The sequence below is a fragment of the Streptomyces sp. NPDC028991 genome (assembly GCF_055564775.1).
Genome location: NZ_JBVHVP010000006.1, coordinates 1 through 115,343 on the forward strand (window position 1 = coordinate 1; position 115,343 = coordinate 115,343).

88 protein-coding genes, 1 tRNA gene and 2 pseudogenes (1 of these 91 running past the window's edge) are annotated in these 115,343 nt (G+C 73.2%); 35 read left to right on the forward strand and 56 right to left on the reverse strand.

The window, feature by feature from the left end; translation table 11 throughout:
• The 4 genes from ACZ4V1_RS15035 to hasP all read left to right on the forward strand — a co-directional run.
• Positions 1 to 8,325, forward strand: an 8,325-nt coding sequence (locus ACZ4V1_RS15035) for an amino acid adenylation domain-containing protein (RefSeq protein WP_468334874.1), incomplete at its 5' end; no start/stop codon positions are given.
• Positions 8,325 to 15,533 carry an amino acid adenylation domain-containing protein gene (locus ACZ4V1_RS15040; protein WP_468334877.1) on the forward strand — a complete coding sequence of 2,403 codons (7,209 nt, stop codon included), beginning with the start codon at positions 8,325 to 8,327 and terminating at the stop codon, positions 15,531 to 15,533. The genes ACZ4V1_RS15035 and ACZ4V1_RS15040, both read left to right, overlap by 1 nt.
• A gap of 4 nt (positions 15,534 to 15,537) precedes the next feature.
• Entirely contained in the window at positions 15,538 to 16,356 is an 819-nt protein-coding gene (locus ACZ4V1_RS15045; RefSeq protein ID WP_468334880.1) for an alpha/beta fold hydrolase, read from the forward strand.
• 11 nt (positions 16,357 to 16,367) lie between these two features.
• Positions 16,368 to 17,258, forward strand: coding sequence for a 3-hydroxyasparagine phosphotransferase (gene hasP / locus ACZ4V1_RS15050; RefSeq protein WP_468334883.1), 891 nt, complete (start codon positions 16,368 to 16,370; stop codon positions 17,256 to 17,258).
• 107 nt (positions 17,259 to 17,365) lie between these two features.
• Here hasP and ACZ4V1_RS15055 read toward each other — a convergent pair whose 3' ends face one another.
• The 15 genes from ACZ4V1_RS15055 to ACZ4V1_RS15125 all read right to left on the reverse strand — a co-directional run bounded on the left by ACZ4V1_RS15055 (position 17,366) and on the right by ACZ4V1_RS15125 (position 34,103).
• Positions 17,366 to 19,231 (reverse strand): ABC transporter ATP-binding protein, encoded by a 1,866-nt coding sequence (locus tag ACZ4V1_RS15055; RefSeq protein WP_468334886.1) that lies wholly within the window; start codon positions 19,229 to 19,231, stop codon positions 17,366 to 17,368.
• Between the two features lie 39 nt (positions 19,232 to 19,270).
• On the reverse strand, positions 19,271 to 20,272 hold the full coding sequence (locus tag ACZ4V1_RS15060; protein WP_468334889.1) for a TauD/TfdA family dioxygenase: 1,002 nt from the start codon (positions 20,270 to 20,272) through the stop codon (positions 19,271 to 19,273).
• Positions 20,273 to 20,403: 131 nt separating this feature from the next.
• On the reverse strand, positions 20,404 to 21,723 hold the full coding sequence (locus ACZ4V1_RS15065) for a nucleotide pyrophosphatase/phosphodiesterase family protein (RefSeq protein ID WP_468335670.1): 1,320 nt from the start codon (positions 21,721 to 21,723) through the stop codon (positions 20,404 to 20,406).
• 53 nt (positions 21,724 to 21,776) lie between these two features.
• A complete protein-coding gene (eboE, locus tag ACZ4V1_RS15070; protein ID WP_468334892.1) occupies positions 21,777 to 22,952 on the reverse strand; it encodes a metabolite traffic protein EboE in 1,176 nt (391 codons plus the stop codon).
• A 6-nt stretch (positions 22,953 to 22,958) separates the two neighbouring features.
• Positions 22,959 to 23,858 carry a TatD family hydrolase gene (locus ACZ4V1_RS15075; protein WP_468334895.1) on the reverse strand — a complete coding sequence of 300 codons (900 nt, stop codon included), beginning with the start codon at positions 23,856 to 23,858 and terminating at the stop codon, positions 22,959 to 22,961.
• Entirely contained in the window at positions 23,855 to 24,583 is a 729-nt protein-coding gene (locus ACZ4V1_RS15080) for an EboA domain-containing protein (protein WP_468334898.1), read from the reverse strand. Before ACZ4V1_RS15080 ends, ACZ4V1_RS15075 begins: the two co-directional genes overlap by 4 nt.
• Positions 24,580 to 25,452, reverse strand: coding sequence for a sugar phosphate isomerase/epimerase family protein (locus ACZ4V1_RS15085; protein ID WP_468334901.1), 873 nt, complete (start codon positions 25,450 to 25,452; stop codon positions 24,580 to 24,582). The genes ACZ4V1_RS15080 and ACZ4V1_RS15085 overlap by 4 nt, the downstream gene beginning before the upstream one ends.
• Positions 25,449 to 26,339 carry an SCO3242 family prenyltransferase gene (locus tag ACZ4V1_RS15090; RefSeq protein WP_468334903.1) on the reverse strand — a complete coding sequence of 297 codons (891 nt, stop codon included), beginning with the start codon at positions 26,337 to 26,339 and terminating at the stop codon, positions 25,449 to 25,451. The genes ACZ4V1_RS15085 and ACZ4V1_RS15090 overlap by 4 nt, the downstream gene beginning before the upstream one ends.
• A complete protein-coding gene (locus tag ACZ4V1_RS15095) occupies positions 26,336 to 27,487 on the reverse strand; it encodes an inositol-3-phosphate synthase (RefSeq protein ID WP_468334906.1) in 1,152 nt (383 codons plus the stop codon). The genes ACZ4V1_RS15090 and ACZ4V1_RS15095 overlap by 4 nt, the downstream gene beginning before the upstream one ends.
• A 28-nt stretch (positions 27,488 to 27,515) precedes the next feature.
• Positions 27,516 to 28,310: a hypothetical protein gene (locus ACZ4V1_RS15100; protein ID WP_468334909.1), complete on the reverse strand. Its 795-nt coding sequence runs from the start codon at positions 28,308 to 28,310 to the stop codon at positions 27,516 to 27,518.
• Positions 28,311 to 28,343: 33 nt separating this feature from the next.
• The gene (locus ACZ4V1_RS15105) at positions 28,344 to 29,705 is read right to left on the reverse strand and encodes an FAD-dependent monooxygenase (RefSeq protein WP_468334912.1); all 1,362 of its coding nucleotides are present in this window, start codon (positions 29,703 to 29,705) and stop codon (positions 28,344 to 28,346) included.
• Positions 29,706 to 29,751: 46 nt separating this feature from the next.
• Positions 29,752 to 30,765, reverse strand: a complete 1,014-nt coding sequence (locus ACZ4V1_RS15110) for a beta-ketoacyl-ACP synthase III (protein ID WP_468334915.1) — start codon at positions 30,763 to 30,765, stop codon at positions 29,752 to 29,754.
• A complete protein-coding gene (locus tag ACZ4V1_RS15115; protein WP_468334918.1) occupies positions 30,762 to 32,498 on the reverse strand; it encodes an acyl-CoA dehydrogenase family protein in 1,737 nt (578 codons plus the stop codon). Before ACZ4V1_RS15115 ends, ACZ4V1_RS15110 begins: the two co-directional genes overlap by 4 nt.
• A gap of 145 nt (positions 32,499 to 32,643) precedes the next feature.
• Positions 32,644 to 33,861 carry a beta-ketoacyl-[acyl-carrier-protein] synthase family protein gene (locus tag ACZ4V1_RS15120; RefSeq protein WP_468334920.1) on the reverse strand — a complete coding sequence of 406 codons (1,218 nt, stop codon included), beginning with the start codon at positions 33,859 to 33,861 and terminating at the stop codon, positions 32,644 to 32,646.
• Entirely contained in the window at positions 33,858 to 34,103 is a 246-nt protein-coding gene (locus tag ACZ4V1_RS15125) for a phosphopantetheine-binding protein (RefSeq protein ID WP_468334923.1), read from the reverse strand. Before ACZ4V1_RS15125 ends, ACZ4V1_RS15120 begins: the two co-directional genes overlap by 4 nt.
• Positions 34,104 to 34,544: 441 nt before the next feature.
• Here ACZ4V1_RS15125 and ACZ4V1_RS15130 point away from each other — a divergent pair.
• A tRNA-Arg gene (locus ACZ4V1_RS15130) sits at positions 34,545 to 34,617 on the forward strand.
• 57 nt (positions 34,618 to 34,674) lie between these two features.
• Here ACZ4V1_RS15130 and ACZ4V1_RS15135 read toward each other — a convergent pair.
• A pseudogene (locus ACZ4V1_RS15135) lies at positions 34,675 to 35,153 on the reverse strand (ATP-binding cassette domain-containing protein); the annotation flags it as partial.
• A gap of 376 nt (positions 35,154 to 35,529) precedes the next feature.
• Between ACZ4V1_RS15135 and ACZ4V1_RS15140 the strand changes: the two are divergent.
• The 4 genes from ACZ4V1_RS15140 to ACZ4V1_RS15155 all read left to right on the forward strand — a co-directional run bounded on the left by ACZ4V1_RS15140 (position 35,530) and on the right by ACZ4V1_RS15155 (position 41,066).
• Positions 35,530 to 36,531 carry a hypothetical protein gene (locus ACZ4V1_RS15140; RefSeq protein WP_468334926.1) on the forward strand — a complete coding sequence of 334 codons (1,002 nt, stop codon included), beginning with the start codon at positions 35,530 to 35,532 and terminating at the stop codon, positions 36,529 to 36,531.
• 148 nt (positions 36,532 to 36,679) lie between these two features.
• A complete protein-coding gene (locus tag ACZ4V1_RS15145; protein WP_468334929.1) occupies positions 36,680 to 38,812 on the forward strand; it encodes an ATP-binding protein in 2,133 nt (710 codons plus the stop codon).
• Between the two features lie 5 nt (positions 38,813 to 38,817).
• Positions 38,818 to 40,428: a type 1 periplasmic-binding domain-containing protein gene (locus ACZ4V1_RS15150; protein WP_468334931.1), complete on the forward strand. Its 1,611-nt coding sequence runs from the start codon at positions 38,818 to 38,820 to the stop codon at positions 40,426 to 40,428.
• 218 nt (positions 40,429 to 40,646) lie between these two features.
• Entirely contained in the window at positions 40,647 to 41,066 is a 420-nt protein-coding gene (locus ACZ4V1_RS15155) for a DUF6196 family protein (RefSeq protein WP_468335673.1), read from the forward strand.
• 21 nt (positions 41,067 to 41,087) lie between these two features.
• Here the strand turns inward: ACZ4V1_RS15155 and ACZ4V1_RS15160 are convergent.
• Both ACZ4V1_RS15160 and ACZ4V1_RS15165 read right to left on the reverse strand, forming a co-directional pair.
• Positions 41,088 to 41,631 (reverse strand): annotated as a pseudogene (locus tag ACZ4V1_RS15160) (acyl-CoA-like ligand-binding transcription factor); the annotation flags it as partial.
• Complete coding sequence (locus tag ACZ4V1_RS15165) at positions 41,628 to 42,719, reverse strand: PP2C family protein-serine/threonine phosphatase (protein ID WP_468334934.1); 1,092 nt, start codon at positions 42,717 to 42,719, stop codon at positions 41,628 to 41,630. The gene ACZ4V1_RS15165 and the pseudogene ACZ4V1_RS15160, both read right to left, overlap by 4 nt.
• A gap of 177 nt (positions 42,720 to 42,896) precedes the next feature.
• On the opposite strand from ACZ4V1_RS15165, the gene ACZ4V1_RS15170 reads away from it, so the two are divergent.
• Both ACZ4V1_RS15170 and ACZ4V1_RS15175 read left to right on the forward strand, forming a co-directional pair.
• The gene (locus ACZ4V1_RS15170) at positions 42,897 to 43,418 is read left to right on the forward strand and encodes a glutathione peroxidase (RefSeq protein WP_468334937.1); all 522 of its coding nucleotides are present in this window, start codon (positions 42,897 to 42,899) and stop codon (positions 43,416 to 43,418) included.
• Between the two features lie 109 nt (positions 43,419 to 43,527).
• Complete coding sequence (locus tag ACZ4V1_RS15175) at positions 43,528 to 44,388, forward strand: MerR family transcriptional regulator (protein WP_468334940.1); 861 nt, start codon at positions 43,528 to 43,530, stop codon at positions 44,386 to 44,388.
• A gap of 109 nt (positions 44,389 to 44,497) precedes the next feature.
• Here ACZ4V1_RS15175 and ACZ4V1_RS15180 read toward each other — a convergent pair whose 3' ends face one another.
• The 3 genes from ACZ4V1_RS15180 to ACZ4V1_RS15190 all read right to left on the reverse strand — a co-directional run bounded on the left by ACZ4V1_RS15180 (position 44,498) and on the right by ACZ4V1_RS15190 (position 46,817).
• Positions 44,498 to 44,689, reverse strand: a complete 192-nt coding sequence (locus ACZ4V1_RS15180) for a DUF397 domain-containing protein (RefSeq protein ID WP_217244857.1) — start codon at positions 44,687 to 44,689, stop codon at positions 44,498 to 44,500.
• A 176-nt stretch (positions 44,690 to 44,865) separates the two neighbouring features.
• Positions 44,866 to 45,723 carry a helix-turn-helix domain-containing protein gene (locus ACZ4V1_RS15185; RefSeq protein ID WP_468334944.1) on the reverse strand — a complete coding sequence of 286 codons (858 nt, stop codon included), beginning with the start codon at positions 45,721 to 45,723 and terminating at the stop codon, positions 44,866 to 44,868.
• 335 nt (positions 45,724 to 46,058) lie between these two features.
• Complete coding sequence (locus ACZ4V1_RS15190) at positions 46,059 to 46,817, reverse strand: GOLPH3/VPS74 family protein (RefSeq protein ID WP_468334947.1); 759 nt, start codon at positions 46,815 to 46,817, stop codon at positions 46,059 to 46,061.
• Positions 46,818 to 47,006: 189 nt separating this feature from the next.
• Between ACZ4V1_RS15190 and ACZ4V1_RS15195 the strand changes: the two genes are divergently transcribed.
• The 3 genes from ACZ4V1_RS15195 (at position 47,007) to ACZ4V1_RS15205 (ending at position 53,679) form a co-directional block, all read left to right on the forward strand.
• Positions 47,007 to 49,721: a D-alanyl-D-alanine carboxypeptidase gene (locus tag ACZ4V1_RS15195; protein ID WP_468334950.1), complete on the forward strand. Its 2,715-nt coding sequence runs from the start codon at positions 47,007 to 47,009 to the stop codon at positions 49,719 to 49,721.
• Positions 49,722 to 49,953: 232 nt separating this feature from the next.
• Entirely contained in the window at positions 49,954 to 51,879 is a 1,926-nt protein-coding gene (locus tag ACZ4V1_RS15200) for an MFS transporter (RefSeq protein WP_468334953.1), read from the forward strand.
• 216 nt (positions 51,880 to 52,095) lie between these two features.
• A complete protein-coding gene (locus ACZ4V1_RS15205; protein WP_468334956.1) occupies positions 52,096 to 53,679 on the forward strand; it encodes a sodium:solute symporter family protein in 1,584 nt (527 codons plus the stop codon).
• A gap of 44 nt (positions 53,680 to 53,723) precedes the next feature.
• Here the strand turns inward: ACZ4V1_RS15205 and ACZ4V1_RS15210 are convergent, their stop codons facing one another.
• The 3 genes from ACZ4V1_RS15210 to ACZ4V1_RS15220 form a co-directional block, all read right to left on the reverse strand.
• The gene (locus ACZ4V1_RS15210) at positions 53,724 to 54,134 is read right to left on the reverse strand and encodes a VOC family protein (protein WP_468334959.1); all 411 of its coding nucleotides are present in this window, start codon (positions 54,132 to 54,134) and stop codon (positions 53,724 to 53,726) included.
• A gap of 274 nt (positions 54,135 to 54,408) precedes the next feature.
• Positions 54,409 to 55,524, reverse strand: a complete 1,116-nt coding sequence (locus tag ACZ4V1_RS15215; RefSeq protein WP_468334961.1) for an ADP-ribosylglycohydrolase family protein — start codon at positions 55,522 to 55,524, stop codon at positions 54,409 to 54,411.
• A 105-nt stretch (positions 55,525 to 55,629) separates the two neighbouring features.
• Positions 55,630 to 56,526 carry a LysR family transcriptional regulator gene (locus ACZ4V1_RS15220; protein WP_468334964.1) on the reverse strand — a complete coding sequence of 299 codons (897 nt, stop codon included), beginning with the start codon at positions 56,524 to 56,526 and terminating at the stop codon, positions 55,630 to 55,632.
• An 83-nt stretch (positions 56,527 to 56,609) separates the two neighbouring features.
• Here ACZ4V1_RS15220 and ACZ4V1_RS15225 point away from each other — a divergent pair, with 83 nt between their 5' ends.
• A complete protein-coding gene (locus ACZ4V1_RS15225) occupies positions 56,610 to 56,957 on the forward strand; it encodes a DoxX family protein (protein ID WP_468334967.1) in 348 nt (115 codons plus the stop codon).
• Between the two features lie 126 nt (positions 56,958 to 57,083).
• Here ACZ4V1_RS15225 and ACZ4V1_RS15230 read toward each other — a convergent pair whose 3' ends face one another.
• Positions 57,084 to 57,299 (reverse strand): ATP-binding protein, encoded by a 216-nt coding sequence (locus tag ACZ4V1_RS15230; protein WP_468334970.1) that lies wholly within the window; start codon positions 57,297 to 57,299, stop codon positions 57,084 to 57,086.
• Positions 57,300 to 57,391: 92 nt separating this feature from the next.
• Between ACZ4V1_RS15230 and ACZ4V1_RS15235 the strand changes: the two genes are divergently transcribed.
• Both ACZ4V1_RS15235 and ACZ4V1_RS15240 read left to right on the forward strand, forming a co-directional pair.
• On the forward strand, positions 57,392 to 57,601 hold the full coding sequence (locus tag ACZ4V1_RS15235; protein WP_468334973.1) for a tyrosine-protein phosphatase: 210 nt from the start codon (positions 57,392 to 57,394) through the stop codon (positions 57,599 to 57,601).
• Between the two features lie 143 nt (positions 57,602 to 57,744).
• Complete coding sequence (locus tag ACZ4V1_RS15240) at positions 57,745 to 58,254, forward strand: DUF2165 domain-containing protein (RefSeq protein WP_468334976.1); 510 nt, start codon at positions 57,745 to 57,747, stop codon at positions 58,252 to 58,254.
• Here ACZ4V1_RS15240 and ACZ4V1_RS15245 read toward each other — a convergent pair.
• Both ACZ4V1_RS15245 and ACZ4V1_RS15250 read right to left on the reverse strand, forming a co-directional pair.
• Positions 58,238 to 58,801 carry a hypothetical protein gene (locus tag ACZ4V1_RS15245; protein ID WP_468334979.1) on the reverse strand — a complete coding sequence of 188 codons (564 nt, stop codon included), beginning with the start codon at positions 58,799 to 58,801 and terminating at the stop codon, positions 58,238 to 58,240. The two genes, ACZ4V1_RS15240 and ACZ4V1_RS15245, sit on opposite strands and share 17 nt — an antisense overlap.
• Before the next feature lie 92 nt (positions 58,802 to 58,893).
• Entirely contained in the window at positions 58,894 to 61,497 is a 2,604-nt protein-coding gene (locus ACZ4V1_RS15250; protein WP_468334982.1) for a bifunctional FO biosynthesis protein CofGH, read from the reverse strand.
• A gap of 219 nt (positions 61,498 to 61,716) precedes the next feature.
• Between ACZ4V1_RS15250 and ACZ4V1_RS15255 the strand changes: the two genes are divergently transcribed.
• Positions 61,717 to 63,267 (forward strand): CehA/McbA family metallohydrolase, encoded by a 1,551-nt coding sequence (locus ACZ4V1_RS15255; protein ID WP_468334985.1) that lies wholly within the window; start codon positions 61,717 to 61,719, stop codon positions 63,265 to 63,267.
• A 220-nt stretch (positions 63,268 to 63,487) separates the two neighbouring features.
• On the opposite strand, the gene ACZ4V1_RS15260 is transcribed toward ACZ4V1_RS15255, so the two are convergent.
• From ACZ4V1_RS15260 to ACZ4V1_RS15270, 3 genes are all read right to left on the reverse strand, one after another.
• Complete coding sequence (locus tag ACZ4V1_RS15260) at positions 63,488 to 63,763, reverse strand: hypothetical protein (RefSeq protein WP_468334987.1); 276 nt, start codon at positions 63,761 to 63,763, stop codon at positions 63,488 to 63,490.
• Positions 63,764 to 63,807: 44 nt separating this feature from the next.
• On the reverse strand, positions 63,808 to 64,242 hold the full coding sequence (locus ACZ4V1_RS15265) for a hypothetical protein (RefSeq protein WP_468334990.1): 435 nt from the start codon (positions 64,240 to 64,242) through the stop codon (positions 63,808 to 63,810).
• Between the two features lie 286 nt (positions 64,243 to 64,528).
• Complete coding sequence (locus ACZ4V1_RS15270) at positions 64,529 to 65,347, reverse strand: endonuclease/exonuclease/phosphatase family protein (RefSeq protein ID WP_468334993.1); 819 nt, start codon at positions 65,345 to 65,347, stop codon at positions 64,529 to 64,531.
• Positions 65,348 to 65,441: 94 nt separating this feature from the next.
• On the opposite strand from ACZ4V1_RS15270, the gene ACZ4V1_RS15275 reads away from it, so the two are divergent.
• The 3 genes from ACZ4V1_RS15275 to afsS all read left to right on the forward strand — a co-directional run bounded on the left by ACZ4V1_RS15275 (position 65,442) and on the right by afsS (position 69,359).
• Positions 65,442 to 65,888, forward strand: coding sequence for a nitroreductase/quinone reductase family protein (locus ACZ4V1_RS15275; RefSeq protein ID WP_468334995.1), 447 nt, complete (start codon positions 65,442 to 65,444; stop codon positions 65,886 to 65,888).
• 102 nt (positions 65,889 to 65,990) lie between these two features.
• Positions 65,991 to 68,966: an SARP-family global regulator AfsR gene (gene afsR / locus ACZ4V1_RS15280; protein WP_468334999.1), complete on the forward strand. Its 2,976-nt coding sequence runs from the start codon at positions 65,991 to 65,993 to the stop codon at positions 68,964 to 68,966.
• 201 nt (positions 68,967 to 69,167) lie between these two features.
• Entirely contained in the window at positions 69,168 to 69,359 is a 192-nt protein-coding gene (gene afsS / locus ACZ4V1_RS15285; RefSeq protein ID WP_468335001.1) for a regulatory protein AfsS, read from the forward strand.
• A gap of 219 nt (positions 69,360 to 69,578) precedes the next feature.
• Here afsS and afsK read toward each other — a convergent pair whose 3' ends face one another.
• Both afsK and kbpA read right to left on the reverse strand, forming a co-directional pair.
• Positions 69,579 to 71,987 (reverse strand): protein serine/threonine kinase AfsK, encoded by a 2,409-nt coding sequence (gene afsK, locus ACZ4V1_RS15290; RefSeq protein ID WP_468335004.1) that lies wholly within the window; start codon positions 71,985 to 71,987, stop codon positions 69,579 to 69,581.
• A gap of 192 nt (positions 71,988 to 72,179) precedes the next feature.
• Positions 72,180 to 73,058: an AfsK-binding protein KbpA gene (gene kbpA, locus ACZ4V1_RS15295; protein WP_468335007.1), complete on the reverse strand. Its 879-nt coding sequence runs from the start codon at positions 73,056 to 73,058 to the stop codon at positions 72,180 to 72,182.
• A gap of 134 nt (positions 73,059 to 73,192) precedes the next feature.
• Here kbpA and ACZ4V1_RS15300 point away from each other — a divergent pair, with 134 nt between their 5' ends.
• The gene (locus tag ACZ4V1_RS15300; RefSeq protein WP_468335676.1) at positions 73,193 to 73,828 is read left to right on the forward strand and encodes a TetR family transcriptional regulator; all 636 of its coding nucleotides are present in this window, start codon (positions 73,193 to 73,195) and stop codon (positions 73,826 to 73,828) included.
• Between the two features lie 159 nt (positions 73,829 to 73,987).
• Here the strand turns inward: ACZ4V1_RS15300 and ACZ4V1_RS15305 are convergent, their stop codons facing one another.
• The gene (locus ACZ4V1_RS15305) at positions 73,988 to 74,440 is read right to left on the reverse strand and encodes an Lrp/AsnC family transcriptional regulator (RefSeq protein ID WP_468335010.1); all 453 of its coding nucleotides are present in this window, start codon (positions 74,438 to 74,440) and stop codon (positions 73,988 to 73,990) included.
• 82 nt (positions 74,441 to 74,522) lie between these two features.
• Between ACZ4V1_RS15305 and ACZ4V1_RS15310 the strand changes: the two genes are divergently transcribed.
• The 3 genes from ACZ4V1_RS15310 (at position 74,523) to ACZ4V1_RS15320 (ending at position 76,382) form a co-directional block, all read left to right on the forward strand.
• Entirely contained in the window at positions 74,523 to 75,158 is a 636-nt protein-coding gene (locus ACZ4V1_RS15310; protein WP_468335013.1) for a LysE family translocator, read from the forward strand.
• 98 nt (positions 75,159 to 75,256) lie between these two features.
• On the forward strand, positions 75,257 to 75,682 hold the full coding sequence (locus tag ACZ4V1_RS15315; RefSeq protein WP_468335016.1) for a pyridoxamine 5'-phosphate oxidase family protein: 426 nt from the start codon (positions 75,257 to 75,259) through the stop codon (positions 75,680 to 75,682).
• 31 nt (positions 75,683 to 75,713) lie between these two features.
• On the forward strand, positions 75,714 to 76,382 hold the full coding sequence (locus ACZ4V1_RS15320) for a pyridoxine/pyridoxamine 5'-phosphate oxidase (RefSeq protein ID WP_468335019.1): 669 nt from the start codon (positions 75,714 to 75,716) through the stop codon (positions 76,380 to 76,382).
• 119 nt (positions 76,383 to 76,501) lie between these two features.
• On the opposite strand, the gene ACZ4V1_RS15325 is transcribed toward ACZ4V1_RS15320, so the two are convergent.
• On the reverse strand, positions 76,502 to 77,113 hold the full coding sequence (locus ACZ4V1_RS15325; protein WP_468335022.1) for a GNAT family N-acetyltransferase: 612 nt from the start codon (positions 77,111 to 77,113) through the stop codon (positions 76,502 to 76,504).
• A gap of 114 nt (positions 77,114 to 77,227) precedes the next feature.
• On the opposite strand from ACZ4V1_RS15325, the gene ACZ4V1_RS15330 reads away from it, so the two are divergent.
• A complete protein-coding gene (locus ACZ4V1_RS15330; RefSeq protein WP_468335025.1) occupies positions 77,228 to 78,430 on the forward strand; it encodes a flavin-containing monooxygenase in 1,203 nt (400 codons plus the stop codon).
• Positions 78,431 to 78,599: 169 nt separating this feature from the next.
• Here ACZ4V1_RS15330 and ACZ4V1_RS15335 read toward each other — a convergent pair whose 3' ends face one another.
• A complete protein-coding gene (locus tag ACZ4V1_RS15335) occupies positions 78,600 to 79,916 on the reverse strand; it encodes an MFS transporter (RefSeq protein ID WP_468335028.1) in 1,317 nt (438 codons plus the stop codon).
• A gap of 71 nt (positions 79,917 to 79,987) precedes the next feature.
• On the opposite strand from ACZ4V1_RS15335, the gene ACZ4V1_RS15340 reads away from it, so the two are divergent.
• Positions 79,988 to 81,004 carry a GlxA family transcriptional regulator gene (locus ACZ4V1_RS15340; RefSeq protein ID WP_468335031.1) on the forward strand — a complete coding sequence of 339 codons (1,017 nt, stop codon included), beginning with the start codon at positions 79,988 to 79,990 and terminating at the stop codon, positions 81,002 to 81,004.
• A gap of 354 nt (positions 81,005 to 81,358) precedes the next feature.
• Here ACZ4V1_RS15340 and ACZ4V1_RS15345 read toward each other — a convergent pair whose 3' ends face one another.
• The 3 genes from ACZ4V1_RS15345 to ACZ4V1_RS15355 all read right to left on the reverse strand — a co-directional run bounded on the left by ACZ4V1_RS15345 (position 81,359) and on the right by ACZ4V1_RS15355 (position 83,388).
• The gene (locus ACZ4V1_RS15345; RefSeq protein WP_468335034.1) at positions 81,359 to 81,835 is read right to left on the reverse strand and encodes an ATP-binding protein; all 477 of its coding nucleotides are present in this window, start codon (positions 81,833 to 81,835) and stop codon (positions 81,359 to 81,361) included.
• 506 nt (positions 81,836 to 82,341) lie between these two features.
• Positions 82,342 to 82,854 (reverse strand): EF-hand domain-containing protein, encoded by a 513-nt coding sequence (locus tag ACZ4V1_RS15350; protein ID WP_468335037.1) that lies wholly within the window; start codon positions 82,852 to 82,854, stop codon positions 82,342 to 82,344.
• A gap of 153 nt (positions 82,855 to 83,007) precedes the next feature.
• A complete protein-coding gene (locus ACZ4V1_RS15355; protein WP_055417451.1) occupies positions 83,008 to 83,388 on the reverse strand; it encodes an STAS domain-containing protein in 381 nt (126 codons plus the stop codon).
• Positions 83,389 to 83,813: 425 nt separating this feature from the next.
• Between ACZ4V1_RS15355 and ACZ4V1_RS15360 the strand changes: the two genes are divergently transcribed.
• Positions 83,814 to 84,404: a sigma-70 family RNA polymerase sigma factor gene (locus ACZ4V1_RS15360; protein WP_468335040.1), complete on the forward strand. Its 591-nt coding sequence runs from the start codon at positions 83,814 to 83,816 to the stop codon at positions 84,402 to 84,404.
• Positions 84,405 to 84,445: 41 nt separating this feature from the next.
• Entirely contained in the window at positions 84,446 to 85,870 is a 1,425-nt protein-coding gene (locus ACZ4V1_RS15365) for a maleylpyruvate isomerase N-terminal domain-containing protein (RefSeq protein WP_468335679.1), read from the forward strand.
• Between the two features lie 65 nt (positions 85,871 to 85,935).
• On the opposite strand, the gene purU is transcribed toward ACZ4V1_RS15365, so the two are convergent.
• Both purU and ACZ4V1_RS15375 read right to left on the reverse strand, forming a co-directional pair.
• Positions 85,936 to 86,829 carry a formyltetrahydrofolate deformylase gene (gene purU / locus ACZ4V1_RS15370; RefSeq protein ID WP_468335043.1) on the reverse strand — a complete coding sequence of 298 codons (894 nt, stop codon included), beginning with the start codon at positions 86,827 to 86,829 and terminating at the stop codon, positions 85,936 to 85,938.
• Positions 86,830 to 86,875: 46 nt separating this feature from the next.
• Positions 86,876 to 87,376 carry an SCO4402 family protein gene (locus ACZ4V1_RS15375; RefSeq protein WP_468335046.1) on the reverse strand — a complete coding sequence of 167 codons (501 nt, stop codon included), beginning with the start codon at positions 87,374 to 87,376 and terminating at the stop codon, positions 86,876 to 86,878.
• A 117-nt stretch (positions 87,377 to 87,493) separates the two neighbouring features.
• On the opposite strand from ACZ4V1_RS15375, the gene ACZ4V1_RS15380 reads away from it, so the two are divergent.
• The gene (locus ACZ4V1_RS15380; protein ID WP_468335050.1) at positions 87,494 to 88,810 is read left to right on the forward strand and encodes an ABC transporter substrate-binding protein; all 1,317 of its coding nucleotides are present in this window, start codon (positions 87,494 to 87,496) and stop codon (positions 88,808 to 88,810) included.
• 66 nt (positions 88,811 to 88,876) lie between these two features.
• Here ACZ4V1_RS15380 and ACZ4V1_RS15385 read toward each other — a convergent pair whose 3' ends face one another.
• Positions 88,877 to 90,724, reverse strand: coding sequence for a hypothetical protein (locus ACZ4V1_RS15385; RefSeq protein ID WP_468335053.1), 1,848 nt, complete (start codon positions 90,722 to 90,724; stop codon positions 88,877 to 88,879).
• Between the two features lie 201 nt (positions 90,725 to 90,925).
• Positions 90,926 to 92,311 carry a transcriptional regulator gene (locus ACZ4V1_RS15390; RefSeq protein ID WP_468335056.1) on the reverse strand — a complete coding sequence of 462 codons (1,386 nt, stop codon included), beginning with the start codon at positions 92,309 to 92,311 and terminating at the stop codon, positions 90,926 to 90,928.
• Positions 92,312 to 92,669: 358 nt separating this feature from the next.
• On the opposite strand from ACZ4V1_RS15390, the gene ACZ4V1_RS15395 reads away from it, so the two are divergent.
• From ACZ4V1_RS15395 to ACZ4V1_RS15405, 3 genes are all read left to right on the forward strand, one after another.
• Positions 92,670 to 93,323: a bifunctional DNA primase/polymerase gene (locus tag ACZ4V1_RS15395; protein WP_468335058.1), complete on the forward strand. Its 654-nt coding sequence runs from the start codon at positions 92,670 to 92,672 to the stop codon at positions 93,321 to 93,323.
• A gap of 67 nt (positions 93,324 to 93,390) precedes the next feature.
• Positions 93,391 to 94,167 carry an ABC transporter ATP-binding protein gene (locus ACZ4V1_RS15400; RefSeq protein ID WP_468335061.1) on the forward strand — a complete coding sequence of 259 codons (777 nt, stop codon included), beginning with the start codon at positions 93,391 to 93,393 and terminating at the stop codon, positions 94,165 to 94,167.
• Entirely contained in the window at positions 94,164 to 95,825 is a 1,662-nt protein-coding gene (locus ACZ4V1_RS15405) for a transporter (protein WP_468335064.1), read from the forward strand. Before ACZ4V1_RS15400 ends, ACZ4V1_RS15405 begins: the two co-directional genes overlap by 4 nt.
• A gap of 28 nt (positions 95,826 to 95,853) precedes the next feature.
• Here ACZ4V1_RS15405 and ACZ4V1_RS15410 read toward each other — a convergent pair whose 3' ends face one another.
• Both ACZ4V1_RS15410 and ACZ4V1_RS15415 read right to left on the reverse strand, forming a co-directional pair.
• Positions 95,854 to 96,810, reverse strand: coding sequence for an alpha/beta fold hydrolase (locus tag ACZ4V1_RS15410; RefSeq protein ID WP_468335067.1), 957 nt, complete (start codon positions 96,808 to 96,810; stop codon positions 95,854 to 95,856).
• Positions 96,811 to 97,395: 585 nt separating this feature from the next.
• Positions 97,396 to 98,088: a metal-dependent transcriptional regulator gene (locus ACZ4V1_RS15415; protein WP_468335070.1), complete on the reverse strand. Its 693-nt coding sequence runs from the start codon at positions 98,086 to 98,088 to the stop codon at positions 97,396 to 97,398.
• A 211-nt stretch (positions 98,089 to 98,299) separates the two neighbouring features.
• Between ACZ4V1_RS15415 and ACZ4V1_RS15420 the strand changes: the two genes are divergently transcribed.
• Positions 98,300 to 99,055 (forward strand): SIS domain-containing protein, encoded by a 756-nt coding sequence (locus tag ACZ4V1_RS15420; protein ID WP_468335074.1) that lies wholly within the window; start codon positions 98,300 to 98,302, stop codon positions 99,053 to 99,055.
• Positions 99,056 to 99,140: 85 nt separating this feature from the next.
• Here ACZ4V1_RS15420 and ACZ4V1_RS15425 read toward each other — a convergent pair whose 3' ends face one another.
• From ACZ4V1_RS15425 to ACZ4V1_RS15435, 3 genes are all read right to left on the reverse strand, one after another.
• Positions 99,141 to 100,544, reverse strand: a complete 1,404-nt coding sequence (locus tag ACZ4V1_RS15425; protein WP_468335077.1) for a PAS domain-containing protein — start codon at positions 100,542 to 100,544, stop codon at positions 99,141 to 99,143.
• 145 nt (positions 100,545 to 100,689) lie between these two features.
• The gene (locus ACZ4V1_RS15430) at positions 100,690 to 101,019 is read right to left on the reverse strand and encodes a hypothetical protein (RefSeq protein WP_468335081.1); all 330 of its coding nucleotides are present in this window, start codon (positions 101,017 to 101,019) and stop codon (positions 100,690 to 100,692) included.
• A gap of 335 nt (positions 101,020 to 101,354) precedes the next feature.
• On the reverse strand, positions 101,355 to 102,455 hold the full coding sequence (locus tag ACZ4V1_RS15435) for a citrate synthase 2 (protein ID WP_468335084.1): 1,101 nt from the start codon (positions 102,453 to 102,455) through the stop codon (positions 101,355 to 101,357).
• A gap of 272 nt (positions 102,456 to 102,727) precedes the next feature.
• Here ACZ4V1_RS15435 and pdxH point away from each other — a divergent pair, with 272 nt between their 5' ends.
• A complete protein-coding gene (gene pdxH / locus ACZ4V1_RS15440; protein WP_468335087.1) occupies positions 102,728 to 103,414 on the forward strand; it encodes a pyridoxamine 5'-phosphate oxidase in 687 nt (228 codons plus the stop codon).
• A 115-nt stretch (positions 103,415 to 103,529) separates the two neighbouring features.
• Here pdxH and ACZ4V1_RS15445 read toward each other — a convergent pair whose 3' ends face one another.
• The 9 genes from ACZ4V1_RS15445 to ACZ4V1_RS15485 all read right to left on the reverse strand — a co-directional run.
• Positions 103,530 to 104,180: a TetR/AcrR family transcriptional regulator gene (locus ACZ4V1_RS15445; protein WP_468335090.1), complete on the reverse strand. Its 651-nt coding sequence runs from the start codon at positions 104,178 to 104,180 to the stop codon at positions 103,530 to 103,532.
• On the reverse strand, positions 104,168 to 104,896 hold the full coding sequence (locus ACZ4V1_RS15450) for an enoyl-CoA hydratase family protein (protein ID WP_468335682.1): 729 nt from the start codon (positions 104,894 to 104,896) through the stop codon (positions 104,168 to 104,170). The genes ACZ4V1_RS15445 and ACZ4V1_RS15450 overlap by 13 nt, the downstream gene beginning before the upstream one ends.
• 104 nt (positions 104,897 to 105,000) lie before the next feature.
• The gene (locus tag ACZ4V1_RS15455; RefSeq protein WP_468335093.1) at positions 105,001 to 106,569 is read right to left on the reverse strand and encodes a 4-coumarate--CoA ligase family protein; all 1,569 of its coding nucleotides are present in this window, start codon (positions 106,567 to 106,569) and stop codon (positions 105,001 to 105,003) included.
• A gap of 27 nt (positions 106,570 to 106,596) precedes the next feature.
• Entirely contained in the window at positions 106,597 to 107,730 is a 1,134-nt protein-coding gene (locus ACZ4V1_RS15460) for an acyl-CoA dehydrogenase family protein (RefSeq protein WP_468335095.1), read from the reverse strand.
• A gap of 30 nt (positions 107,731 to 107,760) precedes the next feature.
• Entirely contained in the window at positions 107,761 to 109,635 is a 1,875-nt protein-coding gene (locus ACZ4V1_RS15465) for an acetyl/propionyl/methylcrotonyl-CoA carboxylase subunit alpha (RefSeq protein WP_468335685.1), read from the reverse strand.
• A gap of 31 nt (positions 109,636 to 109,666) precedes the next feature.
• Positions 109,667 to 111,265, reverse strand: coding sequence for an acyl-CoA carboxylase subunit beta (locus ACZ4V1_RS15470; protein ID WP_468335097.1), 1,599 nt, complete (start codon positions 111,263 to 111,265; stop codon positions 109,667 to 109,669).
• Entirely contained in the window at positions 111,262 to 112,932 is a 1,671-nt protein-coding gene (locus ACZ4V1_RS15475; RefSeq protein WP_468335100.1) for an acyclic terpene utilization AtuA family protein, read from the reverse strand. Before ACZ4V1_RS15475 ends, ACZ4V1_RS15470 begins: the two co-directional genes overlap by 4 nt.
• Positions 112,929 to 113,765, reverse strand: coding sequence for a TIGR03084 family metal-binding protein (locus ACZ4V1_RS15480; protein WP_468335102.1), 837 nt, complete (start codon positions 113,763 to 113,765; stop codon positions 112,929 to 112,931). The genes ACZ4V1_RS15475 and ACZ4V1_RS15480 overlap by 4 nt, the downstream gene beginning before the upstream one ends.
• A 192-nt stretch (positions 113,766 to 113,957) precedes the next feature.
• Positions 113,958 to 115,343, reverse strand: partial view of a serine/threonine-protein kinase gene (locus ACZ4V1_RS15485; protein ID WP_468335105.1) — the 3' portion only. The gene runs 492 nt beyond the window's last position; only the last 1,386 of its 1,878 coding nucleotides appear in the window; its start codon lies off the right edge, out of view; its stop codon occupies positions 113,958 to 113,960.

Consider the following 115,343-nt stretch of genomic DNA (forward strand, 5'->3'; position numbering starts at 1 on the left):
CACATCCACCAAGCCACCGTCCTCCTACGCGAAGACCACCCCGGCGACCAACGCCTCACCGCCTACCTCGTCACCAACCCCACCCACTACAACGAAACCGACGTGACCAGCGCCCTCCGGCGCCGGCTCCCGGACTACATGGTCCCCAGCGCCCTCATCACCCTCGACGCCCTCCCCCTCACCCCCAACGGCAAACTCGACCGCGAAGCCCTCCCCACCCCCACCTACACCACCACCCCCACCGGCCGCACCCCCCGCACCCCCCGCGAAGAAATCCTCTGCACCCTCTACTCAGAGGTTCTCGCGGTCAGCGACGTGGGAATCGACGACGACTTCTTCAGCCTCGGCGGACACTCACTCCTCGCCACCCGCCTCGTCAGCCGCATCCGCACCACCCTGGGCGCCGAACTCTCCATCCGACAGCTCTTCGAGACACCCACCGTCGCGGGACTCGCCGGCGCCCTCGACACCTCCGGCACCGTCCGCACCGCGCTCACCGCCAAGCCCCGCCCCGAACGCATCCCCCTCTCCTACGCCCAGCAACGCCTCTGGTTCCTCCACCAGCTCGAAGGCCCCACCCCCACCTACAACATCCCCACCGCCCTCCGCCTCACCGGCGCCCTCCACCACGACGCCCTGCACGCGGCGCTCAACGACCTCGTCGCCCGCCACGAAAGCCTGCGCACCGTCTTCACCGAGGACGAACAGGGCGCCCACCAGATCGTGCTGCCCGCGGAAGCCGCCAAGGCTCCGTTCGCGGTCGCCGACGTGGCGGAGGGGGAAGTCCCGGCCCGGGTGGCCGAGGCGAGCGCGTACCCCTTCGACCTGACGGCCGACATCCCGGTGCGGGTGACGCTGTTCCGGATCTCGGAGGACGAGCACGTCCTGCTGCTGCTCATCCACCACATCGCCAGCGACGCCTGGTCCCGCACCCCCCTGGCCCAGGACCTAACCACCGCCTACGCGGCCCGCGTCCGCGACGAGGCACCCGCGTGGACACCGCTCACCGTCCAGTACGCCGACTACGCCCTCTGGCAGCGCGAGGTACTCGGCGACGACACCGACGCCGACAGCGCGGCCGGCAGACAACTCGCCTACTGGAAAGAGCAACTGGCCGGGCTCCCCGAGCAGCTCGACCTCCCCACCGACCGACCCCGCCCCGCCACCACCGACCACACCGGCGACCGCATCACCTTCACCATCCCCACCGAACTCCACACCCAACTCACCGAACTCGCCCGCACCACCAACACCACCACCTTCATGGTGCTCCAAGCCGCCCTCGCCACCCTCCTCACCCGACACGGAGCCGGCGAAGACATCCCCATCGGCACCCCCATCGCCGGACGCACCGACGACGCCACCGACCACCTCATCGGCTTCTTCGTCAACACCCTCGTCCTGCGCACCGACACCAGCGGCAACCCCACCTTCCGCGAACTCCTCACCCGCGTACGCGACACCGACCTCACCGCCTACACCCACCAAGACCTCCCCTTCGAACGCCTCGTCGAAGCCCTCAACCCCACCCGCTCACTCGCCCACCACCCCCTCTTCCAGACGATGCTCACCCTGCACAACACGCAGGGGGGCAGGACGGAGCGGTTCGCCGGCCTGTCGGCCGAAGTGGTGGCCTCGGAGTCGGTCTCGGCACGTTTCGACCTGTCGTTCGCGCTGGCCGAGCGCTTCGGCGCCGATGCCGGCTGCGAGGGCATGAGCGGCAGTGTCACGTACAGCACGGCGCTCTTCGACCGTGCCACCGTGCAGGACATGGCCGACCGTCTGGTGCGGCTGCTCGCGGCGGCCGCGGCCCATCCCAACCGGCCCGTCGGCCAGTTGGAGATCATGGACGCGGCCGAGCGGCGGCTGGTCCTGGAGGAGTGGAACGACACCGCCGAGGAAACCCCCGGTGAGTCGGTGGTCCGGCTCTTCGAACTGCGGGCGGAGCGGTCGCCGGAGGCGACGGCCGTGGAGTTCGCCGGTGCGCGGTTGTCCTACGCGGAGCTCGACGCGAGGGCCAACCGGCTCGCCCGGTACCTCGTCGAGCGGGGCGCGGCGCCGGGACGGTTCGTCGCGGTGGCGCTGCCCCGCTCGCCCGACCTGGTGGTCACGCTGCTCGCGGTCCTCAAGTCCGGTGCCGCGTACCTGCCGATCGACCCGGGTTACCCGGCCGACCGCGTCGGCTACATGCTCGACGACGCCGCGCCCGCCCTCACGCTGACCGAACCGGTCGCGGAAGCGGCCCTGGCGGAGTACGCGGACGACGGTCTGGGCGCCGCCGAGCTGCGGGGGCCGGTCTGCGGCGCGCACCCGGCGTACACGATCTACACCTCGGGTTCCACCGGGCGGCCCAAGGGCGTGGTGGTGCCGCGCAAGGCGCTCGGGAACTTCCTCGCCGACATGGGCCGTCGGTTCGCGCCCGGAGCCGGTGACCGGCTGCTCGCCGTCACGACGGTGGGCTTCGACATCGCGGGCCTGGAGATCTTCCTTCCGCTGCTGCACGGCGCCGTGCTGGTGCTCGCCGACGAGGAGACCGCGAGGGACCCGCAGGCGTTGCTGCGTGCCGTGTCCGCGTCGCGGATCACCATGGTCCAGGCGACGCCGAGTCTGTGGCAGGGCGTGGCGGCCGTGGCCGCGGACGAGCTGGCCGGGGTGCACGTGCTGGTGGGTGGCGAGGCGCTGCCGTCCGAGCTGGCGCGCGCGCTCACCGCCCGGGCCCGTTCCGTGACCAATCTGTACGGTCCGACGGAGGTGACGATCTGGGCCACGGCGGCCGACGTGGCCGAGTCCGGTCCCGTGATCGGCCGGCCGGTCGCCAACACCTCCGCGTACGTACTGGACGCGGCGCTGCGGCCGGTGCCCGTGGGCGTGCCGGGCGAGCTCTACCTGTCCGGTGAGCAGCTGGCGCAGGGATATCACCTGCGCCCCGGGCTGACCTCGGAGCGTTTCACGGCCGACCCGTACGGCCCGCCGGGTGCGCGCATGTACCGCACGGGTGACCTCGTGTGCCGGCGGCGCGACGGGGCGCTGCGGTATCTGAGCCGGGTGGACCAGCAGGTCAAGCTGCGCGGGTTCCGTATCGAGCTCGGGGAGATCGAGGCGGAGCTGGCCCGCCATCCGTCGGTCGCGGAGTGCGCGGTGGCGGTGCGCGAGGACCGCCCCGGCGACCGTCGGCTGGTGGCGTACGTCGTCGCGACGGGTGCGGCGCCGGACGTGCGGGAGGTGCGGGAGCGGCTGCGCGGACGGCTGCCGGAGTTCATGGTGCCGACGGCGTTCGTCGTGCTCGACGCGCTGCCGTTGACGCCGAACAGGAAACTGGACCGCAAGGCGCTGCCCGCGCCGGACTACGGCAGCGAGTCGGCGGGGACGGGCAGGGGGCCGCGCGGGCCGCGCGAGGAACTGCTGTGCGGGCTCTTCGCCGACGTGCTGGGCGTCGCCCGGGTCGGCATCGACGACGGCTTCTTCGACCTGGGCGGGCATTCGCTGCTCGCGAGCCGGCTGGTGAGCCGCATCAGGTCGGTGCTGGGGGTCGAACTGTCCGTGCGGCAGTTCTTCGAGACGCCGACGATCGCCGGGCTCTCGGGTGCCCTGGACCGGGCGGCGGGCGCGCGGGCACCGCTGCTGGCCCGGCCGCGCCCGGAGCGTGTCCCCCTGTCCCCGGCGCAGCAACGCCTGTGGTTCCTACACCAGTTCGAGGGGCCGTCGGCGACGTACAACGTGCCCACGGCGCTGCGGCTGTCCGGTCCGGTGGATCCGGCGGCGCTGGACCGGGCGATCGGCGACGTGCTGGTCCGGCACGAGAGCCTGCGTACCGTCTTCGCGGCGGACGACGAGGGTTCGCGACAGATCGTGCTGCCCGCCGACCGGGCCGCCCACCGCCTCGACGTCGTCGACGTCGCCGAGGAGGACGTCGAGGAGCGGGTGGCCGAGGCGGCCCGGCACGCCTTCGACCTGACGAGTGACATCCCGTTCCTGGCCCGGCTGTTCCGGGTGTCCGACACCGACCACGTACTGCTGCTGCTGATCCACCACATCGCCAGCGACGGATGGTCGATGGGGCCGCTGGCCCGGGATCTCACCGCCGCGTACACGGCGCGCTGCGCGGGCGAGGCTCCGGGCTGGGAGCCGCTGCCGGTGCAGTACGCCGACTACGCGCTGTGGCAGCACGACGTCCTGGGCGACGAGTCCGACGCGGAGAGCCTGGCCGGGCGGCAGCTCGCGTACTGGAAGGACGCGCTGGCCGGGCTGCCCGAGCAGCTGGAGCTGCCGACCGACCGGCCCCGGCCCGCCACCGCCGGATACACCGGCGACCGCATCCCGTTCACGGTGCCGGCGGCACTGCACGCGCGGCTGACGGAGCTGGCGCGGGCCACGCACACCAGCCTGTTCATGGTGACCCAGGCGGCGTTCGCCGCGCTGCTGACCCGGCTCGGGGCGGGCGAGGACATTCCCATCGGCACGGCGGTCGCCGGACGCAACGACGCCGCCACCGAGGATCTCGTCGGGTTCTTCGTCAACACGCTGGTGCTGCGCACCGACACCGGCGGCAATCCCACCTTCCGCGACCTGCTGGGCCGGGTACGGGAGGGCGACCTGGCCGCGTACGCCCACCAGGACGTGCCGTTCGAGCGGCTGGTGGAGGCGCTCAACCCGGCGCGCAGCCTCTCGCACCACCCGCTGTACCAGGTGATGATCACGTTCAACAACACGGCGGGCGCGGCGGATCCGGCCGGGCCGCCGGTGTCCGCGGAGGACGGCGCGCTCCGGAACGCGACCCGGATGACGGCCGGCACCGGAGTGGCGAAGTTCGACCTCTCCCTCACCCTCGGTGAGCGGCACGACGAGTCGGGCACGCCGGTGGGCATGCGGGGTTCGCTGGAGTACCGCACGGAGCTGTTCGACCGGGAGACCGCGGAGTCGGTGATCTCGCGACTGCTCGGCGTGCTCGGTTCGGTCGCCGCGGACCCGGACCTGCCGATCGGCGGGATCGGCCTGCTGGACCCGGCCGAGCGGCGGCAGTTGCTGGAGGAGTGGAACGACACCGCGCGTCCACAGCGCCCGGGGACGCTGCCCGAACTGTTCGAGGAGCAGGTGGCGAGGACGCCGCGGCGCCCGGCGTTCTCGGCGGACGGGACGACGCTGACCTACGCCGAGCTGAACTCCCGCGCCAACCGGCTCGCCCATCTCCTGGCGGAGTCCGGGGCCGGCCCCGAGCAGGTGGTGGCGATCTCGCTGCCGCCGTCGGTGGAGATGGGGGTGGCGGTCCTCGCGGTGCTGAAGACGGGCGCCGCGTATCTGCCGGCCGACCCGGGCAGCCCGCGGGAGCGGATCGCCACCATGATGGAGGACGCGGCCCCGGTCTGCGCGCTGACCACGTCGGCGGTCCCGGACGGCGTCTTCCCCGCGGAGCTGCCCCGGCTGCTGCTGGACGACCCGGACGTGACCGGGCGGCTCGCCGTGCAGCCCGCGCACGATCTGACGGACGAGGACCGGACGCAGCCGCTGTCCCCGTGGAACGCGGCGTACATCATCTACACGTCGGGGTCGACGGGCCGCCCGAAGGGGGTGCTCGTCGAGCACCAGCCGGTGCTCAACTACCTGGCGGTGTCGGCGGAGCTGTATCCGGGGGTGGCGGGCGACACCCTGCTGCACTCGCCGCTCTCCTTCGACCTGACGGTCACGGGTCTGTTCGCGCCGCTGCTGAACGGAGGCTGCGTGCACCTCGCGGACCTGGAGGAGCTGCACGAGCGGTCGCTGAACGGCGAGGTTCCCGCGGACCTGCCGCAGATGACGTTCCTGAAGGCGACGCCGAGCCATCTGCCGCTGATCACCGGGCTGCCCGGGGTGTGTGTGCCGGGCGGGGAGCTCGTCCTCGGCGGCGAGTCGCTGACCGGTCGTGCGGTGCGGGCGCTGCTCGCGGCGCATCCGGGGGCGCGGGTGCTCAACGAGTACGGCCCGACCGAGACCATCGTCGGCTGCACCACCTGGCGGGTCGAGGCGCCGGACGACCTCGCGGACGGGGTGCTGACCATCGGCCGCCCGTTCCCCAACACCCGGATGCTGGTCCTCGACGCGTACCTCCAGCCCGTACCGGCCGGTGTGCCGGGCGAGCTGTACGTGTCCGGGGTCCAGTTGGCGCGCGGCTACCTCAACCGGCCGGGGCAGAGTGCCTCCCGGTTCGTCGCCAACCCCTTCGGGGAGCCGGGTGAGCGGATGTACCGCACCGGTGACATCGTGCGCTGGAACCGGCGGGGCGACCTGGAGTTCGTCAGCCGGGTCGACGACCAGGTGAAGATCCGCGGCTTCCGGGTGGAGCTGGGCGAGGTCGAGTCCGCGCTGTCGCGGCACCCCGGGGTGCCGGAGGCGGTGGCGGTCGTGCGCGAGGACCGGCCGGGGGACCGGCGCCTGGTCGCGTACGTGGTGGCCGGTACCGGTCCAGTGCCGGCCGACGAGGACCTGCGGGAGCATCTGCGGGACGCGCTGCCCGACTACATGGTGCCGTCGGCGTTCGTGCGTCTGGCGGAGCTGCCGCTGACGGCCAACGGCAAGCTGGACCGGGGGCGGCTGCCCGCGCCGGACTACGCGGCGGCCGGCACGGGCCGCGCTGCGACCACACCGCGCGAGGAACTGCTGTGCACGCTGTTCGCGGAGGCGCTGGGGCTGGAGAGCATCGGCGTCGACGACGGCTTCTTCGATCTCGGCGGCGACAGCATCCTGTCCATCCAGCTGGTCAGCCGGGCCCGCTCGCAGGGCCTGGCGCTCTCCGTGCGGGACGTCTTCGAGCACCAGAGCGTCGCGCGGATCGCCGAGGCGCTGGGCGAGGCGGAGGAGCCGGGCCCGGACGCCGTGCCGACCGAGGAGGAGTCGGCGAGCGGGCCGGTGCCCGCCACCCCGATCATGCGGTGGTTCGCCGGACTGGGCGGGCCCATCCCGCCGTTCAACCAGTCGGTGGTGGTGTCCGTGCCCGCGGATCTCGACGAGGAGCGGCTGGTGGCCGCCCTGCAGGCCGTCGTCGACCGGCACGACTCGCTGCGCCTGCGGGTCGACGACGACTGGTCCATGTCCGTGCCCGAGCCGGGCACCCTGGACGCCGCCGGGCTGCTCACCCACCACAGTGCGCCGGACGTCGACGACGCCGGGCTGCACGCCCTGGTGGCCGAGGCGGCCGCCGCCGTACGCGACCGGCTCGACCCGGCCGCCGGCCGGGTGCTGCTGGCCCGCCGGATCGACCGCGGGCCGCAACGGCCGGGGCTGCTGGTCCTGGTCGCCCACCACCTGGCCGTGGACGCCGTCAGCTGGCGGCTGCTCGTGCCCGACCTGGCCGCGGCCTACGAGGGCCGCCCGCTCAGCCCGGCCGGCACCAGCTGGCGCCGGTGGGCCGGGGCCCTGCGGGACCTCGCCGGCTCCGCCGCCACCGAGGCCGAGGCGGACCACTGGCTGACCGCGGTCCGCCCGGCCGCCGAGCTGTCCGTCGACCCGGCGCGCGACACCCACGCACGGTCCGGCCAGGTCGTGCTCGACCTCGACGCGGACACCACCGACGCCCTCCTCACCTGGGTCCCCGGGGTGTTCCACGCCGAGATCAACGACCTGCTGCTCACCGCGTTCGCACTGGCCGTCGCCGACTGGCGGCGCACCCGGGGCCGCCAAGCCGGGGCGCCCGTCACGGTGGACCTGGAGAGCCACGGCCGCCACGAGCACCTCGTGCCGGGCGCCGACCTCACCCGCACCACCGGCTGGTTCACGGCGATGCACCCGGTCTCGCTGCGCCCGGAGGTCGACGACTGGGCAGACGTGTGGGACGGCGGGGCCGCCGCGGGGCGGGCCCTGAAGCGGGTGAAGGAGCAACTGCGCGCCGTACCGCGCGACGGGGTCGGCTACGGCCTGCTCCGCTACCTCAACCCGCGCACCCGGGAACGGTTCGCCGGCCTCCCGGCACCCGCCTTCGGGTTCAACTACCTGGGCCGGTACACCGGCGGGCGCGCCGCCGACGGCGGGTCCGGGCCCGAGCCGTGGAGCGTGCTCGGGCGGGGCGTCGCGGGCCAGCATCCGGACACGCCGCTCGCGCATCCCGTCGAACTGGTCGCGGGCGCCCACGACACCGGACAGGGCCCCAGGCTGCACAGCGTCTGGACGTACGCGAGCGCCGTGCTCTCCGGGGACGAGGTGCGCCGCCTCGGCGAGGGCTGGTTCCGGGCCCTGAAGGCCATGGTCGAACACGCCGGCCGGCCCGAGGCGAGCGGTCTGACCCCCTCGGACGTCTCCCTCACCTCGCTCAGCGAGGACGACATCACCCGACTCGAGAGCGAATGGGGTTCCCTCTGATGGCCAAGTCCGGCTTGGAAGACATCCTGCCGCTGTCCCCGCTCCAGGAGGGGATGCTGTTCCACAACCTCTTCGACGACGAGGAGCTGGACGCCTACAACGTCCAGGTCTTCATCGAGCTGGAGGGGAACACGGACCCGGACCGGCTGCGCCGGGCCGGTGAGGCGCTGCTGGAGCGGCACGCCAACCTGCGCGCCGCCTTCCGTCACGAAGGGCTCAAGCGTCCGGTGCAGCTCATCCCCCGCCGGGTCGCCCTGCCGTGGGCCGAGGAGGACCTCGGGGCCGTGCCGGAGGCGGAACGGGAGGCGGCGGCGGAACTGGTCGCCGAGCGGGACCGCTGGACACGGTTCGACCTGTCCCGGCCGCCGCTGATCCGTTTCACCCTGGTCCGGCTCGGCCCGGGCCGCCACCGCCTGCTGCTGACGCTCCATCACATTCTGGTGGACGGCTGGTCCATGCCGGTGCTACTGCGTGAACTGATGACGCTGTACACGGTCCACGGGGACGGGACGGCCCTGCCCCGGGTGCGCCCGTACCGCGACTACCTGGGCTGGCTCGCCTCCCGCGACCGGGACGCCGCCCGGCAGGCGTGGACGGAGGCGTTCGCCGGGTTCGACACCCCGAGCATCGTCGCGCCGGACCGGGGGGCGCTCACCGCGGCGCCCGAGCGGATCGACTTCTCCGAGGACGAGGCGGCGAGCGCCGCGCTCACCCGGTTCGCCCGGTCGAACGGGCTGACGGTGAACACGGTGATCCAGGGCGCCTGGGCGCTGGTCCTGTCGCACCTGACGGGCCGGGACGACGTGGTGTGCGGCGTGACGGTCAGCGGCCGTCCGCCGGAGCTGCCCGGCGTCGACACGATGGTCGGTCTCTTCATGAACACCCTGCCGCTGCGCGTCCGGCTGCGGCCCGCCGAGTCGCTGTCCGGCTTCCTGCGCCGGGTACAGGGTGAGCAGGCGCGGCTGATCGACCACCAGTGGGTGGGGCTCGCGGAGATCCAGCGCTGGGCCGGGACCGGCGAGCTGTTCGACACGGCCATGGTGTTCGAGAACTACCCGCTCAACTCCAGCCGCGGCCGGCCGCCCGGCGCCGCGCCCGACGCCGACCTCCCCACGGTCCTGAAGGTCCACTCGAAGGACCAGATGCACTACCCGCTGGGGCTGCTCGCCCTGCCCCGGGAGACCCTGCGGTTCTCGCTCGGTTACCTGCCCCAGGTCTTCGGTGCCGAGCAGGTCGAGGCGGTGATCGCCGCGTTCCGCCGGGCCCTGCGGACGATCCTGGACAGCCCGGACACCCGGGTGGGCGCGGTGGCCCTCCTGGACCCGGAGGTGCGGAGCACCGTCCTGGAGAAGTGGAGCGGCTCGGACGACATGCGGCCCGCCGAGCGGTTCACCGACCTGTTCGAGGAGCAGGTGGGGCGCACCCCCGGCAAGACGGCACTGATCGCCCCCGACGGGCGGCTGACCTACGCCGAACTCGACGCGGCCGCCAACCGGCTCGCCAGGCGCCTGGTCGAGCTGGGCGTCGGCCCGGAGCGGCCCGTGGCGGTCGCCGTGCCGCGCCGCACCCACCTGGTGGTCGGCATGCTCGCGGTGCTCAAGGCGGGCGGCGTCTACGTGCCGATCGACCCGGACTACCCGCCGGACCGCATCAGGTACATGATCGAGGACTCCGACCCCGTGCTGGTCCTGACCACGTCCGACGTGGACGCCCGGGTCCGTGAGGAGTGCTGCGGGCCGCTGACGTTCGTCATGGACGACCCGGGGACCGGAACCTCGCTGGGCAGGCACTCCGGGACCGCCCTCGTGGACGCGGACCGCGGCGGCCCGCTGCTGCCGGGCCACCCGGCGTACGTCATCTACACGTCGGGCACGACGGGCCGCCCCAAGGGCGTCGTCACCGAGCACCGGGCGCTGTCGGCGTTCGTCCGGCACTGCCGTTCCTCCCAGGCACCGGACATCTCGGGCCTGTCCGTGATGCAGGCGTCGGCGTCCTTCGACCAGAGCGTCGGCTCCCTGCACGCCCCGCTGATCAGTGGTGGCTGCGTGCGCCTGGCGGAGCTGCCCGACCTCGCCGGGACGGCCGTGTCCGAGCCCGGTTTCCGCCGGGCCACCTTCATGAAGGGCACCCCGTCCCACCTGGCGCTGCTCGCCACCATGCCCCGGGACGTCTCCCCGTCGGGCACCCTCACACTGGGCGGTGAGGAGCTGCGCGGAGAGATCCTCGCGCCGTGGCGCGCGAGCATGCCGGACGTGACGGTGGTGAACGTCTACGGTCCCACCGAGGCCACGGGACACTGTCTGGAGCACTGGATCGGCCCGGACACCGCGGTACCGCCGGGCCCCGTGCCGATCGGCACCCCGCACGAAGGGGTGCGGGTGTACGTCCTCGACGCGGCGCTGCGGCCGGTCGCCCCCGGCCTCGACGGTGAGGTATATCTGGCGGGCGTGCAGCTGGCGCGGGGCTATCTGGGCCGCGGCGGGCTGACCGCCGAGCGGTTCACGGCCGATCCGTTCGGCGCACCGGGCAGCCGCATGTACCGCACGGGCGACGTCGCGCACTGGAACGACGCGGGCGAGCTGGTCTTCGCGGGACGCGCGGACCGCCAGGTGAAGCTGCGCGGCTACCGCATCGAACTGGGTGAGATCGAGGCCGCCGTCGCGTCCCGGCCCGGCGTCCGCCAGGCCGCGGTGGTCCTGCGCGAGGACCAGCCCGGCGACCAGCGCCTCGTCGCCTACGTCGTCCCGGACGGCGAAGGGTGGGACGAGGCCGCGGCGCACGCCGGACTGGCCCGCTCACTGCCCGACTACATGATGCCGTCGGCGTTCGTCACGCTGGACGCCCTGCCGTTGAGCCCGAACGGCAAGCTGGACCGCGCGGCGCTGCCCGTCCCCTCCTACACCGGCCGGACCGCCGGGCGGGCGCCGCGCACCCCCCGCGAGGAGATCCTCTGCGATCTCTACGCGGAGGTCCTGTCGCTGCCGCGGGTCACCGTCGACGACGACTTCTTCGACCTCGGCGGGCACTCCCTGCTCGCCACCCGCCTGGTCAGCCGGGTGCGCACCACGCTGGGCGCCGAACTGTCCATCCGGCAGTTCTTCGAGGCGCCGACGGTCGCCGCGCTCGCCGGGGTGCTCGACCGGGCGGGCCGGGCCCGCACCGCGCTCACCGCGCGCCCCCGTCCGGACCGCGTACCCCTCTCCTACGCCCAGCAGCGCCTGTGGTTCCTCCACCGGCTCGAGGGCCCGAGCCCCACCTACAACATCCCGACCGCGCTGCGCCTCACCGGCTCCCTCGACCGGGAGGCACTGCGCGAGGCGCTGCTGGACGTGATCGCGCGTCACGAGAGCCTGCGGACGACGTTCGCCGAGGACGAGCACGGGGCCCGGCAGGTGGTGCACCGCCCCGAGGAGGTCCGGTTCGTCTTCGAGACGGCCGAGTCCACCGAGGCCGGGTACGAGGCCGATCTCGCCCGGGCGGCCCGCCACTCCTTCGACCTGGGCGCCGAGATCCCCGTACGCGCCCGCCTGCTGCGTCTGTCCGAGCGGGAGCACGTCCTGCTGCTGCTCGTCCACCACATCGCCAGCGACGCCTGGTCCCGCACCCCCCTCGCCCACGACCTCACCACCGCCTACACCGCACGCACCACCGGCCACGCACCCGACTGGCAGCCACTGCCCGTCCAGTACGCCGACTACGCCCTGTGGCAGCGCGAGGTACTCGGCGACGACACCGACGCCGACAGCGCGGCCGGCAGACAACTCGCCTACTGGAAGCAGCAGCTGGCCGGGCTGCCCGAGCAGCTCGACCTCCCCACCGACCGACCCCGCCCCGCCACCACCGACCACACCGGCGACCGCATCACCTTCACCATCCCCACCGAACTCCACACCCAACTCACCGATCTCGCCCGCACCACCAACACCACCACCTTCATGGTGCTCCAAGCCGCCCTCGCCACCCTCCTCACCCGACACGGAGCCGGCGAAGACATCCCCATCGGCACCCCCATCGCCGGACGCACCGACGACGCCACCGACCACCTCATCGGCTTCTTCGTCAACACCCTCGTCCTGCGCACCGACACCAGCGGCAACCCCACCTTCCGCGAACTCCTCACCCGCGTACGCGACACCGACCTCACCGCCTACACCCACCAAGACCTCCCCTTCGAACGCCTCGTCGAAGCCCTCAACCCCACCCGCTCACTCGCCCACCACCCCCTCTTCCAGGTGGTGCTGGCGCTGCGCGGCGCCGCCCCGCAGTCCGCCGACGCGGAGCAGGCGCCCTCGATGCCGGGCGGCCTGGTCGTGAGCGGCGTGGGCGGTTCGGCGGCGACGGCCGCCAAGGTCGACCTCGGGTTCTCGGTGACGGAGCGCCGGGCCGCCGACAACGCCCCCGCCGGGGTCGCGGGGGTGCTCGACTACCGGACCGACCTGTTCGACCACCGCACCGCGCAAGCGCTGGTGGACCGTTTCGTGCGGGTGCTCGCCGACTCGGCCGCCCATCCCGACCGGCCGCTGAGCCGGATCGACGTCCTCGGGCCGCGGGAGCGGCACCGCGTCGTCGAGGAGTGGAACGGGACGGCCAGGGGCCTCGCCCCGGCCACCCTGCCCGGCCTGTTCGAACGGCACGTACGGGAGCGCCCCGGCGCCGAGGCGGTCGTCTTCCGCGACCAGTCGCTGAGTTACGCGGAGCTCAACGCCCGCGCCAACCGGCTGGCCCGGCTGCTGGTGACGCGGGGCGCGGGGCCCGAACGCCTCGTCGCGCTGGCCCTGCCCCGCTCCGTGGAGCTGGCCGTCGCCATCCTGGCGGTGGCCAAGGCGGGCGCCGCCTACCTGCCGCTCGACCCGGCCCACCCCGCCGAGCGGATCGGCGGCACGCTCGACGACGCGGCACCGGTCGCGCTGCTCACCACCGCCGAGGTCGCCGCCGGGCTCCCGCAGACCGCGGTGCCCCGGCTGCTGCTGGACGAGGAGCCCGCGGCCGGCCAGGACCCGGCGGACGTGACCGACGCCGACCGCCTCGCGCCGCTGCTGCCGCTCCATCCCGCGTACGTCATCTACACCTCCGGGACGACCGGCCGCCCCAAGGGCGTGACCGTGACGCACTCCGGCCTGCCCGCCCTGCTCGACATCTTCACCTCGCAGCTCGGGGTGGTGCCCGGCAGCCGCGTCCTGCACCACCTGTCCCCCGCCTTCGACGGCGGGTTCTGGGAACTGGCGATGGGGCTGCTGACCGGGTCGGCCCTAATCGTCGCCGAGCCCGGCACCGTACCGGGGCCCGCCCTCGCGGAGCTCGCGGTACGCCACTCGGTCACCCACGCGGCGATCACCCCCGCGGTGCTCCAGCTGATCCCCGAGGGGGCGCTGCCCGCCGGGACGACGCTGGTCGTCGCCGCCGAGAGCTGCCCTCCGGAACTGGTCGAACGCTGGTCCGCCGGGCGGCTGATGCGCAACTCGTACGGCCCGACGGAGACGACGGTCTGCGCCACCATGAGCGGACCGCTGGCGGGACCGGTCGTGCCGCCGATCGGCCGCCCCATCGCCGACACCGCCGGATACGTCCTGGACGGCGCCCTCCAGCCGGTCCCGCCGGGCGTGCCCGGCGAGCTGTACGTGCGCGGACCCGGCCTGGCGCGCGGCTACCTGGGCCGGCCGTCCCTGACCGCGAGCCGCTTCGTGGCGTGCCCGTACGGCCCCGCGGGGGAACTGATGTACCGCACCGGCGACCTGGTCCGCTGGAACGCGGACGGCGCCCTGGAGTACCTGGGCCGCACGGACACCCAGATCAAGCTGCGCGGCATGCGCGTCGAACCGGCCGAGATCGAGGCCGTGGTGACGCGCCGGCCGGAGGTCGGGCAGGCCGCCGTGCTGGTCCGTGAGGACACGCCCGGCGACCGCCGCCTGGTCGCCTACGTCGTGCCGGCCGCCGGTGCCGCCGTGGACCCGGCCGCACTGCGGCAACAGCTGCGCGGCACGCTCCCCGAGTACATGGTGCCCGCCGCCCTCGTCGTCCTGGACGCGCTGCCGCTCACCGTGAACGGCAAACTGGACCACCGCGCGCTGCCCGCTCCCGAGTACCGGACCGCCGAGGGGCGCTCCCCGCGCACCCCGCGCGAGGAGGCCCTGTGCCGGCTCTTCGCCGAGGTGCTGGACCTGGACCTGGTCGGTCTCGACGACGGCTTCTTCGACCTGGGCGGGCACTCGCTGCTCGCGATCCGGCTCGTGGAGCGGATCCGCGCCGAACTGGGCGCGGAGCTGGGCGTGCGCGACCTGTTCGCCGCCCCGACGGTCGCCGACCTCGCGGTGCGGCTCGCGGCCCGCGGCGGCCGGGAACCGATGGAGCGCCTCCTTCCGCTGCGGGCCTCCGGCTCCCGGCGGCCGGTGTTCTGCGTCCACCCCGGTTCCGGCATGAGCTGGTGCTACTCGGGCCTGGTGCGCCATCTGCCGGCCGGTGTCCCGGTGTACGGGATCCAGGCCGCCGGCCTCGACGGCGACGGGCCGCTGCCCGCCACGCTGGAGGAGATGGCCGCCGATTACGCCGACCTGGTCCAGCGGGCGCAGCCCGAGGGGCCGTACCGGCTGCTCGGCTGGTCACTCGGCGGCAACGTGGCCTTCGCCATGGCGGGTGAACTGCGCGCCCGCGGGCAGCAGGTGGAACTCCTCGCGTTCCTCGACGCCTATCCGCGCCGCGCGAGCACGGGCGAGGAAGCGCCCCTGGCCGAAGTGTTCGCGCACAACCTGCGCGACGCCGGGTTCGACGTCACCGAGGAGGAACTCACCGACGGCAGCTTCCCCACGGCCCGCTACCGGGCCTTCCTCAACGCGGGCGGCGACCCGATGGGCCGCCTGGACGACGCCGAACTGGCCGCGGTTTTGAAGGTGTTCATGAACAACGCGGGTCTGATGCGCGGCCACACCCCGGGCACCTACGACGGTGACGTGCTGGTCCTGGCGGCCGAGCGGGGCGACGCCGGCAAGCTCGCCCGCCGCGGCGCCGAGTCGTGGCGCCCGCACGTGACGGGCCGCATCGACCGGGTCGGTGTCGACGCCGACCACCTCGGGCTGGTGCAGTCCGACGCCGCGCTCGCCGTCATCGGGCGGGCCCTCGCCGAACGACTGGGCCGGGACGCCGGCCCCACGGTTTCCGAACATCCTCCGACCGAAGGAGTCACCGCCATGAACCCCTCGCCCGAGGTCGCCTGACGCCATGCCCGTGATCACCGTCAACGACATCAGGATCAACTACTACGACAGCGCACCGCCCGGGGGTGAGTCCTCCGCGCCCGCCGTTGTGCTGGTCATGGGCTCGGGCGGCAGTGGCCGGGCCTGGCACCTGCACCAGGTGCCGGCCCTCGTCGCCGCCGGCCACCGGGTGATCAGCTTCGACAACCGGGGCATCGCCCCGAGTGACGAGTGCCCCGCCGGCTTCGGCATCGACGACCTGGTCGCCGACACCGCGGCCCTCATCGAGGCGCTGCGCCTCGGGCCCTGCCCGGTGGCCGGGATCTCGATGGGCGCGCACATCGCCCAGGAGCTGGCCCTGGCCCGGCCCGACCTCGTGGACCGGCTGGTCCTGATGGCGACCCGGGCCCGCCCGGACACGCTGCGCGACGCGCTGAGCCGCGCGGAGATGGAGCTGTACGACGGGGGCGTACGGCTGCCCGCCGCCTACGAGGCGGTCGTGCAGGCCATGCAGAACCTCTCCCCCCGCACCCTCGACGACGACGGGCTGGCCCGCGACTGGCTCGACGTGCTGGAACTGACCCGGGCCTCCGGGGCGGGGCACCGGGCCCAGCTCGGGGTGGGCATCATGCCGGACCGGCGTGCGGCCTACCGCGGCATCCGGGCCGCCACCCGGGTCATCGCCTTCCAGGACGACCTGATCGCCCCGCCCCACCTGGGCCGGGAGGTGGCCGACGCGATCCCCGGCGCCGAGTACGAGGTCGTACCCGACTGCGGGCACTACGGCTATCTGGAGTCACCGGACGCGGTGAACAAGAGCCTCGTCGAATTCCTGCGCCGGTGAAGGGGGCGTCGTTGAAGACCGAGTCCGGGCGTCCCACGCCCGCCGACCACGAACTGCTCGCGCTGGCCCTGGAGGTGTGCCCCGGCTTCGCCCCCGGTGAGGTCGTCTACCGCAGCCGCACCTCGCTGGTGGTCGGCGGCTCACTGGACGGCGTCGACGTGCTGGCCAAGGTGCGCACGCCCGACTGGCGCCGCCAGTGCCTCCGCGAGATCGACACGTACGACCTGTTCGACACGGTGCCCCCGCCGGTGCCGGTGCCGCGGCGTTTCGCCTCCGACAAGGAGCGCGCGGTACTCGTCATGGAGCGGCTGCCGGGCGAGGTGCTGGCGCCGGACCGGTTCCCCGCCACCCCCGTCTCCCACGAGGACCTGACCGGGGTGCTGGACGCCGTGGAGCGGCTGCGGCACTGGCAGCCGGACGCCGCCCGGGCCTGGGCGGTGGACTACCGGCGCATGCTGGACGGAGTGCACGCGCAGGGCGTGCTCGACGACGCCCACTGGGCGGCACTCCTCAGGCTCCTCGACCTGTCCGGCCCGCCGCGGGAGTTCGGGCACGGTGACCTGGTGCTCGCCAACGTGGTCCGCAGCCGGGGCCGGCAGGTCCTGATCGACTGGGCGAGCAGCGCCCTGTACCTGCCCTGCCTCGACCTGGCCCAGCTGTGGATGCTCCTGGGCGACGTCCCCGGGGCCCGGGCGCGGATCGAGGTGGAGGTGGCGGAGCGCGCCGACGCACGGGACGGGATGATGCCCTTCCTGCTGAACCTGACGCTGCTGCTGTACCGCGAGCGGCGCGCCCACCAGCGGTTCACGGACGACGCGTCGCGGGCCCGTGCGGTACGGCTCGACGCGGCGTGGGAGCTGACCCGGCACCGCGTCGGGCAGTGCCTGGCGACGGACGGCTGACCGGCCGGCGCGGAGCACGGCGCACACCCCGAACGGGCCTCCCGGCTGTACACCGGGAGGCCCGTTCGGGGTGTGGGTGACGCGGTGGCCGACGCTGTGGGTGCGGCCTACCGGATGAGCAGCTGGTGGCTGGCGAGCTCACGGTAGAGCGGGCTGCTGCCGGTCAGTTCCTCGTGCCGGCCCGCGGCGACGACCTCACCGTGCTCGAGGACGACGATCTGGTCGCTGTCCACGACGGTGGAGAGCCGGTGGGCGACCACGAGCAGCGTACGGTCGGCGCTGACCGCGCCGATGGCATGCCGCATGAGGGCCTCGTTGCGGGCGTCGAGGTTGCTGGTCGCCTCGTCGAGCAGCATGATCGGCGGCGCGGCCAGGAAGGTACGGGCCAGGGCGAGGCGCTGCCGCTCGCCACCGGACAGCAGGACGCCGCCCTCGCCGACCTGGGTGTCGAGACCGAGCGGCGCCCGCTCGATGACGCTCAGGAGGTTGACCGAGCGCAGCACCTCCCGCATGTCCTCGTCGGTGGCGTCGGGTGAGGCGAGCGACAGGTTGTCGCGGACGGTGCCGGCGAGGACCGGCGCCGACTGCTCCACGTAGCCGAGGCGGCGGCGCAGTTCGCGGCGGGGCAGATCGCGTACGTCCGTGCCGCCGACCCGTACGACACCGGAGGTGGCGTCGTAGAACCGTTCCACCAGCGACAGCAGGGTGGACTTGCCCGCTCCGGAGGGGCCGACCAGCGCGGTGCGGGTACCGCGGGGGACGGCGAGGGACACGTCCCGCAGGACGGGGTCGCCGCCGGCGTAGCCGAAGCCGACCCCCTCGAACTCGATCGCGTGCGGCGGCCCGGTCCCGGCGTCCGGGCCGGGCCGGGTCCGTTCCCGTACCGAGAGCACGCCGCCGGACGCGGGCGGCGGGGCACCGGCGGCGGTGTCGGTCTCCTGCGGCAGGTCCACCATCTCCTCGATGCGCTGGAGGGCGCCGAGCCCCGACTGGAGCCGGGAGTAGGCGGTCAGCGCGCGGCCGAGCGGGAACCAGAGCATGAACAGGAACAGCACGAAGGCGACCATGTCGCCGACCTGGATGGCGCCGCTGGCCACGCGGGCGCCGCCGAGGCCGAGGACGACGAGGAAGGCCACCTGAATGGTCGTCGACGTGATCGGGTTGATCATCGCCTGGAGCCGGGCGATGCGCATGCCCGCGTCGTAGGCCTGCTTGGCGTACCCGTCGACGGCGTGCCCCTCGCGCTCCTCGGCGCCGCTGGCACGGATCGTGCGGACCGCGGAGATCGCGCGTTCGACGGCGGACGTCATCTCGCCGATGCGGTCCTGGGCCTGCCGGGACGCGCCGCGCACCCTTCGGGAGAGGCCGACCACCGCGAGGACGCCGAGGCCGAGGCCGAGGGCCGTGGCCGCGAACAGGGTGGGGTCGATCAGGCACATCATGACCGCGGAGCCGCCGACCATGACGACGTTGGTCACGGTGTCGAACAGGCCGGAGGTGACCACCGCGCGCAGCATCGTGGTGTCGGCGCCGACACGGGAGAGCATGTCCCCCGTGCGGCGCTGGTCGTACTCGGCGATGGGCAGCCTGAGCAGCCGGGCCACCAGCCGGCGGCGGGCGGTCAGCACGAGGCCCTCGGCGGCTCGCTGGAGCAGGTAGTCACGGACCCCGCCGAGCACGGCCACCACGACCAGGACGCCGATGAGCAGGGCCACCAGCCCGCCCACCGGCCGGTCCGCCTCGATGTCGGTCAGCACGTCCCGGGTCAGCACCGGCTGGCTGAGGGTGAGGAGGGTGACCACCAGGGAGAGCACCGCCACGATCCCCAGCGTCGGCCAGTAGCCCTGGAGATACGGGAGCAGGGAGCGCAGTCCGACCTTCCGGGCCGGCCGGGCGGGCGGCCCGGGCTCCGGCGCCTTCTCGGCCCCGGCACCCGGGGTGGGCGGTCGCTCCCTGGTCTGCGTACTCGTCATCGGACTCCTACTCCTGTTTCACTGCTGGGGCTTCGCCGGTCAGGCGGTCTGCGGCGCGTCTCCGAGTACGTAGCCGTCGGCCGGGCGCATCGCGCGGGAGCGGCGCAGGTCGGTCATCACGAAGGTGCGCTGCAGCCAGCGGTCGGTGCCGTCGTAGCGGGGGGTGAACTCGGTGCGGCCGTGGACGGTGACGCGGTTGTCGACGATGGCCAGCTCGCCCGGGACCAGGCGGTGGGTGGCCGCGGTAGCGTCGAAGCGGGCCTGCAACTCCCGCAGGGCCTCGGCGGCGCGTTCGGTGACCGGCTCGGTGGCCGCCAGGTCGACCCGGATGTCGGGGTCCGACGGGTCGCCGAGGAGTACCGGACCGGGCGGCTCCTGGGACCCGTCCAGGTGGAAGGAAGGCGGGGGCGCGGTGATGAACTCCGGAGCCCACAGGGCGTCGAGACACCGGTCGGAGAGCAGCGGCAGCACCTGGCGGACGCAGGCGGTGCGCAGCCCCGCCCGGCCCGTGGGGTCGGCCCTCAGGCACAGCAGCATCACGAAGTCGGGGCGGTGTTCGTGGAAGGCGTTCTCGTTGTGGAACGTGAGCAGCGTCGAGCCGGCGTTGCCCTGGAACTCCTCCATGCCCGGGACGGGTACGACGTCCTGGACGAGTGCCCCGCCCTTCTCCGGCCGGAACGCGCCGGGGTCACCCAGTCCGCAGGCGATCATCAGCAGGACGGCGGCGCCCAGCGAGGGCTCACGCTGCACGGAGCCGTTGACACTCGGGGTCGACGGCAGTCCCATGGAATCGACGGGCAGTCCACGCAGGACCATCGCGCCGCCGGGGCCCGAATCACGGCGGAATCCGGAAAGGGCCCTGCGCAGGGCCACCGGCAATTCGTGCCAGGAATTCCTGGCGGCTTCCACCCATTCGGCGTCGTCGGGGCGTCCTGTCGCCTGTGTGGCGAGCTTCCAGGCTATTTCCTCGGTCATTTCCGCGTCCGACTGATCCAGCGTCACGTCGTAACGCGGCGCCGACCGAGCGGCGTTCGCAGCCATTGTCAGAGCCTCCGTCCACAGTCCTTTTGTGTGCACTCGGGACGCTATGGCGCCGTGTTATCGGCCGCGTATCGAGTGAGCATGAGCGGAAATCCCGCCGCGGGGTGTTTCCGGGCGGAAGTGGGTCCGGGTCAGTCCCTCAGCTCGGCCAGGTCGAGGAGCAGCTGCTTGACCTCCGTCGCGGCGACGGCGTCCGGAACCCGGGCCCGCGGGTCGGAGACGAGCAGCACGGGGGCGTCGCGGGGATCGGCGGGCAGCCGCCCGTGGCTGCCGCGCACCCGGGAGGGGTCCAGGGAGATCACGTTCATGGTGTAGCGCAGGCCGAGCTTCTTGCGGGCCAGAGCAGCCGCCGCCCGGATCCTGGCCGTCGGGTCGTCGTGGTCGAAGTTCAGCTCGGCCGGGTCGTAGCCGGGCTTGCGGTGGATCTCCACGGTGCGGGCGAAGTCCGGGGCCCGGGCGTCGTCCAGCCAGTAGTAGTAGGTGAACCAGGCCTCGGGCGCGGCGACCGCGACGAGTTCGCCGGCCCGCTCGTGGTCGAGGCCGTACTCCTTCTTCCCGGTCTCGTCGAGCACCTCGGCCACCCCGTCGAGGCCGTGCAGCAGCTCGGCGACGCGGGGCCGGTCGGCCGGGTCGCGTACGTAGACGTGCGCCACCTGGTGGTCGGCGACGGCGAAGGCCCGGGACGTCCACGGGTCCAGGTACTCCATGCCGTCCTGGGTGTGCACGGCCAGCAGACCGGCCCGCCGCAGCGCCCGGTTGACGTGGACCGGCCTGCTCACGGGGGTGATGCCGTACTCGCTCAGCACCACCACGGTGACGCCGTCGCGGCGCGCCTCGTCGATCAGCGGTGCCAGGGTCCGGTCCAGCTCGGCGGCGGCACGGCGGGCCCGGCGGCTGTGCGGCCCGTACCGCTGGAGGTCGTAGTCGAGGTGCGGCACGTAGACGAGGTTCAGGTCGGGCCGGTGGGTGCGCTGCAGGTGGCGGGCGGCGCCGACGATCCAGCGGGAGGAGACGATGTCCGCCGTGGGGCCCCAGTAGTGGAAGAGCGGGAAACGCCCGAGCCGTCCGGTCAGCTCCTCGTGGAGGGAGGCCGGGTGGGTGTAGCAGTCGGGCTCCTTGCGGCCGTCGGCGTAGTAGACCGGCCTCGGGGTCACGGTCCAGTCGACGTCGGCGCCCATGGCGTACCACCAGCAGACGTTGGCGACGGTGTACCCGGGCCGCAGCGCGCGGGCCGCCTGCCACAGCTTCTCCCCGCCGACGAGCCGGTTGTGCTGCCGCCACAGCAGCACCTCGCCCAGTTCGCGGAAGTACCAGCCGTTGCCGACGACTCCGTGGTCCGCGGGCGGTCGCCCGGTCAGCAGCGTGGACTGCACCGAGCAGGTGACCGCGGGCAGCACGGTGTCCAGGCGTGCCCCGGTGCCGTGGTCGCGGAGCGCCGCGAGGCGGGGCATGTGGGCCAGCAGCCGCGGGGTGAGCCCCACGACGTCCAGCACGAGCAGGCGCTTCACGGTGTGCTCTCCTCCGTCAGGCCGAGGGCGGTCAGGGTGTCGCGGGTCCAGGCGAGTTCACCGGCGATGCCGTCGACCAGCTCTCGGTCGGCGAGGCCGCGGCCGGCGGGCGCGCCGGGCAGCACCGGCCACGTGTACGTCTCGGCCTCCACGTGGTCGGTGAGCGCGGCCGGGCCGCCGAGCAGCGTGGTCAGCGCCGCCACCAGTTCGGGACGGGTGCTGCGCAGGGGTGGCGGCAGGTCGCGCTGTACGGGCACGTGGTAGTGGATGCGCCACGGCGCGTCGCCGGACAGCGCGCCGCCGAGCGCCTCGGGCAGGTCGTCGGCGGCCAGGGGGCCGCCCGGTGCCGCCTGCCGGGTCTGGTGGAGGAACCGCCGCTCGGCGAAGTCCGCCAGCGCGGCGCGTGCGGCCGGATCGGCCGGCCGGTCGGCGTGCACCGCGCAGGACGCCTGGGTCTTGACGACGGGCAGTGCCCCGGCGAGCCGGGTGAGCGCGGGGCCGGGCTCCTCGAAGGCCACGGCGAGGTGGCAGGTGTCCACACAGGCCCCCAGCCACGTGTGGTCCGCGTCCGCGAGCCACTCCACTGCCTGGCCGGTCGTCTCGATCAGGCAGCCCGGCTCGGGTTCGAACCCCACCCGCACGGTGCGCCCGGTGGCCGCGGCTACGCCGGCGAGGCCCTCGGCCAGCAGGTCGAGGTGGCGCCGGGCGAGGTCGTGGCGGTGCGGCGACCACGGTTCGCGCCAGGCCAGCGGCAGGGTGGAGACGGAGCCGCGGACGGCGTCGGACGGCAGCAGTTCCGCGAGGACGCGGGCGCAGGCCAGGGTGTGGTCGAGGCGGGGACGCTCCGTCCAGTCGGGCCGGTACACGCTCTTCTTGACGATCGGGGCGTGAAAGCCCGTGTAGGGGAAGGCGTTGAGGGTGACGACCTCGATGCCGCGCAGGACCAGCTCCTTGCGGAGCAGGTCGAGCGCGGACCGGTCCGCGGCGAGCGCCGTCACGACCGGCGCGGCCAGCCACAGGCCCAGGCCGATCCGGTCGGCGCCGAGCCGCTCGCGCACCGGCTCCCCGTAGCGGGCCAGCTGGGCGATGACGCCGTCGAGGTCCTCCGCCGCGTGGACGTTGGTGCAGTAGGCCAGGTGGACGGTGGTGCCGTCGGGGTGCCTCAGTCGCACGTTCCGCTACCTCTGCCCTCGGTGGATCGAGCTGCCCTCGAACTCGGCGGGTGTTCCTCCGGGTCCGTCGGGGCCATCGGGGCCATCAGGGCCGTCGCGGCCGTCGGGCCCGTCGAGTTCGAGGCGTCCGCTCTGGCCGTAGAAGGCGACCGGGTTGCGCCACAGCACCTGGTCGACGTCGTCCTCGCCGAACCCGGCGGCGAGCATGGCGTCGGCGGTGCGCCGGGTCTTCAGCGGGTCGCTGCGGCCCCAGTCCGCGGCGGAGTTGACGAGGATCCGCTCGGTGCCGTACTCGCGCAGCAGCGCGACCATGCGGTCCTCGCTCATCTTGGTCTCGGGATAGATCGAGAAGCCCATCCAGCAGCCGCTGTCCGCGACGTCGCGGACCGTCACCTCGTTGAGGTGGTCCACGACGACCCGGCCGGGGTCGGTGCCGGACTCGCGGATCACGTCGAGGGTGCGGCGGGTGCCGTTGGCCTTGTCACGGTGCGGGGTGTGCACCAGGACGGGCAGTTCATGGCGGTCGGCGAGCTCCAGCTGCACCGAGAACGCCTTGTCCTCCTGCGGCGTCATGGAGTCGTAGCCGACCTCGCCGACCGCCACCACCCGGTCCCTGACCAGGTAACCGGGCAGTACGTCCAGCACGCCGGCCAGACGGGGGTCGTTGGCCTCCTTGGGGTTCAGGGCCAGCGCGCAGTGGTGCCGGATGCCGAACTGCTCGGCACGGTAGGGCTCCCAGCCGAGGAGCGAGTCGAAGTAGTCGGTGAACGAGCCGACCCCGGTGCGCGGCTGCCCCAGCCAGAAGGCGGGCTCGACCAGCGCCCGGACTCCGGCGGCGGCCATCGCCTCGTAGTCGTCGGTGGTGCGGGACGTCATGTGGATGTGCGGGTCGAAGATGCGCGTCACGCCGTGACCTCCGTGGATACGGGGTGGGTGTGCAGGTACTCGATGACGTCGGGCGGGACCGGCCGGCCCGCGGCGCGCCGCTCGGCGGCGAAGTCGGCCATCATCCGGGCGAGTTCGGAGTCCGCGCGTTCGCCGACACCCGCCACCCGGTCCAGGGGGACGCCGACGAACACGCACTTGAGCACGGCCTGCCGGTAGGCGGGAGCGTCGAGCCGGCGAGCCCCGTACGGGCCCAGGGCGGCGGCGATCAGCCGGAGGTCGTTGGACCGGACCGCGTCCTCGACCAGCGGCAGCCCACGGTCACCGAGGCCGCCGACGGCCGCCAGCAGCTCCAGCGACCGCAGCACGGCCCGCCGTTCGGGCCCGCCCCCGGCGCGGTACAGACGCGACACGACGGCCGCCAGCTCGTCACCGCGCACGGGAAGCGCGGCCAGCAACAGCGTGCGGACGGCGTCGTCCACGCTCCACGCGGGCCCCGCCAGCGGACCGAGGCGCAGGGCGGCACGTCCGCAACGACGCGCGGCGACCGCGAAGAGCCCGTCGACGTCCCCCGGTTCGCTCCGCACGGCTTCACACGCCCGCCCCAGCCATTCGGCGGCGGACGCGGGAAGGGCGGCGGCGAGTACGGCGGGGAGAGGGGTGGTCACGGGGGCGACGGGGGCGACGGCAACGTCGGCGGCGTTGGCGGCGGCATTGGCGTTGGCGGCGTTGGCGGCGGCGTTCACGCGGCCGCTCCCCGTGCCGTGTCGCGGGCCCGGGCTTCGGCCGCGCGCAGGAAGTCCAGGGAGCGCCGGGCGACCTCCGGGGCGGCGTGGCTGTGCCGGGGCAGTTCCACCGAGACCAGCCCGCGGTAGCCGGTGCCGGCCAGGGCGGACAGCACGGGCGGGAAGTCGATCTCTCCGCTGCCGAACTCCAGGTGTTCGTGGACGCCCCGGCGCATGTCCTCGATCTGCACGTTGACGAGCCGGTCCGCACAGCGCCGTACGCAGTCGGCCACCGGCTCCGGTTCCAGGCAGCGGCAGTGCCCGATGTCCAGGGTGAGACCGAGCGTGCGCGGACCGCCGAGCCGGCCGTGCAGTTCGTCGTAGGCGTCGAGGGTGTCCACGAACATGCCGGGCTCGGGCTCGAAGCCCAGGGTGACCCCGGCCGCCGCGGCGGCCTCGACGACCGTGGCGCAGCCGGACAGCAGCCGGTCCCACACGATCTGCCGGGGGGTGTCGGCGGGAGCGGCGCCGCTCCAGAAGGACACGGACTCGGCGCCCAGGTCGGCGGCGATCCGGACGGCGCGCAGCAGGAGGTCGACCCGGCGCTCCGCCCCCTGGGCGGACATCAGCACCGGCTGGTGCTTGCGCCAGGGGTCCAGCACGTAGCGGCCGCCGGTCTCGACGACGACGGCGAGTCCGAGACGGTCGAGCCGCGCCGCGAGCCGCCGCAGCCGCCGCGCCAGGTCGCCGGCGAACGGATCGAGGTGCCGCGGGTCCAGGGTGAGTCCGACGCCCTCGTAGCCCAGGTCCGCGAGGACGGCCAGCGCGTCCTCCAGTGGGTGGTCGCCGAAACCGTTGGTGCCGTATCCGAACCTCGTGCCGGCGGTCATGTGGGGGACACCTTTCTGCCGAGACGGCGGGCCCACGGAAGCGCGCAGGCGAGCGCGGCGCCCACGGCGCCGCGCCCCGCGGTCGCGGTCAACGCCGCCTGCAACGGGATCAGCGCGTGGATGCCGGCGGCCACCGCCTGCCGGACGTGCGGCGCCGACGGGGCCCGGGCGGCGGTGATCTGGGCCGCCGAACCGCCGTACGCGTACACCGCCGTGAGCACCGCCGCGGACGCCCGGTCCGCGAGCGGCCGTCGGCGTCCGTGCAGGAGCACGGCCGCGCTGACCGCGCCGCCGACGGCCAGTGCCTGCCTGGGGACCGCACGCGGCGCGCCGCCGACCTCGTACCGGCTCAGCCGCGTGACCATGCCGGTGTGCAGACCGACCGTGGCCGCCGCGGGCAGGGCGCGGCGCAGTCCGCCGGGCCCCGCGCCGCCCAGCACGTTCAGCGCGCGGGCCGTCGCCATCGCCGCGGGGCCGGCCGGGGTGGACTTGAGCGCGAGGTCGTAGGCCCAGACGACGCCGGCCAGCGGCAGCGCCGTCACCAGGCCCCGGCGGCCGCGGGCGAGCACCGCGAGGCCGAGGCCCGCCGCGGTGAGGCCGCCGGCGACCACGCGGGCCGCGGCCGGGGTGACCGCACCGCTGGGGATGGGGCGTTCGGGCCGCTCGACCGCGTCGAGGTCACGGTCCGCGTAGTCGTTGAGTGCCATTCCCGCCCAGTACAGGCAGACCGAGGAGGCCACCATGCCGAGCAGGGCGGGGCGCAGCGGGAGCCGCGCCGCCGCCGCCCCGGCGACGACGTCCCCGGGCACGGACAGCGCGGCCGGAGCCCGGACCAGCCGGGCCAGGTCGCGCGCGCACGGCAGGGCCGCCCGCGGCAGGGAGCTCACGCCGAAGCCCCCGCCGTGCGGGCCCAGTCGACCAGGCGGGCGTACTGCGCCGCGAGGTCGTGCTCGGTGGTGCCGACCGGGTCCTTGAAGAAGAAGCCCAGTTCCGGCACCGGTCCGACGGCTCCGGTGCGGTGGGCGAGGGCCATGAACCGGGCCAGGTCCAGGACGAGCGGCGCGGCCAGCGAGGAGTCGCAGCCCTGCCACGTGAACTGCAGGGTCATCCGGGCCCCGAGGAAGCCCTCGAACGTCACGTGGTCCCAGGCGGTCTTCCACTCCCCCAGGTCGGGGACGTGGTGGATGTGCACGCCGCCCTCGACGGGCCGGCCGAGCTCCGCCTCGAGGACCAGTCCCTTGGAGGCGTTCTTGCTGACGACGCGCTCAGGGTCCGCCAGGGTGGCGCCGTCACCGCCGCCGAGCAGGTTCGTGCCGTGCCAGGAACGCACGCGCAGGGCCCGCCGGGCGAACATCGGCGCGAGCACCGACTTGACCAGGGTCTCCCCGGTCTTGCCGTCGCTGCCGGCATAGGGCAGGCGCTGCTCCCGGGCGAGGTCGTCCAGGGCGGGCAGGCGCGCCCCCGTCGACGGCGTGAAGTCGACGAAGGCGCAGCCGGCCCGCAGCGCCGCGTAGGCGTACAGGGAGCTGACGGGCAGCGGCCGCTCACCCCGGGACAGGGCCCCACGCAGCGCGGCCGCCGAGGCGTGGCCGGGGTGCGGTGCGGCGGGCGGCTGCGTGGAGGAGACGTTCACGACGACGACCCGGTCCAGGCCGAGACGTTCCCGGAACCCGGTGAGGTCGGCGACGAGTGCCTCGGCGGCCGCCGCCTGGTCGCCGGTCTCCGTCCCCGGTGGCGCGGGCCTGATCTCGGCGTCGGCCGTGTCGAGCTCCGCCGTCAGCACGCCGGGCAGACCGCGGGGGACGACGCCTGCCTCGGCGAGCTGTTCGGCCCGCTTGACCAGGCCCGTGTCGACGACGTCGTGGCCGCCGAACACCAGGTCGTCGAAGCCGGGCAGCGGCACGTCGTCGAAGGGCTCGAGCGCGCTCACACAGCCGGTGGCCGGCACCAGCCCCGCGCGCAGCGCGGCGGCGCCCACGACGGTCGTCGTGGCCACCGAGCCGCGGGCGCCCACCAACCAGATTCCGGTACGCATGTGTCTCCTCCCGGACGCGCGGCGTCCGTCAGCTCATGCCTTCGGGGAGCGGGTAGGACAGGAAGTCGCGGTCGAGGCGGCGCACGCCGCGCGGCAGCCACTTCGCCGCCTCGCGCGCCACGACCGCGCGGGGCAGCGGCTCCTTGACCTCCATCTGGGTGGGCTTGGCGATCGCCTGCAACGCCCAGGCCATGGCGTTGATCGGCGCCATCCGCTCCCAGCGGTGGCGGTCGATGTCCAGCAGCGTCATGGACCGCATGAAGATGAACCAGATGTGGTAGCCGGGGGGCGGGTTGCCGTTCATGGTGTGCACCGGGCGCTCCCGGCGCGGGTCGTAGAGCACGCCCTGCGCGAAGTCCGCGAAGGCGCCCACGATCCCGCGGCCGTAGGGCCGGTAGAAGGTGTCGAAGACGCCGAGTTGCGCCTTGGAGAGCACCTGGAGGGGGCCCTTGACGGGGGTGACGTACTCGATGAAGTTGTTCGGGTAGTCGCTGGTGGCCGCCATGGCCATCCAGGTGTCGAAGATGGCCCGCTCCCATTTGTCACCGAGCGCGGCGGCGATGTCGGTGAACGCCTGCTCCAGCTCCGGCCCCACGTTGTAGAGCGTGGTCTCGTCGAACTGGTACCAGAGCTCGTTGGCCCGGCGGTCGCCCAGCATGCCGGGCACGTCCGGGAAGTCGCCGCCGTGGCCGTGGTGCGTGGCAGGCCGCTCGGCGGCGCCGGCGGGTGCGGCGGTCAGCAGACCGCCGGCGCCGAGGCCGAGGGCCGCGGCGGTTCCGAGGGTGGTCGTCATCAGCCGTCGCCGGCCGAGGTCGTTGGACATCGGGTTCTCCTTGGTTCTCTCGCACGGACAGGGCTACGGAAGTACGGGTCGCGGGGTCACGGGTCGCGGATCGCGGAGTTGCGGGTCCCGGGTCGCGGAGTTGCGGGTCACGGAGTCACGGGTCGCGGAGTCGCGGACTTGCGGGTCGCGGACTTGCGGCAGCGAGGGCAGGGACGGCAGCGAGGGCGGGGAGGTCAGGGGCGGCAGATCAGCCTCGGCGTCGTGCCGCTGGATCCAGGACACGTCCTGGACGAGGGACGACATCGTGCCCGTGGACGCCTCACCGTCCTCGTCGGGCCGCAGCCGCTGGGAACCGCCGCCGCGGGACCCGAGCTGGACCCGGGTGGTGTGCGGCCTGCGGACGGCCTCGTAGGCGTCCAGCGCGGCCGCGATCCGCCGTCGGGCGGCCGGAGTCCCGGGCACGGTGCCGGTCGCCGCGTCGAGGCAGTGCGCGAGGACCGCCGCGTCCTCGACGGCCTGACTGACGCCCTGGCCGTGGTGGGGCAGCATCGGGTGGGCCGCGTCGCCGAGGAGGGTGACGGCGCCACTGCCCCAGCGCGCGAGCGGCTCACGGTCGTACAGCGCCCAGCGCCGTGCCTCCCGTACCGCGGCCACCAACGACTTGACGTCGGGGTTCCAGCCGTCGAAGACGGCGGCGAGCTCGTCCAGGTCGCCGGGTGCGCTCCAGGACTCCAGACGCCACCGCGGGTCGGGCACCACGGCCACGAAGGTGAGGAACTCCCCGCCGCGCACCGGATAGGCCAGCATGCGGGCGTCCGGCCCCGCCCACACCAGCAGGGTGTCGCCGGGCAGGCCGGGAACCTGGTCGCGGGCGACGATGCCCCGGAAGGCGCTCTGCCCGGAGAAGACCGCGGTGTCGGGTCCGGCGACCGTGCGGCGCACCACCGAGTGGGCGCCGTCGGCGCCGATGAGGACGTCGGCCTCGGCGGTGGTGCCGTCGGCGAACTCCAGCCGGACCTCGCGTTCGGTCCCGGTGAACCGCTCGAGCCGGTTTCCCACCCGCACGACGCCGGACGGCAGCGACTCGGCGAGCATCGTGTGCAGATCGGCACGGTGGATCGTGTAGTAGGGCGCCCCGAACTCGGCGAGCCACTCCTCGCCCATCGGCTGACGCACCAGGGCGGCCCCGTCCGACCAGCCCCGCACCTCCATCCCCGAGGGCCGTACGCCATGGGTGCGCAGCCGCCCGCCCAGGCCCCAGCGCTCCAGGATGCGGCTGCCGTTGGGGCCCAGGTGCATGCCCACGCCCGCCTCTTTGAGTTCCGGCGCCTGCTCGTGGACGCGTACCTCGTGGCCTTTTCTGGTCAGGGCGAGGGCGGCGGCGAGGCCGCCGATGCCCCCTCCGACGATTGCGATCCGCAGCTTCGGCACCACGTTGTCCCTTCGTGTCGGTGGAGTCGGCCACGTCCTGGCGGTGGGGTCAGCTCCGCAGTTCCTGGACGGGTTCCGCACCCGACCAGATGACGGCGGCGGAGCCCCAGGTGAGGCCGCCGCCGAAGGCGGTCAGCAGCAGCCGGTCCCCGGAGCCGACACGTCCTTCGGCGGCGGCGTCGGCCAGTGCGAGGGGGATGGAGGCGGCGGCGGTGTTGGCCACGTCCGCGATGTTCGACACGACGCGCTCCGGGGGCAGGCCGAGGCGCTTCGCCACCGACCTGAGGATGCGGATGTTCGCCTGGTGCCCGACGAAGGCGTCGACGTCCGCCAGGTCCCACCCGGCCTTCCCCGCGACGGAACGCGCGGATTCCGTCATGGTGGTCACCGCGCGGGCGTAGACGTCGCTGCCCCGCATGGTGAGGTGGTCGCCGTCCGGGGGGATGGTGATCAGGTCGTCGCCGGTGCCGTCGCTGCCGAGTTCCGTGTGCAGCACCGCGCCCGGCTCACTGGTCCGGCCGCGCTCCAGGAGCACGGCGCCCGCTCCGTCGCCGAACACGACGGCCGTGGCCCGGTCGCCGGGGTCCACGATCGAGGAGTAGACGTCCGCGCCGATGACCAGGGCCCGCTCGCAGGTGCCCGCGGTGATCATCGAGTCGGCCACGGCCAGCCCGTAGACGAACCCGGAGCACACGGCGGACAGGTCGAAGGCGGCGGACCGCAGGCCCAGCCGCGACGCCACCCGAGGGGCGGTGGCCGGGCAGCGCCGGTCCGGGGTCGTGGTCGCGAGCAGGACGAGGTCGCAGTCGTCCCGTCCGGCGGACTTCAGGGCGGCCGCCCCGGCGGCCACGGCGAGGTCCCCCGTGCCGGTCCGGTCGGAGACCCGGCGGCGACGTTCGATGCCGGTACGGCTGTGGATCCAGGCGTGGTCCGTGTCGAGGTGCCGTGACACCTCGTCGTTGGTGATCACGGTCTCCGGCAGGCAGGTGCCCAGGCCGGTGACGACCGCACCGACCCGGTCGTGGGCGGTCATGGAGGGCGCGGTCATGGAGGGCGCGGTCATGGACGGCCCCCTCCCCGCGAGGCCCCGGACCACGCCGCCGCGGGGGCGGCCCCGGCGTGGGCCATGGCCGCGTGGCGTTCGGCGAAGTCCGGGTGGGCGATGGGCGCGGTGACGAGTTCCTCGGGTACGGCCAGCTCCCGCAGCAGCGCGTCGTCGTCCAGGGACGCGCCGGCCGCCTCGTGGCGGGCCGCCTCGAACCGCAGCACCGCTTCCTGGTCGAGGATTCCGGCCCGCAGGCCGGCGAGGGCGTGTTCCAGCACGCAGGCCGCCGCGTACTGCCCCAGCAGCCGCTCGGCGAGCGGGGTCGCGGCGTGGGCCGCCCAGTGGCCGAGCGCGAGCGTCTGGTGGACGGCGCGGGTCCACTGGGCACTGGCCTCGCCCGCGCCGTCCCGTTCCACGCGGTCGAGCAGGGTGTTGCAGAGGGTTCGCAGCACGCGGGCGGCGTCCAGCCGCGCGGCCGGGGCGACCGCCTCGTCGAGCACGGCGTCGAAGTCCGCGCGGTGGCGCAGGGCGAACCGGGTCGCCTGGTAGCCGAGGACGGTGTTGTCCCCGCCGAAGGTGACGGCGATCTCGTAGTCGTGCAGCAGCGGGGCGATCTGGTTCGCGTCGTGGTAGCCGAGCCCGCCGCACAGCTCCCGCGTCTCGGCGAGGGTGTGCCGGGCGTCGCCGGTGCAGCCGGACTTCCCGCAGGAGATCAGGGCATGCAGCACCTGGTCGCGGGCCGGCGCCCGCTGTGCGCTGCGGGCCACGGCGATGTCGGACAGCGCCGCCATGGCGTGCCGGGCGGCCAGCGAACGGCCCACGGCGGCCGACAGCCGCATACGGTAGTGCTCGTGGCCGAGCAGCGGCCTGCCGAAGGTCTCCTTGACGGCCGCGAAACGGGTGGTGATCGCGCAGGCGAGCAGCTGCGCGTACGCCGCCCCCACCGACGGGAAGAGCCGCTCGTGGGTGAAGGTGGCCAGGCACTCCTCGAACCGCCGGTGACGCGGCAGCGGGGACCGGTACGTGCCGTCCGCGTCGATCGACGCCCAGCGGTTCATCAGGGCGGACAGCGGGAGCCGGTAGTCCGTGAAGGTCAGTACGCCGGTCTGGTTGGCGGTGACGCCGCCCTTCGGCTCCGCCCGTCCGATGCGCACGCCGGGCAGCACCGTGCCGTCCTCGCGCAGCGGGACCCGCAGCCAGTGATGCCCCTCGTCCCGCCCGCCGACCACCAGCCGGCTCAGCACCATGGCCACGTCGCCGGTGTGCAGGCTGTTGCCGGTCCACACCTTGCTGTCGGCGGGCCCGGGCGTGTTCAGGACCAGGCTCCGCTCGTGCGGGTCGTACGCCGCCGTGGTCCGCACCTGCTTCAGGTCCGAACCGGCGAGCAGCTCGGAACCGGCGAAGCAGTACGTCCTGTCCATCGTGTCGATCTCGGGCGCCCAGGCGTCCAGTTGCTCCGGACCACCGTGGCTGAGCAGCGCGTCGCCCGCGATCTGGTGCGAGACCAGGACGTTGAGCAGGGACAGGTCGTACGCGCCGATCCAGCCCATGGTGCGGAGGAACTCGGGGAAGCGGGCGCTGTCGCCCCGGCCCAGCCAGAGTGAGTTCGCCGCGAACCCGGCGCCGTTGAGAAGCCGCGCCCGGCGCAGCGTCAGCAGGCTGTAGTCGAGAACGCTCAGGCCGTCCGGTCTGATCGTGGCGAATTCGGGCCCGGACAGGACACGGACCAGCTCTTCTTCGCGTTGCGTCATGGACTCTCCAGGATGGTTCGCACGGTCCGTGGCTGGGTGGCTGGGTGGTCGCGTGGCCGCGTGCTCTGGTGGCCGCGTGCTCTCGTGGCCGCGTGCTCTCGTGGCCGCGTGCTCTGGTGGCCGCGTGCTCTGGTGGCCGCGCCGGTCAGGCGTCCAGCACCAGCGCGCAGTTGCTGCCCCCGAAGCCGAAGGACGTGCTCACCGCGACGTTCCCGCCGTGGCGGCGCGCGCTGCCGAGGACCAGATCCAGTTCGGGCAGGTCGGGGTCGGCCCGCTCGGTGTGCGCGATGGGCGGCAGGGTGCCCTCGCGCAGGCTGCGCAGGGTCAGCACGGCCTCGATGGCGCCGGCCGCGCCGAGGGTGTGACCGAGCAGCCCCTTGTTCGCTGTGACGGACGGGCGGTGGGGGAAGAGGCGGGCGATGAGCCGGGCCTCCGTCTGGTCGTTCTGCGGTGTCGAGGTGCCGTGGGCGTTGACGGTCGTGACGTCCCGCACCGACATGCGCGCGGCGGCCAGCGCCTGTTCGATCGCGGCCGCGGCACCCGCTCCGTCGGGGCGGGGGGCCGTGGGGTGGTGGGCGTCCGAGGTGTCGGCGTGGCCGAGGAGCCGGCCGAGCACGTCGGCGCCGCGGGCGCGGGCCTTGGCCGGCTTCTCCATGACGACGGCCGCGGCACCCTCCGAGATCACGAAGCCGTCCCGGTCGGCGGCGAACGGCCGGGACGCGTCGGGCCCCTTCTGCTCGGAGAGCGCACCCATGCGGGCGAACCCCGAGACGACGAGGGGGGTGACGGCCGCGTCCGTGCCGCAGGCGATCACCGTGTCGCAGACACCGGCGTCCAGCAGCGTCTTGCCCAGACCGAACGCCGAGGCACCCGACGCACAGGCGGCCGCCACCGTGTGGCTGGGCCCGGTGATCCCGTACCGCGCGCCGAGGGCACCGGCCGCCATGTTGATCAGGGACCGCGGATGCAGATACGGCGAGACCATCGAGGGCCCGTGCCGGTCCAGCCGCCGGTGCTGCTCGTCGTGCGTGGTCACCCCGCCGAAGGCGCTGCCCACCACGATCCCGACCCGGCTGCCGTCCCAGGTGCCGGGGTCGAGCCGCGACTGCGCCAGCGCCTCGTCCACGGCGGCCAGGGCGAAGCGGATGAACGGGTCGGTGCGGGCGGTGCCGCGCCCGCTCAGCCGGCCCGGCGGCAGGGGAGGCACCCGCAGGCTGTGCCACGCGCCGGTGCCGGCCAGCGGCTCCGGATCACCGGATTCCAGGGACCCGGCCGCACACAGCGCTGTCCAGGTGGAGTCGGCATCGGTGCCGGCCGGGGTCACCAGTCCGGCACCGGTGATGGCGGCGGGCCCCTCGATCACGCCGCTTCCAGACCCGCGTCGGCCAGCGAGACGACTTCCCCCACCGTGAGGTCCGCGATCCGCGTCTCCTCGCCGCCGAGGTCCACACCCGTCTCTTCCTTGATCCGGACGATCAGCTCGGCGACGGCGAGGGAGTCCAGTTCGAGGTCCCGCAGCAGAGCGCTGTCCGTGATCTCCTCGGGGTCCACTTCCAGGTCGTCGGCCAGGATCCCGTGCACAACCGTCTTGGGGTCCGTACTCATGGCGTTCACCTCTGGGGCTCAGGTTGGGGCTCAGGATTGATTCGGCACCTCGAAACGAGATCGGCTCCACTGTGCTGGCGCCGGATATGGGGCACCTATCGCGCCGTTATCAGCCGGGAGCCGGCGAAAGGAGACCCGGGCGAGAGCGCGCCGCCACCCACCACGGACAACACCGCGAACAGGTGTCCCAGCAGCCCCGGGGCGATGTCGCCCCTCAGCACCCTCCACACGGCGATCGAGTCGGCGGCGCCCCACCCTCACCGACACCCGTCCGAGCGCCGATCCGGTACCCTGTGGACCGAGCGCTCTGGCAGCGCTGCGGCACACTGCCGGGCCTCTGCCCGGCACGAGCCGCAGCCGCCGGTCCCGGGCGCTCAGGGATTGACGAAGCCTGGCCAGGAGCAGCTCACCGCACTCCGAACAAGGTTTCGCCCAAGCCCCGCCTTCGTAGCTCAGGGGATAGAGCACCGCTCTCCTAAAGCGGGTGTCGCAGGTTCGAATCCTGCCGGGGGCACAGCCAGAAGGGCCAGCTCAGGAGGGGGTTCCTCCCTGACTGGCCCTTCCTCGTTTGGACGGCCGCCTCGTTCACCGGGTCCAGGGCCGAAGTGACCTCGTCAAGCAGCACGATCGGCGCGTCCTTCAGCGGCGCGCGGGTGATCGAGACGCGCTGCCGCTCGCCGCCCGACAGCAGCGCCCCGCCCTCGCTCACGTCCGCCGACCAGCCGCCGGGCATCCGCTCGATCACCTCGTCGAGACGGGCCGCGACGGCGGCCCGTACCTCGGCGTCGGTGGCGTCCGGGCGGCCGAGGCGCACGTTCCCTCGGGTACGGACAGCTTCGCTCAGTCGGCGACCGCCCGGTCGCCGTGCTGGAAGGTGACCGCGTCGAACACGACGTCATGACCAGCCGGTTCGCGCGGCGCGCGAGGCTCCGGCAGCGGCTTGGTGTTGAGGACCTCGTCGAGGCGGGTGAGTTCGGCGCGGGCGGCCCGGATGCCGGCACTCGTCTCGGCCAGGGACAGCAGCGGGGCGGCGCGGCGGGCGGCGGTCACCCTGCCGCCCGGTGACCGCGGTGCGGTGCCGCACCGGCACCTCGGGCCGCCTTCCGGGAGTACCCCGGAGCGAGATCCTCTTCGAGCCGGAGGGGCGGCCGCCCAGGGTGCCCGATACCGGTGACGCCCTGTTGGAGACCCGCGGTGAGTGATGCACCACCAGGCGCCGACACCCTTCCGGACGCGCAGCCGCAGCTGTGATCACCAGCCCGCGCCACCGGATGCCCCGGTTCGGACCGGCGCACGTCTTGGCCAACTGAGGGTCACTGAGTCGGAGTTGGTCTTTTGGGATTAGATGACCGGCCTGATTACACGGGTGAAAGATGGGTAGGTGCCGCAGCCAAGCCGTCGATCCGAAGACGAACAGGATCCGTCATTGTCTGCCTCAGCGTCCGCGTTCCGGGACCATGACGACTTCGCCGTGTACGTCGAGCGATACGGTCCCCGTCTTCTGCTGTGGATCTGGGACCGGGCGGAGGGTGTGCCGGGGCAGCAGGTCTCCTGCGCGGAGTTCGGCTCTTCGCAGAGCATCCCCATGAGCGCGGTCCGGGTCATCGTCGACCATCTGAGCGCCGAGGAGCTGATCAGTTCCCACGACGGACACGGCACGGACACGCGTGCTCCCCTGGTGTCGCTCCGGTCCGCCGGGGCGGAGCGGGCTCGCCGGCTGCAGGCCCTGCGCGCGAACTCGGCGCAGCGAGGCCGTCACGCGGCACGCGCCGTACTGCACTGGATACACGCCAACCCGCACCGGCAGCCCCTGCGGATCAGCGGATTCCTCGATTCACCGGACGTCTTCTTCCTCGGTGAACCCCTCTCCCGCAGCGAGGTGGCCCGTGCCCTCACCTACCTGGCCAACGAGGACCTGATCACCTGTGAGGGGCCGCCGTTCCACAACGACGTCGGCTCACACGTGGCGCTCACCTCGCAGGGCGAGAGTGCCGTGCTCAGCGGCGCGTCCGACATCGTCGCGTATGCGGCCCAGCAGCGCGAGCGCCGTCGGCCCGTCCAGGGCACCCACATAGTGGCCGAGAGAATCGGGCACATCATCCAGGGCGACTCCGACAGCAGCGTGCACAACAGCATCGAGGTGCACACCGCACTGGCGCCCGCCGACCTCGCCCGGCTCATCACCGAGCTGGTACCCGGACTCGACCTGGACCCGGAGTCCCGCGCGGCCCTGCTGCGCAGCGCGGATGCGCTGGCGCGCGGCGACGGCGCGGGCGAGGACGCTGACGGCAGTAGTCCTCGGCCCGACCGGCAGCGCGGGCTCATGGAAGGGATGCGGCGGCTGCTGGGGGCCGCCCCCGACACGATCGGCAGACAGTTCCTGCTGGACGCCGTCGGCCAAGCCCTCGGGCGGCTGCTGGGAAGCTGAGCCACCCGGAGCACACGGAACCGGAGCACACGGAGCACCGGAGCACACGGAACCGGAGCACACGGAGCACCGGAGCACACAGGGCCGGAGCACACCGTACGACGACGGCACCCGGAAACAATGACAGAACGGGGGGAGAGGGATGCGGATGCCCTTGTACGGACGGGACCCCATCCTGCGCGCGTTGGTGCCCCGTCTGGTCGGTCTGGCCGCCGACCGGCGGGAGCTGGTTGCCAAGGAACACCGCGACGACCTCCCCGTGACGCTGCTGACCGGTCGGCACGGCATGGGCAGGACCGCGATCCTGGACTCCCTGGAGGACGCCTACCGCGGGCGCGTTCCGCTCGGCAGGGTCGATGCCGCCGAGATCGAACAGGTGCGGTGGTCCCGTGCCGCGGCGGCCAACACCTCGGCCGTGGTCGAGATCCTGGAGCGGCTGGTGTGCGAACTGGCTCCCACCGTCCCGGGCGCCGCGAGGCTGCGGTTCTCCCGTCTGCTGCCGGGACTGTTCGCCGTGTCCAGCTGGCACCGCGGCAACGAGGGCGAACAGTCACTGGCCCGCGACCGGATCGCGCGCCTCCTCGTGGCCTGCGGCCTGGAGAAGGGCGCGACCGATACGGACGGCACCGACTGGACGTACGACGTCAGCGAGCGCCTCGCCGACCCGGACCGGCGCCGGCACGACCTGGCTCCGGTCACCGAGGCGGTCGTCCAGCAGTACTTCAGCCGGCACACCCGTGGTCGCGTCGAACGGTTGGTGCACCAGTGGTACCAGAGCCGTCTGCCCGGCTCCGAGGACGGTGAGGCCGCCCTGATCCGACTGAGCCTGCGCTTCCACCAGGGCGGCGACTTCCAGCACGCGGTCGAACGCGTCCTGATCGCCTCGTTCCTCGAAGACCTCACCGACGCCCACGGCCGGTGGCAGCGGATCAACCGGACACCGCGGCCACTGGTCCTGCTGGACAACGTGCACACCGCAGCCGGGCAGCGCGTGCTCGACCTGCTGCTCGAACACCGTGCCGCGCCCGGTTCCGACACCCGCGACCCGCTGGTCGTCGTCGCGACCCGGCTGGGCGACGGCGCGGGACGCTACCCGGACGCGACGCACCGCGAACCGGCCGAGCTGGTCCATGCCTCGGGCTGGGAGCGCTCCGCCCCCGGTTCGCCGTCGGCGGGACTGCTCGTGATCCCCCTGACACCGCTGACCCGCGACGACCTGCTGCTGATGCTCGACCCGGCCGAGGGCCCGCTCCACCGCAATCTGCCGTCGGCTCTGCACGCCCTGACCCGGGGGCACCCGCAGGGCAGCAGGACGCTGTGCGAGGCGGTGGTCCGCGCCAGTGGACAACGCGACGTCGCACCCGAGGAGTTGCTCGACCTGCCGACCGAGGAGGGGCGCCCGGTCGCCGAGACGCTGCTGGAGCAGCTGATTCCGCAGCCCCAGCTGCGCGCCCATCTGCTGCAGCTCGCCCTGGCCCGCGACCGGACCGCCGCCCAGGCGCTGGTGCCGGCGTCCGCCCCGGCCGGTGACGGCCTCCCGGGTGCCGGGCTCTCGTCCGCCGCCCGGTATCTGGAGGAGGAGCACTGGACGGCCTGGGCCGACGGCGCCGCCCCCGCCCCGGGTTCACGGACGGACGGCACCACCCCCGCCACAGGTCTGCGGACGGACTCCCCCGCCACGGGTTTCGTCCCCGATCCGTTCCTGCGCGCCCTGCTGCTCCACGAGGCCCGTACGGCCTCCGCGGCGGCCCCGCCGGGACGGCGCTGGGGGGATCTGCACGCTCTTCTGCGCGGGCACCACGCGGCGCGGGGAGCCGGGCATGAGCCCGATGTGCTGCGCCACACCCTCGCGGCCGGGGACGCTGATCCGGTGGTGAGCGCGCTGACCGCGTACTTCGGCGACTGGGAGGCGGGCCGCTGGCTGGACACCGTCCGGTATGTGGCCGAGGCTCCCCGGCCCCCGGCGGACGGATGGACCGACGACCGCGCCGAGATCGCCCGCGGCGCCCATGACCACCGGCACGCCGAGGCCGACGACGTACGCAGGTCCGTCAACAGGCTGCTGCACGCGCTCTGGTATCTCTCCGAGACCTACGCGGAACCCCTGCCCGACCTGTGTGACGACCTCGGCTCCGAGCTGGCGTTCCTGTCGATGCGGCATCCCTCCGGGCGTGCCGTCCTCAACGAGGCCGCTCGGGCCTGGCCGGCCGCGGCACGCGAACGAAAGCCCTACCCGACGTACGGCTCTGCCCAGGACGGCGCCGGCCGAGACGAGGAGTGAGGACCGTGCTGAACCGTTTCAGGAACCGGGCTCTGGGGCCGGCCGACAAGGCCGTCGTCCTCGCGGTGGGTGTGGTGCTGCTCTCGGCGCTCGCCTTCGTGGTCGTACGGCTGCTGCCCGAGGAGTGCGGCAGCGGGCTGGAGGCAGCCGGGGGCGAGTGTGTGGGCGTCACTGCCGGAGTCCTGGAGGGCGATCCGGAGCTGGAGGGCCTGATACGCGCCGTGTCGGACGAGAACGCCCGGGTGGAGAAGGGCTGGACGGAACCGGAGAACGGGCAGGCCCGCGTCCCCTACGTGCGGGTCGCCCTCATGATGCCGTTCAGCACCGATGCCACCAGCGCCATGAGTACGGAGCAGATCGCCCGCGCACTGGCGGGTGCGCACGCCGCCCAACTGCGGGCCAACGCGCAGGCGGGGCCGCGCTACCAGCTGCTGCTGGCGAACGACGGCAAGGACCTGGACCAGTGGAAGCCCGTCGTCGACCGGCTCGCCGGGATGACCGACGACGACAGGGCGCCGCTGGTCGGCGTGTTCGGCATGCCAAGCAGCACTCCGGACACGCTCGCCGCGGCCACGGCGCTCTCCGCTCACCGGATCCCGGCGATCGGCCCCGTCCTCACCTCGACGACGATGGAGGCCGGATACCTCTTCAAGACCTCCCCGTCGAACGAGCTCTTCGCCCAGGCGCTGCGGGAGTACCTCGACGACCACCCGGGGAACGGAACGGGTTTCCTCGTCTCGGACCGGCGGCAGCAGGACAGCTACTCCGCCGACCTGCGGAAGGTCTTCCTGGCGCACTTCGGTGAGAAGTACGGACTGAAGCAACGCCAGGCGTCCTATCTGGGGCTGACCGGCGACGACGAGGGCGTCCCCCAGCGCTTCTCCGACGCCGCCCGGAGCATCTGTCTGACCAAGGCCGACACGGTCTTCTTCGCGGGACGCGATCACGATCTGCCCCATCTGGTGGACCGGCTGGCGAACGAGCCCTCCTGCGACCACGGGCAGCCGACGCGCATCCTGAAGGTGGGGATCGGCATGGATCCCGATTCCACCGCGCCGGACATCACCGAGCAGCTGCGGCAGTCCCGGATCTCCCTCGTGGGCGCCGCCTCCGTCGACACCCGGTCCTGGACGGGGAACGAGAAGCTCCCGGCCGGGCCCCGCGGCTTCCTGAAGCAGTTCGACAAGCTGCGGGCGAAGCTGCAAAGCGACCCCGCACACCAGCAGCCGTGGGGGAACAAACCTCTGGACGACGGCTACGCGGTCATGTACTACGACGCCTTCACCGTGCTCTCCCAGGCCACCGGCCGGGCGTACGACGACATCAACGGCGGCGAGGACAACGACGCCGGCCCGGTCCTGCCCACTCATGACGACGTCTACAACACCGTCGTCAACATGAGCATCCTCGGCACCGAGTCCGGTGCGAGCTGCGTCAACTGCGTGCGCGGGGCCAGCGGCACCTTCGGCTTCGACGACTCCCAGGACACACGGAAGTGGGCGGTCTGCAAGCCAGTGCCCGTCATCGAGTACCCGGAACCGGCCGCCGCCGCGAAGGGGGAGACGGCCGGGACCCACCGCTCCTTCGAGCACATCTTCGACGGCACCTGCCCCTGACCCCTCATGGCCCTCGGCCGAGGCGCATGCCGGGCGACCCTGACGGTTGCCCTCACCGCCGCCGACCCGAAATAGACGACGGGGACGGGGCGTTGCGACGAGAGTCGCCCCGTCAGGAGCCTTCGTTCCGACAGGGGAGGCGATCGGGTCGGTGCTCCCCGATCGGGGTGGGAGCACGGCGTAACGGATCAGGGGGCGCGCCGGTGGTCAGTGTGAGTATGGAGACCGCGGAGCAGACCGAGGAGCGGCTGCGTCGGGTGATCTCCGAGGCCGACCTCGTCGTGCACGACGGCGTCTGGTGTTTTGAGGAGTCTCCGGCCGACCGGCCGCCGGCGCTCACCGGCGAGACGCTGGCGGTCGTCCGGGACCGGGAGAGCTGGAGCCGCCTGGTCCCGCTCACCCGGGAACGCGACGGCGTCGAGCGTTTCGGGATCTTCTCCTTTCACTTCGCCGGCCAGGGGGACAACAGCGGTTTCGTCGGCTGGCTGGCCACCCACCTCAAGGCCGAGCTGGGAACCGGCGTATTCGTCGTCTGCGGCAGCAACCGCGCCCGCGGCGGCATCTACGACTACTGGGGCTGCCCCGCCGACTTGCTGGACCAGGCCGTCGCGGTCGTCAGAACGCTGCGAGGCGACTGAGGGGCCGCCACCGGGGCGCGCTTGCGCGATCTCCGGGTTGGTGCGGCCGGCCAGGGTCAGTTCCCGGGTACGGGTGAACAGGACGCGGTGGACTGCGCCCAGCAGGCCGGCGGCCGTGCGGGGCGTGATGTCGTCGGGTGGGGTGTCCGTGGTCTCGGCCAGGGCCGCGGTCAGCGCCTCCTCCCGCTGGTCGTGGAGGCCGCGCAGGCAGGCGGTGAGGGTGGGGCTGTCGGCGATCATCCGGGTGAAGGCCGGGCCGGCGAAGCCCGCGACCGGATCCTGGGCCTCCACCGCTGCCAGGAAGGCACGGCGCAGGGCAGCGCAGGGCCGCCAGCGGGGTCTCGCCCGGTTCGCGCGCGGCCACGGCGCCGGCCAGGGCGGCGACGAACCGGCCCTGGTGGTCGAGGGCCGGGTCCTCCTTGCGCGGGAAGCAGTCCGTCACCGTCTTCTTGGCGACGCGGGCGACGCGGGCGGCGCCGGCGATCTCCACGATCGTCGTGCGCTCGAAGCCCTGCTCGACGACGGTCCCGACGACGCCACCGCCTTCGAGACCCGCAACGCTCACGCCGGACCGGCCGCTCCCCCGGCACCGCCGTGGCCCTGGTACCGCAGCAGCAGCATCGCGGCGTCGTCGTGGTGCGGTCCCGCCGCGTGCCGTACGAGGTCCTCGCGCAGGGCTTCCAGGGCGCGGTGGACGTCGGAGTCCGCCAGGAGGCGGGCGCGTTCGGCGAGCGGGTAGAAGCCGCCCTCCTCGTCCCGGGTCTCCGTGACGCCGTCGGTGTAGAGGAGCAGCTGGTCGCCGGGGGTGAAGGGCACCGGGAACGGTTCCGGGCCGGGTCCGCCGTGCACGGCCAGGCCCAGCGGGAGGGCGTAGGAGGGCGGCTCCGGGAAGTCGGCGGTGCCGTCGTGGCGGACGATCATCGGGGCCGGGTGGCCGTAGTTGAGGAGGACGACCTGGTGGTCGTAGCCGATCTCGGCGAGGATCGCGGTCACGAACTTCTCGTCCTCCAGCTCGCGGGCGACGCTGCGTTCCAGCCGCTCACCGAGTTTGACCAGGTCCTTCTCGTCGTACGCCGCCTCGCGGAAGGCGCCGAGGACCCGGGCCGCGGTCTCCACCGCCGCCAGGCCCTTGCCCTGCACGTCGCCCACGATCACCCGGACGCCGTGCGGGGAGGCCACCACCTCGTACAGGTCGCCGCCGATCCGGGCCTCGGCGAGCGCGGAGGTGTACGAGACGGCCGCGTGCAGCGGGCCCGCGGTCAGCGGTACCGGGCGCAGCAGGACCCGCTGGGCCGCCTCCGCGATCGACCGCACGCTGGCCAGCTCCGCCTCCCGGCGGGAGCGCATCACGGCCGCCGCGATCCCGACGCCGGTGACGCCGGCCACCGACGCCATGGCGGTGAAGCCGCGGGGGCGGTCGAAGAGCCCGTTGTACAGGCCGAGGCCCAGGCAGAGCAGCAGCGCGACGAGTCCGATCACCGCCGTACGCCGCCAGCCGCCGACCAGGCCGGCGAACGCCGGACCCAGCGACACCAGGGGCAGGAGCCCGACCCCCGGCCCGGCCGTGAGGTCCACGAAGGCGACCACGGCCATGGCCGCCACGGGCATCCAGGACAGCATCGTCGAACTGGATGGCGACTTCTTCGCGGTCATGACTACTCCGGTGTCGCAGCGCTCAAGAGCCGCCGTTCCCTGTTCCCAGGCGTCCCTCCAAGTCTCTTAGACTATGCAAGGGTTCGGTCGGGCAGGAACGGCCGGGCGGTCCTTAACCCAATCGAGGCCGAGTGACGCGCCGACCGGCGGGACATGTCGCGGGGCTAGCATCCGCTCATGACGACCTCACGGAACACACAGCCCAGCGACGGCTTTCCCCTCGACGTCCGGATCGACGCCCTCCAGGGCGGGTCCGCCGACCTCGCCCAGTACGCGGGCCGGGTCGTACTGGTGGTCAACGTGGCCTCCAAGTGCGGGCTCACCCCGCAGTACGCCGGCCTGGAGCGGCTGCACGAGCGGTACGCGGAGCAGGGTTTCACCGTGCTCGGTGTGCCGTGCAACCAGTTCCTGGGCCAGGAGCCGGGCAGCGCCGGCGAGATCGCCGAGTTCTGCTCGGCGACGTACGGCGTGACCTTCCCGATGACCGAGAAGGTGGATGTCAACGGGGAGGACCGGCACCCGCTGTACGAGCGGCTGACCGGCTTCGCCGACGCCGAGGGACACAGCGGGGACATCCGCTGGAACTTCGAGAAGTTCCTGATCGGGCGGGACGGCAAGGTCGCCGCCCGCTTCTCGCCGCAGACCGAGCCGGAGGCGGCCGAGGTCGTGGCGGCCGTGGAGGAGGGGCTGGCGGGCTGACCCGGTCCGGTCGGCCGGGCCCGGCCGACCGTTGACCTTGCCCCTGGGGCAGGCCGCAGCGTCGTCGTCACCGGGCGGAACAGGCCGCCCGGTGACGGAGGATGACGACGTGGACGATGCACGCGACGACGAGTTGCTGACCATCGGGGCGTTCGCGGCGCGGGCCCGGCTGTCGGCCAAGGCCCTCAGGCTGTACGACCGTATGGGCCTGCTGGTGCCCGACCATGTGGACGAGGCCACCGGCTACCGCTACTACCGCACCGGCCAGACCGAGCGCGCCCGGCTCGTGGCACTGCTGCGGCAGCTCGACATGCCGCTCGCGAAGGTGGCGGACGTGGTCCACGCGGACGGGCCCGAGGCCGCCGGTCTGCTCGACGCCTACTGGGCGGGAGTGGAGGCCCGGGTGGCCGGGCAGCGGACGCTCGCCGGCTACCTCCGTGGGCGTCTTTCGGGGAGGAGCTCCGAGGTGTACGGACAGTTCGCGGTCGAGACGGTGGATGTGCCCGAGCAGGTGGTGATCAGCGAGACCCGGCACACGCTGGCGGGGGAGCTGCCGGCGTGGATCGGTGCCTCGCTGGGACGGTTGGAGGAGGCGGCCCGGGGGTGCGGGGGCGTGACGGCGGCGCCGTTCGTCGTCTATCACGCCGAGGTGTCGATGGAGAGCGACGGACCGGCGGAGTCGTGCGTACCGGTCGCCGACGAGGCGGCGGCCCGGGCGTGGAGCGGGGAGCGGGGGCGGGTCTGGCAGTCGCGGGTACGGGTGGAGCCGGCCCGGCGGCTGGCGTACACCCGCATCACCAAGGCGCAGGTGGCCCATCCGCAGATCCTGGCCGCCTTCGAGGCGGTGGAGGAGTGGATCGCCGACCGGGGTCTGACGGTGGCGGGGCCGTGCCGTGAGGTGTACTTCGCCGACTGGGAGGCGTCGGGCCCCGAGGACCCGGTGTGCGACATCGCCTTCCCGGTGAGCTGAGCCGGGCTGACGAAGGGTCGGGACCGGACTGAGCAGAGCCCTCTCGGCAAGGTCGGCGAACTGGTCGAGAGGGCTCCGTCGCTGTGCTGATGGGTGGCGCGTGGAGCCGTTACTCCTTGACCGAGGTCACGAAGGCGTTCCACGCGTCGGCGGGGAAGGCCAGCGTCGGCCCCCCGGGGACCTTGGAGTCGCGGACGGCGAGTGCCGCCACGACCGGTGACTTGACCTCGACGCACGCGCCGTTTCCTCCGGAGTAGGAGGACTTGGTCCACGATTCCTGGGCGCCCTGAAGAATTGCCATGTCTGCTCCGATGGCGAGTTGCTGAGTGCGGTTTACGCCAATGACGCTTGATCTTTGGCGTGATCGACGCTACTCGCTGACCTCGCCGACCGGAGCAGTCATTCACCCGACCGGATGGCATATTCCAGGTGACTCTTCCAGTACCGCGCACCAGGGGTGTAAGATCCGCCGCCACGTCAGCGGGCGTACTCCTTCGCCACGTCTTCGATGCGCCGCCGCGACTCTTCCACGTTCAGGGCCTGGGCCCGCAGGTGCTCGTACATCACCGTGTACTTCTGCACGTCCTGCGCCTTCTCCAGGTACAGGTCGCTGGTCACGCCCTCGATGTAGACGACGCTCGAGTCGGCGGCGTCGGCGAACTCGAGGATCGAGTACTGGCCGTTGATGCCCGGGTGCGCCCCCACGTCGAACGGCAGCACCTGCACGGTGATGTGCGGCAGCTGCGACATCTCGGCGACGTGCTCCAGCTGCTCGCGCATCACCTGCTTGCTGCCCACCACCCGGCGCAGACACGCCTCGTCGAGGACCACCCACAGCCGCAGCGGGTTGGTGTCGGCGGAGATGCGCTCCTGGCGCCGTATGCGGACCTGGACCCGTTTCTCGATGTCGGCGACCGACGTCTCGGGCAGGGCGCCCTGGATGAGCGCCTCGGCGTACGCGCGGGTCTGCAACAGGCCGGTGATGATCTGGGGCTCGTAGGTCCGCAGCGACTCCGCGTCGGTCTCCAGGCCGATGTAGACGCTGTACGGGATGTCCCCGAAGGCGTGCCACCAGCCCTGCTGGCGCGAGTCCTTCGCCATCTGCATCAGCGAGTCGACGATCCGCTGGTCCTCGACCTCGTACACCCCGCACAGGTCGCGGACGTCACGCTGGCTGATGCTGCGCCGGCCGTTCTCCAGGCGGCTGATCTTCGACTGGGAGACCAGCAGCCGCTCCGCCACCTCCTCGGCCGTCATGCCCTTGAGCTCGCGGAGCCGGCGCAGCTCCTGGCCCAGTCGGCGCCGCCTGACGGTGGGATTGACATTGGACGCCACGGGACGTGCACCTCCGGCTGCGTGACTCTGCTTGCCACTTTGCGTATCTGCTGTTCAGCAGACTGCCACCAAGGTGCTTTCTACCGCTGGGAAACGGTCGATATGCGCCGCGTACACGCCAGTTCGGGTCTCCACCCGTACACATGGCCGCGCGGGGCGACGGGACCGTACCGCCGCCCGGGCATGCCGGACGTACGGTCGGTCCCGCCGCCCCGCGCGGACCTGCGGCTCCCGTGACCGGGCATAGGGGACTGGCGGTGCGGCGGTGCGGTACTGCCGTTCCTGCTGCTGTGACCTGCTGCTGTGCGTCTGTGCGTTGCTGCGGTGGGTGCGGCTCAGTGGGCCACCGCACGCGCCATGGATCCGTGGCGCGGTTGCGCCGGAACACCGCGGGCGGGTTCCGGGGCGGGCCTGGCTCCCGGTCCCGCGGCCTGGCGGCCGACCGGGGCCGGACTGCGGCGTGGCTGGGCGGCCGCGCCGTTCTGGACGTCCATCACCGCGTGCGCCACCAGTCCGCCCATGGGGTCGTGCCTGATGAGGTCCCGCAGCCGGGACCGCGACGAGCGTCCTTCATTGCCCGGGTAGAGGTGCTTGCCGAGACCGACCGCGTGGGCCAGCGCGGCGAGCGCCGCGGTCCGCGGGTCCGGCGGAACGCCGGTGCGGATCGCCGAGTCCAGCCGGGCCTTGATCTCCCTGCTGATCGCCGTGTCCGTCGCCTGATAGCGAGTCGTCGGCAGCACCCCGCACATCTGGCCCTCCACGGCATGCACCATGCCGCATCGCTCCAGATGCGAAAGGTAGGTCTGGCGCAGCCCCAGGCGGGGCCCGCCAATCCAGTTGACCGCCCGTACGGGAGCGCCACGCCTTCGCAGCAACTCCAACGCGCAGTCCAGTGTTGGATCTCCTGTCGGCCGTGGTGCCACCACGGCGATACGATCCCCGTCTGGGGCTATCCGTCCGGCCAGCGCCAGCTCCACCAGCTGTGCTCCGGCCAGACCGAGGTCGAGCGACTGCGGCTGTGCGGTGGTACCCGTGGTCGGGTCCAACGCCAGCAGCAGAAGCTCCTCCGGAAGTGTTCTGCGGCTCCTGCCCATCCATGCCTCCCCGCGTGGATGAAAGACAGGGTGACCCCTCTCACATTGGTCTGTCGAGGGTGCGTAACCGGTTCGTAGTGGAACCAGTAGGTATGTCGTTCTCGTCTACCGCGTGGGTTCCACCCGTACACAGGACACTGGTAGATGGTTTCGGTACGGGTTCGGTAGCGCGCACGAGGCGTGCGGCGCATGGAGGAGGCATCGGTGGCGGGCGAGTCCCCCGACAGGTCGAAGCAGCGCGAGTCGTCGGAAGAACCGACGTCGGGGAGCGCGGGTCCGGTTCCCGAAGCCAGGAGCGAGGCGGGCGAGACGCGCGATCCGCGGCTGGCGGTGGCACGGGAGGACGCGGAGCCGACGGCGTCCGCCGGGTCCGCCGGATCCCGTGGGGGCGTCGATACGGCGACCCGGGTGCTGTCGGTCCGTGAGACGCAGGCGGAGGACGAAGCGGAGGCCGCCTCGGATTCCGAGGCCGCGGACGCCGGGGACGCCGGGGACGCGGACACCGGGGACGCGGACGCCGAGGCCCGGGTCGCCGAGGCCCGGGTCGCCGAGGACGCGGACGCCGAGGCCCGGGTCGCCGGGGCCCGGGGCGCCGAGGACGCGGACGCCGAGGACGCGGGTGCCGAGGTCGACGACGCACGGCCGGAGAACCCCGCCGAGGACGGCCCCTCCGAGACACGCGGATCCGAGACGCGCGAAGCGTCCGCCACCACGCCCGATACGTCTGACGCACCCGAGGCACCCGCCGCACCCGAATCCTCCGACGCGTCCGAGGGCGGCGGCGCCGAACCCGTCACCGCCGGCGACGTCCGGCTGCGGGACGCCGTCGCGGCCTGGGTGGCGACCGCGGACGAGCGGGCCGCCGCGAACGCGGGACGCGAGGACGCGGCACGCGCGGACGCGGCGGCGGCTGCCGAGGACGCGCCGGGCACGGGGACCGCGGAAGGCTCCCGGCCCGGCACCACCGCGGACGCCGGCCCGACCGGGGACCGACGAGACGCGACGGCCTCGGGCGCCGGCCCGGCCGAGGACGCCGAAGAGAACGCGGACGGGGCGTCCGACGGCGGCTCCGGCGAACGGCCGGACGCGGAGGAACGCGACGGCGAACGCGCTGCCGCCCCCGCGGCCTCCGGCGCGGCCGAGGATCCCGAAGTACCCGAGAGCCCCGAAGAACCCGCCGACGACGGCACCGACGGCACCGACGGCCGATCCGGGCCGGCCGGGGACGGCGGGCGTCCCGTCGATCAGCCCACCGCCGTCTTCAAAGCCCCGCGCCCCTCCGCGCCCGCCGTCGATCAGCCGACCACCATGCTGAAGCTGGGCGAAGCCGCCGCCGCGCCCGGGAAGACCGGCGGGAACGACGAGAAGGACAAGCCCGGCAAGGGCGAAGACGCCCCCGCCCGGCCCTCGGAGACCGACGCCGAGCGGACCAGCAAGTTCGTCGCGCTCCGGCACCCGGACGACCCGGTGTCCCGTAAGCCCCCGCGGTCCCCGCAGCCCCCGCAGCCCCCCTCCGAGGCCCCCGAGGCCGCCCCCAAGGCGCCGCAGGCGCCCCGGACCGGGGTCACCGCCGCCGTTCCGCAGGTCGGGCCCGAGCGGACGACGCAGCAGCCGCTGCCGCCGAAGCCGCCGCTGGACCTGCTGGCGGAGCTGACGAACACACCGCCGCCCCCGGAGACCCCGCTGCGGACGACCGTGCGCCGGGTCAAGATCTGGACCCCGCTGGTCATCCTGCTGGTGATCGTCTTCGGCGTCGTGCAGTCGATGCGCCAGCTGCCCGCGCCGACGCTCGACCTCACGGCGCAGGACAGCTTCACCTTCGAGGGCGGCAAGCCCGAGATCCCGTGGCCGTCCAGCGGTCAGGCGGCGCTGGACGTGCAGGGCATCGGCACCTTCGGCTCGTCCGGCGACCAGAAGCCCGTGCCGATCGCGAGTGTCGCCAAGGTCATGACCGCGTACGTCGTCCTGCGCGACCACCCTCTCGAGAGCGGTGCCGAGGGCCCGAAGATCGAGATCGACCAGGCGGCCGAGGACCAGTCCGAAGCCGGCCAGGAGTCGACGGTCGACGTGTTCGCGGGCGACTCGATCTCCCAGCGCGAGGCTCTGGAGAGCATCCTGATCGCGTCCGCGAACAACGTGGCGCGGCTGCTCGCCCGCTGGGACGCGGGGTCCGAGAAGGCGTTCGTGGAGAAGATGAACGCCGCCGCGAAGGACCTCGGCATGACGAACACGACGTACACCGACCCGTCGGGTCTGAACAACACGACGGTGAGCACGGCCGTGGACCAGGTGAAACTGGCCAAGGAGGCGATGAAGTCGCCCGCGTTCCGCGAGGTCGCCGCGATGATGTCGTACGACGACTACAAGGGCGTCAACCACTCCAACTGGAACCACCTCGTCGGCCGCAACAACGTCGTCGGCATCAAGACCGGCACCACCACCTCCGCCCTCGGCAACCTCGTCTTCGCGGCGAAGAAGGAGGTCGGCGGCGAGACCCGGACCATCGTCGGCGCCGTGGTGCGCCAGCCGGCGGGCGGCAAGGACAACACCATCCTCGGTGCCGCGCTGGACTCCAGCGACAAGCTGATCCGGGCCGCGCAGGACACCCTGGAGTCGTCGACGATCCTGAAGAAGGGGAGCGTCGTCGGGTACGTCGACGACGGGCTCGGCGGCCGGACGCCGGTCGTCGCCACGCAGGACGTCAAGGCCGTCGGCTGGCCGGGCCTGACCGTCAAGCTGACGTTCGAGGCGGACGAGGTGCCGCACACGGCCGCGGCCGGCACGAAGGTCGGCACGCTCACGGTGGGCGACGGCGAGGCGGCCGGCGCGGTGAAGGTGCCGGTCGCCCTGCAGGAGGACCTCGTGGAGCCCGCCTTCATGGACAAGCTGACCCGCCTGGGCTGACGGCGGGCCCGCACGGACCGCACCGACGCCCCCCGCCCCCGCGGCCACCCGGTCGCGGGGGCGTTCGCCTCCCTCGGCTCCCGGCAGGGCCCCGGAGGGCGCCCACGGGGTCCCGGAGGGGAGGGAGCCACGGTGCGGGCGTGCGTGCTAGCGTCACGAAACGGGGCAGGTCGCCGGTCACGGAAACGGGACACGGCCGAAGCAGAAGACGGGACACGGGGAGTGCCTTCAGGTGGCCACTGCGGAGCCGACACGCGCCGACGACGCCAATCCGGGCCCGGGAGCCGGCCCGCGTCCACACGTACCCGCGCCCCGCGGGGACGCCGGGAAGGACGGGGAGAGCGGGAGGGCCGGCGACGGCCCGCCGGACGGCGGCCGTGAGTCCGACCGCGCCGCGCCCGACCCCGCCGCACCGGAAGCGCCGTCCGCGGTGAAGGCCGCCTTCCTGGCCCTGCGCGAACGCATGCTGCGTCACCCCGTGCTGTCCGTGACGGCCCTGGCCGGGATCCTCCACATCGCCTGGTTCTTCACGTTCGCGAACAGCGGCGGCGACCTCGCGGCGCAGGACGCGTGGGCGGAGTTCGTCGGCCGGCATCCGGACTCGGCGTACAACCTCGCCTGGTACGGCGGCATGCACCCGGTGTCGTACAGCGTCGTCTCGCCGTATCTGATGTCGGTGCTCGGCGTCCGCACCACGATGATGATCGCGGGAACGCTGTCGGCCGGCCTGCTGACGATGGTCCTGATCCGCAGCCGGGTGGTCCGCAATCCGCTGTGGGCTTCACTGGCGGGCCTGTTCGGACTGCTGGGCAACGCGGCGTCGGGGCGGGTGACGTTCGGGCTGGGCATGATGTTCGGTCTCGGCGCGGTCGCCGTGGTGTTCTGCTGGCCGCACCGCTGGCGGCACGAGCGGTGGGCCAAGGGGCTGTGCGCGGCGCCGCTGGCCGCGCTGTCCACGATGGCCTCGCCGGTCTCCGGTCTGTTCGTGGGGCTGGTGGCGGTCGCGCTGTTCCTCCAGAAGCGCCGCCCGGGCGCCTGGTCGCTGGGCCTGGCCCCGAGCGCGGTCGTCGCCCTGTCGGCCGTGCTGTTCCCCTTCTCCGGTACGCAGCCGATGGCCTTCGGCTCGGCGGTCCTGCCGGTCCTGTACGCGGGCCTGGTGTACGTGTTCGTGCCGCCCACCTGGCGGACCGTGCGGATCACGGCTGCGGTCTACGGCCTGTCCGTGCTGCTGGTCTGGCTGATCAGCTCCCAGATCGGCTCCAACATCACGCGCCTCGCGATGCTCTTCGCCGGGGTGGCGCTGGTGGCCGCGCTGCCGTTCACGGTGCCGCGGACGCGCAAGTGGTACGCGCTCGTGGTCTCCCTCGTCGGTTTCGTCGGCTGGATCGGCTTCAAGTCGGCCGACGACGTCGTCCACACCCAGCCGACCGCGTCCTGGACCCGCGAGCTGGCGCCGCTCGTCAACGAACTGCAGGAGGTCGGCGCGGAGAGGGGCCGGGTGGAGGCCGTACCCGCCCGCTCGCACCGGGAGGCCTCGGCGCTCGCGCCGTACGTGAACCTGGCCCGCGGCTGGACCCGCCAGGCCGACATGGAGCGCAATCCGCTCTTCTACGACGACACGCTCAACTCGGCGAACTACCACGAGTGGCTGAAGCGCTGGGCGGTGCACTACGTGGTGCTGCCCAAGGGCGAGCCCGACGGTGACGGCGGCAAACGCGAGCGGGAGCTGCTCCAGCGGGGTCTGCCGTATCTGAAGCAGGTCTGGGGCGACGCCAACTGGCAGCTGTTCCAGGTGCTCGATCCGACGCCGCTGGCCGAGCCCCACGCCGTCGTCCAGAGTGCCGAGCAGGACGAGTGGACGATCGACGTGAAGCAGCCGGGCCGCGTCCTGATCCGGATGCCGTACTCGCCCTGGCTGAGCCTCGTCGACGACGAGGGCAACAAGCTCCAGCCGCCCCAGGAGACCGAGGCGTCCAAGAACGGCCCGGAGGGCACGCCGAAGACGTACGACAACGTCAACGGCTGCCTGATGGAGACGGAGGAGACCGCCGAGGGCGACAAGTGGACGACGCTGGTCGCCCCCGAGGCGGGCACGTACCGGCTGGCGTCGCCGTACGGGCTGAAGCGGGGCACGCCGTGCCCGGACGAGCTGAAGTAGGCGGCTTCCGGGACCTACGGAGCTGTTCATGTAGGTGAACCGAGGTCAGTAAGCCGAACCTTTTTACGCGCTCTTGACCCTCCCCTTCCTTGTCGTGCCCGCGTCGACACACCCACGATGAGCGGGCACTTCGCGGCCTGCCTCGCCCTTGCCCCGCTCGTGCGAAGTGCCAGCCAGCTGAGCGGTGTTCACAAGGCGGACCCCGGAAGGGGGCACATGAACGGTCTCGACTGGTCCGTGCTCATCGGCTACTTCGCCGTCATGGTGGCGATCGGCGTCTGGTCGCACAAACGCGTGGACAACGTCAGCGACTTCTTCACGGCCGGCGGCAAGATGCCCTGGTGGCTCTCCGGCATCTCGCACCACATGTCGGGCTACAGCGCGGTGATGTTCACCGGATACGCGGGCATCGCCTACACCTACGGCGTCACGTCCTTCGTCACCTGGTCCTTTCCCATCGCGCTCGGCATCGCCATCGGGTCCAAGCTGTTCGCGCCGCGCATCAACCGGCTGCGCTCACGGCTGCACGTGGCCTCTCCCCTGGAGTACCTGAAGAACCGGTACAACCTGCCCACCCAGCAGGCCCTGGCCTGGTCCGGCATGCTGCTGAAGATCGTGGACGTGGCCGCGAAGTGGGCGGCCATCGCCACGCTGCTGTCGGTCTTCACCGGCATCTCCCTCAACCAGGGCATCCTGATCACCGGCATCGTCACGGGCATCTACTGCACGATCGGCGGCCTGTGGGCGGACGCGCTGACCGAGCTCGGCCAGTTCGTCATCCAGTTGCTGGCCGGGATCGCGATGTTCGTCGCCGTCGTCGTGAAGCTCGGCGACCACGGCGGCTTCTTCGGCGTCTGGGACGAGCCCGAACTCCAGGGCCACGCCGAACCGCTGGTCGGCCCGTACGGAGCGGTGTTCCTGCTCGCCTACCTCTTCATCAAGCTCTTCGAGTACAACGGCGGCATGCTCAACCAGGCCCAGCGGTACATGGCCACGAGCAACGCCCGCGAGGCCGAGCGGTCGGCGCGGCTGTCGGCGGTGCTGTGGCTGGTCTGGCCGCTGGTGCTGTTCTTCCCGATGTGGATGTCGCCGCTGCTGGTGGAGTCGCAGAAGGCGGACGGCTCGGACTCCTACGCCCTGATGACCGAGCAACTGCTGCCGCACGGCCTGCTGGGCCTGGTCATCGTCGGCTTCTTCTCGCACACCATGGCCATGTGCTCCTCGGACGCCAACGCCATCGCCGCCGTGTTCACCCGTGACGTGGCGCCGGTGCTGTCGGCGCGGGCACGGGCGTGGGGCGAACGGTCCGGGCTGCTGGCGGCGCGGCTGACGACGGTCGTGTTCCTCGGCCTGTCGATGGCGGTGGCGACGCAGGTCGACTCGCCGACGTTCAAGGACATCATCACGGTCGTGATCAAGTGGGTCGCCGGGCTGATGGGCCCGATCGCGATCCCGATGATGCTCGGCCTGCTCCGGCCCTTCCGCCGCTCGGGCCCCACGGCCGCACTCACCAGCTGGGCGATGGGCCTGCTCGCCTTCTGGCTGGTCAACTATCCGATCGACTGGAACGTCGAGGGCGGGGTGCCGCTGGAGTACCAGGTGTCGATCCCGCTGGCGGTGTCACTGGTCCTGTACGTCCTCATCGGCTTCCTGAAGCCGGAGGACACCCCGGAACGGCTCGCGATCATCGAGCGGGTCAACACGGACGGCGACGACGACGCCTCCGGCGCGGCGGCCGCGATCCCGACGCCGTCGGGCAGGGTGGAGGACGCGGTGGGACGGACCCGGGTGGGTGACTGAGGAATACGCGACCGGTGCCCCCGAGCCGGGGGCACCGGGCGGGCTCAGCGCACTTCCTGGATCCGGACCTGGTTGCCGGCGGGGTCGCGGAAGGCGCAGTCGCGCACACCGTACGGCTGCTCGGTCGGCTCCTGGACGATCTCGGCGTTCTGGGCCTTCACCCGCTCGAAGACGCCGTCGAGGTCCTTGGTGGCCAGCAGGATCCAGCCGTAGGTGCCCTTGGCCATCATCTCGGCGATGGTGCGGCGCTCGGCGTCGGTGATGCCGGGGTCGACGGCGGGCGGCGCGAGCAGCAGGGACGTGTCGGGCCGGCCGGCGGGGCCGACCGTGATCCAGCGCATCTTGCCGTTCCCGACGTCCTTGCGGACCTCGAAGCCGAGGACGTCGCGGTAGAAGGTCACGGCCGCGTCCGGGTCGTCGTGCGGGAGGACGCTCGTGTGAAGGGTGATGTCCATGGCCGCCACGCTAGCCGCGGCCCGGTGACGGGCGCTTCTCGAAACGCGACCCGTTTCCCTGACCGGAGGGCGGAGGGCCGCGGAGGGCGCGAGGCCGTGGGGGCGTGGGGCCGTGGGGCCGCGAGGGCGTGGGGCCGTGGGGCCGCGAGGGCGTCGGGCCGTGGGGCCGCGAGGGCGTCGGGCCGTGGGGCCGCGAGGGCGTCGGGCCGTGAGGGCGCGAGGGCGTCGGGCCGTGAGGGCGTGGGGCCGTGAGGGCGTGGGTGGGACTGGCTGGCTAGGACCGGGGGTAGCGTGCCAGCCACCCCGGTGACGATCCCGCCGGGCCGTGCAGCGCGGGGCCCTGGGTCATCTCCATGGCGAAGTCGTCGGCCAGTTCCAGGATCGTCGGGCGGCCCTCCAGCTCGGCGAGCCAGGCCGGTGGGAGGGCCGTCTCCCCGTGCAGCGCGCCGAGCAGCCCGCCGGTCAGGGCACCCGTCGCGGCGGAGGGCCCGCCGTGGTTGACGGCGAGCCGCAACCCGTGCCGTACGTCCTCGCCGACGAGGGCGCAGTACACGGCGGCGGCGACCAGGCCCTCCGCCGTGCCCTCGCCGATCAGCTCGGTCACCCGCGCCGGACCCGGCAGCCCCTGCCGTACCGCGCCGAGCGCGTGCTGCAAGGCGTCCGACACGGGCCGGTGCCCCGGCCTGGCGGCGAACAGGGCGAGTCCCCGCTGCACGGCACCGTCCAGGCTCTCCCCGCGCGCCAGCCCGTGCACGATCACGGCGTACGCGCCCGCCGCCAGGTAGCCGGTGGGGTGGCCGTGGGTCTGCGCCGCGCACTCCACCGCGAGCTGGGCGACCAGCTGAGGCTCCCAGCCGACCAGGAGTCCGAACGGGGCCGAGCGGGCGGCGGCCTCGGGCCCGCGCTCGCCGGGGTTCTTGGGCGACTCGGGGGTGCCCATCGTCTCGTCGCCGAGGCCGAGCAGCAGCGCGCGCGGCGCGTCCCGGCGAGCATACAGCCACTCCTCGTGGGCCAGCCAGCCGTCGTCCTTGCGCCGCAGGTCGGGCCCCCAGTCACGCTGGGTGGCGGCCCAGCGCCGGTAGGCCCGGTGCAGGTCGGTCGGCGGGTGCCAGGCGCCGGTGTCCCGCCGTACCTGGGCGCGGATCAGCCCGTCCACGGAGAACAGGGTGAGCTGGGTGAGGTGGGTGACGGCACCGCGCCGGCCGTAGGCGGGGGCGAGGTCGGACAGTCCCTCCGCGCCGTGCGCCTCCCGGATCGCGTCGAGGCCGAGGCCGGCGACGGGCGCGCCGAGCGCGTCCCCGACGGCCATGCCGAGCAGCGTCCCGCGCACCCGGCTGCGGAAGTCCTGCTGTTCGGCACGCCCCCAGACGGCGCCGGCTGTCCCGCCCACCCGAACCTCCCCTCGGCACTGTCCCCACCACTGTCCGTACGTACGACGTCCAGCACTGTATGCGAACAGAAGGGGGCGGTCAGGGCCGGAACCGTGTGGAAACGTTCACGCTCCGGCGCACACCTCGCGGCAGCAGCGGACGAAGTCCCGGACCACGGGGTCGGCGTCGTCGGCGGGGTCCCAGGCGACGCCGACCCGGCTGGGGCCGACCCCGGTGACGGGGCGGTGGACGACGCCGGGGCGGGTGTAGAAGCGGGCCGCCGACTCGGGGGCGAGGGCGATGCCGTAGCCGTTGGCGATCGCGGTGAGCCAGTCGTCCGGCTGCTCGGCGACGGCGCCGACGCGGACCGGGTGACCGTCGCGCTGGTCGGCGGCCAGCCAGTACGCGCGCCACGCACCCGTCTCGGGCGGGGCGGCCACGAAGGGCTCGTCCCGCAGCTCAGCGAAGTCGATCGTCTCGCGTCCGGCCAGCGGGTGCGCCTCGGGGAGTGCCACGCAGCGGGGCTCGCTGAACAGCTCCACCACCCGCAGCGCCTCCTGGCCGGGGAACGGCAGCCGCACCAGGGCGACGTCGACGTCCGAGCCGGCGAGTCCGGCGGACGGGTTCGACCACGAGGCCTGCCGCATCTCGGCCCGCCAGCCGGGCCGACGCCGGGCGAACTCGGTGATGATCGACTGCGTCGCCTCGTTGGCGGCACTGGCGAGGAAGCCGACCCGCAGGATCCGCTCCGCCCGGCTCGCCGCGGACCTCGTCTCGCGCACGGCCGCCTCCCACCCGGCCAGGAGGCCGGGGACCCGGGCCGCGAGCGCCCGGCCCGGCCCGGTGAGGACCATGCCGCTGCGCGAACGCGTGAAGAGGGGGGTGCCCAGTACGGACTCCAGCTGCCGGATCTGCTTGGTCAGCGCGGGCTGGGAGACGTACAGCCGCTGAGCGGCCCGGGTGAGGCTGCCTTCCTCCGCCACGGCCGCGAAGTAGCGCAGCAGTCGGGTGTCGACGTCCATTCCACCAGGTTATAGACGCAGGTATTGGACGCCGCGGTGGGCGCCGGTGAGGCTGGAGCCAGATGCTGCTGGAAGGGGATCCCGTGTTCACCACCTACGTGACCGTCACCGTCGTGGCGATCGCCGCCGATGCCGGAATCGCCGTGGCGGACCTGCTGCGGGCCCGGTTCGTCCTCGCCAACTCGGCCGAGGTGGGGGTCCCCGCGTCGTGGCTCCCGTGGCTGGCCGGTCTCAAGGCCGCCGGGGCCGCCGGGCTCCTCGTCGGCCTGCTGGGCGCCAGGCCGCTCGGGATCGCGGCGGCGGCCGGTCTCGTCCTCTTCTTCGTCGGCGCGGTCGCCGCGCACGTCCGCGCCCGGGTCTTCCACAACATCGCGTTCCCCGTCGGCTACCTCGCCCTGAACGCGGCTGCGCTCGTCCTGGCTGCTGGGTGAGCCGGAAAGCGTGAGCACTCCGGCCCTGTCTGTCATCGGTCCGCTCATGTGAGCTGCTGGATGACACTTTCCCGCCGAGTGTTCACGTTTTACGGGGTCACATGGCCCGCCGGGCGGCCCTCGCGGTCACGTCCGGCCACGCCCCGGTGACAGTTCGGCCCAGACGGTCTTCGCGGGCGCGGGCCCTCCGTCGACGCCCCAGCAGTCCGCGAAGGCCGCCACGATGCGCAGCCCGCGCCCGTGCTCCTCGTCCTCGTCCTCGCCTGCCGGACCGTGCGGAAGCGGCACCCGGTCGCCCCGGGCGTCCGTGACCTCGACGCGGAGTAGGCCGCCGGGGAGCAACCGCAGGGTCAGCCGGAAGTCCCGCCCCCGCCGCTCACCGCCACGCGCACCCCGGTCGCTCGGCCCGGCAGATCCCGTTCACGGCCGCCTAGGTGACCGCGCGGGACGACGGCACGTACGAGATCACCTGGAAGGCGCCCGGCGTCCGCAAGGTCGCCGTCCGGGCCAACGGCCGAGGCCTGAACTCCGGTTTCGACGAGGTCGAGGACGCCTACGGCTCGTTCGCCGCGTACGAGGAGAAGGCGCTGGGCCTGGACGCGCGGGAGCTGCGCAGGCTCAAGAGGGACCTCCTGGTGGGCTGAGCGCCGCAGACGAACGGGGGAGGTCGGTCCGGGAAACGTGCGCACGCGGGGCGCCGGGCGGTTCGTCGGCCGAACGCTTCGGAAAGATCACGTTCCCGGGCCCTGCCTACTCGCGGGGCTCCCGGCTTCGGGATAGTGCTGCCATGACCAACATCCCACGCAGCACTCTCTTACTCGCCTCCACCGTGCTCACCGCGGTCCTCGCCCTCTACATCGCCCTCGTGGCCCTCGGGAACATCACCGACTTCGACAACAACCAGCAGTACGTGCATCACGTCCTCGCGATGGACACGACGTTCAAGGACGACGACCTGATGTGGCGGGCGATCACCAGCAAGGGTCTCCAGGACACCGCCTACGTGGCGATCATCGTGTGGGAGACCGCGGCCGCGCTCGTGCTGCTCTGGGCGACCTGGCTCTGGATACGCCGGCAGCACGCTCCCGCGCGGCGCTTCACCACGTACGGCACGCTCATGCTGGTGCTGCTGTTCGGTGCCGGGTTCCTCGCGATCGGCGGGGAGTGGTTCGCGATGTGGCAGTCGGAGGACTGGAACGGGCTGGACGCGGCGACCCGGGTGCTCCTGTTCAGCGGCGTCGTGCTGATCGTGGCGCACCTGCCGTCCGGCGAGGCGGAGACTACGCGACCACAGTGACCGTCGTGCCGGACGTGCCGAACTCCCAGAGCGCGTCGCCGTCCGCCTTGGGCAGCCGTATGCCGCCCGTCCTGGCACCGTCGGCGGGCGGCGGCGGGGAGGAACCGTCCACGGCGTTGGAGAAGGCGACCCAGACGCCGTCCTCCTGGGTGAAGTACATGATCTGCTCGATCCGGACCCCGTCGGAGCCCGTCGTCGGGTCCTGACGGCGGGTGCCGACGCTGTACTTGCCGGGGTCGGGGTCGACCGTGCCCGGCCACACCGTGAAGGACCGCCGGGTGGCGTCGCTGGCGTCGACCAGCCACACCCGGTCCTGCCCGACCGAGTAGACGACGCGCCGCCCGGTGCCGGAGCCGTCCGGTACCGGCGCGGGCGCGGTCTCCTTCGGCGCCGGGTGCGCGTCGGCCGACGCCGACGGGCTCGGCTTGGCGGCCGCGGCGGTGGGACGGGGTCCCTGGTCCGCCTGTACGGCCAGGACACTCACCGCCGCGATCGCCCCCACGGTCAGACCGGAGACCCAGGCCCATGAGGGAAGTCGGGCAGGCACGGGCACGCATCTCCTCAGCTACGAGAACCCCGACACACCGGGGGCCCGATCATCGTACTGCGGGCGGCCCATGCCCCTGCCCCTGCCGGGTCTCAGTCCAGTACCGGCAGCAGCTCCGGCAGGTGACCGTCCGACGCCGCCGCCGCCCGCCGCCGCTCCTCGGGCACCGGGCCGTACAGCGTCGTCCGGGGTTTGGCCGGGCGGCCCGCCGCGTCCGCGACCGCGATCAGGTCCTTGACCGACTTGTACGAGCCGTAGGACGAGCCCGCCATGCGGGAGATCGTCTCCTCCATCAGGGTGCCGCCGAGGTCGTTGGCGCCGGAGCGGAGCATCTCCGCCGCACCCTCCGTGCCCAATTTGACCCAGCTTGTCTGAATGTTGGGGATGTGCGGGTGCAGGAGGAGGCGGGCCATCGCCGTGACCGCGCGGTTGTCGCGGATCGTCGGGCCGGGGCGGGCGATCCCGGCGAGGTAGACGGGCGCGTTGGTGTGGATGAAGGGCAGCGTCACGAACTCCGTGAAACCGCCCGTGCGCTGCTGGATGCCGGCGAGGGTACGCAGGTGTCCGAGCCAGTGGCGGGGCTGGTCGACGTGGCCGTACATCATGGTCGAGCTCGACCGGATGCCCAGTTCGTGCGCCGTCTCGACGACCTCGATCCACGTCGCCGTGGGCAGCTTGCCCTTGGTCAGGATCCAGCGGACCTCGTCGTCGAGGATCTCCGCCGCCGTCCCGGGGATGGAGTCGAGCCCCGCCTCCTTGGCCGCGCCCAGCCACTCGCGGATGGACATCCCGGTGCGGGTGGCGCCGTTGACGACCTCCATGGGCGAGAAGGCGTGCACGTGCATGCCGGGGACGCGTTCCTTGACGGCCTTCGCGATGTCGAAGTACGCCGTGCCGGGCAGGTCCGGGTGGATACCGCCCTGCATGCAGACCTCGACCGCGCCCACGTCCCAGGCCTGCCGCGCGCGGTCGGCGACCTGGTCCAGGGACAGTGTGTACGCGTCGGCGTCCGTGCGGCGCTGGGCGAAGGCGCAGAAGCGGCAGCCGGTGTAGCAGACGTTGGTGAAGTTGATGTTCCGGGTGACGATGTAGGTGACGTCATCGCCGGTCACCGACTTGCGTACGTCGTCCGCCACCTTGCACAGGGCGTCCAGCGCCGGGCCGTCGGCGTGCAGCAGGGCGAGGGCCTCGTCGTCCGTCAGCTTCGTGGGGTCGTCGGCGGCCGTCGCCAGGGCCTGGCGTACGTCGGTGTCGATGCGCTCCGGTGCCATGCCGGGGGCGGCGGCCTCGCGCAGGGCGCCCCAGTCGCCGTACACCTCGTCGAAGTCGTCGCGGCGGTCCGAGGTACGGCCCTCGGTGTCGATGGCCGTGTGCAGGTCGGTGCGGCCGGTCGCGGTGAACGCCTCGTCCGGTTCCTGCCACGGGCGGCCCTCGACCGTGGCGTCCTCGCGGGCCAGGCCGGTGGCCGGGTCGGCGAGGGCCGCGACGTGCGGGCGCAGCCGCGGGTCCAGCCAGGGCTCGCCGCGCTGGACGAACTCCGGGTAGACGCAGAGACGTTCACGCAGCTCGAAGCCGGCCGTGCGGGACCTCGCGGCGAGTTCGTCGATCTGCGGCCAGGGGCGCTCGGGGTTGACGTGGTCGATGGTCAGCGGGGAGACGCCGCCCCAGTCGTCGATGCCGGCGCCGATCAGCCGCTCGTACTCCGAGTCCACCAGGTTCGGCGGGGCCTGGAGGCAGCCGGACGGGCCCATGATGTGCCGTGCGACGGCCACCGTGGCGACCAGTTCGTCGAGCTCCGCGTCCGGCATGCCGCGCATCGCCGTGTCCGGCTTGGCGCGGAAGTTCTGGATGATCAGCTCCTGGACGCCGTGGTAGGCGCGGGACACCTTCCGGAGGGCGAACAGCGACTGAGCGCGCTCCTCGTAGGTCTCGCCGATGCCGATGAGGATTCCGGAGGTGAAGGGCACCGAGGAACGGCCGGCGTCCTCCAGGACACGCAGCCGTACCGCCGGTTCCTTGTCCGGGGAGCCGTGGTGCGGGCCGCCGGGCTCGGACCACAGGCGGGTCGCGGTGGTCTCCAGCATCATCCCCATGGAGGGCGCCACGGGCTTGAGCCGCTGGAAGTCCGTCCAGGTCATGACGCCGGGGTTGAGGTGCGGGAGGAGGCCCGTCTCCTCGAGGATGCGGATCGAGATGGCGCGGACGTAGGCGATGGTGTCGTCGTAGCCGTGCGCGTCGAGCCACTCGCGGGCCTCCGGCCAGCGGTCCTCGGGCTTGTCGCCGAGGGTGATGAGGGCCTCCTTGCACCCGAGGGCGGCACCGCGCCGGGCGATGTCGAGTACCTCGTCCGGCGACATGAACATCCCGTGGCCCTCGCGGCGCAGCTTGCCGGGGACGGTGACGAAGGTGCAGTAGTGGCACTTGTCCCGGCACAGCCGGGTCAGCGGGACGAAGACGCTCTTCGAGTACGTGATGACGCCGGGGCGCCCGGCGGCCTCCAGGCCCGCGTCCCGGACCCGGGCGGCGGACTCGGTGAGCGCGTCGAGGTGCTCGCCGCGGGCCTGGAGCAGCACCGCGGCCTCGGACACGTCGAGGGCGACGCCGTCCCGCGCGCGTTTGAGGGCGCGACGCAGGGAGTTCTCGGTGGGACCCGTGGGGTCGGCGGGCCCGGTTCCGGGGGTCGCGGAAGTCGTCATCCTTCGAGCATACGAGCGGGGTGATCGAGACGCCGGGCCCGTCCCCGCCGGCCCACCGCGGCGGTCCCGCGTCCCCCCGCTCGCCCACCGCGCGGTTTCCCGCTCTCAATGCGCCGAACCCCTTTCCTTGCACGGGAGTTCACGGCTCAATACGAGGGTTGCACGCACCATCCCAGCACCACCGATGTCATGTCACTGACGACACCTGGGAGCAGCAGCATGTGCGAGGACGACCACGCCGGCACCGGCCCGGGCAGACGCGCCCTGTTCGTGACGGGAGCCGCCGCCGCGCTTACGTTGGGAAGCGTGAGCTTCGCCTCGGCGGCCGACCGTAACGACCGGAACGACCGGAACCAGCAGACCAGGACCGTGCGCGGGACCCTTCCGCCCGGTTCCCCCGACTTCGTGTACGTACCGGTCGAAGTACCCCCGGGGGTCCGGGAGATCCACGTCGCCTACACCTACGAGCGCCCCGCCGTCCCGGCCGGAACCCAGGGCAACGCCCTCGACATCGGCCTCTTCGACGAGCGCGGCACCGGCCTGGGCGGCCGGGGCTTCCGCGGCTGGTCGGGCGGGGCGCGCACCGAGTTCTTCGTCCGGGCCGACGAGGCGACACCGGGGTACCTTCCGGGACCCGTGCGAGCGGGCGTGTGGCACATCGCGCTCGGCCCTTACACGGTGGCTCCGCAGGGGTTGCCGTACGAGATCACGATCACGCTGACGTACGGGGAGCAGGCCGAGACCGTACGGCCGGTGTATCCGCCCGAGCGCGCCAAGGGGCGGGGGCGCGCCTGGTACCGGGGCGACTGCCACCTGCACTCCGTGTACTCCGACGGCCGCTACACGCTCGCCGAGATCGCCGCTCTCGCGCGGGCGGCGGGCCTGGACTTCATCAACTCCTCCGAGCACAACACGCACTCCGCGCACGCGCACTGGGCCGAGGAGGCCGGGGACGACCTGCTGATCATGCTCGGGGAGGAGGTGACGACCCGCAACGGCCACGTCGTCGCCATCGGCACCGATCCCGGCACCTTCGTCGACTGGCGCTACCGGGCCCGCGACAACCGCTTCGGCCGTTTCGCCCGCCAGATCCGCCGCGCCGGGGGCCTGGTCGTCCCGGCCCACCCGCACGCCACCTGCATCGGCTGCAACTGGAAGTTCGGGTTCGGGGAGGCGGACGCGGTCGAGGTGTGGAACGGCGCCTACACGCCCGACGACGAGGTGGCGCTGGCCGACTGGGACAGCATGCTGGTCGCCTCCGTGCGCGGGGGGCGGGACGACCGGGGCGGCCGGGGCTGGATCCCCGCGATGGGCAGCAGCGACTCGCACCGCGCCCCGGACGTGATCGGCCGCCCGCAGACCGTCGTCCTCGCCGACGACCTGACGCGGGAGGCGATCCAGGAGGGCATCCGGGCGGGGCGCTCGTACGTCGCCGAGTCGGCGAAGGTGTCACTGGCCCTCACCGCGTCCGGCGGCCGGGGCGAACACGCCGGCATCGGCGAGCGGCTGCGCGTGGACGCCGACGCCCCGGTGACCGTCCGCCTGGAGGTGACGGGCGCCCCGCGCTGCACGGTGCGCTTCGTGACGGACCAGGGCGTGCTGTTCACCGGCCCGCCCCTGCCGGTGTCCGGCGAGGGCGTCGTGGAGTGGCGGACGACCGCCTCGTACGCGGCGTACGTACGGGCGGAACTGCGCCACGAGGCGGCGGCGGGGCCCCTGCCGGGAGCGCCGGCCGCGTTCACGAACCCGATTTTCCTGGGGCGAGGGTAGGCCGAAGGCAGGCATATTCGAGTAATCGGGAAACCGGCCGAATTACCGTCGCCGCTTCGGGCCGGGTAGCGCTCATGTAGACTCGTCGTGCGTTATCGCAAGGGGAAGGAAGCCTCAAGGTGATCTGACAGGCGTGGAAACCGAAGGTCCCTCGGACTTCCTTCCCCGATTACCGCTCTTGTTCCTCGGCGGAGAATGCCCAGTCGCGCAATTCCTCGCGCTACTGGCGCACGAGGACGATCACATTCCAGACGAACGCCCCGTGGACGAGAAGACACGTGGCCCATGCCCCGCCCGTGCGGGTCCCGTGGCGCAGCACCGTGCTCCATCCGACCGCCATCAGGACGGCGGACAGGGCCAGAAGCCCCCAGGAAGCGGCGAGCCACGGCGTGGAGGGCTCCGTGAGGAGCCTGACCAGCGCCAGGGGAGCGAGCGCGAGCAGAGGCAGGGCCCACGTGCCTTCTGTGGCGGCGCGGGGGGACATGGTGTCGGTCATCCAGAGTGCTCCGTGTCTTCGTGTTCGGCCGAGTGGGGCCCGCGTCAGCGAAGGGCGTTGTAGATCTCGAGGAGCGTCAGGCCCGGGGTGACGGCCTTGAGCGGCGCCTTCGCCCACCAGGACAGCCCGTCGTACCACTTCTTGAAGTCGCTGTACTTGCCCTTGATGGCCTTCGCGAAGCCGCCGATCTTGCTGAACGCGGCCTTGATGGCGCCCCACTTGCCGGCCGCCGCGTACTGGCCGTCGGCGACGGCGCGCAACTCCGAACGCTCGGCCGTGGAGAGTTCGGCTGCCAGCGGGCTCGCCAGCAGGGTGCGCGCCGCCTGCTGGGCCTCGGCCTGCTGCGTGGCCGCGACGGCGGTCCGCGCCGTACTCGCAGGAGCGGGCTGTGCCGCCGCCTGGGCCAGCCCCGCGGTCCCACCGAGAGCGATGGCCGTGACGGCCGAAACGGCGGCCATGCGCAATGCATTGCTGTTCATTCGTGTCTTCCTTGCGTCGTCGCAAGGGGAAAGAAGCCCGTACACGGGCGATCTGAACAGGCGTGGAAACCGACGGTCCCCCCGGTACTTCTTCCCCCGATTCGGTTTGCCGTCGTCCCTATGGTCAGGAGGGAAAACAGCATGTACCGGAACTCCATTGGTCGGTAGAGCGCCAGGCACACGTGCATGCTACCCACCAATCGATCACTTGACCACCGGCACGTATACGCCCGGTAATTGAGTGTTCATCGAATTCGCGCCGGGCGGCCACGCCCGCTCTCCGGCGTCAATCGCCGGCCAGGTCCACGACGACCGCCGCGTGGTCGGAGGGCCATACGCCGTCCACGGGGCCGTCGCCCGCCCGTCGCGCGGCACGTACGCGGCCGAGTCCGTGCCGGCCGGGCGGCCCCACGAGGACGTAGTCGATCCGCGCACCCGGCACCGGGCCGCCGGGGATGTACGGGTTGGCGCCGTCCCAGGTGGCGGGCGGGGCCGACGGGTCGGCGTACTCCCAGGCGTCGAGCAGGGCGGCCCGCCCGGGAGCGGCGGGCGCCGGACGGGTGAGGAGCCGGATCTCGGCCGAGTCGGGGGTGGCGTTGAAGTCCCCGGTGACGACGGGCGGGAAGGCGGTGCCGTGGCGGTGGGCGGCGACGAGTTCCGCCAGCGCGGCGGCCTGTTCGCGGCGCACCGCCGAGGCGTGCGAGCCCGAGTTCAGGTGGGCGGTGAAGAACGGGATCCGGTGGCCGGGGGCGTCCAGGCGGGCGTAGAGCGCGAGGCGCCCGTCGTCGAGTTCCCCGGGAGCCGGCAGCCGCAGTGCCGCCCGCTCCAGCACGGGCCAGCGGCTGAGTACCGCGGTGCCGATACCGACCGTGTCGTCCCCGATTCGCCGCTGCCACCGCTCGGGGGCCTCGGACGCGGCCCAGGCGCAGTGCAGGCCGAGTTCACCGGCCAGCCACTCGGCGAGGTTCGCGCCGTCGTCGGCGGCCCACACCTCCTGGAGTCCGACGACATCGGGCCGCAACTCCCTCAGCACGGCGAGGATCGCCTTCTGCCGGTCGGCCCACGGCCCGAACCGCCACCACAGATTCCAGGTCACGACCCGCACGCCCGCACCACCCGTCTCCTGGTCCCGCCCTCACCCTCCCTCTCAGGTTTTCCGGGGAACATGGAGACATACGAGACGGGAGCGTGAACGAATCATGTCGAAGTCGTCCGACACCCAGAAGCACGCCGACGAAAAGGCCGGGCAGAAGACCCGGGCCGAGAGGAAGTACCGGGCCGTCACCGCCGTCCAGCGCCGCCTCAACGCCGTCCTGCGCCGCCTGCCGGCCCAGACCCTGCTGGAGACCACCGGCCGCGTCTCCGGCCTCCCCCGCCGCACACCGGTCGGCGGACGCCGGGTGGGCGACTCCTTCTGGCTGGTGTCGGAGTTCGGTGAACGGTCCCAGTACATCCGCAACATCAAGGCCGATCCACGGGTACGGGTACGCGTCCGGGGCCGCTGGCACCGGGGAACGGCCCGCCTCCTCCCCGACGACGACGCGATCGCGCGCCTGCGTCGCCTTCCCCGGCTGAACAGCCTCGCGGTGCGGGCCATGGGGGCCGGCACGGGGCTGCTGACGGTGCGGGTGGACCTGGAGAGGTGAGGGAGCAGGTGAGGGACCTGTGATCGGCGTCTCCCACGGCTGACGTGGTCGGCATGAACAAGGCAAACTGACCTGGTTGCTCAGGATGTCTAGGGGGACTGCATGGACGGTGTACCGCGAGTACCGGAGCAGCGGCGTCCCGGATCCCCGGCGGAACCGGAGAAGACGGCGGCGCTGCGCTTCGGTGTGCTCGGGCCCGTGCGAGCCTGGCGCGGCGACGAGCCGCTGGCCACCGGCTCCCCCCAGCAGCGCGCCCTGCTGGCCGCGCTGCTGCTGCGCGAGGGCCGCACGGCCACGGCCGCCGAGCTGATCGACGCCCTGTGGGGCGAGGAACCGCCGTCGCAGGCGCTGGCGGCGGTACGCACCTACGCGTCCCGGCTGCGGAAGATCCTGGACCCCGGCGTCCTGGTGAGCGAGTCGGGCGGATACGCCGTACGGGGCCTGGCCGAGGGGGCGCTGGACCTGGCCACCGCCCAGGACCTGGCCGCCGAGGCCGAGAAGGCGCGGAGCGCGGAAGACCTGTGCCACGCCCGTGACGTACTGCGCCGCGCGCTGGCGCTGTGGGACGGCGAGGTGCTGGCGGGCGTCCCGGGTCCCTACGCGGAAGCGCAACGCGTCCGCCTGGAGGAGTGGCGGCTCCAACTCCTCGAGACATGCCTCGACATGGACCTGGAGCAGGGCTGCCACGCGGAGGCGGTCTCGGAACTGACGGCCCTCACGGCGGCGCACCCCCTGCGCGAACGCCTGCGCGAGCTGCTGATGCTGGCCCTCTACCGCAGCGGACGCCAGGCCGAGGCCCTCGCCGTCTACGCGGACACGCGGCGCCTGCTCGCCGACGAGCTGGGCGTCGACCCGCGCCCCGGCCTCCAGGAACTCCAGCAGCGCATCCTCCGGGCCGACCCGGGCCTCGCCGAGCCCTCGGCGCCCGCCGCGGAGACGGCGACGGCCCCGGTCCGCCCGGCCCAGCTCCCCGCCACGGTCCCGGACTTCACCGGGCGCGCGTCCTTCGTCCGCGAACTGAGCGACGTACTGTCCTCGGCCTCGGGGGACGGCGGCACCGCGGGCCGCGTCATGGCGGTCTCCGCCCTCGCGGGCATCGGCGGCGTCGGCAAGACGACCCTCGCGGTGCACATCGCCCACCAGGCGCGGGCCGCCTTCCCGGACGGGCAGCTGTACGTCGACCTCCAGGGCGCGGGCGCGCGGGCGGCGGAACCGGAGACGGTACTGGGCGCCTTCCTCCGCGCCCTGGGCACCGCGGACTCGGCCATCCCCGACTCCCTGGAGGAGCGGGCCGCCCTGTACCGCTCCGTCCTGGACGGCCGCCGCGTCCTCGTCCTCCTCGACAACGCCCGCGACGCCGCCCAGGTACGTCCGCTGCTGCCCGGCACGGACGGCTGCGCGGCGCTGGTGACGTCGCGGGTGCGGATGCTGGACCTCGCGGGGGCGCATCTGGTCGACCTGGACGTGATGTCACCCGAGGAGGCGCTGTCGCTCTTCACGAAGATCGTGGGCGCGGAGCGGGTCGCCTCGGAACGGGAGGCGGCGCTGGACGTGGTCGGGGCGTGCGGCTTCCTGCCCCTGGCGATCCGCATCGCGGCGTCCCGCCTCGCCGCCCGCCGCACGTGGACGGTCTCGGTCCTCGCCGCCAAACTGGCGGACGAGCGACGCCGCCTGGACGAGCTCCAGGCCGGCGACCTGGCCGTCAAGGCCACCTTCGAACTGGGCTACGGCCAGCTGGAACCGGCCCAGGCCCGGGCCTTCCGGCTGCTCGGCCTGGCCGACGGCCCGGACATCTCCCTCGAGGCCGCGGCGGCGGTACTGGACCTCCCGGCCGAGGACACCGAGGACCTCCTGGAGTCCCTGGTGGACACGTCGCTGCTCGAGTCGGCGGCGCCGGGCCGGTACCGGTTCCACGACCTGGTCCGCCTCTACGCGCGTGCGTGCGCGGAACGGGACGAGCATCCGCCGAGCGAGCGGGAGGCGGCGCTGTCGCGGTTGCTGGACTTCTATCTGGCCACGGCGGCGGGGGTGTACGCGATCGAGCGGCCCGGGGACCGGCTGGTGGAGGACCTCGAGCCGACGGAGTATCCCGGGCTGCGTTTCGACCGCGGGTCGCAGGCCCTGGACTGGCTGTACAGCGAGGCGGCGGCCTTGTTGTCCTGCGTCCGGCAGGCGACCAGCTCGGTCAGGCTGAGGCCCGCCGTGGACCTTCTGTGGGCGGCCAAGGACCTGATCGAATCGGGGGCCAACTCGCACCAGTACGAGACCACGGCGCGTGCCATGTGCGACGCGACGCGGGCCGCTGGGGACGCCCGCGCCGAAGGACGGGCGCGGACGACACTGACCAACGTCCTGCTGGTGTACGGCCGCATTCGCCAGGCCGAGGAGGAGGCGCGCCTGGCCATGGAGCTCGCCGCGTCCGCGGGGGACGCCACCGCTGTGAGCTGGGTGGCCAACGACCGCGGGCTCATCTGCCTGCACCAGGGCCGGTACGACGACGGGAAGACCTTCTTCGAGCAGGCGATCGAGGGACACCGGGCCGGTGACAACAGGCTCGGCGAGGCGGTCACACTCGCCAACCTGTCCCGCTCGTACCTGGAACTGGGTGACGTGTCCCAGGCTGTGGACATCGCGCGCCAAAGCCTCGCCACCCACTTGCGGTTGGGGCGGCCCATGCGGCGCGCCAGCGCTCACTTCGCACTGGGTCTGGCGCTGGCCAAGGCCAAGAGGCACGACGAAGCACTGGGCCAGTTCTCCGATGCCCAGGACATCTTCAATGAGCACCGGCAACGGCTCTGGGTGGGGAACACCCATTTCCGGATCGCGGAGGTGCACCTCGCCGCCGCCCGCTTCGCTCCGGCGGCCCAACACGCCGAACAGGCACTCACCTTGGGCTGTGTCGGCGGTGACCGCATGCGAGGGAACATCGTGACGCTCCTCGGCCGGGCCCTCGCCGCTCTCGGGCAGGCGGACCGGGCGAGGGCCTGCTGGCAGGAGGCGCTCAACCTCTACGAGCAGAGCGGAGCCGCGGAAGCGAACGAGGTCCGCGCCCTGCTGTCCCCCGCGTCGGCCGTCTAGAAGGCGCTGAACGCGGACGTTGAGCAATCGTTTATGTCCAACCGGCACGCTGACGTCAGTCAGACCGTCGCGTCGGGGGGCAGACGGTCCGGCGGGAGCCCAGCCAGCTAGTGTGCGGCTCCGAACGCCCGTCCGGTGGCCCTCGGGGGAGCTTCCGGGCGGGCGTTTCCCACCTGTCACGACCTGGAGGAAGCCAAGCTCATGAGCGACACGAAGAAGGACGCGGACGCCACCACGCAGGACAACAGCATGCCGGCACCGCCGAAGGACGGGGGCGCGACGACGCAGGACAACAGCATGCCGAGCGAGCCCGCCACGGGCGAGACCATCACCACGATGGACAACAGCATGCCGTCCCCGCCCGCCCTGGACCGGGACAGCGACGGCAAGTAGACCTTTTCCCACGCGGGGACCGGCCGCGGCGGCACGGAGGGGAGCCGCCGCGGCCGACGTGTGCCCGGTGACCTCTTTCGTGCCGGTATCCGCCGGTCGACGACGACGCCGCGCCGACCGAGGCCGGTCGTCCACAGGGCCGGGCGGACACTCCGATCCCTCGCCGGCCGGAAGGGGTGGGGGTGCGGGTGGGGGTGCGGGTGCGGGTGCCTTTCCGGGTCAGGTTGTGCGGGACGTGCCTGTGCCCTTCTCCGCGTCCAGCGCGTACACGCAGCGGTCCTTGCTGCACGCGTACACGATGCCGTCGCGCACGACCGGGGAGCCGGTGATCTCGCCGCCCGTGGCCAGCTTCCAGCGGAGGCGGCCGTCGTCCGCCTTGAGGGTGTAGAGCAGGTGGTCCGTGGAGCCGAAGTGGATGCGGCCCTCGGCCACCGCCGGGGCGCCCACGATGTCGCCGCCCGCCTGGAAGCGCCACTTGGGAGTGCCGGTGACCGCGTCCAGGGTGTAGAGGCCCTTGCCGCTGCCCACGTGGACGTGGCCGGCGGCCACCAGGACCGGGTCGGTGGAGGAGCGGGCCTCGGTCGCGATGCGCCAGCGGTCGCGGCCGTCGGTGGCGTCGAGGGCGTAGACCGTGCCGAGGTAGTCGGCCAGGTAGACGCCGCCGCCGGTCACCGCGGGGCCCGGCACGAAGGCCGGCGGGGCGAGGAAGACCGCCGGGGCCTCGAAGTGCCAGCGGACGTGGCCGGTGGTGACCTCCAGGGCGAGGACCCGGGTGCCGGCGGAGACGTAGACGTATCCGTCGGGCGCCTGGGTGACGCGGACCGGGACTCCGCCGCAGGAGGCGGCGTCGCCGATCGGGTACGACCAGCGCTCGTCGCCGGTACGGGCGTCCAGGGCGCGCAGCCGGGCGTCCTGCCAGACGTACGCCGTGCCCTCGTGCAGCACGGCGCCCGCCTCCGCGGACTCGAAGTCGGTCTGCGCGCCGGTGATCTCCCACAGCTTCTGACCGCCCGAGGCCTCCCAGCCCTGGACGCCGCCGCCTCTGGTGGCGGTGAGGACCGTGCCCCGGTCGGCCTGGAGGGAGTACACCCAGGCATCGGTCTGGACGCGCCACAGGTCGGTGCCCTCGCGGGCGTCCAGGGCGAAGAGGGTCGGGCCGTCGGAGGCGTGGATACGGCCGTCCGCGACCGCCATCGACCAGGCGACGTCCCGGGTCTTGAAGCGGCGGCGCCCGGTGGCCACGTCCAGGGCGTGTACCTCGAAGGAGGTGACGTAGACGAGGTCCCCGGCGACGGACGGCGTGCCCCAGACGTCGTTGGACATGCGGAAGCGCCAGGGGCGCCAGCCCGCCGGTGACGCCTCGGGAGGTGCGGTGGGCGCGGGCGGGGCCGCCGCGGCGGAGGGGTCGGCACCGTTGACGCCGGGGCGCGGACGGGACCAGGACGCGGCGAGGGCGGACTCCGGCGGGGGCGCGGCGACGGCCGCGGAACGCATGTCGGCGACGCGCGGGCCGGGGCCGATGGGCACCGAGACCCCGGCCAGCCGGACCGGGCCGGATTCGGGGGCGCCGACGGGCGCGGGCACCGGGGGGCCGTGCCCGGGGGGCGCCGGTACGACGGGGTCGTGCGAGGGCGGCGGCGGGAGCGGCGGCGCGGGGACCGCGGGACGGGCACCGGCCGCGCCGCCGCCACCGCCGCGGCCTGCGGTGGTCGCCGCGGGCTTGGCCGGGGGCCGGCCGTTGCGGCGGCGCTCGATCAGGCCCACCGCCCGCTCGGGCAGCCACGCCGACGCCGTACCGCTGTCGTCGGAACCGGAGCCGAACAGGTGCGGGGCGAGCTGGGCCTGGAGGTCGGCGGGGTTGGGGCGGCCGGTCGCCTCCATCTGCATGCACGACTCGATGAGCGGGCGCAGCTCGTCCGGCAGGCCTTCGAGGTCGGGGCCCTCGCGCAGCAGCATGAAGACCGTCTCGACCGGGTTGGCACCGTGGAAGGGCGGGTGCCCGGTGGCGGCGAAGACCAGCATGGAGCCGAGCGAGAACACGTCGCTCGCGCCGGTGACGCTGCGGGAGTCCTTCGCCTGCTCCGGGGACATGTAGGCGGGGGTGCCGACGGCGACGTTCGTCATCGTCAGACGGGTGTTCGAGACGCCGGACGCGATGCCGAAGTCGATCACCCGGGGGCCGTCCTCGACCACGAGGACGTTGGAGGGCTTGAGGTCGCGGTGGACCAGCCCGGCGCCGTGGATCGACTGGAGCGCCTCCGCGACGCCCGCCGCCAGCCAGCGCACCGCCTGGGCCGGCAGCGGCCCGCATTCGTTCACTATCTCCTCGAGGGAGGGCGCGGGAACGTAGGCCGTGGCCAGCCACGGAACCGCCGCGCGCGGGTCGGCGTCGACCACCGCCGCCGTGTAGAAGCCGGAGACGGCGCGGGCCGCCTCCACCTCGCGCGTGAAGCGGACGCGGAACAGCTGGTCCTCCGCCAGCTCCGTCCGGACCGTCTTGATCGCCACGCGCCGGCCGGACGCCGAGCGCGCGAGATAGACCAGCCCCATGCCGCCGGCACCGAGCCGGCCCAGCACCTCGAACGGCCCGATCCGCCGCGGATCGTGCTGTGTCAGCTGATCCACCACTTGCCTGCCACCTCCCCGTACGGGCCGCGCCATCCACATATGTACGCGACCGACGTGCAGCGTCTCACCACCGCACGTCCGTGGCGCCACGCACCCCGATTCTTCCTGTCCGAGGCGCCGGTGGCGAACCTGGCGACAATCGGGGTGTCTCGTACGATCCCGGGCATAGGGGCACGCTTCCCGGGCTCCCGGTCAGCGTTGCAGCAGGGCGAACGACGCCCCCTGGTCGTCCGAGACCACGGCCCCCCCTCCGTAGGACGTCTCGAAGGGCGGCACCCGCACCCGCCCGCCGAGCCGGGCCACCGTGCCGAGCGCGGCCTCGACGTCCCCGACCAGGAAGTGGACGAGGAAGTGCGGCGGCATCTCCGCGGGGAAGACCTCGGAGACCAGGGCACGGCCGAAGTCGGGGGCGGCGTCCGGGCCGAAGAGGGCGTCGTGGAAGAGGTCGCCGTAGAAGGCGTTGGCGGCCTCGGTGTCCCGGGTGTACAGCTCGGCCCAGGTGAAGGTGCCCGGTTCGTGCCGGCGCCCGAAGCCGGGGTGGCCGGCCGGCTGCCAGAGGGCGAAGACGGCTCCGTCGGGGTCGGCGGCGAGCGCGGTGGTACCCAGGCCGCCGACCGGGTGGGGCGGGGTGACGACCTGGCCGCCGCCCGCGCGGATCCGCTCGGCCAGCGCCGGCGCGTCCGGGGTGTGGAAGTACACGGACCACACGGTGGGCATCCGGCCGTCCGTCTTGCGGACCAGGGCCGCGACGGGCTCGCCGTCCAGCCACGCCCATACGGACTCGCCCGCCGCCTCCCTCGCCGGGCTCTCGGCCGCCTCCCTCGCCGGGCTCTGGGCCGCCTTCCCCGCCGGGCTCTCGGCCGCCTTCCCCGCCGGCTCCCCTGCCGGCTCTTCCGCCGGCCGCCCTCCCGGCTCTCCGAAGGTCCAGCCGAAGAGCTCGCCGTAGAAGCGCTTGCCCGCCTCCACGTCGGAGAGTTGTGCGTCCACCCAGCAGGGGACGCCTTCCGGGTGTGCGGACGCATCGGTCGGGTCGCCGGACGTCCGCTTCGCTGATGCCCCGTTTTCGGCCATGCCGTCAAAGTAACCGCGTCGCCCGCACCGCGCAGACCAGGCACACCAGCCTCTCTCCGCCCGCGCACCCCATTTGCAGTCGGCCGAATCGCGCTCAGATCACCCGTCGGTAAGCTGACGGCATGACAGGACAAGTGCGTACCGTCGACGGCCGCGTGGCCGGTCGACGTGGGCAGGCGACCCGGCAGAAACTGCTCGACTGCCTCAGCGAAATGCTCAGCTCCTCCCCCTATCGCGATGTCAAAGTCATCGATGTCGCCCGCAAGGCGGGCACGTCGCCCGCGACCTTCTACCAGTACTTCCCGGACGTCGAGGGCGCCGTCCTGGAGATCGCCGAGCAAATGGTCGCCGAGAGTACCGTGTTGGCCGACCTCACGGCGGGCCGCTCCTGGGTCGGCAAGGCCGGCTGGCAGACGGCGCAGGAACTCGTCGACGGATTCCTCGAGTTCTGGCGGAAGAACGACGCGATCCTCCGGGTCATCGACCTGGGTGCGGCGGAGGGAGACAAACGGTTCTCCAAGATCCGGATGAAGATCCTGAACTCGGTGAACTCCTCCCTCACGGACTCCGTGGCCGAACTGCGGGCCAAGGGCAAGGTCGACAAGGACGTGAACCCCGCGGCGATCGCCGGTTCACTGGTCGTGATGCTCGCGGCCGCCGCTTCGCACCAGAAGGGCTTCTCCTCCTGGGGCGTCAAACAGGCCGAACTCAAGCCAAACCTGGCCCTGTTGATGTACCTGGGCGTCACCGGCAAGAAGCCCACCAAGTAGCACGCCGGGCAGAACACCCGGCGGCGCACCCCCGCGGCGCACCCCGCGGCGCGCCCCACAGCCTGTCATCTTCGCCGGGCCCCGCACCCCGCGCCCGCACACCGCGTCCGGCGCACGCGCCGCGCCCGCAGGCCGCGTCCCCGGCGCACCCGTTCCGCACTACGCCGGCAGCGGCCGGTCCCGCACCACGTGCTTCATCACCAGCGTCGACGTCAGCCGCTGCACTCCGGGCAGGGTGGCGAGCCGCTCGTCGTAGAGCCGCTGGTAGGCGGCCAGGTCGGCGGCGACCACGCGCAGCAGGTAGTCCGGTTCCCCGAACAGCCGCTGCGCCTCCACCACCTCGGCCACCTCGCTGACCGCCCGCTCGAACTCGGCGACCGTGTCCCGGTCCTCCTGCCGCATCGACACGAAGACCAGCGCCTCGAAGTTCAGCCCCACCGCGGCCGGGTCCACCACCGCCCGGTAACCGCCGATCGCCCCCGACCGCTCGAGTTCACGCAGCCGCCGGTGACACGGCGAGACGCTCAGCCGCACCCGCGCGGCCAGCTCGGTCACGGTCAGCCGCCCGTCCTGCTGCAGCTCGGCAAGAATCTTCCGGTCCAGGTCGTCCATGTGGAAGATTTTCCCACCACATGCTCTGACCTGGACAAACTTCGGAAACACCTTCGGCACGTATGCGCCTAATCTTCCCGGCATGGACTCGGGACTCCTCATCTCCTTCCTCGCTCTGGACCTACTGCTTGTGTGCGTGCCGGGCGCGGACTGGGCGTACGCCATAGCGGCCGGGCTGCGCGACCGGTCGGTGGCGTGGGCGGTGGGCGGTCTGGTCGCCGGGTACGCGTTGCACACACTGCTGGCGGCGGCCGGGCTGGCGGTGCTGGTGGCCGGGTCGCCGGGTCTGCTCACGGTGCTGACGGTGGCGGGGGCCGCGTACCTGGTGTGGCTGGGGTGGTCGGTGCTGCGCCGGCCCGGTGTTCCGGGTGCCGCGCAGGAGGACCCGGGTGGCGCGCAGGGCGGCTCCCGGGCCCGGGACTTCCTGCGCGGCGCCACGATCAGCGGCCTCAACCCCAAGGGCCTGCTCCTCTACCTGTCCGTGCTGCCGCAGTTCCTGGTCACCCGGGGTGCGCCGCTGCCGGTGCCCGTGCAGACTGTCGTCCTGGGACTGCTGCACATGGCGTGCTGCGCCGCCGTCTACCTGGCGGTCGGGCTCGCCGCCCGTGCCGTCCTGGGCGCGCGCCCGGCCGCGGCCCGTGCGGTCACCCGTACGTCGGGCGCCGCGATGCTGGGCATCGGGGCGTTCCTGTTGGTGCAGCGGCTGGCGATGTCCTGACGTGCGTCCGGCGGGAGTCCGCCGGACGGGGAACAGCCGCGCGCCCGGCCGGTGTTGAGCCTGGACGACGACGTCCGTACCCGCTGGAGGAGACCGGAATGGCCCTGACCCGCGAAGAGCGTGAGAAGTTCCTGGCCGAGCCCCACATCGCCGCGCTCGCGGTCGACGCGGGCGCGGGCCGGGCCCCGCTGACCGTGCCGATCTGGTACCAGTACGAGCCCGGCGGCGATGTATGGATCATGACCGGGCTCGACAGCCGCAAGAACCAGCTGATCAAGGCGGCGGGCCGGTTCTCCCTGATGGTCGACCGGCTGGAGCCCACCATCCGGTACGTGTCGGTGGAGGGGCCGGTCGTCGAGACGGTCACCGCCACCGAGGAGCAGCTGCGGGAGATCTCCGCCCGCTACCTCCCGGCCGAGAAGGTCGACGGATACGTGGCCTTCGCCTCCGCGAACCACGGCGAGCAGGTCATCGTCCGCATGCGGCCCGAGCGCTGGGTCTCCTCCGACCTCGGGTCGGTGTGACCCAGCCCCCCGCACCCGTGACAATCGGGGCATGGGAACCGATCTCCACGAGTTGCTGAGGTCGCTGCGGGTGTGGGATCCCGCGGTCACCGAGCTGCCGCCCCTCGACCCGGCCACCGCGCCCGGCGATCCCCTGGCCCTGTTCACGGCGTGGTTCGCCGAGGCGGTGGCGGCCGGTCAGACCGAGCCGCACACCGTGTCGCTGGCGACGGCGGACGCGGAGGGGCTGCCGGACGCGCGCGTCGTGATGCTGCACGGTGCGGACGCGGACGGCTGGTCCTTCGCCACGCACGCCGACAGCCGCAAGGGCCGCCACCTCGCCGCGCGTCCGTACGCCGCGCTCGTCTTCTACTGGCCCGTACTGGGCCGCCAGGTGCGCGTCCGCGGCCCGGTGACCGCCGCCCCGGCCGAGGCGGCGCACGCCGACCTGCACGCGCGGTCGACCGGTGCCCTCGCCGCCGCCCTCACCGGACGGCAGAGCACGGACCTGGACTCGCCGGACGAGCTGGCCCGCGCCTCCGAGGCGGCCTGGGAGCGGGCCGCCCGGGAGCCGGACGCGCCCGTCCCGTCCTGGACGCTGTACCGGCTGCTCCCCGACGAGGTGGAGTTCTTCCAGGGGGACGCCCGCCGCCGCCACGTGCGGCTGGCCTACCGCCGGACGGACGACGGCGGCTGGAGCACGCGGCTGCTGTGGCCCTGAACCGCGGTCACCGTCCGGCGGGCGGGCTGTGGCCCTGACCCGCGGTCACCGCCCGGCGGGCGGCTGTGGCCCTGACCCGCGGTCACCGCCCGGCGGGCGGCTGTGGCCCTGACCCGCGGTCACCGCCCGGCGGGCGCCGCGGGCTCCTCGTCCGTCGCCAACCGTGCGTGCAGGTGCGCGTCCCGGAAGGCGTCGTGCCGGCCGGCCTCGAACATCGCCCCGCGCATCGTGCCCTCGTGGGCGTACCCGCAGCGTTCGGCGATCCGGCAGGAGGCGTCGTGACCCACGGCGTGCCCCAGTTCGAGGCGGTGGAGGCCGAGTTCCGCGAAGGCCCAGCGGGACGCGAGGAGCAGAGCGCGGGTGGCGACGCCCCGGCCGCGGGCCTCGGGCAGCACCCAGTAACCGACCCGGGCCAGCTTCAGCGGCCGGTTGATCTCGTTGACTCCGATGTGGCCCAGCACCGCGCCGCTCGCCTCGTCCGTGATCCGGAACGAGGCGGACCCGCCCTCCGCCGCGTCCCGGGCGCGTGCGCGCAGCGACTCACGGGCGCCGCCGAGGTCCGTCCACAGCCTGAGCGGTGTGTTCCAGCGCCGGAACTCGGGATCCAGGCAACCGCGCAGCCACGTCTCGGCGTCGGCGTCCGAGCCGGCGTCCCAGGACCGGAGGCGAAGGCCGTGTCCGCGCGGTTCGGCGAGGGAGGGCGCGAGGGTAGGCATGCGTGTGTGGGCCATCGACCCATTCAACAACAGTCACGACCGCGGCCACGTCCGCGGTCGTGACCGATCCGCAACCGATTCCGGTCTTGACCGAGACCCATCAAGCGAGGGCCTGATTACGCTCACGGCATGGCCGACTCCACAGCGTCCACCGAACCGCAGCCCGCATACCCCGCGGACCGCCCCGTGTACGTCATCGGCGCCGGTCCCGGCGGTCTCGCCGTCGCCCACGCGCTGCGCGCGCGGGGTCTGCGGGCCGTCGTCCTGGAACGCGCCGACCACGTCGGCGCCTCCTGGCGGCGCCACTACGACCGGCTGCGCCTGCACACCACCCGCCGTCTTTCGGCGCTGCCCGGCCTGCCGATACCGCGCCGCTTCGGGCGATGGGTGGCCCGGGACGACGTGGTGCGGTACCTGGAGAAGTACGCCGAGCACCACAAGCTGGAGATCGTCACCGGCGTCGAGGTCTTCCGCGTCGAGCGCGCGCCGGACGGCGCGGGCTGGCTGCTGCACGCCTCGGGCGGCCGTGAGCTGACCGGCGCCGCGGTGGTGGTCGCCACCGGCCACAACCACACCCCGCGCCTGCCGGACTGGCCCGGCCGGGACACGTACACCGGCGGGCTCCGGCACGCCGCCGAGTACCGCGACGCGGCTCCGTACGCCGGCCGGGACGTCCTGGTCGTCGGCGCCGGCAACACCGGTGCCGAGATCGCCGTGGATCTGGTGGAGGGCGGGGCCGCCCGGGTCCGGCTGTCCGTGCGCACCGCGCCCCACATCGTGCGCCGCTCCACCGCCGGCTGGCCCGCCCAGTACAGCGGCGTGCTCGTACGGCGGCTGCCGCCCCGCCTCGTCGACCGGCTCGCCCGGCCGCTGGCCAGGATCAGCACGCCCGACCTGTCGGCGCACGGGCTGCCCCGCCCGGACACCGGCCTCCTCACCCGGGTGGCCGAGGGCGCCGTCCCGGTGCAGGACGTCGGCCTGATCGACGCGGTGCGCGGCGGCCGGGTGGAGATCGTGGCCGCCGTGGACGGCTTCGAGGACGGCAAGGTGGTACTCGCCGACGGCACCCGCGTCGCACCGGACGCGGTGGTCGCCGCCACCGGCTATCTCCGGGGCCTGGAGGGGCTGGTCGGCCACCTCGGCGTACTCGACGCACGCGGCCGGCCGGTGGTGCGGGGCGCCCGCTCCCCCGAGAACACCCCCGGTCTGTACTTCACCGGCTTCACCAACCCGGTCAGCGGCATGCTCCGCGAGCTCGCGATCGACGCGGTCCGCATCGCCAGAGCGGTGGCGAGGACGGACGCGGGGCGGATCTCGCGGCTTCGGGGCTGAGCGGCGGCGGGCACGCGGCTCAGCCCCGGGTCAGGATGCGCGGGTCCCCGGAGTCCGGACCAACGGCGCGACCAGCAGCACGCAGGCGGTCGTTCGGCCAGGCCGGCCGCGCACGCGCGGCACCCGGCTCCGCCGTTGCCCACCCCATGCGGGGCAGCCTACGGCCCGGTCACGGCAGGGCGGTCGCCGCAACCGGTCGCCGCCGGATCACCACCGCCATCAGCGCCGCCGCCGCGCACAGGGCGCCGGAGGCGACCCAGACCACGTCGTAGGAGCCGAAGTGGTCGCGGGCGACACCGCCGAGGAAGGCGACGAGGGCGGCGCCGACCTGGTGGGAGGCGAGGACCCAGCCGAAGACGATCGCGCTGTCGTCGCCGTAGTGCTCGCGGCACAAGGCGAGGGTGGGCGGGACGGTGGCGACCCAGTCGAGGCCGTAGAAGACGATGAAGAAGATCATCGGGGGGTGGACGGCCGGCGCGAGCAGGATGGGGAGGAAGAGGAGGGAGACGCCGCGCAGGGCGTAGTAGACGGCGAGCAGGCGGCGCGGTTCGAAGCGGTCGGTGAACCAGCCGGAGGCGATCGTGCCGACCACGTCGAACACGCCGATCACGGCGAGCAGCGACGCGGCGGTCGTCAGCGGCATGCGGTGGTCGTGGGCGGCGGGGATGAAGTGGGTCTGGATCAGGCCGTTGGTCGAGGCGCCGCAGATCGCGAAGGTGCCTGCCAGCAGCCAGAACGGGCCGGTGCGGGCAGCGGAGAAGAGGACCCTGAGCGCCCGGCGGGCGGCGCCCGGCACGGGGGCGGGCTTGGGCACGAACTCCTTGGCGCCATAGGGCTTCTGGCCCACGTCCGCCGGGTGGTCGCGCAGGAGGAGCCAGACGAAGGGGACGACGGCCAGGGCGGCGAGGGCGACCGTGACGGCCGCCGGTCGCCACTCGTGCGTCTCCACGATCCAGGACAGCAGCGGCAGGAAGATCAGCTGTCCGGAGGCCGAGGCGGCGGTGAGGACGCCGGTGACCAGACCGCGCCGCTCGGTGAACCAGCGGTTGGTGACGGTGGCCGCGAAGGCCAGCGCCATCGAGCCGGAGCCGAGGCCGACCAGCAGGCCCCAGCAGAGGATCAGTTGCCAGGCGGAGTCCATCCACACCGTCGCGCCCGAGCCCAGCGCGATGACGATCAGGGCGACGGCGACCACGCGGCGGATGCCGAAGCGGTCCATCAGCGCCGCGGCGAAGGGGGCGGTCAGCCCGTAGAGCGCGAGGTTGACGGAGACGGCGGCTCCGATCGTGCCGCGCGACCAGCCGAACTCCTGGTGGAGCGGGTCGATGAGGATACCGGGCAGGGAGCGGAAGGCGGCGGCACCGATGATCGTCACGAACGTGACCGCGGCGACCCACCAGGCACGGTGCACCCGGGCGCGGCGGCGCGGACGGGCGGGCTCCGGCTGGGGTACGGCTGCTGCGGCGGAGTCGGTTGTCTGGGTCACGTCATTGAGCTTCCGACGCATGATCCCTCCGATCCAGTGGCCCGGCAGACAGCGTTCGCTAGGATCGGGCCATGACGTCCGACCCCACGAACCGCGCGCACCGTCCGCACCGCGTCGCCGTTCTCGCCCTGGACGGCCTGCTCCCCTTCGAACTGGGCATCCCGCAGCGGATCTTCGGGCGCGCCCGGGACGAGCACGGACGTCAGCTGTACGAGGTCGTCACCTGCTCGGTCCGCCCGCCCGGGCCGGTCGGCACCGACGCGGACTTCGCGATCCTGGTCGAGAACGGCCCCGAGGCCCTCGCCACCGCCGACACGGTCGTCGTCCCGTCCTCCTACGAGCTGGGCCCGGTGTACGAAGAGGGCGTGCTGACCGGGGAGTTGGCCGCCGCGCTGGCGCTCGTCCGGCCGGGCACCCGGCTCGTCGCGATCTGCACGGGCGGCTACGTCCTGGCCGCCGCCGGATGTCTCGACGGCCGTCCGGCGACCACCCACTGGGCCTCCGCCGAGCACTTCCAGCGGCTGTTCCCGAAGGTGCGGGTGGACCCGGACGTTCTGTTCGTCGACGACGGAGACGTGCTCACCTCGGCCGGGGTCGCGGCCGGGATCGACCTGTGCGTGCACATCGTGCGCCGGGACCACGGCACCGCCGTCGCCAACGACGTGGCCCGCCGCACCGTCGTACCGCCGCACCGCGACGGCGGTCAGGCACAGTACATCGAGCGCCCGGTACCCGATCCCCAGCAGTCGTCGACGACCACCGCCCGCGCCTGGGCGCTCGGCCGTCTCCACGAGCCGATCCAGCTGCGGGACATGGCCGCCCAGGCGTCGATGTCCGTACGCACCTTCACCCGCCGTTTCCGCGAGGAGGTCGGCGTCAGCCCGGGCCAGTGGCTCACCGGGCAGCGCGTCGAACGGGCCCGGCACCTGCTGGAGTCCACCACTCTGTCCGTCGACCAGGTGGCCCAGGACGCGGGATTCGGCACGGCCCAGTCGATGCGGCAGCACTTGCAGGCGGCGCTCGGGGTCACACCGACCGCCTACCGGCGGACCTTCCGGACCGAGTTGTCCACAGCCTGTGGAGGATGACGGGCACGTCGTCGGCCGGCGGCGCGGCGCTGTCCGCCCCGAGCATGGCACCGCGCGCCGCCACCCGACTCCGGCGCTCCCGCCCGGCTCCCGTCGCCCCCCCGGGGGAACCGCCGCCGAAACACGACTCACGCTCGTCGAGGGCTCCGTCACCGAGGCCTCGTCGTCCCCTCGCGGCGAATCGTTGACTACAAGCGTGAGGAGGCGGTCACGATCCGTCAACCGGCAAAGGGGGATTCATCCCTTACATCCCGTTTGCGCAGGACGCGCACGGAAGCACACCCCGGCGCACTGCCGCATCACTCCCGGGAGGAGCGGAGCTCGTGCACCGGGCGCATCCCGCGCCGCCGGCCGCTACACCACTTCGTACGCGAAGCCCTCGTACACCACCGTGCCGCCGCCGCTCCCGCAGACCGGCGCGGTGTCCTCGCGCTCGGCGCAGCGGTCCAGTTCGCACCAGATGCGCTTGCCGTCACCCTCCCTGCTCCAGCCCCAGCGGTCGGCGAGGCCGTCGACGAGGGCCAGGCCCCGGCCGCCCGTCGCCTCGCCGTCCAAGCAACGGGGCACCGGGGCCCGGTCGCTGGCGTCGTCCACTTCGAGGCGGACGGTCGCCTCTTCGGTCTCCTCGGTCACCGCGCCCGGCAGCACCAGCCGCAGGACGGCCGAACGGCCGGTGTGCACCACGGCGTTGGTGACGAGTTCGGAGACGAGCAGGACCAGCGTCTCGGCGAGTGGTTCATCGGCCTGTATCCCGGACCCGGCGAGCCGTGAGCGCGCCCACCGCCGGGCACGCCCCACTTCCGAGGGGTCGGGCCGGACTTCCAGCTGCACTTGAAGCACCTGCACCGCTCACACCATCCGAACCGGCGGACACAAAGGCTCGCGCCTCATGAGGGCCACGATCGTAGCCATTTTCTGCATGGCCAGAACAAAGGCCGGGTGAGGGATCACGGAACGTGAATCCCTTGGAGGACAGCATGGTTGACGTACAGTCACCCCAACAAGCGCTTCGGGCATATTCCAGCGCGAAGGAGTACCCGTGCGGCATACTGTGCGACGCTCGTTCCGGGGAGTCGAACAGGTGGTGGCCGACGGCCGTTCCACCCTGCGGGGCAAGGCGTACATCGCCGGTTCCGGAGCCGCCTCAAGGGCAACTCCGGCACGGCTGGCGCTCGGGACCACTCGCATCCCACACAAGGTACCGGAGTGTGGCGCCGACTCCGGGCCGTGACGGGTCACACGGTGGACACAACCCGGTATCAACGCTCTGTGATGCCGCCTTGCCACGATCCGCGACATCTGTTCGATGCGCCAGTGGCGGCCGTCGGCCCGGAGGGCTACTCGGGAACGGTGAAATACCGGGCGAAGGCCGGGACGGCCTCCGCCTCCCCCACCTTGCCGTCGCCGTCCGTGTCGAGCGCTTCGGCGGCCGGCCGGGCGGTCTCCGCCGGCACACCGAGCGCGGTGAGCACACGGGCGGCGGCCTCCACGGTGACGGACCCGTCGCCTTCGGTGTCGGCGACGTCCAGGGCCGCGTGCAGGAACGGCCGGGCGATCTCGGCGAACCGGTCAGGTTCGTCCCGCAGCCGCTTGACCGCTCCGGAGACGAACTCCTCGCGGGTGATGCGCTGGTCACCGTCCCGGTCGGCGATGCCCGCCATGCCCTGCCAGAGCGCCTCCGCGCCGCCGTACAGGGCCTGCCCCTTCTCGGACCGGGCGGCGGTGCCGAACTCGGCGAGCACCGCCTTGGCCGCCCCGCTGAAGTCCGAACGGTCGATGTACCCGTTGCCGTCCTGGTCGAAGGTGGCGAACCGCGCGGCGATCCTGCGCTCGTACTCGCTGTTGACCATTGTCTTCTCCGGCCGCCTCACGTCGTCGGTGTCGGTGGTCTGCGTCTCGTTCGGAGCGTACGACGCCGCCCGCGGCCGCGGGCGGGACCCGCGCGGAGAGGAACCCGTGCGGGAAGGGATCACGCGCGGGAAGGGATCACGCGCGGGAAGGATCTACGCGGAGAGAGGGCGCGGCTCGTCGCCGGTCGCCGAGGCGAGGTCGGGGTGGACGTCGAAGAGCCGGCGGACCCCGAGCGCGCCGAGGACCCGGTTGACGTGGGAGCCGTCGACGGCGCCCTGCGCCGGCAGTATCAGGCGCAGCCGGCCCTGGCAGGAGCGGATGAGCCGCCGGGAGGCGATGAGCACGCCGACCCCGCTGGAGTCGCAGAACAGGACCTCGGAGAGATCCAGGACAAGACTGTGCCGCCCCTCGGCCACCTCGTCGTGCACGCGCTGCCGCAGCACCGGTGACGTCACCAGATCCAGTTCGCCCGACACCTGGAGCACGGCCCACCGGCCCCGCTCGCCGCCGGTCACTTTGAACGTCACCACCATGCCTCTCATCCGTCGGAACGTCCGGAATCACCCGAAACGGAAGCCACGCTTACGCTTCTTGGGCGCGCGCCTGCCCACCGGCCGTTCCCGCAAACGCCCGGCCGGAAACGGGGTCCGATCAGAAGAGGCTTGTTTCAGACTGTTTCGATCCTGTTCGATCCAAACCAATCGAATCCGGTCGCACGATAGAGGGTAGGCGAGACGGATCGGAAGCGTTTACCACCCGGCGGCCGACGGGGGGCGCGCATTGGCATAAAGGGGCGTGCGGTGTCGGACGTGCCGACTACATTCGGGGAGACGGCGGCCGCAGGCTGGGGGCCGGCGGCGGCGAGAAGCACGCTCGGCACGAGCACGGCATGACCACGACACGAGCACGGCACGAGCACGGCACGAGCAGAGGACCGTACAGGGGGTGAGGGAGCCGGATGGCGAAGAGGGACGTACCACTGCGCTGGGACCGCAAGATGCAGCAGCGGCTCGCACGCGGGGAGGCCGCCGCCCTGGGCGAGCTCTACGACCGGTTCGCCTCGCTCGTGCACGGCCTGGCGCATCGGGTGCTGGATGACGAGCGGGCCGCCGACCACATCACGCGCGACGTCTTCGCGCACGTCTGGGAGCATCCGGACACCTACGACCCCCGGCAGGGCCCGCTGCGCACCTGGGTCGCCACGCTGACCCACCGCCTGGCCGTGCAGCGGCTGCGCGTCACCGAGACGGCCGCCCTCGCCCGCGGCGGTCCCGGCACCACCGAGGAGCTGGAGAGCAAGGTGCGCCACGCCTCGGTCGCCGCCCGCGCCGACTACATCGTCCAGTCCATGCCGGCTCCGCTACGGGCCGCTCTGGAGCTGGCCTACTTCCAGCGCCGCGACTACCGCCAGACCGCCGCCGACCTCGGCGTCACGGAGGACGAGGCCCGCCGCCGCCTCCGCCTGGGCCTCCAGCTCCTCTCCACCGCCCGCGACGCCGGCGCCCCGGAAACGCCCGGGGCGCCGCCGGGATACGGGGGTGCGGCGTGACGGGGGGCCACGACGAGAACGGGGGCCGGGCAAGCGAGCCGGTGCCGGGCGGAGAGCCGTTTTCGCCCGCTGGGCCGACGCGGGACGAAGGACGAAGTGAGCCGGAACACCACGGCGGAGCCGACGGCCCCGACAGGCCGGCACCCGGCGGGCCTGTCGAACCCGGTGGGCCCGGCGGGCCTGTCGAACCCGGTGGGCCCGGCGGGCCTGTCGCACCCGGCGGGCCCGGTGGGCCCGGCGGGGCGGCGTCGCGCGGTGCGGGCGGTGGGGCCCGTCCCGGTCCGCGCATACCGCTGCCCCGCGTGTCCGTCGAGGACGGTGGGCGGGTGTTGCCCGATGCGGTGCCGGGCGGGGCGGTCGCGCTGGGGCATCAGATGCTGACGTCGCTCCTCGGGGCGTGGGCGCTGGCCGCCTGCTCGGCCGAGGAGGCGGCGGCCGTCGAGGAGCATCTCGGCGAGTGCGACACCTGTGCCGACGAGGCGCTGCGGCTGCGTGAGGCCGTCGGGCTGCTCCAGCGACCGGAGACCCTCGACCTGGACCCCGCCCTGCGCACCCGCGTCCTGGACGGGTGTCTGGAGCGGCGTCCGCCGCGCATCCCGGTGCCCGAGTGGGCCACGCCGTACGACGCCGAGACCGCGCGGCTGGACGCGCTGCTCCAGGACATCGGCGACGCCGAGTGGCACGCGCCGGTCCGGCTGCGCTGGTTCGAGGCCGACGAGGCCGCGAGCCGCCGTACCACCGTCGCCGGGGTCATCGCCCACCTGCTGACGGTCGACGGGCTCGTCGCGGCCGCCCTGGGCCTTTCCGACCCGCTGGGCGACATCACGGCGCCCACCCCCGCGCCGGCCGGCCGCACCGAGGCGTACTGGCGGGCCTCGCACTACCCGCCCACCCGCGCGGTGCGGGCGCCCTGGCGCGAGCAGAGCCACGGCATCGTCCGCACCGTGTCGTTCACCGGCGACGCGGGCCGGATGCCGGTCTCCTACGGAGACTTCGAGCTGCCGCTGCACGACGCGATGCTGGACCGGGCCTTCGAGTGCTGGGTGCACGCCGAGGACATCGCCGACGCGGTGGACTACCCGTACGAGCCGCCCTCCGCACGTCATCTCAACCGCATGATCGATCTCGCGGCGCGGATGCTGCCGGGCGCTCTGGCGACCCGCCGCCGGGCCGGGCCGGCAGCGACCGGTGTCCGCCCGCGCCTGGTCACGGCGGGTGAGCCGGGACGCAGCCTGCGGCTGGAGATCGAGGGGTCGGGCGGCGGCGAGTGGCTCATCCCGCTCGACTCCCCGGGCGCGGTGGGCTCCGCCGAACACGAGGTGGCCCATGTCGCCCTGGACGGCGTGGAGTTCTGCCGGCTCGCCGCGGGCCATGTGCCTCCGGCGGAGGCGGCGGCGGGTCAGGTGGGCGACCGGGAGGCGATCAGGGACGTGCTGTTCGCGGCGGCGAGCCTGAGCCGGATGTAGGGGCGGGTGACGGTGCGCGGCCGGCCGCGCACCCGAGCCCGAACCCGAGCCCGCCCCCCGAGCCGCTAGGCGAAAACGACCGTGCGCCGCCCGTTCAGCAGAATCCTCCGCTCCGCGTGCCACTTCACGGCCCGCGCCAGCGCCTGGCACTCCACGTCCCGCCCCACCGCGACCAGCTGGTCCGGCGTGACGTCGTGGGCGACCCGCTCGACCTCCTGCTCGATGATCGGCCCCTCGTCGAGGTCGGCCGTCACGTAGTGCGCGGTCGCGCCGATCAGCTTCACGCCCCGCGCGTGCGCCTGGTGGTACGGCTTCGCGCCCTTGAAGCTCGGCAGGAAGGAGTGGTGGATGTTGATGATCCGGCCGCTGAGCTGCTTGCACAGGTCGTCCGAGAGGACCTGCATGTAGCGGGCCAGCACGACGAGTTCGACGTTCTCCTCGCGCACGATCTCCAGGACGCGCGCCTCGGCCTGGGCCTTGGTGTCCTTCGTCACGGGGATGTGGTGGAAGGGGATGCCGTAGGACCCCACCAGCTCGGCGAACTCGGTGTGGTTGGACACCACGGCCGCGATCTCCACGGGCAGCGCGCCGATCCGGGCCCGGAAGAGCAGGTCGTTCAGGCAGTGCCCGAACTTGCTGACCATGAGCACGATGCGCATCTTCTCGTCGGCCCGGTTGATCTGCCAGTCCATCTGGAAGGCGTCACCGATCGCCGTGAAGCTGGCGCGCAGCTTGTCCACGGTCACCGGCTCGTCGGCCGAGAAGTGGACGCGCATGAAGAACAGTCCCGTGTCGTGGTCGCCGAACTGCTGGCTGTCCTCGATGTTGCAGCCGGTCATGAACAGGTAACTCGACACGGCGTGCACGATGCCCTGCTTGTCGGGGCAGGACAGGGTGAGGACGTACTGGTCGGCCGGGGCGGCGGCCCGGGGGACGGCCGCGGAGGACTGCTCGTTCATGCAGGACAGGGTCCCATATCCGGACCCGCTCCCGGCGGGCATCCCGTCAGGCGGACCGGGTCAGGATCCGCAGGACCTCGAGCGTGCTCGGCTCCGCCTCCGGATCCTCGCCGTCGCTGGTGGCCAGCCGCACGTGCGCGTCGCGCGCCGCCCGCACCGCTTCCGGCCAGTCCGGGTGGTCGAGGTAGGCGTGCACGGGCGCGTCCGGTCCCACCTGGTGCATGATCCGCAGTACCCGCAGCACGGCCGTGTCGACGAGCGCCGCCTCCTGCGAGTCGCGGAAGACGGTGCCCACGTACTTCTCGGCGGACCAGTGATCCAGCCAGGTGTCCTCCACCAGCCGGTACACCGCGTCGGTGACGTCGCCGTAGCCGTCCACACCGGCCAGCCAGACGTCCCGCTGGAAGGCGGGGGCGGAGAGCATGTGCAGCGCGGAGCGCACGTTGCCGCGCCAGCGCCACCACGGCATGTCGTTGAGAGGCATGCCGCCCATGGTGGAGGAGCGACGGCCGCGACGGGAAGAGTTCTCCGAACCTTGCACGGTCATCGATCGTACGTTCCCCTCCAGGCCCGCCTCACCTGCCCCCGCAATTCACCTCCACGTCACCACGCGTTGACCACGGGTCACTTCCAGGTTAGCCGCGTGACGGAATCGTGCGGGTACATGACCGGCAGGCGACCCACCCGCAGCACCTTCCTCAGCGGCCTGAGCGGCCGATCCCGGGCCACCCGCACCGGCGCTCTCTCCGCGGGCGCCCTGGTGGCGTGTGCGTCGCTCGCCGTCGGCTGCGGGGTCGTCCCCGGGACCACGGGGGGATCCGGGGACGACCCGATCACCGTCATGACCTGGGCGCCGCAGGACACCGGCGCGACCAACAAGCCGGGCATGCCGGCCCTCGCGCAGGCCTACGCCCGCTGGATCAACGACCGGGGCGGCCTCGGCGGCCGCAAGCTCAACCTCCTGACCTGCAACGAACACAACGACGGCGTCACCGCCGCGAAGTGCGCCCGGCGCGCCGTCAAGGAGGACGCGGTCGCCGTCCTGGGCTCCTACAGCCAGCACGCCGACTCGTTCTTCCCCGTGCTGGAGGGCGCGGGAATCCCGTACATCGGCGGCTACGGGATCACCAACACGGAGTTCACCAGCCCGCTGTCCTACCCGGTCAACGGCGGCCAGCCCGCGCTGCTCGCCGGCCTCGGCAGCGCGCTCGCCGACTCCTGCGGGCCCGTCACGCTGATCCGGCCCGACACCATCGCGGGCGACCAGCTGCCCGTGCTGCTCGACTCGGGTCTGACCTCGGGCGGGCACGAGCGGGCCGAGGACCAGCGAGCGGCGGAGGACGCCACCGCCTACGACGGACAGTCCGAGCAGGCACTGGAGCGCACGACCACCGACCCGGCGGAAGCGGGGTGCGTGGTGCCCGTCCTCGGGGACCGCACCGGCACCTTCATGGACTCCTTCCGGCGCGCCCGCGAGGACTACCCCGAGGTGCGTACCGCGACCGTGCTCGGCAGCGTCGACCAGACCTCGGTCAACGCGAGCGGCGGGGCGTCCGGGCCCTACGAGGGGGCGTACGTCACCGGCTGGTACCCGGCGGTGAGCGACCCGGCCTGGGGCGGGATGAAGAGGGTGATCAAGGAGCAGGCGTTCGGCGACAACGACGTCGACGCGGCGGACGCCGGAGTGCAGACCACCTGGATCGCGTACACCGTCTTCAAGGCGGCCGTCGAGTCGCTCGGCGACGGCGAGGTCAGCGCCGACACCATCACCCGCGCCCTCGACGACGGCCTGAAGGTCGACACGGGCGGACTGACCCCGCCCCTCGAGTGGAAGTTCGCGGACAAGCTGGCGTCGGTCGGCTTCCCGCGCCTGGTCAACGCCGAGGTCACCCTCCAGGTCGTACGACAGGGCCGCCTGGTGTCGGCCCGCGAGGGCGCCGTGGACACCACCCGCACCCTGCAGAACGCCGACGTGGCCTGAACGAGCCCCCGGCACCGGCGCGGGCGGGGGCTCCCGGCCGGGCGGGTCACAGCTGGGTCGGCCGGGTCACAGCTGGGTCGGCCGGCGTTCCGTCAGGCCGTACTTCTTGGCGATGGTGTTCCAGAGCTTGGCGGCCTCGGCCTTCTCCTTGCTCGCCGTACCGCTCGCCCGGTTCCCCGCCTGGGTCTGGCTGGTGGTGCGGGCCTTGCCCTTCTTGCAGCCGTTCTTGCCGGCCGTCTGGTCGGCCCAGGCCGCGTAGTGGTTGTCGGCCGACGCCGAGGCCTGCCACGCCTTCGTCAGGGCGGCGGTCAGCTCGGTGTGCCCCGGCAGCTTGTCCACGGACAGCTGGGAGAGGCTGGTGACCAGACCGGTGCGCTGCTTGGCGGCCTCGCGCAGGTCCTTGGCCGCCTGGGGCAGGTTGTCGCAGGACTTCACGTCGGCGACGGCGTTGATCACCGTGGTCCGGCTGTTGCCGCTGTCGGCCAGCAGCTTGTCCAGCCCGACGGCCTGCTGCCGGACCGGGTCGACGGACGGCGAGGGGGAGGCCGACGCGGACTCGGAGGCCGGGGCCGTGGCGGACACGGTCTGGTTGCCGCCCTTGTCCTCCTCGCCGCCCCCGCCGGCCATCATCGCGCCGGCGCCGACACCGACGACGGCGATACCGACGCCCACGGCCGCGAGGAGCGGCAGGCGCGAGCCGGTCCGCCCGCCGCGGCCACCCCGGCCGCCGCCGTCGTGCCCGCGCCGCCTGCCCCCGCCACCGCCGCCACCCGGGCCCTGCGGGGCGTACGCGGGCTGGTCGCCGGGGCGCGGGGGCTGCGGCTCGTCGAAGCGGGGCAGCTGCTGGGTGGCCGAGGCAGGGCTGTCGGCGCCCGGCGCGCCGCGGAAGAGGCTGTCGAATTCGGCAGGCGGCTGCCGCCCCTCGTCACCGCCGGGCGCGGCACCGTACGGGGCCGGGGCGGGCCCGCCGGGCACGGGCGCGATGAACTGCGTGGCCTCGGCGTCCGGGTTGGGGGCGGGCGCGGCGGGGGCGGGCTGGTGCCCGGTCGCGGGCTGCGAAGGGTACTGCGGTGCCCGGCCGAGGAACTGCGTCGACTCGGCATGGGTCTGGGCGGGTCTCTCCGGAGGCAGCGCCCCCGGAGCCACGGGAGGTATGTACTGCGTCGCGCCCTCGTCGGCGGACGGCCCGACCGGCGGCAGGTACTGGGTGGCACCCTCGTCGGCGGTCGCCGGAGGCGGGAAGTTCCGGGGCGCGTGCGACTGGTGCGCCGGCCCCGGCTGACTCGTGGGCGGCTGGTGCCCCTGCGACTGCGGCCCCTGCGACCGGTGCCCCTGGGGTGCGGAGGACACCTGACCGTGCTGCCCGTACGGCGGCTGCTGCCCGTACGACTGCTGCTGCCCCGACTGCTGCCCGTACGACTGCTGCTGCCCCGACTGCTGCGCGTACGACTGCTGCTGCCCGGACGGCTGCTGCTGCCCGTACGACGGCTGCGAGCCGTAGGACTGGCCGCCGGCCGGACCGCCGTACGCCGGGGCCTGTGCGCCCTCCGGGGGCAGCGGGCCCGGGCCCGTCTGGGGCGGCAGGGCGCCGGGTGCCTGCGCCGGGCCGCTCTGCGCGGGCCAGGCGTGCGGGTCGGCCTCCGGGGACTCCCAGGGCTGGGCTCCGGGCGGCGTGGGCCAGCTCTGGCCCTGGGACTGGCCCTGGGACTGGCTCTGCTGCTGCTCGGGTCCCCACGGCCGGTCCCAGGCCTGCCCGCCGGGCGGCGCCGAGGCGGGCACGGGCCGGCCGGCCTGCGGGCCGGCGGGTCCGCCGGCCGGGCCCGGCAGCACGGGCTCGCCGCCGTCCGAGGGCAGCACGATGCCTTCGTGCGCTTGCCGCGCCGAGGGCTCCTCGCCCTGTCCACTCTGCGTCACCGGGACTCCTACGAATGGGGGACCTTCGGAATCGTCGGCTCACGCTACCGGGTCCCCGGAGCCCGCTGCCACGCAGCACCGGGCGCGCACTCCTTCCCTGTGACCGCAGTAACAAAACCGGGCCGCGGCACGCTGTTCACGGCACTTCCCGCTCACCGTGGCGGAGTTTCCGCCACGTTCACGCATCCGCGGCCCATTCGTTCACGCCGCGGCCTGGAGGTCGAGCCGCGCCCCGAACTCCCTTACCACCGCCTCCTCCCGATACGGCTCCAGTCGGGCCTGGAAGTCCTCCAGGTACTCGGCGCCCCGGTTCGAGCGGAGTGTCTCCAGGAGCTCCACGGCCTTCGTCGCGGTGTTGCAGGCCTGTTCGACCTCGCGCTGCTGCACCTGCGCGGTGGCGAGCAGCACATGGCCGATGGCGCGCCTGCGGGCCCGCGACTCCGGATGCCCGTCGAGGGACTGCCGCGCGTACCGCGCCGCCGCGTCGGCCTGGCCGAGGTCCCGGTGGCAGTGCGCCAACTCGTCGGCCAGGTAGGCCTCGTCGAAGTGCGCGATCCACACCGGGTCGTCCCCGGAGGCCGCATCGGCCGTCTCCATCGCCCCGACCGCCCGCCCGGCCGCCGTGTGGGCCGCCCGCACGTCGCCCAGCAGGGCGTGGCCGCGGGCCTCGGCCGCGTGGAACATCGCCTCGGCGCGCGGGGTCACCCGCCCGCGCGCCCCCTCCTGCGCCGCGCGCGCCAACTGCGCGATCTCGCGGGGGTTCCCGAGCTGCGCGGCCAGGTGGCTCATGGACGCGGCGAGGACGTACCCGCCGTAGCCGCGGTCCCCGGCCGCCTGCGCCAGCCGCAGTGACTGGATGTAGTACCGCTGGGCGAGGCCTGGTTGCCCCGTGTCGACGGCCATGTATCCGGCCAGTTCGGTCAGTCGGGCGACCGTGGCGAACAAATCCCGTCCGACCGCCTCCCGGTAGGAGCCCGCGAGCAGGCCGGAGACGACGCTGTTCAGGTAGTGCACGACGACCGGGCGCACGTGCCCGCTGCCGTACTGGTGGTCCAGGTCCACCAGCGCCTGCGTCATCGCCCGCACCGCCGCCACGTCGGACCGGCCCACCCGGGGCCCGGCCGCGCGCGACACCTGCGAGTCGGGGGCGGAAATCAGCCAGTCGCGGCTGGGCTCGACGAGCGCGGAGGCGGCGACGGAGGAGCCGGACAGGAAGTCCCGGCGCCCCACGTCGCTGCGCCACAGCTCGCAGACCTGCTCGATGGCTCCCAGTACCGTCGGCGAGAACTGGAGGCCGACGCCCGACGCGAGGTTCTTGCCGTTGGCCATGCCGATCTCGTCGATCGTGACCGTGCGGCCGAGCTTGCGTCCGAGTGCCTCGGCGATGATCGCCGGTGCCCGGCCCCGGGGTTGCTGCCCGCGCAGCCAGCGCGCCACGGACGTCTTGTCGTACCGCAGGTCGAGACCGTGCTCGACCCCGCACATGTTGACCCTGCGGGCGAGGCCCGCGTTCGAGCAGCCCGCTTCCTGAATGAGCGCCTGCAGTCGTTCGTTCGGCTGCCGCGCGACGAGAGGCCTTGCGGCCATGGCGTAACCCCCATGCGGTCTCATGCGGTCTCGATGCTGTCCGGGCGGACGAAAGATCCGGCCGTGAAGATCAATGCCCCGTCGATGTGCCGACAATGCGAGACTTGCGAAGCTTGCAGTGCTTGCGAGGATTGCCGGGGTAACGGCCGACGCCGGCCCCAGACGTGGCTACCCAGCTCCCGCGGCGAATCCCCCCGCGCGCCCCCGTGCATGCACCCATGCGCCCCGGATGCGGAATCGATGCTCCTCCCCCGCGCAAAGGGGAAGGCACGGGCCCGGGGGGCGCTCGCCGCAAGGGTGGCGGCGGGAGACGGGCGGGCCCCCGTAACCCCCGGTGAGCACGGGAGTTGAGCTCCACGTGGAAGAGACCATCCCCGGCACCGAAGCCGCTCAGATCCCCCAGCAGCGCGGCACGTCGCTGCTGGAGACCGCCGTACGCTACGCCGAGGAGCGCCACTGGGACGTGTTCCCCGGCACCTGGCTGGAAGCCGCCGACGGAGTGCAGCGCTGTTCGTGCGCGGACCCGGGGTGCGCCGCCCCGGGAGCGCATCCGGCGCGCGAGGACTGGGCGACGCAGGCGACGGGCAGCGCGACCGTGGCCCGCCGGATGTGGCAGAAGCAGCCGACGGCGTCGATCCTGCTGCCCACGGGGCGGACGTTCGACGCGATCGACGTGCCCGAGACCGCGGGGTTCCTGGCCCTGGCCCGGATGGAGCGGATGGAGCTGACGCTCGGGCCGGTCACACTGACGCCCGACCGGCGGATGCGGTTCTTCGTTCTTCCGGGGGCCGCGGTGAAGGTGCCGGACCTCGTGCGGCGGCTGGGGTGGTCGCCGTTGTCCCTCGACCTGACGGCGTTGGGCGAGGGCACGTACGTGGCCGCGCCGCCCACCCGGTACGGGACGCGGGGGGCCGTGCAGTGGGCGTGCCGGCCCACGCCGGCGAACCGGTGGCTGCCGGATGTGGAGGAGTTGATCTCGCCGTTGGCGTACGCGTGCGGCCGGGATCGCTAGGGGTACTCTTCGCCGCCTCTTGAACGGCGCCGCCGCCCCCGTAGGGTTCGACTCGACGGAGGGAGTCGTGGTGACCGGTAGCGCCGTACGTGTGCGGGGGCTGTGGAAGCGGTTCGGGCAGCAGGTTGCCGTGGGCGGGATCGATCTGGAGCTGCCCGCGGGCAAGTTCATCGGACTCGTCGGGCCGAACGGGGCCGGGAAGACCACCACCCTCTCCATGGTGACCGGGCTGCTCAGGCCGGATCAGGGGACGGTGGAGGTCGTCGGGCACGACGTGTGGCGTGATCCGGTGGAGGTGAAGGCCCGGATCGGAGTGCTGCCCGAGGGGCTGCGGCTGTTCGAGCGGCTGTCGGGGCGGGAACTCCTCGGCTACACCGGCCGGTTGCGCGGACTGCCCGGGGCCGAGGTCGACAAGCGGACCACGCAGTTGCTCGAGGTGCTCGACCTGTCCGGGGCCCAGCACAAACTGGTCGTCGACTACTCGACCGGCATGCGGAAGAAGACCGGGCTCGCGGCCGCGCTGCTGCACAATCCCGAAGTGCTCTTCCTGGACGAGCCGTTCGAGGGTGTCGACCCGGTCTCCGCGCAGACCATCCGGGGCGTCCTGGAGCGCTACACCGCCTCCGGAGCCACCGTCGTCTTCTCCTCCCACGTCATGGAGCTGGTGGAGTCGCTGTGCGACTGGGTGGCCGTCATGGCCGCCGGCCGCATCCGCGCCACCGGCACGCTCGCCGAGGTGCGCGGCGAGGCGCCCTCGTTGCAGCAGGCGTTCCTCGAACTCGTCGGGGCCGGGGGCCGGGACGCCGGGTCCGACCTGGACTGGCTGGGCGGCGGGTCCCGATGAGCAGGCCGGCCGCACCCGTGACGCCGGGCACGCCGGACACGCCGGACACTCCAGGCACGCCGGTCACCTCTGCCGCGTCGGTCACGTCCGTCTTCGTACGGCTGAAACTGTCCCTGCTGCGCAACGGGCTGCGGCAGTCCGGCGGACGGCGGGCCGCCTACATCGCCTCGGCCGTCGTCGTCCTGCTCTTCGCCGCGCTCCAGCTGATCGGCCTGGTCGCGCTGCGCGGATACGCCCACGTGGACTCACTCGTCGTCCTGCTGGCGGCGGTGCTGGGTCTCGGCTGGGCGGTGATGCCGCTGTTCTTCCCCGGTGGCGACGAGACGCTCGACCCCACCCGGCTGGTGATGCTGCCGCTGGGGCCTCGCCCACTGGTCCGGGCCCTGCTCGCGGCGTCGCTGGTGGGCATCGGGCCGCTGTTCACGCTCTGCGTGTTCGCCGGTTCCGTGGTCGCGGTCGCGCACGGTGGGGCGGCGTACGCCGTCGGCGTCGTCGGCGCCGTCCTCGCGCTGCTGGTGTGCGTGACCCTCGCGCGGGCCGTCGCCGCCGCCAACGTCCGGCTGCTGACCAGCCGCAGGGGGCGCGACCTCGCGGTGCTGAGCGGGCTGGTCATCGCGGTCGGGGCACAGCTCGTGAACTTCGGTGTTCAGCGGCTGGGCTCGTCGGGGCTCGAGCAGCTCGATCCGGCGGCCGGCGTGCTGCGCTGGGTGCCGCCCGCGTCGGCGATCGGCGCGATGGACGCGGCGAGCGACGGTTCCTACGGCGTCGCTCTCGCCCAGCTGGCGCTGACCGCGGCGGCCCTGGTCCTGCTGCTGGGGGTGTGGGAGCGCCATCTGACGCGGCTGATGACCGCGCCCGACGGGTCCACCCTGCCGCAGGGCGACACCCGGCCGGTGCGCGAGCGCGGCTCGGCGGGGCTCGCCCGGCTGCTGCCCGCGGGCCGCACCGGCACCACCATGGAGCGCACCCTGCGCTATGTGTGGCGCGACCCCAAGACCAAGGCGGCCTGGGTGACCTCGCTCGCCATCGGGCTCATCGTGCCCGTGTTCAACGCCTGGCAGGGCACCGGCTCGGTCTACTTCGCCTGCTTCGCCGCCGGGATGCTGGGCATCCAGATGTACAACCAGTTCGGGCAGGACACGTCCGCGTTCTGGATGGTCGCGATGACGATCTCCTCGACCCGGGACGCGTACGTCGAGCTGCGCGCCCGCGCGCTGGCCCTGCTGCTGATCACGCTGCCGTACGCCACCCTCGTCACCGTCCTGACCACCGCCATGCTCGACGACTGGCGGACGCTGCCCGAGGCGCTGGGCCTGTCCTTCGCGCTGCTCGGCGCGATGCTGGCGACCGGCGCGTGGACCTCGGCGCGCTTCCCGTACTCCATCCCGCAGGAGGGGTACAAGAACGTCGCCCCCGGGCAGGTCGGACTGGCCTGGATCTCGATCTTCGGCGGCATGGTCGGCGCGGCCCTGCTGTGCGCGCCCGTGATCGCGCTGGCGATCTGGCTGAACGTGCGCGAGGGCGCGGGCGGGGGCTGGCCGCTGCTGCCGGTGGGCGCGGTGTACGGCGCCGCGCTGGCGCTGCTCGGTCTGCGGCTGGCGGCGCCGCGCACCGCGGGGCGGCTGCCGGAGATCCTCACGGCGGTCAGCAAGGGGTGACGGCACCCCGCGGTCGGCGTGGCGCCGGTCAGCCGTCCCGGAGGCTCTCCAGGAAGGGCTCGATGGCCGCCCGCCACGCCTCCGGCTGGTCGTAGTGGACGAGGTGGCCGGCGTCGGCGACCTCCGCGTACTGGCCGCGCGGCAGCACGCGGACCATCTCCTGCGCCTCGGCGCGGCCCAGCTCCCCGTCGAGACCGCGCACGACCAGGGTCGGGCAGCGCACCTGGGCCAGCTCCTCCCAGTGGGCGTCGTAGATCCAGGTCTCGCGGGACCTGAGCATCTGCTCCGGCTCGAAGACGGGCCGCCAGCCGTCCGGGGACTCGGCCATCACCTCGGCGTAGAACTCGCCCCGGGCCGGGTTCGGGCGCTCCACCCACGGGTCGTCCTCGCCGAACCACTTGCGTACGTCCGCGAGCGTGGCGAAGGGGACCGGCCAGGCGCGGAACCACTCGGTCCAGGTGTGCTGCGAGGCGGCGCCCAGCGCGGAGGCCCGCATATCGCAGATGATCAGGCCGCGGACCAGGTCGGGGCGTTTGGCGGCGAGCTGCCAGGCGGTCAGCGCGCCCATGGCGTGGCCGATCAGCAAGGCCGGGCCGAGGCCGAGCTGCTCCAGGGCGGCCTCGGCGTCCTCGACGTAGGCCTCCCGGGTGTAGGAGGCCCGCGGGGGCTTTTCGCTGCGGCCGTGGCCGCGCTGGTCGAGCGCCACGGCCCGGTGCCGGGCGGAGAGCCAGCGGGCGGTGGGGGCCCAGTGCGAGGCACGGCCCATCAGGCCGTGCAGTAACAGCACGCCCGGCGGGTCACCGGCCGTCTCCTGGGCCGTCTCCTGGACCCGGTCGTGACTCCCGTCGTGGGTCCCGTCGTGGGTCCCGTCGTGCGTCCGGTCGTGCGTCCGGTCGTGCGTCCGGTCGGTCTTGGGAGGGTCGCCGAACTCCCAGGCCGCGAGGCGTACGCCGCCCGCCCCGGTCACGTCGATGCGCCGCGCCATGGATCCTGGCACCCCCAAGCTCCGCTCGGACCGCCCGCCCCTGCCGGGCCGGCCGGTCCTGTGAACCGTGTCCTGCCTGCCGTGCCTTGCCGTACCCGCCGTGGTGTCCGCGACCGGCTGACACCCGCAGAGTATCGAATATCAATTCGATATCACCGTTCCGGCGAGCAACACCCCTCATTCGAGTGACACCCCTCAGGGATTGATCGCCGTCGCCGAGGGGAGATCTTCAACGGGAGGCGGACCGCTCGGGGAAAACGGTCCGAGGGGATTGACCCTGAGAGCTCGGGGCTCCGGGTCAGCACAGGGGAGGACAGGCCCCGGCGCCACATGGCGCCGGGGCCCTCTCCGTCTCTCCGGCACGTCCCTCCCCCTCTCCGACGGGGCCCTCTCCGACCGGCCGACATCGCTGTCAGGCCACGGCCGGGAGCCCCTCACGTCATATGCCTCACGCCACAGCCTTGCACGCGTAGCGTCGGGGCGCTGCGGTTCGGAGCACAGAATCCCGGAAACGACGGGATCGGCCCGGTGGCGCGCATTCCCCCTGCGTGGCGGGAAGTTGACGACTGGCGGCCCGTCGTCCCCTCAGCGCTTGGCGACGAACACGTGGGAGGCGACGTCCGCCTCCAGCTCGGCCGCCTCGCCGCCGCTGCCCACCAGCACACCGCCCGCCGACTCCGTCACGCTCACCACCGAACCGGGCTGCACACCCGCCCGGCGCAGCGTGTACATGAGCTGCGCGTCCGTCTGGATCGGCTCGCCGATGCGGCGCACGACGACCGTCTTGCCCTCCGGCCCCGGGTCCAGGTCGGCGAGCGAGACCATGCCCTCGTCCAGGAACGGGTCGGCGCTGTCCGTCTCGCCCAGCTCCTCCAGGCCCGGGATCGGGTTGCCGTACGGCGACTCGGTCGGGTGGCGCAGCAGCTCCAGGACGCGACGCTCGACGGCCTCGCTCATCACGTGCTCCCAGCGGCAGGCCTCGGCGTGCACCTGCTCCCACTCCAGGCCGATCACGTCGACGAGCAGGCACTCCGCGAGCCGGTGCTTGCGCATCACGCGGGTGGCCAGCCGACGGCCCTCGTCGGTCAATTCCAGATGCCGGTCGGCCGCCACGGACACCAGACCGTCGCGCTCCATCCGCGCCACCGTCTGGCTGACCGTCGGGCCGCTCTGGTCGAGCCGCTCGGCGATCCGGGCGCGCATCGGGATCACACCTTCCTCCTCCAGCTCGAGGATGGTGCGGAGATACATCTCCGTGGTGTCGATCAGTCCGGACATACGTGCCCCTTGATGAGATTGCCGGAGGCTACGGCCCACCGGCGCGTGCGCTGGCCCTGCAGTCAATTCTGACGCATACCACCGACAACCGTGCCTCGCCGTGGAAACCCGGGCCCGTGCGGCCCACCGCGGCGCGTTGACACCGTATTGACACCGCACTGGTCCAGACCGCACCGTGATCCGCGACGCAGCCACACCGAAGGGGCCCCGTATGAGCGACCGCAAGCCGGCCGGCCAGTTCATCGACGCCGCGATCGGCCTCCTGCGACGCGTCCGCGACGAGGAGGCCGACACCGTGGAGGCGGCCGGCACGCTGCTCGCCGACACCGTGCTGGACGGCGGCCGGCTCTTCGCCTTCGGCGCCGGTCACTCCTCCCTCGCCGCCCAGGACGTCGTCTACCGCGCCGGCGGACTCGCCCTGATGAACCTGCTCGCCGTGCCCGGCGTCGTCGGCGTGGACGTGATGCCGGCGACGCTCGGCTCCGCGCTGGAGCGCGTGGCCGGCCTCGCGAGCGTCGTACTGGACTCCTCGCCGCTCCGCGAGGGCGACGCCCTGGTGATCGTCTCCCTCTCCGGCCGCAACGCCCTGCCGGTGGAGATGGCCCTGAACGCCCGCGCGCTCGGCGTGCGGGTCATCGGCGTGACCTCGGTGGCGTACGCCTCCGAGACCAAGTCGCGGCACTCCTCCGGCACCTTCCTCAAGGACCACTGCGACATCGTGCTGGACTCCAAGATCGCGGTCGGCGACGCGGAGCTCACCCTCGACACCGTCCCGGTGCCCTTCGCACCCGCCTCCACGGTCGTCACCAGCGCCCTCCTCCAGGCCGTCATGGCCACGGCGGCCGCCGCCCTCGCCGACCGCGGCATCGAGCCGCCCCTGCTGCGCTCGGGCAACGTGGACGGCGGCCACGAGTGGAACGGGCGCGTACTGGAGCAGTACCGGGACCGGATCTTCTACCGCCGCTGAGCGTGCCGTACGGCACGGGCCGCCCCCGAGGGACCCGCCGCAGGGACCGGGACCGTCGACGGCCCGGTCCCGTCCCGGTACCCCGCTAACGCTTCCCCAGCGCGCCGGCCAGGTCCAGTGCCGTCGCGATGCGGACCGCCACGTCCTCGGCGTACGTCGCGTCGGACCGCTCGAACGCGCTCCGTCCCGAGCCCCGCAGAAACGTCACGACGCCCAGGGTCCGGCCCCGGCTGCGCAGTACCGCGCACAGGCCGTGCACCGTGTCCGCCGGCCACTGCCGGGCCGTGGCCCACTCGCGCACCCGCTCGGTCGGCACCGCCCGGACACTCGCGCTGGCCCGCACCGAGCCCGACCGCTCCACGCACTGCACCGCCGGATGCCCCTCGCCGTACCGCACCGGCATCCCCGTCGTCCCGGTCGGCACGCTCGGCCCCGGGGCCCCGGACGGCGTGGCCGCGACCCGGACCAGCCGGACCGGGTCGGACGCGTCGGTGTCGGTCACCGCCCCGCCCACGACCCGGTCGATCAGGGCGTGGTCGGCGAACCCGGCGAGCGCGAAGTCCAGGTGGACGACCGCCGCCTCCGCAGGGTCCTCGCACTCGGCGGCCGCACGCGCCGCCCGGTGCAGCTGATTGGCCCGGAACCGCAGCAGCGCCGCTTCCTGCTCCGCCTGCTTCGACTCCGTGACGTCCTGGAACAGCCAGCCGACCCCCAACGGCACCGGCTCCTCCGCCAGCGGCGACGCCAGCCGCACGAACCCGCTGCGCCAGCACCGGCGCCGCTCGCCCTCCGGGGTACGCACGCTCACCCAGACCTCGGCGGGCGCGGGCGGCGTGCCCTCCGCCAGCACGTGCGTGAGCGCGTTCTCCAGCTCCTCGACGCCCTGGGCGAGCAGATCGCCGAGCGGCCGGCCCAGTACGGACGTACGCCCGGCGCCCAGCGCACGCGCCGCGTGGGCGTTCACGACGGCGGGGCGCAGATCCACGTCGACCAGCACGACGCCCCAGCTCGCGTCCTCCAGCAGCGCCTCGCTCAGCGCGATGGACCGCTCCAGGTCGATCTGCGCGTGCACCTCGCTGAACGCGCAGTACACCCCCGCGGGCCTGCCGTCGGGGCCGCGTACGGCCGCGGACTGGGTGCGCACCAGCACCCGCCCGCCGTCCTTGGTCAGCAGCGCGAACTCGTGCACCTGCCGCCCCGGGGCCCGCATCGCGGACAGCAGCCGCTCCTCGACGTCCCCGGCGTCCGCCCGGCGCACGGCCCACCCGGCGAAGCCCTGCCGGCCCACGGCCTCGGCCGCGGTCCAGCCCAGGATGCGCTCCGCCTCGCGGTTCCAGTGGGTGACGATGCCGTGCGCGTCGAAGGCGCACAGGGCGGCGTCCATGCCGTCGAGGAGCGCGGCCAACAGGTCCGCGCCGTCCCGCTCGGGCTGCTCCGGCTCGTCCGGCCCCAGCTCGTCGGTGGTCCCACTACGCCGGGAAGCACTCACCTGGACCCCCTGCAGGCTGCGTCCGCCGTACGGTACGTCGGTTCGCTCACTGGCCTTCATTCAACTCGAACGTGATGCAGCACACACCGAGTTCCCGCAAGATTGCAGAAATCGTTGTACTGCGGAAACTCGGCATACGCCCCCGTCATGAGGGGTACGAAGCGAGCCGCAGGCCGACCCACTCGTCGCTCTCGCCGTCCAGCACGTACCGCTCCCGTTCCACGAACCTACGCGCCGCCCCGAACCGCAACCCGTCGGCGTTCGCGGCCGGCAGCACGGTCTCCACCGCTCCGGCACCGAGCACGCGCGCGTGCTCCATCCCCGACCCGTAGAGCGCCGTACCGATGCCGCGCGCCCGGAAGTCGGGCAGCACCCGGGCAATCACGGTCGCCACCCGCTCCTCCACCGTGGCGTCGCCGTCGACGGCCTCGATCCGCAGCCCCGGGACCGGCGGCTCCCCCTGTCGCTTCGTCATGGGCGAAACGGTAGGTGACCAGCGCAGACGCGTCCACGGGAGAGCGCCGACGAATCGACTCGGAAAACCGATTGCCCGGCGGCCGAACGCTTCCTAGGGTGTGCGGTACACGAGAAGGGAGGTGGTTCGGCAGATGTATGAGAACCGGACGCGTGAGGTGGCTGCGGGCTAGCGGCCCGTCACCACACCGAGTGCGGTGCCGGACCAGCGCGTGACAGACGCGTGCAGCCGGCCCAATCCCGAGCAGTCACCCGACCCGCGAGTCGCCGGTACGTCCGGCCGGCTCCTCCAGTGGAGGAACCAGACTCGCGGGTCGTCTGCGTTCACGGGACTCGTCAGTCCGCGATGTCGGCGTAGCCCTCGATCTCGCGCGGGTCGCGGGAGCCGGGGCCCACGTAGCGGGCCGAGGGACGGACCAGGCGGCCGGTGCGCTTCTGCTCGAGGATGTGGGCCGACCAGCCGGCCGTGCGGGCGCAGGTGAACATCGAGGTGAACATGTGGGCCGGGACCTCGGCGAAGTCCAGCATGATGGCGGCCCAGAACTCGACGTTGGTGGCCAGGACGCGGTCCGGGCGGCGGGCGTGCAGCTCCGCCAGGGCGGCCTTCTCCAGGGCTTCGGCGACCTCGAAGCGCGGGGCGCCCAGTTCGCGGGCGGTGCGGCGCAGGACGCGGGCGCGGGGGTCCTCGGCGCGGTAGACGCGGTGGCCGAAGCCCATGAGGCGCTCTCCGGCGTCGAGGGTCTTCTTGACGTAGGCCTCGGCGTCCCCGGTGCGCTCGATCTCCTCGATCATGTGCAGGACGCGGGAGGGGGCGCCGCCGTGCAGCGGGCCGGACATCGCGCCCACGGCGCCGGAGAGGGCCGCCGCCACGTCCGCGCCGGTGGAGGCGATGACGCGGGCGGTGAAGGTGGAGGCGTTCATGCCGTGCTCGGCGGCGGAGGTCCAGTAGGCGTCGACGGCGGCGACGTGCTTGGGGTCGGGCTCGCCGCGCCAGCGGATCATGAAGCGTTCGACCACGGACCGCGCCTTGTCGATCTCGCGCTGGGGAACCATGGGCAGGCCCTGGCCGCGGGCCGACTGGGCGACGTAGGACAGGGCCATGACGGCGGCGCGGGCGAGGTCGGCGCGGGCCTGCTCGGCGTCGATGTCCAGGAGGGGCTTGAGGCCCCAGACGGGTGCGAGCATGGCGAGCGCGGACTGCACGTCGACGCGGATGTCCCCGGAGTGGACCGGGATCGGGAAGGGCTCCGCCGGCGGCAGCCCGGGGTTGAAGGCGCCGTCGACGAGCAGGCCCCAGACGTTGCCGAAGGAGACCTGCCCGACCAGGTCCTCGATGTCGACGCCGCGGTAGCGAAGGGCGCCGCCCTCCTTGTCGGGTTCGGCGATCTCCGTTTCGAACGCGACGACTCCCTCGAGCCCGGGTACGAAGTCGGACATCAGGCGGCTCCTCGTGATCGTGATGTGTGGGCGACCTGTGCGGGGGCGGTGCGGTCGTCCCCCATGGACCCGCCGGGTCCATCGGATCCACGGTCGCTTCGACGACTCGCGGTCCTGGCGGTCATCCCTGTGATGCCCCGTACGGTCGGCGGTCATCCAACCGGACCGGGAGCAAGCACGATATCCCCGAGTGCCACGCTTGGGGAGCCCCCGCGGCACTCAGTGCCACTGGGTGACGAAGGACACGGAGACACCGGCCCGGATACGGCAGGATGGCCGACGTGACCGATCGCGAAGCCGACTCCGCCGCCCCCTCCGATCTCCCCTCGATGCGCAAGCAGTACCGGGCCGAGGGGCTCCTGGAAACCGAGCTGGCCGCGGCTCCCGTCGAGCAGTTCGCCCGCTGGTTCAAGCAGGCCGCGACCGAGGGCGGGTTGTTCGAGCCGAACGCCATGGTCGTCTCCACGGCGGACGCGGAGGGCCGGCCCTCCTCCCGCACGGTGCTGCTGAAGCACTTCGACGAGCGGGGCTTCGTCTTCTACACCAACTACGACTCCCGCAAGGCACGTGACCTGGGCGAGAACCCGCACGTCTCGCTGCTCTTCCCCTGGCATCCGATGGCCCGGCAGGTGATCGTGACCGGCGTCGCGCGGCGCACCGGGCGGGACGAGACCGCCGCGTACTTCCGGACCCGGCCGCACGGCTCCCAGCTGGGCGCCTGGGCCAGCGTCCAGTCCGCGGTGGTGGCCGGCCGGAGCGCCCTGGACGCCGCGTACGCCGAGCTGGCGGCGCGCTACCCGGAGGGCGAGCAGGTGCCGGTGCCGCCCCACTGGGGCGGGTTCCGGGTGGTGCCGCGGGCGGTGGAGTTCTGGCAGGGGCGGGAGAACCGGCTGCACGACAGGCTGCGGTACGTGGCGGAGGCGGGCGGGGGCTGGCGGGTGGAGCGACTCAGCCCGTGAGTCGCTGAGTCCGTGAGTCCCTGCGCCCGTGAGCCCCTGCGCCCGTGAGTCCGTGAGTCCCTGCGTCCCGTCGGCGTCGAGGTCGGCGATCACCTGGAAACGGTCCCCCATGGCGTCAGCCCGGTGTCCCGTCCAGCGCCCCGTCCAGCAGCCGGGCCCACTGCTCGACCACCCGTTCCCGGCGGGCGGCGTCGTCGGTGAGGAGGTTGGCGAGGCCCAGGCCACGGGCCATGTCCAGGAGGCCCTGGACGGTTTCCCGGGCGCCGGGGCGGGTCTCGTCGGCGCCGAGGAGGTCGACCGCGATGCGGTGGGTCTCGCGGCCGACGCGGGCCTCCAGCTCGGTCACCCGGCCGCGCAGCTGCTCCTCGTCGGAGGCGGCCACCCACAGGTGCAGGGCGGCCCGGAACAGGGGGCCGGTGTAGAGGTCGACCAGGGCGGCGACCACGGCCCTGCGGTCGTCCGCCGCCGCGCCCTCGGGGAACAGGGCACGCAGCGCGATGGAGCGTTCCTCCGCCACGTACTCCACGGCCGCCGTGAAGAGATCCTCGCGGGTCGGGAAGTGGTGCTGGGCGGCGCCTCGGGAGACCCCGGCGTGTTCGGCGACGACGGAGACCGTGGAGCCCGCCCAGCCACGTTCGGCGAGGCAGGCCACGGCGGCTTCGAGGAGCCGTTGCCGGGTGGCCCGGCTGCGGTCCTGCTTGGGAACGCGCTCCGTGCGGTCGGCCGTGTTCATGGCCGTGTTCACGGCACCGCTCACACCACCCATTCCGGATCCCGTCGTTCGAGGAAGGCCGTCATCCCCTCCCGGGCCTGCGGGGAGGCGAACAGCCGGGCCGAGAGCGCGGTCAGGTCGGCCGCGTCCCGGTCGAAGGCCTCCAGCACCCTAGCCGTGAGCAGCCGTTTCGTCTCGGCCAGTGCCTGTGGTGAGGCGCGGCGCACACCGTCCAGTACGGGTTCCAGTACGGCGTCCACGTCGTCGCCCGCCGCCGTGACCAGGCCGATGCGGGCGGCCTCGGCGGCGTCGAAGCGTTCGCCGGTGAGGTAGTAGCGGGCGAGGGCGCGGGGGTCGGTGCGGGGCAGCAGCGGGAGGGAGATGACGGCGGGGGCCACACCGATGCGGACCTCGGTGAAGGCGAACGTGGCCGCCGGGGACGCCGCCGCGATGTCGCACACCGCGAGCAGGCCGAGGCCGCCCGCGCGGACGTGCCCGGTGACCCGGGCGATCACCGGTTTCGGCACCTCGGCGATCCGCCGGAGCAGGCCGACCAGGGCGTCCGGGCCGGGCGGGTCGCGCAGGTCGGCGCCGGCGCTGAACGTGTTTCCGGTGTGGGTGAGGAGGACGGCGCGGACGTCGGCGTCCGCGCCCGCGTCGGTGAGGGCGTCGGCCAGGTCGCCGACGAGGGCGGCGGACAGGGCGTTGCGGTTGTGCGGGGAGTCGAGGGTGAGGGTCTCGACGCCCCGCGCGCGCGTGCGGGCGACCAGAGGCGCTTCCCGGGCCGCGGCGACTTCCCGGGCCGCAGAGGCTTCCCGGGCAGCGGGGACCTCCCGGGCAGCGGGGGCTTCCCGGTTCCCGGGCGCTTCCCCGTTCACGTCCGCTCCCTGAGCTGTCGGCGGAGGATCTTGCCGCTGGCCGCCCTGGGCACGCCGTCGACGAAGGTGACTTGGCGGACGCGTTTGTAGGGGGCGACGCGTTCGGCGACGTACATCATGATCTCGCCCTCCGAGAGGCCGGGTTCGGCCGGCCGGCGCACCACGTAGGCGTGCGGCACCTCGTTGCCGTCGTCGTTGCAGGCGCCGATGACGGCCGCGTCGGCGATACCGGGGTGGGTGAGCAGGAGGGCTTCGAGTTCGGCGGGCGCCACCTGGAAGCCCTTGTACTTGATCAGCTCCTTGACGCGGTCGACGACGAACAGCCAGCCCCCGGCGTCGACGTGTCCGACGTCCCCGGTGCGCAGCCAGCCGTCCTCGTCGATCATGGCGCTGGTGGCGTCGGGGCGGCCCAGGTAGCCCTTCATGACCTGTGGTCCGCGGATGAGGATCTCGCCGGACTCGCCGGCGGGGAGGTCCTTGCCGGGGTCGTCGAGGGAGACGATGCGCATCTCGGTGCCGGCGATGAGTTTGCCGACGGTGCCGGGCGGCGCGGAGCTCATGGCGTCCAGGGGGACGACGTGGGTGCCCGGGGACAGTTCCGTCATGCCGTACGCCTGCCCGACGGGCGGCAGGCCCAGCCGCCGCGAGCAGGCGGCGGCGAGCTTCGCGTCCAGGGGGGCGGCCGCGCTGACGATGTACTTCAGGGAGGAGAGGTCGTAGTCGGCGACCAGGGGGTGCTTGGCGAGGGCGAGGACGATCGGCGGGGCGACGTACAGGCCGGTGATGCGGTGGTTCTGGATGGCGTCGAGGAACTGCTCCAGGTCGAAGCGGGGCAGCACGACGACGGTGGCGCCGAGCCGCAGCGGGGCGTTCATGAGGGCCGTCAGACCGTAGATGTGGAAGAACGGGAGCACGGCGAGGACGCGGTCGCCCGGTGCGGCCGGCATCAGCGGTTCGAGCTGGGTGAGGTTGGTGGCGATCTGCCGGTGGGTGAGCATCACGCCCTTGGGGGTGCCGGTGGTGCCCGAGGAGTACGGCAGCGCGGCGACGTCCTCGGCGGGGTCGATGGCGACGGACGGTTCGGGCGCGGCGGACGCCAGCATGTCGATGAGCGAGCGGTGGCCGGGCGCGCTGTCGCAGACGAAGACCTCCTGGACGCCGCCCGCGAGTTCGGCGGCCCGGCGGGCGGTGTCCAGCAGAGGGGAGACGGTGACGATCCAGCGGGCCCGCGAGTCGCCGAGTTGCCCCGCGAACTCCTCCGCCGTGGCGAGCGGGTGCACGGTGGTCACCGAGGCACCCGCGCGCGTGGCGGCGTAGAAGGCCAGCGGGAAGGCGATGGTGTTGGGGCTGTGCAGGGCGAGGACGTCGCCCTTGCGCACACCGGCCTCGGCGAGCGCGGCGGCGACGCGCCGGTGGAACCGGTCCACCTGCCCGTACGAGAGGGTGGTGCCGTCGGTGCCGTCGATCAGCGCGGGGGCGTCGCCGAACTCGGCGGCCCGGCCGAGCACGGCCTCGTGGATGGGCAGGTCGACGGGCGGGACGTCTGCGTACTCGCTGCGGAACATGGTTCCTCCAGTACGGACCGGTGCGGGCTAGTACGACTTGGGCAGGCCCAGGGTCTGGTGGGAGACGTAGTTGAGAATCATCTCCCGGCTCACGGGGGCGATACGAGCCACGCGCGACGCCGTTATCAGCGAGGCGAGCCCGAACTCGCGCGTGAGGCCGTTGCCGCCGAGGGTGTGCACGGCCTGGTCGACGGCCCTCACGCAGGCCTCCCCGGCCGCGTACTTGGCCATGTTGGCGGCCTCGCCCGCGCCCGTGTCGTCACCGGCGTCGTAGAGGTGCGCCGCCTTGCGCATCATCAGGCGGGCCAGTTCGAGGTCGATGTGCGCCTGGGCGAGGGGGTGGGCGATGGCCTGGTGGGCGCCGATGGGGGTCTTCCAGACGGTGCGCTCGCGGGCGTAGTCGAGGGCGCGGGAGAGCGCGTAACGGCCCATGCCGATTCCGAACGCCGCCGTCATGATGCGCTCGGGGTTGAGCCCGGCGAAGAGCTGGAGGAGGCCCGCGTCCTCGTCGCCGACGAGCGCGTCGGCGGGCAGCCGTACGTCGTCGAGGGTCAGCTCGAACTGCTTTTCGACGGCGTCCAGTTCCATGTCGATCCGGCGGCGCTCGAAGCCGGGGGTGTCCCGGGGGACGATGAACAGGCAGGGCTTGAGCTTGCCGGTGCGGGCGTCCTCGGTACGGCCGACGATGAGGGTGGCGTCGGAGATGTCGACGCCGCTGATGAAGACCTTGCGGCCGGTGAGGAGCCAGTCGGTGCCGTCGCGGCGGGCGGTCGTGGTGATGCGGTGGCTGTTGGAGCCGGCGTCGGGTTCGGTGATGCCGAAGGCCATGGTGCGGGTGCCGTCGGCGATGCCGGGGAGCCACCGCTGTTTCTGGGCCTCGGTGCCGAAGCGGGCGATGATGTTGCCGCAGATGGCCGGGGTGACGACCAGCATGAGCAGCGGGCAGCCGGCCGCGCCGAGTTCCTCCAGGACGATGGAGAGTTCGGTGATGCCGGCGCCGCCGCCCCCGTGGGCCTCGGGGAGGTTGACGCCGAGGTAGCCGAGTTCGCCCGCCTCGGCCCAGAGGGCTGCCCGGTCGTGGTCGCGGCCGTGGCGGGCGCCGAGGGCGGCGACGGCGGCGCGGAGAGCTGTGTGTTCTTCGGATTCGACGTGCGTGAGCATGTGACTCCTTCGGCTGCGGGCTCGTCGTGGTCAGTCGCGCGGTTCCCCGGGCCCCTGAGCCGCGTCTTCGTCGACCACGGCCAGGAGGGCGCCGACCTCCACCTGCCTGCCGGGCTCGGCGTTGAGGGCGGTGAGAGTGCCGGTGACCGGGGCGGTGATCCTGTGTTCCATCTTCATCGCCTCCAGCCACAGGAGGGGCCGGCCCGCCTCTACCGCGGAGCCCTCCGTCAGTCCCTCCGCGACGCGGACGACCGTGCCCGGCATCGGCGCCAGGAGGGAGCCGGGGGCGTGCTGGGCGGCGGGGTCGGGGAAGCGGGGCAGGGCGGTGAGGCGGGTGGCGTTGACGTGAACCTGGTCGCCGTACACCGCCACCTCGAACCCGCGCCGCACGCCATCGGCTTCCAGCAGGACCGAACGGGCGTCGGCGTGCACCACGCGTACGCCCTCGGCGGTGAGACCCGTGCGGGTGTGGTGGTAGCGGACCTCGTGTTCCTCGCCCGCCATGGCATAGCGCTTCACCTGGGGCTGCGAGGGCAGGTTGCGCCAGCCGCCGAACCGGCCCGCGTTGGCGCTCGCGTCGGCGAGGGCGGCGGCCAGGGGGGCGAGGGGGCCCGGGGCGGGTGACGTCAGCTCGGCCAGGTGACGTCCGTAGAAGCCGGTGTCCATGCGGGCGGCGGTGAACTCCTCGTGACGCAGTGAGCGGACGAGGAGGTCCCGGTTGGTGACCGGGCCGTGGATCGCCGCCCGTTCCAGGGCGCCGGCGAGCCGGCGGACGGCCTCCGCGCGCGTGGGTGCGTGCGCGACCGCCTTGGCGAGCATCGGGTCGTAGTGGACGCCGATGTCGTCGCCGTCGGTGTAGCCGGTGTCCAGGCGGATGCCGTCGGGCACGGCGAGGCGGTGCAGGCGGCCGGTCTGCGGGGCCCAGCCGTTCGCCGGGTCCTCGGCGTACAGGCGGGCCTCGACGGCGTGGCCGGACGCGCGTGGGGGGCCGGCCTCGAGGGCGTGGCCCTCGGCGACGCGGAGTTGGAGGGCGACGAGGTCGAGGCCGAAGACCGCCTCCGTGACCGGGTGCTCGACCTGGAGGCGGGTGTTCATCTCCAGGAAGTGCGCCCTGCCGTCCGCGACGAGGAACTCGACGGTCCCGGCACCGACGTAGTCGACGGCGCGGGCGGCACGCACGGCCAGCGTGTGGAGCTCCGCCGTCAGCTCCTCGGCCAGTCCCGGCGCCGGGGCCTCCTCGACGACCTTCTGGTGGCGGCGCTGGAGGGAGCAGTCGCGGGTGCCGAGCGCCCACACCGTGCCGTGGGTGTCGGCGAGGATCTGCACCTCGACGTGGCGGCCGTTCTCGACGTACGGCTCGGCGAACACCTCGCCGTCACCGAAGGCGCTCACCGCCTCCGCGCGGGCGGCGGTCAGTTCGTCGTCGAGGTCGGCGAGACGCCGTACGACGCGCATGCCGCGTCCGCCGCCGCCCGCCGAGGCCTTCACCAGGACCGGCAGGTCGGCCTCGGTGACGTGCGTGAGGGGCGCGATGCCCATCAGTTCCTTGGCACGCGTCTTGGACGCCATCGCCTCGATCGCCTTCGGCGGCGGTCCGATCCAGGTCAGGCCCGCGTCGACGACGGCGCGTGCGAAGTCGGCGTTCTCGGAGAGGAAGCCGTAGCCGGGGTGTACGGCGTCGGCGCCGGCGGCGACGGCGGCCTTCACGATCAGGTCGCCGCGCAGGTAGGTGTCGGCGGAGGCCGCGCCCGGCAGTCGCACCGACGCGTCGGCCACGCGCGCGTGGCGGGCGGTCCCGTCGGCGTCCGAGTGCACGGCGACCGTCCGGATTCCCAGCTCACGGCAGGTACGGAAGATCCGGCAGGCGATCTCGCCCCGGTTTGCGACGAGGACGGTGCCGATCACAGTGCTTCCCTCGCTGGTCACAGGGTTCTCCTCACATCCGGAAGACGCCGAAGCCACCGCGCGCACCCTCGTAGGGCGCGGTGTGGATGGCGGACAGGCACAGGCCGAGGACGGTACGGGTGTCACGCGGGTCGATGACGCCGTCGTCGTAGAGCCGCCCGGACAGGAACACGGGCAGCGACTCGGACTCGATCTGCCGCTCCACCATGGCGCGCAGCGCCGCGTCGCCCTCGTCGTCGTACGGCTGTCCCTTGGCGGCGGCCGACTGGCGGGCGACGATGGAGAGGACGCCGGCGAGCTGCTGCGGGCCCATGACGGCGGACTTGGCGCTGGGCCAGGCGAAGAGGAAGCGCGGGTCGTAGGCGCGGCCGCACATGCCGTAGTGGCCGGCCCCGTAGGAGGCGCCGAGGAGGACCGACAGGTGGGGCACGCGGCTGTTGCTGACCGCGTTGATCATCATCGCGCCGTGCTTGATGATGCCGCCCTGCTCGTACTCCTTGCCGACCATGTAGCCGGTGGTGTTGTGCAGGAAGAGGAGCGGGATGTCGCGCTGGTTGGCGAGCTGGATGAACTGGGCCGCCTTCTGCGACTCCTCGCTGAACAGCACCCCTTGGGCGTTGGCGAGGATGCCCACCGGGTAGCCGTGCAGGGTCGCCCACCCCGTCGTCAGGCTCGTCCCGTACAGGGGCTTGAACTCGTCGAAGTCGGAGGCGTCGACGATCCGGGCGATCACCTCGCGCGGGTCGAAGGGGGTCTTGAGGTCGCCGGGGACGATGCCGAGGAGTTCCTCCGGGTCGTACTTCGGCGGCTCGGCCGGGCCCGGGTCGGGGTGGGCCTTGCGGTGGTTGAGGCGGGCGACGACACGGCGGGCCTGGCGCAGCGCGTCCGGCTCGTCCACGGCGAAGTGGTCGGCGAGGCCCGAGGTGCGCGCGTGCATCTCGGCGCCGCCCAGCGACTCGTCGTCGCTCTCCTCGCCGGTGGCCATCTTCACCAGCGGTGGTCCGCCGAGGAACACCTTCGCGCGCTCCTTGACCATGATCACGTGGTCGGACATGCCGGGGATGTACGCGCCCCCCGCGGTCGAGTTGCCGAAGACGACGGCGATGGTGGGGATACCGGCCGCCGACAGCCGGGTGATGTCGCGGAAGATGCCGCCGCCCGGGATGAAGATCTCCTTCTGCGACGGCAGGTCGGCGCCCCCGGACTCGACCAGGCTGACGCAGGGCAGCCGGTTGGCGAGCGCGATGTCGTTGGCGCGCAGGGCCTTCTTCAGCGACCAGGGGTTGCTGGCGCCGCCGCGCACGGTCGGGTCGTTGGCGGTGATCAGGCACTCGACGCCCTCGACGACACCGATGCCGGTGACCAGGGAGCCGCCCACCGCGTACTCGCTGCCCCAGGCCGCCAGCGGCGACAGCTCCAGGAAGGGCGTGTCGGGGTCGAGAAGCAGCTCGACGCGCTCACGGGCGAGGAGCTTGCCGCGCCCCCGGTGCCGGGCGACGTACTTCTCGCCGCCGCCGGCCAGCGCCTTGGCGTGTTCGGCGTCGAGTTCGGCGAGCTTGGCGAGCATGGCCTCGCGGCCGGCCCGGTGGTCGGGGGCGGAGGGGTCGAGGGCGGAGGCGAGGACGGTCACAGGAGAACCTCCGGAATGTCCAGGTGCCGGGCGCGCAGCCATTCACCGAGCGCCTTGGCCTGCGGGTCGAAACGGGCCTGCGCGGCGCCGCCCTCGCCGAGGATGCCCTCGACGAGGAAGTTGAGGGCGCGCAGGCCGGGGAGTGCGTGCCGGGTGACGGGCAGGTCTCGGGCCTCCGGGAGCAGCTCCCGGAACCGGTCGGCGGTCAGCTCGTGCGCGAGCCAGCGCCAGGCCTCGTCGGTCCGCGCCCAGACGCCGACGTTGGCGTTCCCGCCCTTGTCGCCGCTGCGGGCACCGGCGACGAGCCCGAGGGGGGCGCTTCGGCGAGGCCCGTCCGGCAGCGGCTCCGGCAGCGGCGGTTCCGGTACTTCCGCCAGTACGGCGGTGTCCTGGGCGCCTGACACGGGAATCCGTCGCCCGTCATGGAGGACTGCCACATGGTCGACGGCACCATGGGGGACGTACACGTCCTCGAAGACCCCATACGGCGCGCCCTTTCCGGGTGGCGCCAGCACATGGAAGCCGGGGTAACTGGCGAGGGCCAGCTCGATGGCGGCCCCGGTCAACGCCCGGCCCACGGCCTGCTGGTCGGCGTCCCGGACGACGAGCCGCAGCAGGGCGCTGGCCGTCTCCTCGGTCGAGGCGTCGGGCCGGTCGGTGCGCACGAGGTCCCAGCGGACGTCGGCGACCTTGGCGAGGGCGGGTTCCATCTGCGCCCGCACCAGTGCGGCCTTGGCCTCCACACCGAGGCCGGTGAGCACGAAGGAGACCTCGTTGCGGAAGCCGCCCAGGCGGTTCAGGCCGACCTTGAGGGCGGGCGGCGGGGCCTCGCCGCGCACGCCCTCGACGCGGACGCGGTCGGGCCCGTCCTGGGCGAGCCGTACGGTGTCCAGCCGGGCGGTGACGTCGGGCCCCGCGTACCGGGCGCCGCCCGTCTCGTACAGCAGCTGGGCCGTCACCGTGCCGACGTCGACGAAACCGCCGGTGCCGTCGTGCTTGGTGATGACGCAGCTGCCGTCGGCGCGCAGTTCGGCGAGCGGGAAGCCGGGGCGGCGCACGTCCCCGTCCTCGAAGAACGCGTAGTTGCCGCCGGTCGCCTGCGCCCCGCACTCCAGCACGTGCCCGGCGACGACCGCGCCCGCGAGCCGGTCGTACTCCGTCGGCGCCCAGCCGAAGTGCGCGGCGGCGGGCCCGGTGACCAGGGCGGCGTCGGTGACCCGGCCGGTGACGACCACGTCGGCGCCCGCGCGCAGGCACTCGGCGATGCCGAAGCCGCCGAGGTAGGCGTGCGCGGCCAGCACTCCCGGGTGGGCGGCGGTGAGGTCGTCGCCCTCGACGTGCGCGACGCGTACGGGGATGCCGAGCCGGTCGGCGAGCGCGCGCACGGCGGCGGCGAGTCCGGCGGGGTTCAGCCCGCCGGCGTTGGCGACGATCCTGACGCCCCGCTCGTGGGCGAGGCCGAGGCACTCCTCCAGTTGCCGCAGGAAGGTGCGGGCGTACCCGGCGTCCGGGTCCTTCAGCCGGTCCCGGCCCAGGATGAGCATGGTCAGCTCGGCGAGGTAGTCGCCGGTCAGGACGTCCAGCGGGCCGCCGGTGAGCATCTCGCGCATGGCGTCGAAGCGGTCGCCGTAGAACCCGGACGCGTTGCCCACGCGGAGGACACTCACCGGGCGGCTCCCTTCGGCGCCCGTCCTGCTCCTTTCGGCGCCCGTCCGGCTCCCTTCGGCGCCCGTCCGGCTCCCGGCGGCCCGGCGAAGGCCTGGGCGATGTCCAGCCAGCGGTCGGCGTCCGGGCCCTCGGCGCGCAGGGCGAGGTCGGCGCGGTGGGCGCGCTGGGTGGCGAGGAGGCAGAAGTCGAGGGCGGGACCGGTGACGCGCTGCCCCGCGTCCTCGGGTCCGTAGGTCCACAGTTCCCCGCCGGGGGCGGTGAGTTCGACGCGGAACGGCTCGGCGGGAGGGGTGCGGTCGTGGGCCGCGTAGGCGAAGTCACGGGCCCGTACGCCGATGCGGGCGATGTGCCGCAGCCGGCCGGTGGGCGGGCGCGTCACACCGAGGGTGTCGGCGATGTCGAGGCCGTGGGCCCAGGTCTCCATCAGGCGGGCGGTGGCCATGGAGGCGGCGGCCATGGGCGGCCCGTACCAGGGGAAGCGGGCGCCCGGGGCCGACTCGCGCAGCGCCCTGCCGAGCGCGGCGCGGCCCTCCCGCCAGGCGGCCAGCAGGTCGGCGGGGGCCTGCCGGGCGCCTTCCTCGGCGCCGTCGTCGACGTAGCGGCCGGGCGCGGCGAGGGCCTGTTCCACCAGGACCCGGAAGCCGTCCTCGTCGGTGACGGCGAGCAGGGCGGACCGGTCGGTCCAGGCCAGGTGCGCGATCTGGTGAGCGATCGTCCAGCCGGGCGCCGGGGTGGCGAGGCGCCACTCCTCGGGGCTCAACCGGGCGACCAGCGCGTCGAGTTCCTCGCTCTCCTCGCGCAGGTCGTCGATCACGGGCGTCGGGTCGGACACGGGGCGCTCCCCTCGGGCACGGCGGCGTGCGGCGCGGTGTGGGGTGGAGCATGGCAGGGGCGGTGGTAACAATCAAGCACGCTTGCATGATTTTTGACCGCGGACGACCGCGGAGGCCGTGGACGCCTGCGGAGGCTCAAGGAAGGCGCCCGGACGGTGGGGGACGTCAGGTCTCCTGGCCGGGCTCGGACCTCAGTCCGCGCGCCAGACCGTCATGTCCGTGGTGACGAAGCCGATGTCCGGCATGGCGGTCGACTTCACCTGGACGACCAGCAGCATGATGTCGCCGTTGCGGTGCTTGGCACAGATCTCGGTCCCGGCCGAGGCGGCGGCCAGTGGGAGGCGGTGGCCGAGGCTGCCGACCTCGGCCTCGACGTCGGCCATCCTCTGACGGCAGTCCTCGTACGTGGTGCCCGGGTCGCCGAACATCATGGAGAAGACGCTGGTGTCGCTCTCCAGTGCACAGGTCTGCGCGCAGGTGAAGCGGATGTCTCGCTTACGGTCGTCGCGGGTCTTCCCCTCGCTGACGCTGAGTGAGTTCTCGGCGTTCAGAAACTGGGGGCCGTAGGCGTGGGCCACCGGAGTGGTGGAACCGGTGGCGGCACCGTCGGCCGCCGCATCCGGCGCGGCCGACCCGTCGGCCCCCGACGCGGACCCCTCCGTGGCCGCCGTTCCGGACGCCGGGCCTCCGGACGACGCATCGCCGGATGCCGCACCGCCGGGCGCCGACGATCGTGCCGTCGGGCCGGGGCTCCCGGACTCGGACGCGGACGCGGCCGTGTCCCGGTCGCGGGTTCGGTCCATCGCGTCCCGCAGCGTCCACGCCGCCGTGAGTACCAGCCCGCCCGCGGCCAGGGCGGCGGCCGCGATCAGGGCGACGCGTCTCCTGCGGCGCCTCCGCTCGTCCGGCCCGGCCGGCCGCTGCGGCGCGGTCGTGCCGTACGGACCGGCGGGCCAGGGCGCGGCACCCGGACCATGCGGAGCGACTGGCCCATGCGGGGCGCCCGGCCCGTACGGGGCGCCCGGCCCGTGCGGGGCACCCGGCCCCTGAGCAGTAACGGGCCACTGACCGGTGGCGGGCCCCTGCGGGACGGCTGCCGGCTGCGGGACGGTCCACGGCCGCGTGTGTACCGCGGTCGGAGCCGACGACGGCTCCGGAGCCAGGGGGGCAGGCGCCGGGACCGTCACCTCCGCCCCCGCGAACTCCCGCCAGACGTCCGGCCCCGCGCCCGTCTCGGTGTCCCGCCCCAGTTCCCGTCGGCACCACTCGACGACCTCCGCCGGGGTGGCCCGCTCCCCCGGTTCCGCGGCCAGGCACCGGGCGAGCAGCCCGCGCAGTTGCTCGGGCAGCCCGGACAGGTCGGGCTCGGAGTGCACGATCCGGTACAGCACGCTGACCGCGGGCCCGTCCCCGTAGAGCGGCCTGCCCAGCGCCGCGAAGGCGGCCGTCTGGCCGAGCGCGAAGATGTCGGTCGCCGCCGTGACGTCACCCGCGGACGCCTGCTCGGGAGCCATGTACTGGGGCGTGCCGATCGCGGTGCCCGTGGCGGTGTGCGCGGTGCTGTCGGCGGCGAGCGA

What these genes read in the sequence shown, in the direction of transcription:
- ACZ4V1_RS15125 (WP_468334923.1), bottom strand. Translation starts at nt 34,103, where the DNA reads ATGAGTACGGACCCCAAGACGGTTGTGCACGGGATCCTGGCCGACGAC.
- ACZ4V1_RS15190 (WP_468334947.1), bottom strand. Translation starts at nt 46,817, where the DNA reads ATGGGCAGGAGCCGCAGAACACTTCCGGAGGAGCTTCTGCTGCTGGCG.
- ACZ4V1_RS15380 (WP_468335050.1), top strand. Translation starts at nt 87,494, where the DNA reads ATGACCGGCAGGCGACCCACCCGCAGCACCTTCCTCAGCGGCCTGAGC.
- ACZ4V1_RS15040 (WP_468334877.1), top strand. Translation starts at nt 8,325, where the DNA reads ATGGCCAAGTCCGGCTTGGAAGACATCCTGCCGCTGTCCCCGCTCCAG.
- afsR (WP_468334999.1), top strand. Translation starts at nt 65,991, where the DNA reads ATGGACGGTGTACCGCGAGTACCGGAGCAGCGGCGTCCCGGATCCCCG.
- ACZ4V1_RS15320 (WP_468335019.1), top strand. Translation starts at nt 75,714, where the DNA reads ATGGGAACCGATCTCCACGAGTTGCTGAGGTCGCTGCGGGTGTGGGAT.
- ACZ4V1_RS15045 (WP_468334880.1), top strand. Translation starts at nt 15,538, where the DNA reads ATGCCCGTGATCACCGTCAACGACATCAGGATCAACTACTACGACAGC.
- ACZ4V1_RS15210 (WP_468334959.1), bottom strand. Translation starts at nt 54,134, where the DNA reads ATGGACATCACCCTTCACACGAGCGTCCTCCCGCACGACGACCCGGAC.
- ACZ4V1_RS15055 (WP_468334886.1), bottom strand. Translation starts at nt 19,231, where the DNA reads ATGACGAGTACGCAGACCAGGGAGCGACCGCCCACCCCGGGTGCCGGG.
- ACZ4V1_RS15355 (WP_055417451.1), bottom strand. Translation starts at nt 83,388, where the DNA reads ATGGTGGTGACGTTCAAAGTGACCGGCGGCGAGCGGGGCCGGTGGGCC.
- ACZ4V1_RS15305 (WP_468335010.1), bottom strand. Translation starts at nt 74,440, where the DNA reads ATGGACGACCTGGACCGGAAGATTCTTGCCGAGCTGCAGCAGGACGGG.
- ACZ4V1_RS15095 (WP_468334906.1), bottom strand. Translation starts at nt 27,487, where the DNA reads ATGCGTACCGGAATCTGGTTGGTGGGCGCCCGCGGCTCGGTGGCCACG.
- ACZ4V1_RS15110 (WP_468334915.1), bottom strand. Translation starts at nt 30,765, where the DNA reads ATGACCGCGCCCTCCATGACCGCGCCCTCCATGACCGCCCACGACCGG.
- ACZ4V1_RS15100 (WP_468334909.1), bottom strand. Translation starts at nt 28,310, where the DNA reads ATGTCCAACGACCTCGGCCGGCGACGGCTGATGACGACCACCCTCGGA.
- ACZ4V1_RS15415 (WP_468335070.1), bottom strand. Translation starts at nt 98,088, where the DNA reads ATGTCCGGACTGATCGACACCACGGAGATGTATCTCCGCACCATCCTC.
- ACZ4V1_RS15410 (WP_468335067.1), bottom strand. Translation starts at nt 96,810, where the DNA reads ATGGCGCGGCGCATCGACGTGACCGGGGCGGGCGGCGTACGCCTCGCG.
- ACZ4V1_RS15405 (WP_468335064.1), top strand. Translation starts at nt 94,164, where the DNA reads ATGAGCAGGCCGGCCGCACCCGTGACGCCGGGCACGCCGGACACGCCG.
- ACZ4V1_RS15340 (WP_468335031.1), top strand. Translation starts at nt 79,988, where the DNA reads ATGACGTCCGACCCCACGAACCGCGCGCACCGTCCGCACCGCGTCGCC.
- ACZ4V1_RS15065 (WP_468335670.1), bottom strand. Translation starts at nt 21,723, where the DNA reads ATGCCCCGCCTCGCGGCGCTCCGCGACCACGGCACCGGGGCACGCCTG.
- ACZ4V1_RS15310 (WP_468335013.1), top strand. Translation starts at nt 74,523, where the DNA reads ATGGACTCGGGACTCCTCATCTCCTTCCTCGCTCTGGACCTACTGCTT.
- ACZ4V1_RS15420 (WP_468335074.1), top strand. Translation starts at nt 98,300, where the DNA reads ATGAGCGACCGCAAGCCGGCCGGCCAGTTCATCGACGCCGCGATCGGC.
- ACZ4V1_RS15145 (WP_468334929.1), top strand. Translation starts at nt 36,680, where the DNA reads ATGCCCTTGTACGGACGGGACCCCATCCTGCGCGCGTTGGTGCCCCGT.
- ACZ4V1_RS15435 (WP_468335084.1), bottom strand. Translation starts at nt 102,455, where the DNA reads ATGTCCGACTTCGTACCCGGGCTCGAGGGAGTCGTCGCGTTCGAAACG.
- ACZ4V1_RS15455 (WP_468335093.1), bottom strand. Translation starts at nt 106,569, where the DNA reads ATGTTCCGCAGCGAGTACGCAGACGTCCCGCCCGTCGACCTGCCCATC.
- ACZ4V1_RS15315 (WP_468335016.1), top strand. Translation starts at nt 75,257, where the DNA reads ATGGCCCTGACCCGCGAAGAGCGTGAGAAGTTCCTGGCCGAGCCCCAC.
- ACZ4V1_RS15170 (WP_468334937.1), top strand. Translation starts at nt 42,897, where the DNA reads ATGACGACCTCACGGAACACACAGCCCAGCGACGGCTTTCCCCTCGAC.
- ACZ4V1_RS15260 (WP_468334987.1), bottom strand. Translation starts at nt 63,763, where the DNA reads ATGACCGACACCATGTCCCCCCGCGCCGCCACAGAAGGCACGTGGGCC.
- pdxH (WP_468335087.1), top strand. Translation starts at nt 102,728, where the DNA reads ATGGCCGACGTGACCGATCGCGAAGCCGACTCCGCCGCCCCCTCCGAT.
- ACZ4V1_RS15390 (WP_468335056.1), bottom strand. Translation starts at nt 92,311, where the DNA reads ATGGCCGCAAGGCCTCTCGTCGCGCGGCAGCCGAACGAACGACTGCAG.
- ACZ4V1_RS15330 (WP_468335025.1), top strand. Translation starts at nt 77,228, where the DNA reads ATGGCCGACTCCACAGCGTCCACCGAACCGCAGCCCGCATACCCCGCG.
- ACZ4V1_RS15180 (WP_217244857.1), bottom strand. Translation starts at nt 44,689, where the DNA reads ATGGCAATTCTTCAGGGCGCCCAGGAATCGTGGACCAAGTCCTCCTAC.
- ACZ4V1_RS15155 (WP_468335673.1), top strand. Translation starts at nt 40,647, where the DNA reads ATGGAGACCGCGGAGCAGACCGAGGAGCGGCTGCGTCGGGTGATCTCC.
- ACZ4V1_RS15255 (WP_468334985.1), top strand. Translation starts at nt 61,717, where the DNA reads ATGTGCGAGGACGACCACGCCGGCACCGGCCCGGGCAGACGCGCCCTG.
- ACZ4V1_RS15115 (WP_468334918.1), bottom strand. Translation starts at nt 32,498, where the DNA reads ATGACGCAACGCGAAGAAGAGCTGGTCCGTGTCCTGTCCGGGCCCGAA.
- ACZ4V1_RS15325 (WP_468335022.1), bottom strand. Translation starts at nt 77,113, where the DNA reads ATGGCCCACACACGCATGCCTACCCTCGCGCCCTCCCTCGCCGAACCG.
- ACZ4V1_RS15430 (WP_468335081.1), bottom strand. Translation starts at nt 101,019, where the DNA reads ATGACGAAGCGACAGGGGGAGCCGCCGGTCCCGGGGCTGCGGATCGAG.
- ACZ4V1_RS15265 (WP_468334990.1), bottom strand. Translation starts at nt 64,242, where the DNA reads ATGAACAGCAATGCATTGCGCATGGCCGCCGTTTCGGCCGTCACGGCC.
- ACZ4V1_RS15350 (WP_468335037.1), bottom strand. Translation starts at nt 82,854, where the DNA reads ATGGTCAACAGCGAGTACGAGCGCAGGATCGCCGCGCGGTTCGCCACC.
- ACZ4V1_RS15060 (WP_468334889.1), bottom strand. Translation starts at nt 20,272, where the DNA reads ATGGCTGCGAACGCCGCTCGGTCGGCGCCGCGTTACGACGTGACGCTG.
- ACZ4V1_RS15375 (WP_468335046.1), bottom strand. Translation starts at nt 87,376, where the DNA reads ATGACCGTGCAAGGTTCGGAGAACTCTTCCCGTCGCGGCCGTCGCTCC.
- ACZ4V1_RS15165 (WP_468334934.1), bottom strand. Translation starts at nt 42,719, where the DNA reads ATGACCGCGAAGAAGTCGCCATCCAGTTCGACGATGCTGTCCTGGATG.
- ACZ4V1_RS15250 (WP_468334982.1), bottom strand. Translation starts at nt 61,497, where the DNA reads ATGACGACTTCCGCGACCCCCGGAACCGGGCCCGCCGACCCCACGGGT.
- ACZ4V1_RS15445 (WP_468335090.1), bottom strand. Translation starts at nt 104,180, where the DNA reads ATGGGTGGTGTGAGCGGTGCCGTGAACACGGCCATGAACACGGCCGAC.
- kbpA (WP_468335007.1), bottom strand. Translation starts at nt 73,058, where the DNA reads ATGGCCGAAAACGGGGCATCAGCGAAGCGGACGTCCGGCGACCCGACC.
- afsS (WP_468335001.1), top strand. Translation starts at nt 69,168, where the DNA reads ATGAGCGACACGAAGAAGGACGCGGACGCCACCACGCAGGACAACAGC.
- ACZ4V1_RS15275 (WP_468334995.1), top strand. Translation starts at nt 65,442, where the DNA reads ATGTCGAAGTCGTCCGACACCCAGAAGCACGCCGACGAAAAGGCCGGG.
- ACZ4V1_RS15360 (WP_468335040.1), top strand. Translation starts at nt 83,814, where the DNA reads ATGGCGAAGAGGGACGTACCACTGCGCTGGGACCGCAAGATGCAGCAG.
- ACZ4V1_RS15195 (WP_468334950.1), top strand. Translation starts at nt 47,007, where the DNA reads ATGGAGGAGGCATCGGTGGCGGGCGAGTCCCCCGACAGGTCGAAGCAG.
- ACZ4V1_RS15205 (WP_468334956.1), top strand. Translation starts at nt 52,096, where the DNA reads ATGAACGGTCTCGACTGGTCCGTGCTCATCGGCTACTTCGCCGTCATG.
- ACZ4V1_RS15220 (WP_468334964.1), bottom strand. Translation starts at nt 56,526, where the DNA reads ATGGACGTCGACACCCGACTGCTGCGCTACTTCGCGGCCGTGGCGGAG.
- purU (WP_468335043.1), bottom strand. Translation starts at nt 86,829, where the DNA reads ATGAACGAGCAGTCCTCCGCGGCCGTCCCCCGGGCCGCCGCCCCGGCC.
- ACZ4V1_RS15240 (WP_468334976.1), top strand. Translation starts at nt 57,745, where the DNA reads ATGACCAACATCCCACGCAGCACTCTCTTACTCGCCTCCACCGTGCTC.
- ACZ4V1_RS15460 (WP_468335095.1), bottom strand. Translation starts at nt 107,730, where the DNA reads ATGCTCACGCACGTCGAATCCGAAGAACACACAGCTCTCCGCGCCGCC.
- ACZ4V1_RS15085 (WP_468334901.1), bottom strand. Translation starts at nt 25,452, where the DNA reads ATGACCGCCGGCACGAGGTTCGGATACGGCACCAACGGTTTCGGCGAC.